This window comes from Ruegeria sp. BC6 (assembly GCF_056539185.1).
Genome location: NZ_JBQFUM010000003.1, coordinates 1 through 112,544 on the forward strand (window position 1 = coordinate 1; position 112,544 = coordinate 112,544).

A 112,544-nucleotide genomic window follows, 5' to 3' on the forward strand; every position below is an offset into this window, starting at 1 on the left:
GAACTCAACGAAAGACCCAGAAAGACCTTGAATTACTTCTCACCCGCAGAGAAGTTCCAAGAGTGTGTTGCGGCGATCAGTTGAATCGGCAGCTCAAAGCTACCATTTACCACGCTCTGCAAATAGACCGTTATGATATTCTCTTTAGCGTTTCGGCGTAGAAGCAGAATGCAAACCCACGCCGCTCTTTTTTGAAGCGTGCTGTTTCGCAGTTTGTACAAGACGTACAAATCGGAACATCACCCCGGCATCCCTGTTACAATTCGTAAGATTCCGGAAAACATCACGAAAAAGTTGACGCTGATCGTCCTCCTTGTCCTTAATCGGGGCAGCGACGCGCGGGTCTGACCCGGCGACGTCGTTCCGGCCCAAACCGGGGCCGGATGGGGAGGAGAGATAGAATTGGCTCAGACGCAGTCGGGCGCCGAAGGGATGCACTCCCTTCCGGCGCTGCTACACCGCAATGCGACGCAGTTCGGGGATGCCCCGGCCTACCGCGAAAAGGAATTCGGGATCTGGCAGTGCTGGACCTGGGCGGAAACGGCCGCCGAGATCCGTGCGCAGGCACTGGGATTCCTGGAGCTTGGCGTTGAAAAGGGCGACCATATCGCCGTGATCGGGCGCAACCGTCCGGCGCATTACTGGTCGATGGTCGCGGCCCAGATGGTGGGCGCGGTGCCGGTGCCGCTGTATCAGGACTCGGTCGCAGAAGAGATGGCCTATGTGCTGGAACACTGCGGCGCGAAATACGTGGTCTGCGGCGACCAGGAGCAGGTCGACAAGGTTATCGAGATCCAGCAGGACATGCACCAGGTCAAGCACATCCTGTACACCGACAAACGCGGCATGCGGAAATACGACCACAGCCAGATGAACGCGCTGAGCGACATCATGGCCGAGGGGCGCGCCGGGCATCACCGGTTCGATGCCGAACTGGACCGCCGCATCGCCGAGATCACCTATGACGACACCTGCGTGATGCTCTATACCTCTGGCACCACGGGCAAGCCCAAGGGCGTGGTTCTGTCGAACCGCAACGTGATCGAAAGCGCAAAGAACTCGGCCGAGTTTGACCACCTGACCCGGAACGAGGATATCCTGTCCTATCTGCCGATGGCCTGGGTGGGCGATTTCATCTTTTCGGTCGGTCAGGCCTATTGGTGCGGGTTCTGCGTGAACTGTCCCGAAAGCGCCGACACGATGATGACCGACCTGCGCGAGATCGGCCCGACCTACTTCTTCGCGCCGCCGCGCGTGTTTGAGACCCAGCTGACCAACGTGATGATCCGGATGGAGGATGCCAGCCCGATGAAGCAGCGGATGTTCCGCTATTTCATGGATCACGCCAAAAAGGTCGGCGGGCGCATCCTGGACGGCCACCCGGTCGGCTTCGTGGATCGCCTGAAATACGCGATCGGAAATGTCCTGGTTTATGGGCCGCTCAAAGACACGCTGGGCTACGGCCGGTTCCGTGTCGGGTACACCGCGGGCGAGGCGATCGGGCCCGAAATTTTCGATTTCTACCGCTCGCTGGGGATCAACCTGAAGCAGCTGTATGGTCAGACCGAGGCAACGGTGTTCATCACCGTCCAGCCCGACGGCGAGGTGCGCGCCGACACCGTCGGTGTGCCTGCGCCCGATGTCGAACTGAAGATCGCCGAGAATGGCGAGATTTTCTATCGCTCGCCCGGAGTGTTCGTTGAATACTTCAAGAACCCCGAATCCACTGCCTCGACCAAGGACCCCGAAGGTTGGGTGGCCACGGGCGACGCGGGGTTCATCGAGGAAAGCAGCGGCCATCTGCGGATCATCGACCGCGCCAAGGACGTGGGCAAGATGGCCGACGGTTCGATGTTCGCGCCGAAATATGTCGAGAACAAGCTGAAGTTTTATCCCGACATCCTGGAGGCGGTGCTGTTCGGCAATGGGCGTGACCGCTGCGTGGCCTTCATCAACATCGACCTGACGGCGGTGGGCAACTGGGCCGAGCGCAACAACATCGCCTATGCCTCGTACCAGGAACTGGCGGGCCATCCGCGGGTGCTGGAGACGATCCGCAGCCATGTGGAAGAGGTCAACAAGTCGGTTGCCGCCGACGAGATGCTGTCAGGCTGCCAGGTGCACCGGTTCGTGGTGCTGCACAAGGAACTGGACCCCGACGATGGCGAGATCACCCGCACCCGAAAGGTGCGCCGCAAGTTCGTCGAGGACAAATACGCCGACATCATCGCCGCGCTCTATGACGGATCCGAGACGGTCTCGACCACGACCGAGGTGACCTATGAGGACGGGCGCAAGGGATCGATCAGCGCTACGCTGCAGATCGTCGACGTGCCGGTCGTGCCGGTTTCGCATCAGAAGGTGGCCGCGGAATGAGGCCGGTCGTGAGCCGCTCGGCCTGCGGCCATCGCCCCGCCCGCCGTCCCGTTCACCCGCAGTTTGAGGAGTAGACGATGCTGGATGCATCCGACGACGGATATGTCACCGAGGACGGCCGCAAGATCGGCGGCGTGGTGATGGAGATGAAGAACATCACCCTGCGGTTCGGCGGCGTGGTGGCGATCAAGGACATCTCGTTTGACATCCGCCAGGGCGAGATCCGCGCGATCATCGGTCCGAACGGCGCGGGCAAGTCCTCGATGCTGAACGTGATTTCCGGTTTCTACATTCCGCAGGAGGGCGAGGTCTGGTTCCACGGGGCGAAACGCCCGCAGATGAAACCCTACGAAGTGGCCCGCCAGGGCATCGCCCGGACTTTTCAGAACATCGCCCTGTTCGAAGGCATGAGCGTTCTGGACAACGTGATGACCGGCCGCCTGAACTTCATGAGGACAAACATTCTGCAGCAGGCGATCTGGCGCGGCAAGGCCGAGGCGGAAGAGGTGGAAAACCGCGAGGCGGTGGAAAAGATCATCGACTTTCTGGAAATCCAGCACATCCGCAAGACGCCGGTAGCGCGGCTGCCCTATGGCCTGAAGAAACGCGTCGAACTGGCCCGCGCGCTGGCCGCCGAACCCAAGCTGCTGCTGCTGGACGAGCCGATGGCCGGCATGAACGTCGAGGAAAAGGAGGACATGAGCCGCTTTATCCTGGATGTGAACGACGAGTTCGGCACGACCATCGCCCTGATCGAACATGACATGGGCGTGGTGATGGACCTGAGCGACCGCGTGGTCGTGATGGATTACGGCAAGAAGATCGGGGACGGCACGCCCGACGAGGTGCGCAACAACCAGGAAGTCATCGACGCCTATCTGGGGGTCAGCCATGACTGAGCTCCGCACAGAATTGAGGGGAGGCGCATATGCCTGATCAGTTGGTTTTCGCGATGGAGGTCTTTCTGAACGGCCTCATGGCCGGGGTGCTGTATGCGCTGGTCGCGCTGGGCTTTGTGCTGATCTACAAGGCGTCGGGGATCTTCAATTATGCCCAAGGGGTTATGGCCCTGTTTGCGGCGATGACGCTGGTGGGGATCATGAACGGGCAAGTGCCGTTCTCCCATCTGATCAACGCGATCTTCGGTACGCATATTCACTACTTCGGCTGGAATGTGCCGGCGCTGCTGGCCATTCTGCTGACGATGGGCGTGATGGTCCTGCTGGCCTGGGCGGTGCAGCGCTTTGTCATGCGCCACCTTGTGGGGCAGGAGCCAATCATCTTGTTCATGGCCACGATCGGCCTGGCCTATTTCCTGGAAGGCGTGGCCGACCTGATGTGGGGATCCGAGATCAAGACGCTGGACGTGGGTCTTCCGCAGGGCATCAACCTGTGGATCGACGAGACCACCTACAACATCTTCGGCTACGGCTTCTTCATCGACAACCTGGACATCGTGGCGACGGTCATCGCGGCGCTTCTGGTGGCGGCATTGGTCGCGTTCAGCCAGTACACCAAACAGGGCCGCGCCATGCGGGCCGTGGCCGACGACCACCAGGCCGCGCTGTCGGTGGGCATCTCGCTGAACTTCATCTGGATCATGGTCTGGTCGGTGGCGGGGTTCGTGGCGCTGGTCGCGGGCATCATGTGGGGCACCAAATCGGGCGTGCAGTTCTCGCTGTCGCTGATCGCGCTCAAGGCGCTGCCGGTGCTGATGCTGGGCGGGTTTACCTCGATCCCCGGTGCCATCGTCGGCGGGCTGATCATCGGCGTGGGCGAGAAGCTGTTCGAGTTCGCCGTGGGCCCGCTGGTGGGTGGCGCGACCGAGAACTGGTTTGCCTATGTTCTGGCGCTGATCTTCCTTGTGTTCCGGCCGCAGGGCCTGTTCGGCGAGAAGATCATCGAGAGGGTGTAGGCCATGACCAAGCTGATCGCCATCATCAACGTGATCGCGTGGGCGGGGTTCTGGGCCTTTGGGTACATCGCCCTGACCTCGAACGATCTGACCGCCAATCAGCTGACCGTGGCCGCGCTTTTGGCCTTTGCCGGGCTGGTGATGGGTGTTCTGGCCTACATGAAACTGGTGCGCGCCTCGGAGGCGAGCGGATATGCCAAACGGTCCAACCAACTGGACGCCGAAGCCCGCAACCGGGCGCAGGAACAATGGGGAAAGTAAGACATGTTCTATCGTGAGGCCGGAGACTTCAAGACCTCCTACAGGGACGACAACCAGACTTTCCCGATCAAGTTCGACCGGTATCGCTACTATGTGGTGCTGGCCGTTGCGTTCGGGATCATCCCGTTCATCATCAACGACTATTGGGCCAACGCGCTGCTGCTGCCCTTCCTGATCTATGCGATCGCGGCGATCGGGCTGAACATCCTTGTGGGCTATTGCGGGCAGGTTTCCTTGGGCACCGGGGGATTCATGGCCGTGGGCGCCTATGCCTGCTACAAGCTGATGACCGCCTTTCCCGACGTGTCGATGTTCATCCATGTGATCCTGGCCGGCGGCATCACCGCCATTGTGGGCGTGCTGTTCGGCCTGCCCAGCCTGCGGATCAAGGGGTTCTATCTGGCGGTGGCGACACTGGCGGCACAGTTCTTCCTGGTGTGGCTGTTCAACCGGGTGCCGTGGTTCTACAACTATTCGGCCTCGGGGCAGATCAACGCGCCGGAACGTGACGTGTTCGGCATCATCATCACAGGCCCCAACGCGCCGGCCTGGGCGACCTATCTGTTCTGCCTGATCTTCCTTACCGCCTGCGCCATCATCGCCCGCAACCTGACCCGCGGCACCACCGGGCGCACCTGGATGGCGATCCGCGACATGGATATCGCAGCGGAAATCATCGGTGTGAACCCGCTGCGCGCCAAGCTCAGCGCCTTTGCCGTCAGCTCGTTCTTCGTGGGCGTGTCGGGCGCGCTGTTCTTCGCCATCTACCTGGGCGCGGTCGAGGTGGGCGAGGCCTTCGGCATCCAGAAATCCTTCCTGGTGCTGTTCATGGTCATCATCGGCGGGCTGGGCTCGATCTTCGGATCCTTTGCCGGCGCGGCCTTCCTGGTCCTGCTGCCAGTGGTGCTCAAGGTCGTGGGCGCGGACATGCTGGGCTGGCCCACCGACATCGTCGCACATCTGCAACTGGTGATCGTGGGCGGGCTGATCATACTGTTCCTGATCCTTGAACCGCACGGTCTGGCGCAGCTGTGGCGCGTCGCCAAGGAGAAACTGAGACTCTGGCCTTTCCCGCACTAGGGACCGGCCCAATCAAGAAAGGGGCGCAAAGCCCGAACCAACATCGGACAAACCAAGGGAGGAGACACCCGATGAACAAGAAACTGGCAACAATGGCGCTGGGTGCGCTGATGGCCGCAGGTCCGGCAATGGCCGACCTCGTGTTCCCGTCGCTCAGCTACCGCACCGGGCCTTACGCCGCGGGCGGCATCCCCTTCGCGGATGGCTACGCGGACTATTTCACTCTGCTCAACGAGCGGGACGGCGGAATCGGTGGTGTTCCGGCCAAGGTCATCGAGTGCGAAACTGGCTACAACACCGAGAAGGGTGTCGAATGCTATGAATCGACCAAAGGCGAAGGTGCGCTGGTGTATCAGCCGTTGTCGACTGGCATCACCTATCAGCTGATCCCGAAAACCACCGCTGACGACATCCCGATGCACACCATGGGATATGGCCGTACCTCGGCCAAGAACGGCAAGGTGTTCAGCCACACGTTCAACTACCCGGCCAACTACTGGGACGGTGCCTCGGGTGCGATCAACTATCTGCTCGAGGAAAACGGCGGTGATTTAAGCGGCAATAAGATCGCGCTGGTCTATCACAACTCAGCCTACGGTAAGGAGCCGATCCGCACGCTGGAAGAGTTGTCCAAGAAGCATGGCTTCGAGCTGGTGGCCCTGCCGGTCGACCACCCTGGCCAGGAGCAGAAATCGCAGTGGCTGCAGATCCGCCGCGATCGTCCCGACTATGTCCTGATGTGGGGCTGGGGCGTGATGAACCAGGTGGCCATCCAGGAAGCCGCGAACATCCGGTTCCCGATGGAGAACTTCATTGGTATCTGGTGGTCGGGCGCTGAACATGACGTGATGCCCGCCGGTGCGGCCGCGAATGGCTACAAGGCGCTGACCTTCCACAACGTCGGCTCGGACTATCCGCTGTATGACGACCTGCAGAAATACGTCATCGACGCGGGCAAGGCCGCCGGCGCCGGCGATCAGGTCGGTACGGTCCTGTACAACCGTGGCCTCTATGCTGCGATGCTGGCCGCCGAAGCCGCCAAGAAGGCACAGGAAATCTCGGGCAAGGCTGACATCACCTCGGGCGACATGCGCGACGGTATGGAAGCACTTGAGATGACCGAAGCGAAGATGGCCGAACTGGGCCTGCCGAACTTTGGTCCGACCTTCTCGGTCAGCTGTGAAAACCACGGCGGGGATGCCCTTGTGGGCGTGACCCAGTGGGATGCAGACAGCAAGACCTGGACTCTGATTTCGGAGTTCAAGGCTACCGATACGGACGTGATCGGCCCGCTGATCGAGGAAGACTCGAGCGCATACGCGGCTGAGAACAACATCGAACAGGGCTGCAACTAAGCGGCACGAACACCGGGGCGGCGGCTGACCGCCGTCCCGAACCGGACAAGCCCCGAACGGGGCAGGCATGAGGACACGCGCTGATGCTGGATGCGGCACAAACCACTGACGTGCAGGCGGAAACCCTGCTTGAGGTCAACAATATCGAGGTGATCTACAACCATGTGATCCTCGTGCTGAAAGGCGTCAGCCTGACCGTGCCCAAGGGCGGGATCACCGCGCTGCTGGGCGGCAACGGGGCCGGCAAGACGACGACGCTCAAGGCGGTGTCGAACCTGCTGCATTCCGAACGCGGCGAGGTCACCAAGGGCTCGATCAAGTATCGCGGCCAGAACGTGCACGAGAGCGATCCGGCCGATCTGGTGCAGAAGGGCGTCATCCAGGTGATGGAAGGCCGCCACTGTTTCGAACATCTGACCGTCGAGGAAAACCTGCTGACCGGGGCCTATACCCGCAAGGACGGCAAGGCCGCCATCCAGCAGGACCTCGAACTGGTCTACAACTATTTCCCCCGCTTGAAAGAGCGGCGTCGGTCACAGGCGGGCTATACCTCGGGTGGGGAGCAGCAGATGGTCGCCATGGGCCGCGCGCTGATGAGCCGCCCCGAGACGATCCTGCTGGACGAGCCCTCGATGGGCCTTGCGCCGCAGCTGGTCGAGGAGATCTTCACCATCGTGAAGGACCTGAACGAACAGGAAGGCGTGTCCTTCCTGCTGGCCGAGCAGAACACCAACGTGGCGCTGCGCTTTGCCCATTACGGATATATCCTGGAATCGGGGCGCGTTGTGATGGACGGCCCTGCCGCCGAACTACGCGAGAACCCGGACGTCAAGGAATTCTACCTCGGCATGTCCGACGAAGGCCGCAAGAGCTTCCGCGACGTGCGGTCATATCGTCGCCGCAAAAGGTGGCTGTGAGCGGATGGAGGATCTGGCGATGACATTCTACGACGCTCTGGAAACCCGTTCGGCCGATCAGCGCGCCGCCGAGCACTCGGCCGGTCTGCGCGAACAGCTGGCGCGGGCGAAATCCGCGCCCGGTTTCGCGGCCCATTTCGCCGATGTCGATCTGGATGCGGTCCAGACCATCGCGGATCTGCCCGGGCTGCCGGTTCTGCGCAAGTCCGACCTGACCAAGGCGCAGGGACAGCACCCGCCCTTTGGTGGCTTTACCGTCAAACCTGCGCATGGCTTTGCCCATGTGTTCCAGTCGCCGGGGCCTATCTATGAGCCCGGCGGAGTCGATCACGACTGGTGGCGCATGGGCCGGTTCCTGCATGCGGCGGGCGTGGGGCAGGGCGATATCGTGCAGAACTGCTTTGGCTATCACCTGACACCCGCGGGCATGATCTTTGAAAACGGCGCGCGTGCCGTGGGCGCCGCCGTGCTTCCCGCGGGGACCGGCCAGACCGAACTTCAGGTGACCGCCGCGCGCGACGTGGGCTGCACCGCCTATGCCGGCACGCCCGATTACCTGAAGGTGATCCTGGACAAGGCCGATGAGATGGGCGTCGCTCTGAACTTCTCGAAGGCTGTCGTGGGCGGCGGGGCACTGTTCCCCAGCCTGCGCCAGGCCTATGCCGATCGGGGCATTTCCTGCCTGCAATGCTATGCCACGGCCGATCTGGGCAACATCGCCTATGAAAGCGCCGCGATGGAGGGCATGATCATCGACGAGCATGTCATCGTGGAAATCGTGACCCCCGGCACCGGAACACCGGTGGCGGAAGGCGAGGTCGGCGAGGTCGTGGTGACCTCCCTCAACCCGGACTATCCGCTGATCCGCTTTGCCACCGGTGATCTGTCGGCGGTGCTGCCCGGGCAGTCGCCCTGCGGCCGCACCAACCTCCGCATCAAGGGCTGGATGGGGCGCGCCGATCAGACCACCAAGATCAAGGGCATGTTCGTGCGCCCCGAACAGGTGGCCGCGCTGGTCGCCAAGCATGACGAGATCGTCAAGGCTCGCGTCATCGCTGCCCGGCAGGGCGAGATGGACACGATGACCGTGCAGATCGAAAGCCCCGGCGGCGATGATGGCACCTATGCCAAGTCGGTGGTCGAGGTCCTGAAGCTGAAGGGCACGGTTCAGGTGGTGCCGCCCGGCACGCTGCCAAAGGACGGGCTGGTGATCGAGGATCAGCGCGTCTACGACTGATCCGGCCCGGGGTTCTGCGGCCAAATGCGCCGCAGAATCCTGTGCCTGCCCACTGGCGTTTCCGAGTTTTTTGGTCGATTAAAGGGGAACCGCAACCTTTGCCGACCCGAGGCCATGGCCCAGATTGAATTCTCAGAACATGGATCGCGCAATCGTGGGGCCTTGGGCACCCGGTTCGTCGGGGCCCTGGCCTACCTGGTTGCAGCAGCCTGCCTGTTGCCGATGGTCGCCGTGGTGCTGGCCGCCGTTACCGGCGGCACTGACACGATCCGGCATCTGCTGGATACGGTCCTGCCCGGCTATGCGGCCACCACGCTGATCCTGGTCTCATTGGTTTCGGTGGGGACTTTCGCCATCGGGGTCGGGGCCGCGTGGCTGGTCACCATGACTCGTTTTCCCGGCGTCCGCCTGTTCGAGGTGGCATTGGTGCTGCCGCTGGCCTTTCCGGCCTATGTGCTGGCCTATGCCTATACCTTCATCCTCGATCATCCCGGCATCGTTCAGACCACGCTGCGCCAGGTGACCGGCTGGGGCCCGCGCGACTATTGGTTCCCCGAGATCCGCTCGACCGAGGGCGCGGCGGTGATGCTGATCCTGGTGCTGTACCCCTATGTCTATCTGTTGGCGCGCGCGGCCTTTCTGCAGCAAAGCGCCACCGCCTTTCTGGCGGCGCGGGCGCTGGGCAGCAGCCCGTGGTCGGCCTTTTGGCGGGTATCGCTGCCGATGGCGCGGCCCGCGATTGCCGGCGGTGTTCTACTGGCGGTGATGGAGACCATCGCTGATTTCGGTACGGTCGCCTATTTCGGGGTTCAGACCTTTGCCACCGGCATCTACACCAGCTGGTTTTCGATGGCCGACCGCGCGGCGGCGGCGCAGCTGGCGCTGTGCCTTCTGGCCTTTGCGCTGGTGATGGCCGTGACCGAGCGCACCCAGCGCGGCAAGGCCAAATACTACCAACCCGGCAAACGCCACGCGGCATTGCCCGCTGCACAGCTGAGCGGCTGGCAGGCTGTGGCGGCATGGGTTTTATGCGCCATTCCGGTTTTGTTCGGCTTTCTACTTCCGGTGATCGTGCTGACTCAGATGGGATTGGAGTCCGAGCAGAACCTGCTTTCGGCCCGCTATCTCGGGTTCATTCGGAACTCTCTGACGCTGGCAGGAACGGCGGCGGTGATCACCGTCTGCGCGGCGGTCTGCGTCGGTTTCTTCCAACGGCTGAGACCCGGGCGCGGTTCGGCCATGGCGGCTTATGCGGCGCGGTTGGGCTATGCCGTGCCAGGCGGCGTGATCGCGGTCGGGCTGATCGTGCCCTTTGCCGGGTTCGACAATGCGCTGGACGCCTGGATGCGGCAGACCTTCGGCGTGTCGACCGGGTTGCTGGTCACCGGCTCGATCTGGCTGTTGGTGGCGGCCTACATGGTGCGTTTTTTGGCCGCCGCGCTGAGTGCCTATGAAAGTGGGCAGAGCACGGTGCATGCCAACATGGATGCCGCTGCCCGATCTTTGGGGCAGACGCCATTGGGCACGTTGCGGCGGGTGCATCTGCCGATCCTCACACCCTCGCTGCTGACGGCGCTGCTGATCGTGTTCGTGGACGTGATGAAGGAACTGCCGGCCACGCTGATCATGCGGCCCTTCAACTTTGACACGCTGGCGGTTCAGGCCTATCGGCTGGCCTCGGACGAACGGTTGGAGGGCGCGGCCGTTCCGTCGCTGGTGATCCTGGCCGTGGGGCTGCTGCCGGTGATCCTGATCTGCCGCCAGGTCGGGCGCCGGCCCTGACGGGCGGTTCAAAAATACCACACCATGTCGTGACAGGCTTGATCTGATCGCATTTTCCGGCAAGGCTGAAGTCATGAACATGCAGCCTCCCAGCCGGAACCCTGCAAGTCCGGTCCAGATGCCGGTGGCCTTCAACCGGCAAGAGTTGTCACAGATTCTCTCCGTCTATGGACGGATGGTCGCCGCCGGAGAATGGCGTGACTACGGAATATCAAATCTGCGCGACGTTGCCATATTCTCGATCTTCCGGCGTACCGCCGAGCACCCGATCTATCGTGTTGAAAAACACCCCCGGCTGCGTTCAAAGCAAGGGATGTATTCGGTGATGGGCATGGACGGGCGCATCCTGAAACGCGGGCACGACCTGCGCGCCGTTCTGCGGGTGCTAGAGCGCAAGCTGATCCGCTCGGTCGACCCGGATTAGAGCCGCTTGTGCGCCGTGACTGGCCCGTCGCACTGGGTCTCGATCCGGGCAATGGCCTGATCCATCGGTTCAAATACCACCGCCATGTGATGTGCATTGGCATGCAGCAGCATGTTGTCGCCGGACACCCAGGCCACATGGCCTTTCCAGAACAACAGATCGCCACGCTGCGCCGGGGTGCCGTCGGGCAGTGCCGTGCCAAGCTCCCGCTCCTGGTCGCCGCTGTCGCCGGGGCAGGCAACGCCGCAGGACAGCAGCCCGGCCTGAATCAGGCCTGAACAATCCAGTCCCCACCGGCTGTTGCCGCCCCACAGGTAGGGGGTTCCCAGAAACAGTTCGGCCACGGCCACCGGGTCGTTCAGCAGGGTTCCGACGGGTTTGACATGCACTGCGGGGATGAACCCAAGCTCGGTCTCGACAAAGCGGTCCTGCTGCGACAGCACCACGATCCGGCTGCCAAAGCCCAGGCTGACACGGTCGGGGCTTTTGATGTCGGGTTCGGAATAGGCGTGGGTCGCCGGGGCCCAGATCCAATGCGTGGCCGGGGCGTCAGGGCCCAACTGGTCCGCGCGCAGCCAGCCTTGATACCCATCCTTGTCGGAAGCCACCCGGCACCAGCCGCCGGATTGTTCGGTGACGTCCAGGCCGTCGCCATACAGCAGCTGACGGTCACGCGGGCCCTTCGGACTGCGCAACAGGTCCACGACGGGGCGGATAACGCGCGCGCGGTTCACAGGCCCAGCATCCCGGGCAGGGCGATCAGCAGGGCGCGCGGCCCTTGCCCCAACCCGCCCTTGCTGCGGCCGGGCTCTTTGGCCTTTTGCCAAGAGTAGATGTCGAAATGCATGTATCGGCTGTTTTCCACGAACCGCCGCAGGAACAACGCCGCGGTGATCGACCCCGCGAACCCGCCCGCCGGCGCGTTGTCGAGATCGGCGATGCCCGGCTCGATCAACGTCTCATAGGGCGTGTGGAACGGCATCCGCCAGACCGGGTCAGCCGCCTGAACGGCGGCCTGCGTCAGGGCCTGCGCGGCAGCATCGTCGTCGGTGTAGAACGGGGCCAGATCCGCCCCCACCGCCACCCGTGCCGCGCCGGTCAGCGTCGCCATCGAGACCACCAGATCCGGCGCGCCCTCATCCGCCAGCGCCAGCGCGTCGGCCAGAACCAGCCGCCCCTCGGCATCGGTGTTGTTGATCTCGACCGTCAGGTCCTTGCGTGAGGTCAGGATGTCGCCGGGCCGGAACGCATTGCCCGCCACCGCGTTTTCCACAGCCGGGATCAGCACCCGCAATTGCAGCGGCAGATCCAGCGCCATGATCATGCGCGCCAGTCCCAGCACGTTCGCCGCGCCACCCATGTCCTTTTTCATCAACCCCATCGAGGCACCGGGCTTCAGGTTCAATCCGCCGGTGTCAAAGCAGACGCCCTTGCCGACCAAGGTCAGCTTCGGACCGCTTGTGCCCCAGGTCATCTCGATCAGGCGCGGAGCCTGTTCGGCGGCCCGACCCACCGCGTGGATCATGGGAAAGTTCTGTTCCAGCAAGCTGTCGCCAATGGTGACGGCACAACGAGCCCCGTACTCCTGCGCCAGCGTTTCAACGGCGTCTTGCAGGGCCTGAGGTCCCATGTCGGCCGTTGGAGTGTTGACCAGGTCACGGGTGAGTGCTTCGGCATTGGCCATGATCTCAACCCGCGGAGCATTCACACCGTCAGGCGCGACCAATCGGGCCTTCGCGCCGGACTGTTCGGCATATCGGTCGAAACTGTACCCGGTCAGCAACCAGCCCAGGGCTTCGATTTCGGCTCTGTCTGTCGGCAAACCGGACGCAATCCGGTAAGTGCCTTCGGGCAGAACCTCGGCGGCGGCGGCAAGCGGAAAGCGTACCCGAGCGCGCCGGGTGTCTGTTCCATAGCCTGCCAGCGCGAATTGCGGCGCGCCCGTCGGTCCGGGAACCAGCAGAACCTGCCCGATTGCGCCGGTGAATCCGTTCGCGGCCACCCAGGCCTGTGTCTGATCGGGCTGAGACTTCAGCCATGGCTCGAGCCCGTCCTGCGCAAGAACATGCAGATCAATGGCAGGAGCATCGGAAGGTGCAAAAGACAGGGACATGGGCGCCTCGGACTGTTCTGGTGCCGCCTACACTAGCCGCCTGTTGTTCGCCCGCAACCCGTCATATCGAAAGATCCTGTTGATCCCATACTGCGGTTAGCGACCGCTCGCCCACCCGGATCAGTCGGCTGAGCGTGGCTCCGGTCGCCACCGCATCGCCGGCATCTACCGTCCGGGCCACGTCGCCGGCGACCCGGGCCAGCGCCGTCATGCCGACCTGTTCGGATATCGCGACCAGAGACTTGGCGCATTTGCGCAGCCCCGCCCAGTCACGTTGACGCCAGAGCCGTTCACAATTCGACAGGCGTACTGCCAGTTCCTCGACCGTTCGGCACAGAACGTCTACCGCGTTCGTGTCACCCAATTGTCGATACAGCCCGTTCAGCCGGTCCGGATCCAGCCGCACGGATTCCTTCTGTTCAAGCGTGACGATCTTGTCCACCTCATTCACCCCAATCTTTCTGCCCCCACGGCATCTGCGAACCTGTCACAAAAGACCTTTGCAATTCCTTGCGGCCAATCGGGATAATGTCTCGAATTTTGTTCGAACTTGCGTTAGATCGGCGGTCGAACTTCAAATTTGGGAAATCGCGATGCACCACGCCAAACCTCTGCCGAGCTATCTGGTCAAACGGTACCACGGTTGGAAAGCCACGTCCTATTCCGAAAACCAGGCCTGGTACCGCCGGCTGGCGACCGAGGGGCAGCGTCCGCGTGCGATGGTGATTTCCTGCTGTGACAGCCGGGTCCATGTCACCTCGATTTTCGGGGCCGACCAGGGCGAGTTTTTTATCCACCGCAATATTGCCAACCTGGTACCGCCCTACGAACCGGACGGCGAGCGCCACGGCACAAGTGCAACCATCGAATATGCGGTGACGGCATTGAAAGTGGCGCATCTGATCGTACTGGGACATTCGCAATGCGGCGGGGTGCAGGGCTGTATCGACATGTGCAAGGGCGAAGCGCCGCAACTGGAAGCCAAAGAGAGCTTTGTCGGACGCTGGATGGACATCCTCAAGCCGAAATTCGATCTGGTCTCCGATGTCGAGGACCCCGCCGAACAGGCGCGCCAGTTCGAGCGTCAGGCGGTTGTCGCGTCGCTCGAAAACCTGATGACCTTCCCGTTCGTGGCCGAGGCGGTACAGAACGGCTCGATATCGCTGCACGGCTTGTGGACCGACATTGGCGAAGGTGGTCTGGAGTATTGTGATCCGTCAGGAAAAAAATTCCTGCCGGTTTAGTCTTTAAATCGGAGAAACGCACCCTAATTGAACGCTAGTTCAATTAGGGTGCGGTGACTGTATGGAAAACCTGTTGTCTCTGGCGGCCGACAATCTGGTCTCGCCGATCATTCTCAGTTTTGTGCTTGGTCTGTCAGCGGCATTGGCCCGATCGGACCTGACCATTCCCGAGGCCATCGCCAAGGCGATGTCGATCTATCTGCTGTTTGCGATCGGCTTCAAGGGTGGTGTCAGTGTTGCCGCACACGGGATCGACGCCACGCTTGGCTTGTCCCTCATTGCAGGTGTCATTCTGTCCGCATTGCTGCCCCTGGTGGCGTTCGGCCTGTTGCGCGTGCTGACCAACCTTGACCATGTCAACGCAGGCGCGGTTGCAGCGCATTACGGCTCAATCTCGATCGTCACATTCGTGGCCGGTACGTCGGTTCTGGAAAGTCAGGGCCTGGTGTACGAGGGCTACATGGTGGCTGTTGCGGCGGCGATGGAAGCGCCGGCGATCCTGTCCGCTCTGTGGCTGATCTCCCGCGGCGGCGGAGCCCGCCGGATGGACTCGGATCTCTGGCGCGAGATTGCTCTCAATGGTTCGATCGTTCTGCTGGTCGGGTCGTTTGCAATAGGCTGGATCACGGGCGAGGACGGTCTGGCCGAGATCAGCAGCTTCGTGGTCGCACCGTTCAAGGGGGTTCTGTGCCTGTTCCTGCTGGACATGGGTATCGTCGCCGGGCGCGGGTTGCGTGCCGGGCGCGGGCTGATCACGATGGGTCTGCTTGGGTTTGGCGTGCTGATGCCCCTGATCGGGGCTGGCGCCGGTCTGGTGGCCGCGCTCCTGTTGGGTCTGTCCACCGGTGGAGCGGTATTGCTGATGGTGTTGGGCGCCTCCGCCTCGTACATCGCGGTTCCGGCGGCGATGCGCGTGGCCGTGCCCGAGGCGAACCCGTCCATCTATCTGACCCTGTCTTTGGGCGTCACATTCCCATTCAACCTGGCGCTGGGCCTGCCGATCTACGTCTCGGTCGCCCGGGCCGTTACCGGAGGATAAGACGATGCAGACACATGATGCCAAACGGGTCGAGATCACCATCGAAGCCATCGTGAAATCCCGTCTGACGGATGCTCTGGTCGATCAAGGTGTGACCGGGTTCACGATCCTGCCGGTGCTCGGCGGATCGGGACGATCGGGTGAATGGAGCCGTTCTGGCCAGGTCAGCCGCGCCAGCGGGATGGTTCAGGTCATCTGCATCATTCGCCCCGACCGCTTGGACGGGCTGCTGAGCGCGATCCTTCCCGTACTTGATCGCCATATCGGGGTTGTAAGCGTCACCGATTGCCAGGTTCTGCGGGCCGAGCGTTTCTGACCCGGAGATCTTGGGATCGGATGCGCGCCTAACTACCGGATTCATGGCGTGGACCCATGCACGATGTGCGGAGCGAACAGGCAAACCCCTGTTCGCAAAACCACACATTTTCCTTCAGAGCGGGCTGACTGACAAACATCGTTGATGGCAACCCGGACGGGCGCTAGCATTTCAGCCAGCATCTTGAGGTTGGCCGTATTGAGCATCGCCTACAGAAGGGAAATTGACGGCCTTCGGGCAATTGCCGTGTTGCCAGTGGTCTTCTACCACGCCGGATTGTCATGGCTGTCCGGCGGGTTTCTGGGTGTTGATGTATTCTTCGTCATCAGCGGCTACTTGATCACGTCGCTTCTGATCGGGGATATTCAGCGCGGACGGTTGTCCATCGTCGATTTCTACGAAAGGCGAGCCAGACGGATTCTTCCGGCCCTTTTCGTGGTTCTGGCCGTGACGACTTGCCTGGCCTGGATCTGGATGCTGCCGGCCGATCTCAGGGTCTATTCGCGAAGCCTTTCATCCGTCGCGGTTTTCCTGTCGAACGTCTTCTTCTTCCGGAACAAGGACTATTTCGCGGATGAATTCGATATGCATCCGCTCCTCCACACCTGGAGCCTTGCGGTGGAAGAACAGTTCTACCTGCTGTTTCCGCTGCTGCTGCTGCTTCTGTTTCGAAGAGGGACCCGGACTTGCATCATTGGCCTGTCGGTGATGCTTTTGGCCAGTCTGTTGCTGGCGCAGTGGACATCGGAAAACGAACCCAGGGCAGGGTTCTACCTGATCTATACCCGCGCGTGGGAGCTTTTGGCCGGCGCGATATGCGCCTTCGTGCCGCGGCAGGACAAGGGGCGGTTCTCGACTGTGCTGCCCCTGCTGGGCATGGCCGGGCTGCTGGTGTCTTACGTGATGTTCGACCGGTACACGCCGCACCCGTCATTCCTGACGGTCGTGCCCGTTCTGGGAACCGTTCTGGTCATCCTTTTCGCCAGCCAACGGGACCCGGTGGGGGCGCTGTTGTCGTCGCGGATCATGGTCTGGATCGGCCTGATCAGCTACAGCCTTTATCTGTGGCACTACCCGTTGTTGGTCTTTGCCAAGATCCGGAGTGTTCCGGCGCCAACACCGCTGACCATCGCCAGCCTTGTCGTGCTGGCCTTTGTGCTCTCCGCCTTGACATGGCGCTTCGTCGAGCAACCCTTTCGCCGTCGCAGGGAAGGTCTGTTCAGCCGCCGGGGGATCTTCATCGGAAGCGCCGCGATATCGGCTTTGGTGTTCTCGGTTGGGGTGGCGATCTTCGCAACCGATGGCGCGCACGATCGCAAGGCGCTGCGCGATCTCGATCTGCCGAGACTGACCGAAAGCCTGGCTCCGAACCGCGGTTTGAGCAATGAATGCAACGGTCGGATGCCGGTGCCGTACAGCTGTGCGACTTCCGAGTCTCCCAAGGTTGCGGTTTGGGGGGACAGTTTCGCCATGCATCTGGTCGTCGGCCTGACCGCGGCCTACCCCGAACTTGGGGTCGTCCAGCTGACCAAGTCGCTCTGTGCGCCGATCGCCGGTATCGCCTTTGCCGATCGCGGCCGGACCGGAGAATCCCCGCAGGCCTGTCTGGATTTCAGCGACCAGGTGCTGGATTATGTCACTTCGACCGACAGCATTGACTATATCATCGTCTCATCGCCGTTCTACTATCTGTTCGAGCCGGGCGGACTTGCTGCGGTTGATGGCGCAATGGACCCCGAAGGTCCGCAGAGCACGGTTCTGCGGAACCTGGAAAAAACGCTCGAACGGCTTGTGTCTGCCGGAAAAACCCCGATCGTCGTGTCTCCGCCCCCCTCGAATGGCCAAAACCTGGGCTATTGCGTAGTGAATGCAGAACTCCGAGGCGCTGACCCGGATCTGTGCGACTATTCGTTCGCGGACATACAGCCGGAGCTTCTTGAGGTTGCTGAGATGCTGCACCAGCTCGAGGGCCGCCACAAAGTCGTCTGGCTGGACCGGATACTCTGCGATGCTGACGGCATGTGCCGTGCCAGCGACGGTTCGACGGCATACTATCGGGATGGTCGCCATCTCTCGAAAGAAGGTTCGCGCGAACTTGGGTGCCGCACCGGTGGATGGTTCCTGTTCGGGGACGAACCTGACGGGGCAGCCGACACTGGCGCTGTGGGTCCCGCTAATGACCGTACCTGCAGCCAGCTTCAACAGAACGCCGACCTGGCCCAGAGAGACTCGAAGGGGGAGTGATTCCTCAGCCCTGCATTGGTCTGCCGCCTGCGCGCTGAACCACTGCAGCGCGAGGTCCGGGTTGTGTCGATAGTAAATTTTATTCGAATATCCAAATCCGTGATAGGCTGCCGTCGTTTCCGGAACCAACCGAATGGAAATGACACACCTGGGAGGGATTTCATGACCAAGTCTTTCGCAATCGTTTCACAACGTCCTTTGTGGACGTTGGCCTGTCTGGCCGCGCTGACCGCCACATCCGTGTCCGCGCAGGAGTTCCAGACCGAGCAGGACAGCACGGACGTCGTATTGGCGCCTGATGATTTCTCACCCTATGCGGGCCGGAACTTTCCCCAACGGCCGCTGTGGGGAGACTCGCATCTGCATACTTCGGTTTCGGTTGACGCCGGCACGATGACCCGGCTGACCCAGGAACAGGCGTTTCGCTTTGCCCGCGGCGAAGAGGTCACGACAACCCATGGCCTTCGGGCCAAGCTTTCCCGTCCGCTCGATTGGCTGGTCGTCTCGGACCATGCCGAGATGTATGGGCTGATGCCGCAACTGCTGGCCGGAGACGCCGAGGTTCTGGCGACACCCCAGGGCAAGGCCTGGTACGAGGCGCTGACGGCGGGTGACAGCCAGCTTGCGTTTGACACTGCAATGGAGATCGTCGCCTCGTTGTCGGATGACGTCCCGCCCATCGACAACCCGAAGGCCATCAAGCATGCGTGGGAGGCGTACACGGCCCTTGCCGACAGCTTCAACGAGCCGGGAGTCTTTTCAGCCATCATCGGCTATGAATACACCACCGAGGGCGCCAACAACCTGCACCGGAACGTGTTGTTCCGCGATGGGCGCGACCGGGCCAACCAGACCCGCCCGTTCTCGCAATATGACAGCAAGAACCCCGAGGACCTGTGGGCCTTTCTGGCCGAATACGAGGAACGGACAGGTGGCGAGGTCCTGGCCATCGCGCATAACGGCAACCTGTCGAACGGGCGGATGTTCTCTCTGAACGCCTATGATGGATCCGCACTGACCCAGGAGATCGCAAGCCTACGCGCCCGGTTCGAGCCGCTGTACGAACCGACGCAGATCAAGGGCGACGGTGAGGCGCATCCGTTCCTCAGCCCCGATGACGAGTTCGCAGATTTCGACACATGGGACGCGGCCAATCTGAACGGAACCGAGTTGAAGCAACCCGAGATGCTGGCCGGTGAATACGCGCGCGAGGCGTTGAAGCGCGGGCTCAAGATCGAACAGGAGCTGGGTGTGAACCCGTTCAAGTTCGGGATGGTCGGCGCGACGGATTCGCATACCGGTATGGCAACGGCCCAGGAAGACAACTTTTTCGGCAAACATTCCGGTGTCGAGCCCGGGCCGAACCGTTGGGAACACCTGGTAATCGAAGCACCCGATCCAGAGCTGTCGATCTATGGCTGGAAACAGGCCGCTGGTGGACTGGGTGCGGTCTGGGCGACGGAAAACACCCGCGAGGCGATCTTTGACGCGATGCAGCGCAGGGAGACCTACGCGACCACGGGGTCGCGTATGGGGGTTCGGTTTTTCGGCGGCTATGACTTCACCGATGAGGATGCGGCAAGCCGTGTTCCTGCGGATGCCGGCTACAAAAAAGGCGTACCGATGGGGGGCAACCTGCAGGCGTCTCCCGATGGGCGGGCTCCGAACTTCCTTGTTTTTGCATTGAAGGACCCGATTTCCGGCAACCTGGATCGCATCCAGATCGTCAAGGGCTGGGTCGATGCTGACGGGGCCTTGCAGGAGAAAGTTTACAACGTCGTCTGGGCCGGCGATCGCCAGCTGGACGAGGACGGCAAGCTGCCCGAAGTCGGCAACACCGTCGATGTCGAAAACGCCACCTGGACCAACACGATTGGGGCAAGTGAGTTGATCACCACGTGGCAGGATCCGGATTTCGACCCCAACCTGTCTGCGTTCTACTATGCCCGTGTGATCGAGATCCCGACCCCCCGCTGGACCGCCTACGAGGCCAAACGGTTCGGGATCGAGATGCCGGAATATGTTCCGATGATCACGACCGAACGGGCCTATACGTCGCCGATCTGGTACACCCCGGGATAAACGGTCGTTCCGTGAAGCGAAGCCCCGCCTCGCGCAGGCGGGGCGGTCTTGTTCATTCGGCTGGGTTGGGGTTGCCGGCCACCGGCCTGCGGTTGTCCGCGTCTGTCGCTCCGAAACCGTGACGCAGCAGGATGAACACGAACAGGACCATGGTCAGAACAGCCAGAAGCGATCCGATCTGGGCAAGGGTTTCGCCCCTTTCGGTGATTGCCAGCACGATTCCGGGAACGAGCACCAGCACCGTTGCCACGGACAGCCCATAGTGGAGTTTCGCCAGACCGCTGCGCGCCGCCTCGGGGGTCAGAGCGTAGTAGAATCCGAACACTGCCAGCGCAACGAACCCGATCAGGTTCAGGTGGCCATGTGCCGGGGACAGCGTGTGATCATGGCTGGCCGACATCTGGATACCCCACAACATGCCCAAAACGGCAAATATTGCTGCGGTGGTCAGAAAAAAGATGGGCAATCTGGTCATAACGGTCTCCTTTGAATATTCGATGAGCCGCACGGGGCGATGAAAACTGGGTTTGCCGGAAAAAGGTGTGTTCTGACGCGGGCATCCGAACCACGCTGCCCAACCTGGCCCGAACCGTCTGTCAGTGCGGCGTCGAGCACCGAAGGCCAGAAAAACATCGGCCTAGTCAGCGGTTCCAGAGCACGTGGGATCGCGCGGTGTCGAACCCCGGTTCCTGCGACAGGTCAGGCTCTGTTTGGTCAATCATGGCTCGTTTCCCCTCGGCTGAGATTGAAACGAAGGCGCCTTCAATGGGCGGAAAAATACCAGCAGCTGTGAAATATGAAAAATTGATTATGTGAATAATAGCTATTCACCTGGCGAATTTACTTTTGCTTGGGCAGAACCTGCGGTGATACCCGGCGCGCCTTCCTTCTCGCATTGCCAAAAATGAAAAAACCCCGCAGCCCATGCCGCGAGGTTTTAAGGCTTCAGTCTGGTCCGGCTATCAGCCCTTCTTCAGGACCTCGCGGCCCAGCAGCTCGGCGATTTGCACTGCATTCAGGGCCGCGCCTTTGCGCAGGTTGTCCGAGACACACCACAGGTTCAGGCCGTTTTCCACGGTCGAGTCCTGACGGATCCGGCTGATGAAGGTGGCGAAATCGCCGACGCATTCAACCGGCGTGACATAGCCACCGGCCTCGCGCTTGTCGATCACCATCACGCCCGGAGCTTCGCGCAGGATGTCACGGGCCTCGTCCTCGTCCAGGAATTCCTCGAACTCGATGTTCACCGATTCCGAATGTCCGACAAAAACCGGCACCCGCACACAGGTCGCGGTGACCTTGATCGACGGGTCGACGATCTTCTTGGTCTCGACGACCATCTTCCACTCTTCCTTGGTCGAGCCGTCTTCCATGAAGACGTCGATATGCGGAATGACGTTGAAGGCGATCTGCTTCTGGAATTTCTTCGGGGCGACCTCGTTGATCGGGTTGTAGACGGCCTTGGTCTGATCCCACAGCTCGTCCATGCCTTCCTTGCCGGCGCCCGACACCGACTGATAGGTCGAGACCACGACGCGCTTGATCTTGGCGCGGTCATGCAGCGGCTTCAGCGCCACTACCATCTGCGCGGTCGAGCAGTTGGGGTTGGCGATGATGTTTTTGTTCTTGTAGTCGTGGATCGCCTGCGGGTTGCACTCGGGCACGATCAGCGGGATCTCGGGGTCGTAGCGATAGAGCGACGAGTTGTCGATCACCACGCAGCCGGCCGCTGCCGCTTTGGGGGCGTAATCCTTGGTCGCGGCGGACCCCACGGCGAACAGCGCCATGTCCCAGCCGGTGAAATCGAAAGTGTCCAGATCCTGGGTCTTGAGTGTCTTGTCGCCAAAGCTGACTTCGGTGCCCAGCGAACGACGGCTTGCCAGAACGGCAATTTCGTCCACGGGGAACTGGCGTTCAGCCAGGATGTTCAGCATTTCGCGGCCCACGTTACCTGTGGCGCCGACGACAACGACGCGATAGCCCATGTCTAGTCTCCTGAATTAAGGACGCGCGTTCATAGCCGCGTTGCAGAAAATAAAAAAGGGCCTTCGCGGCGGAATTGACCGAATGACGCAGTTTTGCGGCGACTCAGGCCTTCAGCAACTGCTGATAGAGCGCAACAAGGGCCTGCGCCTCGCCGTTGATGTCGAAATTCCGTTCCACATGGGCGCGGGCGGCCCGGCCTGCGCGGGCCAGGGAATCACGGTCAGCCAGCATCTCGGCCGCGGCCGCGGCCAGCGCCGGAATGTCGCCCGGAGGCACCACCCGACCCAGCGTCGGGTCGGTCACGATCTCGGAGAATGCGCCCACATCGGTGGCCACCACCGGCACACCGCAGGCCATCGCTTCGAGGGGGGTCAGTCCGAACCCCTCCCAGCGTTGGGGGGCGATGAACAGATCCAGCACCTGGTACCATTGGGCAATCTTGTCCACGGTGACCTCGGGCTTGAACAGGATGCGGTCGGACAGGCCGGCTTGGGCCACCTTGTCCTTCAGTTCGGTCAGGAAAGCGCTGTGTTTCTCGGTCGCGCGGCCCATGACGATGCCATGTACGTCGGGGACCTGCCCGCACAGGTCGATCATCGCATCGACGAAGGCGTCGGTGCCTTTCTGGTGGCGGATGCGGCCGTAGCAGCCCAGCAGCAGCCCGTCGGGCAGGCCCATTTGCGTCCGCAGCCCCGCCTTGTCGGCGGGTGGCGTGAAATCCTGCAGGTTGATGCCGTGCATGATCACCTGCGCGTCGCGCTCGAGGTATCCGGCCGTCTTGCGCGAGGTCGCCACCACCGCGTCCATCTTGCCGATCAGCCACTTGGTATAGCCCGTGTGCGCCCGCTGCGAGGCGCTGGTGAACAGCAGTTTCAGCCGCAGCCGCAGCAGGTCGCGCAGGATCAGGCCCAGCAGCATCTCGGTGTTGCGGCGGGCGTGCCAGACCCGCAGCGTCTTGCGCGACAGAAAGGGCAGGCGGCCCAGCGGGATGTGCGGGATATCCGAAGGCAGGCCCGGGCCGGTGGCGGCAATGTCGATCCACTGTGCCTGCAACGGCACCAGCCGCGCGATCGTGGCGGTCACGCCGGACAGGCGGCGTTTGAGGTTTGGGGCAATAACAACGGGGTCGTTCACGGCGCGCGCTCCTGCGGGTCTCACTCCATGCTGTCACGGCTGAACAGGTAGATCACGCAGCCGATCGTCAGCGTGACGGCAAAGAAGGCGAATATCGCTGTGTAGGGTGCGGTTGGCCCCATGTCCACCGTCGCCGCATGGACGCGGCCGGTGGCGAATTGCGCCAGCCCCACGCCGCCGATCCCAAACAGGTTCAGCAGGGTCACGCCGCGCCCCACCAGATGCGCCGGGATGAAGGCGCGCCCATGCGCCATGATCACCGGGAAGGATGCCCCCAGAAACCCGATCAGCGCCATCAGTAGAACCGACAGCCAGACGGCCTCGGCGACCCACAGCCCCAGCAGCCCCAGCCCCAGCACCGCCAGCGCGTTGCCGCCGAAGATCACCCATTTTCGGGTGTTCAGCAGCCGGTCCAGCGGCCCATAGGCAAAGGTGCCCGCGATCATCGCGGCGCCCATGACCAGCGTGGCCTGCCCGATCTGGGTGGCGCTTAGCCCGAACACGTCCAGCAGATAGGGGCCGGCCCACAACCCCCGCAGCGCGGCCGAGGGTGCATAGGCCACCAGCATCAACGGCAAAATCGCCCACAGCGCAGGTTCGCGCAGCAGGTCCAGAACCGACCCTTTCTGCTCGGACACCACCCGCGCGGGGTCTTTGACCGTGACCCAGATGCCCACTGCCACGGCGCCTGAGATCGCGGCCAGCCCCGCCAGAGTCGCGCGCCAGCCCATCAACTCGACCGCCAGCGCCGTGGGGTACGAGGCCACGAGGTTGCCGACCGACCCCACGCCCAGCATAACAGCGGCCAGGGTAGCGAACTTCGCGGGCGGGTATTCGCGGGCAAAGATGAAATACGAGGCCATCAGAACCGGCGAACATCCGACCCCGATCAACGCCATCGCCACCGCCACATGCAGGGGCGTCGCGGCCAGCGCGAACACCGCGGCCCCACCCGCGCCGCCGATCAGTAGCAGAACCGCCGCCGTCTGCCGGGGGCCAACCCGGTCCAGCGCCCAGCCCACCGGGATCTGCATCGCCGCAAAGACCAGAAACCACAGACCCGAGGCCCAGGCCAGATCTTCGGGCGTGGCGCCGATGTCTCGCGCCAGATCGGCAGTCAGAACCGCAAGGAACGCGCGGAAGAACTGGCTGAGGACATAGGCCAGACACAAGATCACCAAACCTGCCTGCATGTCGGTCTCCTTGCCGTCCGCCTTGGTGGGATGCTTGGCACGTCCCGATGCCATGCACAAGCGCGTGTGATATGTTGCAGTATCGGGAAACGCCCCCGCACTACGCTATCATTGCGGCAAGCAAACGGGAGGGACAATGAAGACCGCCGATATCGGATTCTACGACCGCGTACCCATTACACGCGACTTTCTTGCGCTGTCGGATCCGGAACAATTCACCCCGGTCCCGGATGACTGGATCGTGGGCGTCGCCGATATCGTGGACTCGACCGGCGAAATCGCGCGTGGTCGCTACAAGACGGTGAACATGGTGGGCGCGGCGGTGATCTCAGGCATGATCAACGCGCTGCGCGGGCGGGTTTTTCCCTATGTTTTTGGTGGCGACGGCGCCGGATTTGCCATCCCGAAGGACGATGTCGACATGGCGCGCGACACCTTGGCGGCGCTGCGCAGCTGGGCGAAAACCGAGTTCGGCATCGCGCTGCGTGCGGCTTTAGTTCCTGTGTCCGACCTGCGCGCGGAGGGGCTCGACTTGCGGGTGGCGCGCTATGCGCCGTCCTCGGGGGTGGATTACGCCATGTTCACCGGTGGCGGACTGGCCTGGGCCGAGGCGCAGATGAAGGCTGGCCGGTACGAGGTTCCGCCCGCCGGGTCCGACGCACAGCCCGACCTGAAGGGACTGTCCTGCCGCTGGTCCAACAGCCCTGCGCGGCATGGGCAGATCGTGTCACTTGTCATCCAGCCCACTGCGCAGGCGACAGAACGCGATTTTGCTGATCTGGCGCAATCAGTTCTGTCCGCATCCGAGGCTCTGGAGCGCGCGGGCCATCCCGTGCCGGCCGGCGGCCCTCCGATCAAGTGGCCACCTCCGGGGCTTGAACTGGATGCCCATGTCTCGCGCGCTGGACGCAATCTGGCCGTGCGCAAGGCCGCGCTGCTTGTGCAGAACCTGCTGATCTGGCTGCTGTTCAAATCGGGCAAGCGACTGGGCGAGTTTGAGCCGGGCCACTACAAGAACATGGTCAGCCGAAATGCGGATTTCCGCAAATTTGATGACGGGTTGAAGATGACGCTGGATTGCGACGACGAGACCCTGTCGCGCATCGCCCGGACCCTTGAGGATGCGCGCGGACGCGGAAAAATCAGATACGGCATCCATTCCCAGCAAGAGGCGATGATGACCTGCTTCGTGCCCGCCGCCACGCGCGACGATCACGTACATTTCGTAGATGGTGCATCGGGCGGCTATGCGCAGGCCGCCGCCGCAATGCAGGGATGATCCGCCCTCAGTGACGCCATTTCGCGGCCAGCCCGCGGGCGGCCTGAGCCAGCAGCATGACATCGATACCGACCGCCAGGAACTGCGCGCCCATGTCCCGATACGCTTGAACCGCTTCATCATTGGTGCCCAGAATACCCGGCGCCTTGCCTGCCGCCCGGATCCGCTTCAAAGCATCGGCGATGGCGGTGCGGACCTTTGGCACCGTGCTGTCGCCTTTGTAACCCATGTCGGTGGACAGATCGGCCGGGCCGATGAAAACGCCATCCACGCCCTCGACCTGAAGGATTTCGTCCAGCGCGGCCATGCCCGCAAGGTTTTCCACCTGAACCAGCAAACAGATTTCGGGGTCGGCCGTGGCCACGTAATCGGGGATGGTGCCGTACATTGTCGCCCGTGTTGCGGCGGCCCCGACACCCCGCACACCTTTGGGCGGGTACTGGCAGGCCCGAACCAGCTCGCGCGCCTGATCCGCGCTTTCGACCATCGGTACCAGAATGGTCTGGGCGCCGGCGTCCAGCACGGTCTTGATCATCCAGGTCTCGCCGATGGGCAGCCGCACCACCGGGTGCGAGGGGCTGTTGGCCAGCGCAATCAGCTGATCGCGGATCGAACGGATGTCATTCGGCGCATGTTCGCCATCGATCACCAGCCAGTCGAAACCGGCGGTTCCCATGATTTCCGCGGTGATGGCTTCGGCAAAGCTCATCCAGCAGCCGATCTGCATTTCGCCCTGTGTCAGAGCCTGTTTGAACGGGTTTTTGGGGGCGGGCATCAGCGGTCCTCCTGCGGGGGTGTGGGCAAGGTGCGGGCGATTTCGGTGATCACGTCAAAGGCCATCCGGACGTCCTCCTCGGTGGTTTCGAACTGGCCAGCCTGAAAGCGGATGACGATGTCGCCATCGACTCGGGTCTGGGTCAGATAGATGCGCCCGTCATCGTTGATGGCGTTCACCAGCCGCAGATTCAGGTGGTCCAGATCCGCGGCTCCGGGTGGCTCATATCGGAAGGTCCACAGGGACCACATGGGCGGGGTGGCGATCCGGAAATCCGGCTCGGCCGCCAGCCGATCATGCAGGTCGCGCGACCAGTTGACGTGGTTGCGCAGCCGCGCGCGCAAGCCTTCCAGCCCGTAGGCGCGGATCACGAACCACAGTTTCAGCGCCCGGAACCGACGGCCCAGCGGCACCGACCATTCCGAGTAGTTGACGATCCCGTCCTGACCATGGGTTTTCAGATATTCGGGGCTGATCGCCAGCGTCTGCACCAGATCGTCGGGGTTTTTCAGGAAATGCGCGCAGCAGTCGAACTGAACCCCCAACCATTTATGCGGGTTGAACACGATACTGTCGGCCTGGTCGATCCCCGGCCAATAGTGGCGGTATTCGGGGCAGATCATCGCCGACCCGGCCCAGGCCGCATCCACATGCGTGTACAGCCCGTATTTCTGCGCGACTTTCAGACACTCATCCACGGGATCGGTCGCGCCGGTTCCGGTGCCGCCGACGCACAGGATCACCCCCGCGGGGTGAAGGCCGGCGTCCAGATCGGCCCGGATCGCGGCCTCGAGCGCTGCCGGGTCCATGCCGCGCCAGTCACCCTTGATCGGGACGCGCACCAGGTTGTCCTGCCCGATCCCGGCCACCCAGATGGCGCGGTCGACCGATGTGTGTACCTCGGACGAGCAATAGACACGCAAGGGTGTCTGTCCAAACAGGCCCTGACGGTTGCCCTGCCAGTTCAGCGCCTTTTCCCGCATGGTCAGAACGGCCGCCAGCGTGGCCGATGAGGCTGAATCCTGGATCACACCGGCAAAGCCTTCGGGCAGGTCAAGTGCCTGCCGCAGCCAGTCCATCATCCGGGTTTCCATCTCGGTCGCCGCGGGCGAGGTCTGCCACAGCATGCATTGCGGCGCGATCGCGCTGGCCAGAAACTCGGCCAGTACCGAGGGCGCCGAGGCGTTCGAGTTGAAATAGGCGAAGAAGCGCGGATGCTGCCAGTGGGTGATGCCCGGCATCACGATCCGTTCGAAGTCTTGAAAAATCCCTTCTATCGGTTCGCCTTGCTCCGGCGCCGTCGCGGTAAGCGCGTTCAGCACCTCGCCGGGCTCGGTCCGGGCGCGCACCGGGTGCTGGCCGACGGTTTGGTGATAATGCTGCGTCCACTCGGAAATGCGTTTGCCCCATTCCGAGAATTCATCCCATCTCATCTGCCTTGCCTTCCGCCTTCGCATCTTTCGCGGGCAAGTGATGGCGATGCAGGCGAGCAGGTCAATCAAATTCCGGACGACGAGGGCGCTGTGAGGTGTGACCGTGGCGGCCGGTCGATCCAAATTCAGGCTCTAATAGGGAAAATCGCACCAGCTGTGCGGATCGGAGAACCCCGCCGGAGAAACTAGGGGTCGACTCCGGCGGGGTGGCCAGACGGTGTCTGAAGTTATTTGCCTGGCCCGGGACCGAAGAATCCCTGTGTTGAAGGGTTCCGGCCCTGAATCGGAGAATGTGAGGTGCCCAAATTGCACCCCGACAGCGCAGCCCAAGCACCCAGGGGGATGAGGCCAGAGCGGCGATTCTCCGAAACCGTAATTTTTCCTTGGTATTCGTGACGGTGGCACGCTGATGAACAAAGCTTGATTGGCTGGGCGCGCCGACCGTCTGAAAGAAAATCTAGCGCACCTGACCGCGAAACCAAGTCGCAATAAGGGAACGCGGCCCGTGGGCCTGTTGCGCTGCCTTCGAATATCTGCCCGATATGTCCATTCATGATGCGCGGCCTGTGCGGTTTATTAAACAGGGCGGTCCCAAGTTTCCCTAGAATAAAGACGGATAGTCTGCGCGGATGAAACGGGCTTGCGCCCAGGTCTGCGCCCTTGGCAACTTCGCGCCGAAACGTACAGGCGGGCCGGCAATAATCGGCGTGTTTGCCGGGTTGAACGGCGGTGTGTCTCGTTTAGTCTGCGCGGCAATGTGAAGGAAAGGATGCAACATGGCCAAATCTCTGTTTTCCCTGCCGGATGTGGTGCAGATACCAGTAGTTGGAGAGGCCAACACCTATCCGGTGGGGCGCATCTTTTGCGTCGGACGGAACTATGCCGCCCATGCGGCCGAGATGGGAAACGAAGTCGACCGTGAAGCGCCGTTCTATTTCACCAAGTCCCCGCAGAACGCCATTCTGACCGGGCAGACCGTGCCTTACCCGCCGGGCACCGAGAATTATCACCACGAAATGGAACTGGCTCTGGCCATCGGTCGCCCGGTGTTTCAGGCGACGTCGCAGCAGGCTTGGGATGCCGTGTTCGGATATTGCTGCGCATTGGACATGACCCGGCGCGACCTGCAGATCCGCGAACGCAACAAGCAGCGCCCCTGGGACTTGGGCAAGGATGTGGAAAATGGCGCGGTGTTCGCGCCGCTGACCCGCGCCGCCGATTGGGGTCCGACCGATGACACCCGCATCCATCTGAGCGTCAACGGTACGGTCCGGCAGGACGCCACCCTGTCCGAACTGATCTGGAAGATCGACGAGATCGTCATGCACCTGTCCCGGTTCTATCACCTGCGGCCCGGCGACCTGATCCTGACCGGAACGCCTGCCGGTGTCGGCCCGGTCGTCGCCGGAGACGTGCTGACCGGCGGTATCGACGGGTTGGACTCCATCCGCCTGACCCTCGGACCGGCGGAATAGACCCTAAGAAGGGATTGTCGGCTGCTCAAACAGGCGCGTGCAGCCAGTCTGCGTCAAAGGCGACCCGATCCAGCCCGGCAAAACGGCGCACCCGGTCCAACTCGGCCTCGAGCCGCCGGGTGCGGGCGTCCGACCATCTGACCCCACGCTCGGGCCACAGGGCGCGGACCCGCAAGGTGCCTTCGTCGCGATGGGCCTTAATGTCGATCCGTCCGATCAGACGGTCTTTTTCGAGCAGCGGAAAGACGTAGTACCCATAGGTGCGCTTAGCCTCGGGCACGAAGACCTCGATCCGATAGTGGAAGCCGAACAGGCGCTGGGCGCGGTTTCGGTCGCGCAGCATCGGGTCGAACGGGCTGAGCACACGGATCCGCCCCGGCGCGGGGGCAGGGTCGGCAGCTTGGTCCGCCAAACCGGGCCGCGCAAACACGCGGCGCATTCGACCATCAGCGCATTCCACTTCGATTTCCTGCAAATCCCCCCGTGTCAGAGCCTGTTTGCACCACTCTTTCGCCTCGGCAGCGGTGACAGTGTCCCAAAAGGCGGCCAGTTCGCCCGAGGTGGCAAAGCCCAACCGGTCGAGCGCCGCGTTGCACAGCCAGTCCACCGTCTCCTGATGGTCGCACTCCATCACGCCGGGGCACAGATGGGTATCGATCACACGCTCGGTCAGGTCGTATTGCTTTTGAAACCCGCGACGCCCCACCACCGTCAGCGCGCCCGAGCGCCACAGGTATTCCAGCGCCGTTTTCGAGGGGTGCCAATCCCACCAGCCGCCCGAGCCCTTTTTCTCATCCTGTCCCACATCGGCCGAGCACACCGGGCCGTGGTCGCGGATGTGTTGCAGCACGGTTTCGAACTGCTGTTCGAACCCGTCGCGCCGCCAGTTGCGCCAGCGGGCCCGCAGCATCTCGGCGTCGCGCTGGAAGCGCAGGTGCCAATGCGGGTAGAACGCCATCGGGATCACGGCGGCGTCGTGGGTCCAGTGTTCGAACAGGCCGCGGTCGCGCTCGTACAGGCGCTTTAGGTCGTTCGGCCGATAAGACGGGCGGCGCGAGAACAGGATCATGTCATGGGCGCGCGCCACGGTGTTGATGCTGTCGAGCTGCACGAAACCCAGCCGGTGGATCAGATGCAGCAGATCGGGCCCTTTGGCCGGACCTGCGGGCAGTTCCGCCAGCGCATGACGATCCATGAACAACGCACGGGCGGTTCGGTTGTCGAGTTTTTGCAGCTTGCCCCGGTCAGCGCCGCTTGAGCGTGTCGCCATAGCTGATCTTGGGGGTCAAAGTGATGCGAGTTTCGATCTCGGTATTCGGGTCGGCCAGTTGGGCGGCGATGATTTCTGCGGCCTTGCGACCGATTTCCAGTCGGCAGGCGTCCATGGTGGCCAGCTTGCGCGGCAGACCCTGGAGCAGTTCGACGTTGTTGAATCCCGCAAGGCCGATCTGTCCGGGCACGTCGATACCCTGCTCAAGCAGGTACAGCAGCCCGCCCGCGCCGATCATGTCGTTGGAATAATACAGGAAGTCCAACTCCGGGGAGCGTTCTAGCATGGCTTTGGTCATCTCGCGCCCCTTGGCCAGGGCCGAACCGCCGGAATAGAACTCTCGGTCCTCGATCTCGATCCCGTGCTTGCCCAGAATTTCGGTGAAGCCCTCGAACCGTTTACGCGCGCGGTGGTCCAGCGGCATCTTGGTCCCCATGAAACCGATATGCTGGTACCCGGCCTTAAGGATCGCCTGCGCCATCTCGCGCCCGGCCCGGCGGTGCGAAATGCCCACCATCGCGTCCACAGGCTTGCCGTCCGTATCCATGATCTCGACCACCGGAATGCCCGCCGAATCCAGCATGGCCCGCGCGGCCTCGGTGTGTTCCAGCCCGGCGATGATCACGCCTGACGGACGCCACGAGAGCATCTCGTACAGGACCTTTTCCTCTTTTTCAGGCAGATAGTCGGTGACGCCGACCACGGGCTGCAGCTCGGTATCCTCAAGCACCTGGTTGATGCCGGTCAGCACCTCGGGGAAGACCATGTTCGACAGCGACGGGATGATCACCGCCACCAGGTTCACCCGGCTCGAGGCCAGTGCGCCGGCGATCTTGTTGGGTACGTATCCCAGCTCTTTCGCGGCGGCCAGAACCCGGGTGCGGGTCGCGTCCGACACATCGCCCCGATTGCGCAGGACCCGGCTGACCGTCATTTCCGACACACCGGACGCTTCTGAGACATCACGGAGGGTAAGCGGGCGTTTCGTTTCTGTTGTCACCGGGGATACCTGCATTGTTGTTTCCCCGATGCTAGCGCGAACAGGGCAATCTGTTCAACTGTTGTGCAAAGGTCATGACAAGTCGAAAAAACCCGGCTACAGAAGGCGCCGCGCGGCCCCGTGGCTCAACTGGATAGAGCAGCCCCCTCCTAAGGGGCAGGTTGCAGGTTCGAATCCTGCCGGGGTCGCCAGCAACTCAGCGCGAGTCGGGTTTAGGGTTCGGTTTCACAGCTCAACCGCGATGGCGCGCTTACTTCGTACAAGCTGTCCTAGCGATCCTGTTTGCCGTGCATACACTTCTTTTGGTGCAGTCGCCCTGAGAGTTTCTGCCTCTCTCAAATCTGCATTCTGGTGCGGATTTGGACCAACCTCGGCTCGTCGTACACTTGGTATTCCCCGTGCATTGCGCGCCACCGCAGGTTTTCGGCTGCCATTTTCGGTAGGAATCGTATGAGCGCCACCCCTCTGGGCATGCTCCGCCCACGAACGCGCAAGCGGTCTTTCCCTTGATCGTGACTGTTTTTCCTCCCGCGCTATTGCACTCTGCTGCCGTTGGGGCCGCACTTCCGGGAAGTGGCGATACCAACACCAAACACAGACCAACCAAAGATAGTATCTCAAGAACACGCATTGCGTTCTCCTTGCTGCGCGACAGGCAAAACCAAGCTTACGTGACCGACGGACAATACCAAAGGGCCAATCCCACGGTACCCTCGAGACGATGTATCGCGGGGATCATCTGCTCTTTGAAGCACCGCAGCAATGGTCCGCGGACAGTCAGTATTCCGCGTTTGACAGCTTAGTCAGGCAATGGCTGATCGGTGCGCCTTTGGGAAGGGCACAATACCCGTCCGACCGCATGTCGGCCGACGGGGAAACACCTCCTCCGATCAAGATCACCAGGAACTCCTCAATCGGGGGCAACAGCGTATCGGCGTTCTCAATCGTCTCTTCGGTCGAGACTGTCTGGAATGCCTCAAACAGTGGAAGGGTGATTTCGCCTTCTACGCCGTCGGGATGTTCGTCCAGAAACTGGCGCGCGCCCCAGTCAGGGTCTGTGAAGAATCTTTGATAGTAGGTGCGGTCCAACCGATCCTTCTGGATTTCCAGACTTTCCGGGACAACGCCCCCGTCGCGGACGCCCTGATAGATTTCCATGATCTTGCCGTGGACCTCGGGCCATGCGCTGGCTTCGACGGTCGCGCTCAGCGCGATCACGGCCTTGTTCTTGCCCACGACCACAAAGTCCGAACGTGGATCGTACGATGCACGCATGGACTGGCGGATGACCCGAAACATCTCCGAGCCCTGATTGGCGCCGATGTAGTCAACAAGAAGGTTCGAGCCAAGCTGGTCCTGTGCATTCGAAAACGTCTTTGCATTGGCAAGCAGGATCAACATTTCGGATGCGTCGGGGTCGGCGAGATGCACGATACCTTTGGGCAGGGCAAAGGGCGCCCCGTTCGCGCCTGTCCACCCTTCGGCCCATTTGCTCAGGGCGCGCCCCAGCCGGAACCGCGCGCCCGGCAGCGAATTGATCAATCGGACGGTGCGGCGCGTTACCTCTTCGTCCTTTGATCTGAGGACGACCTGATCTGGTCGCCCGAACTGAAAGTCGGTTTCAACGGTTTCTTCGTCCGTGGCGGCAGGGTCGAATTCCAGATAATTGGTAATCTCGTTCAACACATCCGACGGCTGTGTGGTTCTGGTCGAGATGACTGGGCGAAACGCCTCAAGCTCTCGTGCATACCAGTCTGGTGTGTATCGGGGTTCGAGCAATACGTTCTCGAGGTGCACCAGGACTTCCGGGAAGACGTCGCTTGGCGCCGAGACGGTGAGCGTTAGGTTCTTGCCGCTTCTGCCGATTTTCTGTTCGACACCTTTCAGCTTCAGAAACGAACTGACTTCGTAGGACGAGCGGGTCGAGGTCCCGCCTGTCACAACGCTCGCAATGGCGGCGGACATGGCGGCAGTGCGGTCCAGCGTCGGGTGGCCAATCGTCCAAACCAGGGTCAGCGCGGACGTGCCGTTCTCAAGCGGAGAGAGCTCGACCAGTTTCGTTTCGCCTGCAGTCGCAATCAGTTCTGCTTCTGCCCGCTCACCCTGCAGCAAGGTAACCGCCACAAAGAGAATTGTGAGAAGCCAGCCGTTGAAAACGCTCATGTCAGTCAGCTTTCTCTGCAAGAACGAAAGATGTCGCCGAGGGCTGCAAGACTTTTTCCGCAAAATCGATAACTTCCTGATCTGTGGTGTTGCTCAGTGTTTCGGCAAAGACCGACGGGCTGATGGGCGGGAATCCGTCCGCGGCGACGTTCTGCAGAAACCACAGAAAGGCCGAAGGACGGCGGGCCATGTTCTGAGACCAGACCACCTCCTTTTGACGGAGCTCATGAATTTCGTATTTGCTGATCGGCTCGTCCAGCAAGCCAGCCAAGGTCTCGGTCAGCAGATCCTTGGCTTCATCCACGCTGAAGCCAGGCATGAGTTGCAGGTCGATCACCAGTTCAACATCGGCATTCTTCGCAAAATACCAGTTGACGCCATGGTTGAGTATCCGCGTGTCCTCGTGGCGTAGGACCTTGGCGATCCGTTCGTTCAGGATCCCGCTTGCGATGAAGAACGCGCCTTGCATGTCGATGCTCGTGGAGCGGTCTTCGAACTCCACGAATTTTGCGAACAGCACGGTGTCGCGTTGCAACCGATCCGACTGCAGGCGCACGACGGACTGTTTCCCGGGATCCGGCTTATGATCCAACCACGGTTTTTTCGGAGCGTCAGATGGTTCGGTATCGCCAAACACCTGCGCCACCAGTTCTTCGGCCCGGGCGGGATCAATGTTTCCGGAGACGATCAACGTCACGTTGGACGGGACATAGTGTTCCTTGTGAAACTGATAGGCCTTCTCGAGGCTCAGCTTGGGCAGATCCTCGACGGTGTTGTCTGCCCGGCCGCGCAAGGTGCCGTAGAGGTTTTGAAGTGCCATTCGGCTGAGCCAGCGAAACGGATATTGCCGTTCACGCAGCAAGGTTTCCCGCTGGACGATAGCGACTTCGCTCTCCGCAAATTGCCTGGATACGGATGGCGTGTCCAGAACGGCCCGGGAAAGCCGCAACAACATCTCCGCCTCGGATGGCAGCCCGGAATTCGTGTACACGGTCGCGACATTGTGCGTGGTGGCGTAGATGTCGCGTTCGCGCGGTTTTCTGAGAATGGTGGCGTCGGCCGAGAACGCGGCGAGATGCTCGGTCAGATGGGCTGTGCCGGACGGGTCCGGGTCGTCATAAGACCCCGAAAGAACAATCAACTGAACATCCACGCGGTCGAAGGTGTCCACTGGAACCACATATGCCGCGTGCAGCCCGCCCTTCTGGGCAAGCGGAATGATGCTCTGAGCCTGAGCGGATCCGGAAAAAACCAATAAGATGACCGACAAGAAAAATACGGCGGCGCGCATCAAAATCCTTTGAACTATTTGATTTTCGCTGAAACGCCGGTCAACCGACGCTCAACCAAAGGGGTACGGTTGTGTCAATGCTTGCGGGGCGCGGGGTGTTTTTCAAGTCGAAAAAGGCATTGCAAATCGGGGAGTGTTTCTGAGGCTGCGGGCGGCGCTTGCTGGGGCGAACATCTGGATCACGTCAGACCAAGGTCTGTGGTGCGATTTTTGATTGTGGGTCATAGTCGGGGCCAAGATGAGGACGAAAGTTGCTGAGCTGACGATTGGGAATTGGTCGTTGTCGCGAGTTTTTCTTGCGGCAAGCATCCTTGTGATGGGATCTGCAACCGCGATCGTCGGAGTATGGGTTTCAAATCGAATCCAGAACGCGGTTGTGCAGAACTCGGCCAATTCGGCGGCGCTGTATATGGAAAGCATCGTCTCACCTCTCAGCCAGGAACTGGCTTTGGGTGACCGCCTGTCCGAACAGGCGAGGCGGGCGCTGGACGAGATATTCATGACCCAGCCGATGCGCGATCGTATCGTATCATACAAGTTCTGGAAGCAGGGCGGTGTGGTCGTACACGCCTCGGACACAAGCATCATCGGTAACCGTTTCGAGCCGACGGGCGACCTTCAGCGCGCCTGGATCGGCGAAATCTCGGGCTCGTTCGAGGAACTGGATCACGATGAAAGCGCTGCCGAAGCGGCCTTGGGGATACCGCTGCTCGAGGTCTACAGCCCCATTCGTGAACTGTGGTCCGGTGAAATCATTGCCGTGGCCGAGTTCTATGAAAGGGCCGATCAATTGGAGATGGATCTGGCAAAAGCCAGGCGCACAAGCTGGTTGGTGGTCGGTTCCGCCTTTCTGGCAAGCACGGTTGTCCTTTTTTGCATCGTTGCGATCGGGGACAACACCATCCGGCGGCAGGCGCGGCTATTGAAGAAACGGCTGGCAGAAAGCGAAAGGATGGCTGCGCAGAATGCGATGCTGCGGTCGCGGGTGGTCGAGGCCTCGGGCCGGTATGCCGCGCAGACGGACCGGTTTCTGAAGAAACTCGGCGCCGAACTTCATGACGGCCCGGCGCAGTACCTTTCACTTGCCGCCCTTCGGTTGGAGGCCGCGTTTTCGGACAGATCCCCAAAACCCAAGGAAGCCGAAGAAATCCAGCAGTCGCTGCAGAAGTCCTTGACCGAAATTCGCGCGCTGTCCCGCGGACTGTCCGCACCCGATATCGACAACCTGACCTTGGTGGATGTCGTAAAAAGAGCGGTCGAGGACCATGCGGAGCACAGCCCGTTGCGGCCTGAAATCTCGTTTCGTGGCAGTGACATGCCGGATTTGTCGGTGTCTGACAAACTGTGCGTTTTTCGCTTTCTTCAGGAAACACTCTCGAATACCGCGCGATATGCTCCGCAGTCCCGCTGCAGCGTCACCTGCCATGTTCGCGACGATTGCATTGTCATTCAGGTCAAGGACGATGGACCCGGCTTTGATCCTTTGGACGGCACTGTTCTGCGCGATGATGGCGGCCAGGGGCTGCTGGGGCTGCGCGATCGGGTCGAAAGCATCGGCGGCAGGTTTCAGGTCTCGTCCAGTCCCGGTCAGGGCACCACCGTCGAAATGACCCTGTTTCCCAACAAAACGAGCTCACCATGACCAAGACACTTGTCATAGCAGATGATCATCCGATTTTCCGGGATGGGCTGCGGCGGACCTTGGATGAGGCAGAAGGGTTCGAAGTTCTCGCGGCCGGATCCAGCGCCGACGAAGCGGTTGCGCTTGTCGCTCAGCACCAGCCCGACATCGCAATTCTCGATCTCTCGATGCCCGGCGGTGGGATCAACGCGACACGCCGGATCGCAGCAATGGAAAAACCGCCCTGCATCGCGATTCTGACGGTTTCGGAGAACAGCAGCGATGTTGCCGATGCACTCGAGGCCGGAGCGATTGGGTATATTGTCAAAGGCGTAACCGCGAGCGAACTGACCGCCTCCCTGCGCAGCATCGCCGCGGGGGAGGGGTTCGTTTCGCCGGGGCTGGCTTCGCGGGTACTGCTTCAGATCAACAACGACGCAAGCCCTGCGAACAGCAGCGATGTCCTGGATGATCTCACGCATCGCGAAGAGGAGATACTCAGGCGCGTGGCTAAGGGTTTGAGCAATCGCGAGATCGCCGTGGAACTGGATCTTCAGGAAAAGACCGTGAAACACTATATGACGGCGATCCTGTCCAAGCTGCACGCGCGGAACCGGGTCGAGGCCGCGCTTATCGCGCACGACGCGTGGGGCAAGAAAAACAAGCCCGCATAGCCTGTGAACGCCGAAACGGCCTCTCCGACCGAGAGACCGTCCGGGAAATTCGCGCTGTTCGTCAGTTCGCGACCGATTGCAGCCTCCGGATGTCTGCGGCCGTGGCTGTTCTTTCCACAACGGTCCGGTTGAAGGGGTCTTTCAGCTCGTAGCGCCCGAGCTCGATCTCTTCTTTCCAGCCGTTGGCGTAGTTGACTTCGATGTTGTTGCCTTGACGTTCGATCTTTGTGGGGCGGCTTCCGGCCGTACCACCTTGCCCGGATGCGCTTACATTCTTGATCGAAATGCCGTTCGCCAGGGAACGAAGCCTTGAGATATCGGCACCTGTGGCTGGCCGTTCCTCAACGGTCCGATTCTGAGCATTCTTTCTCTCGTATCTGCCGTTTTCGATTTCTTCCTTTGTTCCGTCCGCATAGCGAACTTCGATCCCGTTCGCAGTTGTCTCGACCTTGGTTATGCCGGCCGACCCGGTCGCGGCGCTTCCGGATTGCGACGATCCCTTTTTGCTGCCGCTGCGACTTGATCGATCGTCGTCATCGTCGTCGTCATCATCCCGATCATCATCGTCGTCGTCATCCCGGTCGTCGTCATCATCGTCCCGATCGTCATCGTCATCATCGTCGTCCCGACCGCTGCCACTTTTGCCTTTGCCGCTTTTGGCAAACGCGTAAGCGGGCTCAAGCTGTAAGCCGCCCTCGGTGCTGAACTTGGGAGTGTATGGCGCCGCCGAAATCAACGTCGCCAGTGCCACAGTGCTGAGAAGTTGTCCCAGTTTCCGGTTCGCAATCATTTCAGCCTCCTTTGCTGTTCGACAAATGTCTGGTTGTCGAAGGGAGGCTAAAGCGGGTTGGATCCGTCCACATCGGGCTTAGGTCTGACGAATTTCCAACCAAACGTCCGAAGGGGGAAGCGAAAAGGCACAAGGTGCCAAGATCACGTCGACTGGCGAACCGCCAAGGCTCGTAGGTTGCCGGGGGATGTGGGCGTCGGCTCAGTCTGTTGTGGCGTCGTTGGCCGGTACCGGAACAACCTTGAGATATGCGGCAATCGCCAACCGGTCCTCATCGGACAGACGGGAAGTGTTCTCGATGACCTCGGCCATCTCTCCGCCGGCGCTGTCATAGTCCGGAGTGAAACCGGACTTCAGATATTCGGCGATGTCGGCTTCGGACCAATCCAGGTGGTTGGTGGTCAGGCCGGGGATGCGCCCTTTTCCGCTGGGATTTGGCGCACCCGTCAGCCATTGATCCCGGCTCAAGCCGCCAAGGCCATCTCTGGGCGTGTGGCACTCGGCGCAATGGCCCAAGGCTTCGACTAGGTAGCGTCCGCGCTGCTGCTGCACATCAAGATTACCGTCCACCACCCACCCTGGTTCAAGGTAGAGAAGCTTCCAGCCGCCCAAGCTTCGCCGGATGTTGAAGGGGAAACCGACCTCGTGCGCTCTGCTTTCCTGCGAGGCGGCCGGCAGGGTGCCGAGGAATGCGCGCAGCGACACGACGTCCTCCGGCGTCATGTTCGTATAGGTCGTGTAAGGGAAGGCCGGGTAATAGTGTTGCCCGTCCGGCCCGGTTCCGTAGATCAGGGCATCCGCCAGTTCCAGCGCCGACCATGACCCAATCCCGGCTTCTGGGTCGCTGGATATGTTCGGAGCTATGAACGTACCGAAATCTGTCTCGAACCGGCGTCCGCCCGCCAGCACCAGCTTTTCCTCACCCTCGGAGTTCGGCGCTGAATGGCACGAGGCGCATCCGGCCGCAAAGAACACGGTCTCGCCCCTGACAAGATCAGGGGCAATACCGTCCAACTCGGCCGGATCGACGTGTTGCGGTCGGGTCAGAACCAGACCGGTCAGCCCGGCCACGACCGCGACGCCCGCGGCAATCGACAGAAGCCGCCGCACCGTCAGGGCCTTGTCAGTTCTTTGGGGCTCTGTATGCCTTGTGACATGCCGAACAGGCTCCACCCAATGGTCCCATCGCTGCTTTCAGCGCTTCGACATCTTGCCCGGCGGCGGCCTGCATCGCAACCGCGGCTTCAGCCATTGCCTGACCCTTGGCGCTGACATCCGGGAAGTTCTCCCAGATCGCCGGAAGCGCCCGAGAAGATGGGTCGGAGACATTGTCGGACCCGGCTGGCCACATGGCCGACTGATCGATCTGCGTCACGGCAACCAGGTTGTTGGCCGCGCGCGTTGCGGCCTCGGCGTTGTATTCCACTTCGCCTTTGGCCATGCCGCCAAGCGTGCCCAGATTGAACGCATACAGCTGCATGACGGCCTTCCGCGCCTTGACGGCCGGGTTTTCGCTTTCCTGGGCTACGGCCGTGCCAATAACGGCCACAGAAATCAAACTCGCCGCAAGGATTGAGAATTTCTTGATCATGGTATCTCTCCCACATGAATGTGCCGAATGGTAGCTTGATCGAAATTTCTTGTAATTGTTTATTTCTCTGCGTTTCTTGTTAACTTATGAACAATCAAAACTGGGATGACATCCGATACGCCCTCGCCGTCAGCCGGCACGGCTCGTTGAACGCAGCGGCCACAGCGCTGGGCGTGACCCATGCAACGGTGCTGCGCAGGGTGGCCGCGTTTGAACGACGCCATGGGTGCGTGATCTTCCAAAAGAACCCGTCGGGCTACAGCGCGCTGCCCGAGGCCAGGGCCATTCTTTCGGCCATGGAAAATGTCGAGGACGCGGTGCTTTCGGTCGAACGGGCAATCGTGGGCGCGGACCGTTCGCCGACCGGGCGGGTGCGGATTGCCTCGACCGACAGCCTTTGCCAGCTTGTACTGCCCGGGATACTGAACCGCATTTCTGCCCTTTATCCGGGTCTGGAGCTGAGTCTGCTGAGCGGGAACAATCACCATGACCTGTCGCGGCTGACCGCGGACATTGCCGTGCGTCCATCAATCCGCCTGGGCGAAGACTTGGTGGGCGAGCGCGCTGGCGCGTTGGCCTTCGGGGTCTACGACGATGGGTCCTCCTACCGAAAATGGATGCGTTTGGATGGGGCGCTGAGCGGTTCGGTCCCGGCCAGATGGATGGCCGAACATGTGCGGGATGAAGACACCACCATCGGCGCGGACAGTTTCCTTGTGCTCCAGCAGATGGCTGCGACAGGCGTCGGCAAGGCGTTTCTGCCGACGTTCATCGGTGATGCGGACCCGCGGTTGCGGCGGGCGCCGGACATGGATCCGGAAATCGAGGTTCCTCTGTGGGTAGCCACGCTTGAAGAGATTGCGCGGACGCCGCGGTTTGCCGTCGTGCAGCGGGCCTTGGTGGAATACCTGCCCGAAGCACTGGGCCGGTAAGGTCAAACCGAAACGGCCGCCCTGAGCTGCTGCTGGCCAAGTTCGGATTTTGACCCTTTGAGGAATGGCGACCCGCGTTCCAGCACCAGAAAACTGTCGCCCAGGGAATACGCGAAATCAAAATACTGCTCGACCAGGACAATCGCCATCTCACCTTGATCGCGCAGCAGGCGGATGACTTCGCCGATCTGCTTGATGATGTTGGGCTGGATGCCCTCGGTTGGTTCATCCAGCAAAAGCAGCCTGGGTTTCGTGATCAAGGCCCGCGCAATTGCGAGCTGCTGCTGCTGACCGCCTGACAGATCACCACCGCGCCGCGACAGGAACTCTTTGAGAATCGGGAACAGTTCGAAGATGTAGTCAGGTATCCTGTGTTCGCTGCGGGGCAGGCAGGCAAAACCGGTTTCCAGGTTCTCGCGGACCGTCAGAAACGGAAAGATTTCTCGTCCTTGCGGAACATAGGCCACACCTTTTCGAGCCAGCTCATAGGATGTGGCCTTGCCGATCTGCTCGCCGCCAAGCCGGTATTCACCGCCGCTGCGGGGGTGCGTTCCGGAGATGGCTTTCAACAGGCTGGTCTTGCCGACGCCGTTGGTGCCCATCACGCAGGTGACCTGACCCTGACGCGCGGTGATGTCGATCCCGCTCAGGATCTGGCTGCCGCCGTAGTGCAGGGACAGGTCCGAGATTTCCAGAAGCTCAGCGGCCAAGATACACCTCAATCACTTTGTCATTATTGGTGACGTGGTCCAGCGACCCTTCGGCCAGAACCGACCCCTCGTGAAGCACCGTGACCTTGCAGTTCAGGCGGCGGACGAACTCCATGTCATGTTCAACCACCACCACGGCGCGGGATTTTGCGGCCGCGACAAGAATGTCAGTCGTGTGCTCGCGCTCGGCGGGGGTCATTCCGGCGGCCGGCTCATCGACCAGCAGCAACTGCGGATCCTGCGCCAGCAGCATGCCGATCTCAAGCCACTGCTTCTGGCCGTGGCTCAACTCACCCGCCTTGCGGTTCAAGGCATTCTGCAGTCCGATTTCCTCTGCCAGGTCAGCGACCTTCTGATGATCCGACTGTCCGGCCCGAAACCGCAGGACCGCCAGCGGGCCGCGTTTGTTCCTGAGGGCCAGCATCAGGTTCTCGCGAACGCTCTGGTCCTCGAAGACGGTGGGGCGCTGGAACTTTCGGCCGATGCCGGCCTGGGCAATCTGGCTTTCGCTCATCGACAGGAGCGACACGGATTTGTCACCCCACAGGACATGGCCGTCATCCGGTTTGGTCTTGCCGGTAATGATGTCCATGAACGTCGTCTTGCCCGCCCCGTTCGGGCCGATGACCGCGCGCATTTCGGCTGGGCCAATCTGGAATGTCAGGTTGTTGATGGCTTTGAATCCGTCGAAGGTTACGGACACGCCGGAGACTTCAAGCAACGTGCTCATTCGTCGGCCTCCTTTTCGCGCAGCGACCCAAGGTCCGGCCCCAGATCGGCGCCGTGGCGATCCGGGGCGCGCCGCTCGGCAAACCTGTCGATCAGGCCGCCGATGCCCCGAGGCGCAAACAATGTGACCGCGACAAATGACAGCCCAAGCAGGATGGTCCACCAGTCGACCCATTGGATCGTATAGAACCCCAGCGAGATGTCGGGGGCCTGACCACCCGTGAACCAGGTGGACAGCAGAGAAACGAATGCCGCGCCGATCACCGCTCCGTACAGACGCCCCCGTCCGCCGATCGCCACCCAGACGGCCAGGTAGATTGATGCAATGGGCGCGATCTCGGCTGGATTGATGATGCCGGCTTGGGGGTAATACAGAGCACCCGCGATGCCGCAGATCACGGCGGTAAAAGTGAAGATGAACAGCTTGTAGGCTTCGACCGAATATCCAAGGAACCGAACCCGGCTTTCGTCGTCTCGGATGGCGCGAATGACCGATCCGAACTTGCCGGACACCATCCAGGCACAGACCAGATAGCCCAGCCCCAGCGCGAGGGCCGACGCCCAGAAGAACAGGATCGAAACCGTCGATTGCGGCACCGAATCCAGACCCGGCAAATTCTGCAGACCCGACAGGCCGTTGTTCCCGCGCAGCCCGCTGTCGTTCTGAAACAGGTACAGCGACAACGCCAGCGTCATCGCCTGTGTCAGGATCGACAGGTAGACCCCGGTCACGCGGCTGCGGAAGGCCAGCCACCCGAACACAAGGGCCAGCAAGCCGGGTACCAGTACGACCGCAGCCAGTTGCAAGGGCAGCGAATGCGCAACAGCCCAGATCGGTGGGAACTCGGATGCGCCGACGACACCGAAGATCTGGGTGGCGATGCCGTCAGAAATTTCCTGGGCCGTTGGTGGCAAGGCCGAGGACGCGAGGCTTTCGATCACTATGATCTCGGTCCGCGCGTACATCAGCCACATGCCGATGGCGTATCCGCCGATACCGAAGAAGGCCATATGCCCTAGGGACAGGATGCCCGTGTAGCCCCACACCAGGTCCATCGCCAGGGCCGCAAGGCACAGGCAGAGGGTCTTGCCCAATGTCTTGACGAAGCTGGTGGATATCAGGCCGATCCCGAACCCTTCGCCCAGCACTGTTATGGTCGCCGTGAACAGCGCCAGAATGATCAAGAAGATCGCGACCGAGGGATAGCGCAGCACAAATGGCTTTCGCATCGGGCCGGCTGTGGATGTCATGTCAGCCATATCACGCTTCCGCCGCCCGACCCTTGAGCGCGATGATGCCGCGCGGCCGGAATTGAATGAACAGGATGATGAACAAGATCATGTAGGTCTGCGCCGCCAGGGTATTGGACGGGTTGAGCCACTCGATCCCCTTCTGCAGCGTGCCGACCATCGTGGCCCCCAGCAGCGTCCCCCAGATGTTGCCCACACCGCCCACGACCACTGTCATGAAGCTTTGCACGATATAGTCGGAACCCATCTCGGACGTGACCTTTGCGTAAAGCCCGATCGCCACGCCGGCAATGCCCGCGATGCCCGAGCCAAAGCCGAAGGTCAGCATGTTGATCCGGTCGGGATTGATACCCATCGAGGACGCCATGCGCGGGTTTTGCGTCACGGCGCGCACCTCAAGCCCCAGCCTGGTCCGGTTCATGACGATGAGGAAAAGCGCGAGGAACAGCAGCGCCAGAACAAAGATCGCGATGCGGATGTAACTGATGGAGACGATATCGTTCAGCACCATCGAACCGTCCAGCCAGGCCGGGGCGGTCAGGGGACGCGCCTGGGTTCCAAAGATGTTCTTGGCCAGTTGCTGCAGCGCGATGGAAACACCGAAGGTCGCAAGCAGCGTCTCCAGCGGACGGTGGTACAGCCAGCGAATGACCAGACGTTCCAGTAGAACACCGGCGCCGAAGGTCACCAGGAATGCGCAGGGAATGGCGACAATGATCGACAGGGTCAGGTCCGGAATGAACAGTTGAACCACATATCCGGTATAGGCGCCCATCATGATGAACTCACCATGCGCCATGTTGATGACGCCCATGACGCCGAAAGTGATGGCAAGGCCGATGGCGGCAAGGAAATAGATCGAGGCGAGAGACAACGCATCCAGAACCAGATCCGCCGTCTGGTTGAGAGCGACTTGCGTCTCGATATTGTCCAGCACGGCCTGCGCGGCCAGCGCCACCGGCAACGGTGCCGAGGTGTAGACCCGGTAGAACTTGTACTGTTGCACGGCCTCGGCGATGTCGTCCTGCGTCACCAGCGGAGCGGCGAGCCCCTGATCGGCCAGCAGTTGGTATGCCGCTTGTCGTGCAGCATCTTCGTCCAGACTTGCCAACTGGACGCCTGCTACTCTGTCACCGTCAATATTCGAAATCAGGGTCTCTTTGATGGTGCCGTCGTCCACCAGGGCCGGTGCCAACCCGTTCTCAACCAACAGGTCATAGGCTTGTTTCTGTGTCAGTTCGTCGGACCCGGCCTCGATGGTCACAGCGCCATCCGGAACCGTGTCGGACACCTTGATTTCAGATGCAACAAGGGGATTGAGCGTTGCGCGCACGTCAACGCCCAGATCGCCTGCGAAGCTGTCGATTGCAGCCAGCCTGGCGGCCGCGTCATCATCAAACCGGATCGTCAACAGACGCTCGAGCCGGTCCTTGCGGGCCCGCAGATCCGCGTCCTGCTCTCCGGCCATGGCGCCGCGCAAGGCGGATAGGTGCGAGGGTTCCGCGTCCCGCTCGATTGCCGTCAGCGCTGCGCTTCGGTTCAGCGGGTCGGGGTCGTTCAATTGAAACTGCACCAGCGCCGAAGCGATCAACCCGCGAATGCCCGAGTTCGGCTTGAGTTGTTTGTAGTTCTTCTTGTCGACGACACCGATCTCGGCCCCATCCGAGATGTCGAAAACCCGCAAACCGCCATCGGCTTTGGACGCAAAAACGAAAAGGCCCGTATCCCGGTTGTACCACATGTCCTTGGCCTGCCACCGCTCGAGGACGGTTTGTGCCTCGGGCAATCCGCTCTGCGCCAGGGCGTCAATTGCCGGGCCGATCGTCTTGCGAGAGGATTTTTGAATGACCTCCGCATGGGCCTGCAAAAGCTTCTGCACCGGCGCGTCGGAGGATTGGGCTTGCAAAAGACCAGGGGCCACGAACAGCAGCAGGGCAAACAAAGCCCGGCAAATCGAAAGCGTCATTTGGGGAGACCTCGGCATTGGGCCCCGGGGCACATGTGATGCGCCCCGAGGTGTTCCGGTTCAGATCTTAGTAGTTCGATTTGATCTGTACGCAGCTTTTCGTTTCGGTGTTGTACATACCGCAACCCAGCTCTTTCCAATCCGAGACCAGAACCGCGGATTCGGGCAGGAAATCCGTCCAGGCATCGCCCGGAACCTCTTCGGTCTGGCTGATGATGTCGAACTGACCGTCTTCCTGGATTTCGCCGATCAGAACCGGCTTGGCGAGGTGGTGGTTCGGCAGCATGACGGCCGTGCCGCCGGTCAGGTTCGGGAATTCCTGGCCGTACATGGCCGCGCGCACGGCATCGACATCCGTCGAGCCCGCCTCGGTCGCGGCGTTCACCCACATGTTGAACCCGATGTAATGCGCTTCCATCGGATCGTTGGTCACCCGATCTTCGCCCATGCGGGCTTTCCAGGCGGCAACCCAGGCCTCGTTCGCTTCGCTCTCTGCCGACTGGAAGTAGTTCCACGCCGCCAGATGCCCGACAAGGTTGGTTGTGTCCAGACCGGCCAATTCTTCCTCGCCGACCGAGAAGGCAACTACTGGGATGTCATCCGCCGAGATACCTGCGGCGGCCAGTTCCTTGTAGAAGCCCACATTCGCGTCGCCGTTGATGGTCGAGATAACGCCGACTTTCTTGCCATCCGCGCCCAGCGCAACGACATCCGCCACGATCTTGGACCAGTCGGAATGGCCAAAGGGGGTGTAGTTCACGAAGATGTCCTCTTCGGCGATGCCTTTCTGCTTCAGATAGCTTTCGAGGATGTTGTTCGTCGTGCGCGGATACACGTAGTCGGTGCCCAAAAGGGCGAATTTCTCGACCCCCAGTTCCTCAAGGAAGTAGTCCGTTGCGGGGATCGCCTGCTGGTTCGGTGCGGCACCGGTGTAGAAGACGTTCTTCGAGCTTTCTTCGCCTTCGTACTGAACCGGATAGAACAGCAAACCGTTGAGCTCTTCGATGACCGGCAACACGGATTTGCGGGAGACCGATGTCCAGTTGCCAAAGATCACGTCAACTTCGTGGACGGTCAGCAGTTCGCGCGCTTTCTCGGCAAACAGCGGCCAGTCCGAGGCGGGGTCGACAACTACGGCTTCCAACTCGCAGCCCAGCAGGCCACCAGCTTCGTTCTGCTGTTCGACCAGCATCTCCATCGTGTCTTTCAGCGTGGTCTCGGAGATGGCCATCGTACCGGACAATGAGTGCAGAACGCCCACTTTGATCGGGCAATCGGCCAGTGCGGGCAGCGCGGTTGCGAACAATACAGCAGCAGTAGTGTTGAGTAGTTTGGAGTGCATCAGCGTTTCCTTTTGTGCGATGCGCAGCAGGCTTGTCCGGAACGTCGAAACATCCCATATACCCCCCACGCTTAATTGCGGTGTGCGAGGGCGTCATCAGGTTCCTAGGCCGGGCACCTTCGCACATTTTCCAAGCCGTCTTTCGGCGCACCACATTGCTAGGTCAGCTTTTGCCGGGGCTCAGAGTCCGGTGGCACGAGTTTCTGGATTGATTCAGCGTGTTGCCCAAATTTGCGGCGGTGCCGCATGGTTCGCCCAAAAATGCGGCGCTGCAGCGAAGGGTGGTCTCAGACGCCGCCCAGTATCAGCAGGCTGCACTGATCCAGAAGGTCGCTGGCCGTTTGCCGCGCGGCGCTGGCCGCCGTGATTTCCGAGCCAAAGGTCGCCGTATGGAGCAATCGCGCATGAGCGTGTTTTGAGTTCACCCGGTGGCTCAGGACCAGTTCGGCCTCCTCTGCCGTCACGGTCGCCTCAAGCAAGGACACGAAACCGCCGCGAAGCAACTCATAGTCCTGCGCCTTGGGGTCGTTCAGAAGCCAGGCATGCTCCATCTCGGCCGAAAAACGCCCGGCGCAGCCGGCAAACGATTTGACCATGTCGGTTTCAGCATGAAGCAATCCGATGGATGAGAAAGTGCATAGTGCTGAAACGAAAATAGTTTTCAAAGCGCCCATGTTTTGATCATTGCAACCGAAAAAGCGCCCGTCAAGACAGCGATTTATAAACTGTCCTGCCCATTTGCCGACAGGCTTCGGTCGCACCGGGCCACGACAGAACCGGTTCCGCGCGGTTTTTGCGTCCCGTCCCTGCCGGGGCGCATTGAACCCGGTTGAGGGCTGGCCGGACCAGACTAGCTATTGCCCAGATTTGGTTCGGAGAACGGTTTTGCAGATCGTTTGGTTCAAGCGGGATCTCAGGGTGCAGGACAATCGTGCCCTGGCTCATGCGGCACAGCGGGGGGCGCTGGTGCCGCTTTACGTGGTTGAACCCGATCTTTGGCGCCAACCCGACACGTCCGCTCGCCAATGGGCGTTCATCCACGAAACCCTGGTCGAGCTGCGCAGGCAGCTTGCGGAACTGGGCCAGCCCCTGATCGTACGGACGGGCGAGATGCTGTCGGTCCTAGACGATCTTGCGCAGAGTTTCGACCTCACGGCCCTGTGGTCGCATGAAGAAACGGGAAACGACTGGACCTTTCAGCGGGACAAACGCGTGGCGTCCTGGTGCCGAACCCGGGGTATTCCCTGGCACCAGCCGCGCAATCACGGGGTTCGCCGTCGTCTGGCGTCGCGCGATGGCTGGGCCAAAGAGTGGGATCGCTTCATGAGCGAACCGATCACGCTCGCACCCATATTGCGGCCCATCCCGATGGACTCGGGTGGGATCCCGTCCAGCACGGAATTGGGGTTGCACCCGGACCCATGTCCACGGCGCCAGTCGGGCGGCCACACGGCGGCGTCGGACCGGTTGACCACATTCCTGAGCGCGCGCGCCCGGACCTATCGCAGCGCGATGTCTTCACCTCAGCTGGGCGAACACGCGTGTTCGCGCCTGTCCCCGCATCTGGCATGGGGAACGCTGTCGATGCGCGAGGTGATGCAGGCCACATGGGCGCGGCAAAAAGCGCTGAGCCACACCCCCGACAAACAGTGGCGGGGGGCGATGTCCTCGTTCGAAGGCCGGCTGCATTGGCACTGCCATTTTATCCAGAAACTGGAGGATGACCCCCGGATCGAGTTCCAGAACGTGCATCGCGCCTATGACGGGATCCGCCCCTCGGCCCCGGATTCGCATCGGCTGGAGGCCTGGGCCAACGGTGAGACCGGCCTGCCATTTGTTGACGCATGCATGCGGTACTTGCGGGCAACAGGGTGGCTCAACTTTCGAATGCGCGCGATGGTTATGGCGACGGCCAGCTATCACCTGTGGCTTGACTGGCGCGCGCCCGGTGAGGTTCTCGCCCGCCTGTTCACCGATTACGAACCGGGCATCCACTGGAGCCAGGTGCAGATGCAGGCCGGCACCACGGGCATAAACGCGCTGCGGATCTACAACTCGGTGAAACAGGGCCATGATCAGGACCCGACCGGGACCTTTACCCGCCGTTGGTTGCCGGAATTGGCGGATATCCCGGATCGCCATCTGCAAGAGCCGTGGAAGGCCGAGAATGCAGGTGCCGTGCTGGGCAAACGCTACCCGATGCCCATCGTCGATCACGTCGCGGCGGCCCGGTTCGCCCGGGATCGGATCTGGGCGGTGCGGCGCGGGGACGGATTCCGGGACGAGGCTGCGAAGGTCTTGGCCCGGCATGGCAGCCGCAAGGGGCGTTTGCGGAAAGGAAACAGCCGTGCGGTCACCCGCAACCCGGCGCAATTGTCATTGGATCTGGGGGACTAGATGCGGATGCGGAAAAAGTCGGATCTTCCGACGAAAACCTGCGCCACATGCGGGCGTCCTTTCACTTGGCGGCGAAAATGGGCCAAGGTCTGGGACGAGGTCCGCCACTGCTCGCAGCGTTGCCGCCGAGCCCGATCGTCTTCGACCGGCCAATGCTAGAGGCTGTCGAGTATCTCCCGCGCGCTGTCGCGGTATTGGGCCTGTTTTTCGGGGTCCATACGGTCCCAGGTTCGGTAGGCATGGCCCAACCTGGGATTGCCACGCAGCTTGTCGGCGTTGCGTGCCAGGAAATCCCAATACAGTGGATTGAAAGGGCAGGCATTCGCACCGAACTTGCGTTTCACGTCATAGCGGCAATGCGAACAGTGATCCGACATCTTGTTGATGTAGTTTCCGCTTGCTGCGTAGGGTTTTGACCCAAGCAATCCGCCATCGGCGAATTGACTCATTCCGATCACGTTGGGGGCCTCGACCCATTCATACGCATCGGCGTAAACCGCCAGGTACCACTCGTGGACTTCGTGCGGATCGACCCCGGCCAGCATCGCGAAATTGCCAGTCACCATCAGGCGCTGGATATGGTGGGCATAGGCGTGGTCGCGCGTCTGCCCGATTGCGGCCGCCATGCAGGCCATTTCCGTTTTGGCCGTCCAGTAGAAATCCGGCAGCGGGCGGGTTGCCCCGAAGTGGTTGCGTTCCGTGTACCCGGGCATGTTCAGCCGATAGAGGCCCCGAACATATTCTCGCCAGCCGATGATCTGACGGATAAAGCCCTCGACCGCATTCAAAGGCGCGCGGCCTTCATAGTAGGCACGCTCGACCTGCCGGCAGATCTCCATGGGCCCCAGCAGACCCGCGTTCAGGTAATGCGACAGGACCGAGTGATAGAGGAACGGTTCTGCCTGTAGCATTGCGTCCTGATGGTCCCCGAACAGAGGCAGAGCGTGTTCCACGAAGTGGTCCAGCGCCTCGAGCGCGCCGGCGCGGGTCACCGCAAACCAGAACGGGCGCAGCTGTCCGAAGTTGTCGTCAAACCGGGTTTCGACAAGGCTCAGAACCTCGGTGGTGATGTCATCCGGGTCGGATCGGGGCGGTTGGGGCATGAACAGATCGTACGTGGCGGGCTTGCGGTTTTCCGCATCAAAGTTCCAGCGCCCGCCTTCGGGTTGGTCGCCGTTCATCAACAGCCCCGTTTTGCGCCGCATCTCGCGATAGAAATATTCCATCCGCAACTGCTTGCGTCTCTCCGCCCAATTGCGAAACTCCTGGTGCGTGGCGACAAACCGGTCATCTTCCAGCATATGTAGATCGGTTTGGCTCTGGTCCGCCCACTCCAGCAAGGCGGCTTTCAGCCGGTACTCGCCGGGCTCGGTCACCTGAACGTTTGTAATCGACAGATCCGCGATGGCCCGCGCGATCTCGCCTGTGATGGAGCCGGTATTGTCAGGGTCATCCAGTTTGACATAGCGAACCTGCCACCCCGCCGCACCGAGCTCATCTGCGAAATGGCGCATCGCCGAAAAGACAAACGCGATCTTCTTTTTGTGATGCGGGACATATCCCGCCTCGTCCGCGACTTCGGCCATCAACACCGTGTCGCGCGCCTTCTCCGCCTGACTCAAGGCGCTTAAGTCTTGGCTCAGTTGGTCGCCCAGCACCAAGATCAGCCGGCTGGGGGAGCGTTCGTTTGTCTGCGTCATTTCCGTCGAGTTAGGGCCGCCACGCGGATGAGCAACCCAAACTTCCGGAAAGGTTGCACGGCAGATAAATTGAAGAACCGAAGCAACAGACGGGAAAACTGGCGGCAAACCACCGAAGTTTGTTCCAAGAAGCTATGGTGCCGCTGAAGGGACTCGAACCCCCGACCCCATCATTACGAATGACGTGCTCTACCAGCTGAGCTACAGCGGCCCATTTTTCCACGCGCACCCGTGCCGGTGGGGGCGCGGTATGCGGTGCGAAGGATCGTTTAAACCGTCCAACGGGCGTAGGCAAGACCGGTTGTTGGCCCCGATGCGAGGTTTTGCTGGAGGGCGACTGACCTTGTTCACCCGTCGTTCGACCCGAGTGCCGCTCGGGCTGAGGGCAGCCGATGATCCAGTCGGGATCAGGCGCGTTTTTCGCCGATTGATGCAACGCCCAGAACGGCAAGCACCTTGGCTTCGATCTGTTCGGCGTTCATGCCCGCGACCGCGTACATGTCGGCAGGGCTGGCCTGGTCGATGAAAATGTCCGGCAGCACCATCGAGCGGTATTTCAGTCCGCGGTCGAACACGCCCTCATCCGCCAGCAGCTGCGCCACGTGGCTGCCGAACCCGCCGATGGCGCCTTCTTCGATGGTGATCAGCGCTTCGTGGTTGGCGGCTAGGTCCAGGATCAGGTCGCGGTCCAGCGGCTTGGCGAACCGGGCGTCGGCGATGGTCGGGGTGATACCGCGCGCGGCCAAAGATTCGGCGGCCTTCTGCACTTCGGCCAGGCGCGTGCCGAAGGACAGTATCGCCACCCGCGCCCCCGACTGGATCAGGCGGCCCTTGCCGATTTCCAGAACCTGCCCGCGTTCGGGCAGATCGACGCCCACGCCTTCGCCCCTCGGATAGCGGAACGCGATCGGTCCTTCGTCATGGGCGGCGGCGGTGGCGACCATGTGCACCAGTTCGGCCTCGTCGGCGGCGGCCATCACCACCATGCCCGGTAGGTTGGACAGGTAGGCGATGTCGAACGACCCGGCATGGGTCGCGCCATCAGCACCCACCAGCCCCGCACGGTCGATGGCAAAGCGCACAGGCAGGCGCTGGATCGCCACGTCATGCACCACCTGGTCATAGCCGCGCTGCAAAAAGGTGGAATACATCGCGCAGAACGGCTTCAGCCCGCCCGCCGCCAGCGCGGCCGAGAACGTGACCCCGTGCTGCTCGGCAATCGCCACGTCGAAACAGCGCGACGGGTAGCGTTCGGCGAACAGGTTCAGCCCGGTGCCGTCTGGCATCGCCGCGGTCACCGCCACGATCTTGTCGTCCCGGCTGGCCTCGTCCACCAAGGTATTGCCGAAGATCGAGGTGTAGGATGGCGCGTTCGACGGCGCCTTCTGCTGCTTGCCGGTGACCACGTCGAACTTGGCGGTGGCATGGCCCTTGTCGCGGGCCTGCTCAGCCGGGGCATAGCCCCTGCCCTTTTTGGTCAGCGCATGGATCAGAATCGGCCCGGTCGCCCGCGCCTTGACCGTGCGCAGCACTGGCAGCAGCTGGTCCAGGTCATGCCCGTCGATCGGGCCGACATAGGAGAATCCCAGTTCTTCGAACAGCGTGCCGCCGACCGCCATGCCCTTGAGCATCTCCTTGGCGCGCTTGGCGCCTTCGCGGAACGGTTCGGGCAGCAGCGACACCGCCCCCTTGGCGGCGGCCTTCAGATCGTGGAACGGCTCTTCGGCATAGATGCGCGAGAGATAGTTCGACAGCGCACCCACGGGTGGGGCGATGCTCATCTCGTTGTCGTTCAGGATCACGATCAGGCGTTTCTTCAGGTGGCCGGCGTTGTTCATCGCCTCGAAGGCCATCCCGGCCGACATCGACCCGTCGCCGATCACGGCAATCGCGTCGCCCAGCCCCTCGGGCGTGACCCCGCCCAGGTCGCGCGCCACGGCAAAGCCCAGCGCCGCGCTGATCGAGGTCGAACTGTGCGCCGCGCCGAACGGGTCATAGGGGCTTTCGCTGCGCTTGGTGAACCCGCTGAGGCCGCCTTTCTGGCGCAGGGTGCGGATGCGGTCGCGCCGCTCGGTCAGGATCTTGTGCGGATAGCACTGGTGCCCGACATCCCAGATGATCTTGTCGCGCGGCGTGTCGAACACCGCGTGCAGGGCCACGGTCAGCTCGACCACGCCCAGCCCCGCGCCCAGATGCCCGCCGGTCACCGAGACGGCCGAAATCGTCTCGGCCCGCAACTCGTGTGCCAGCTGATGCAGCTGCGCGTCCGAAAACTGCTTGAGATCCGCCGGGCGGTTCACAAGGTCCAGAAGCGGGGTGTTCGGACGGTCTGACATGGCATCCCTTACGGTTTAGCTTTCACGCGCAATAACGAAGCGGGCGGCGTCCTTCAAGGTTTCGGCCCGCGGTCCGTAGGCGTCCAACGCGGCGCAGGCCTGCTCAACCAGCTCGGCAGCGCGCGCCTTCGCCGCATCCAGACCCAGCAGCGAAACGAAAGTTGCCTTGCCCGCCTGTGCGTCCTTCTGCAATCGTTTGCCCGCCTTTTCGCTGTCACCCTCCACATCAAGGATGTCGTCGGCGATCTGAAAGGCAAGACCCAGCGCTCGGGCATATTGGCGCAATGGGGTCGGATCAGCCTCCGACAGAACAGCACCGGCGCACGCCGACCATTCGATCAGCGCCCCGGTCTTGCCAGCCTGAAGATGCGTGATTTCCGGCAGGGTCAATGGCTGTTCGGCAGACTCGGCAGCGATGTCCAACGCCTGACCCAGAACCATGCCTTGGGCGCCGCTGGCCCGGGCGAGGGTCAGCGCCAGTTCGGCCCGAACGCCTGCAGATCCGACCTCGGGCCGGGTGCAAAGCTCGAACGCCAGCGCCTGCAAAGCGTCGCCAGCCAGAACCGCGATGCCGTCGTTCCATTGCTTGTGTACGGTCGGACGACCGCGCCGCAGGTCATCATCGTCCATGCAGGGCAGATCATCATGCACCAGGCTGTAGGCGTGCAGCGCCTCGATACCGGTCGCTGGCCAGATCGCGCAGGTCTCGTCCATCCCGTGCAGTCGGGCGCTTTCCAGCACCAGAAATCCGCGCAGCCGCTTGCCGCCCTGCGTGGCATAGGCCATCGCGCGGGTCACATCGACATCGTCCAGTGCACCCAGAACCAGATCGAACTGCGCCTGGATCAGCGCAGCGTCCTGAACCAGCCTTTCGGAAAACATTACAGGCCTTCGACAGGTGTCGTCCCGGTGGGCTGCCCATCGGCATCCAGCGTGATGGCGGCCACTTTCTCCTCGGCGCGCTTCAGCTCGTCTTCGCAGCGTTTCTTCAGCTTGGCGCCGCGCTCGTACAGGGCGATCGACTGGTCCAGCGCCACGTCGCCGCGCTCCAGCTGGCCGACCACGGCCTCCAGCTCTTTCATCGCCTGTTCGAATGTCATCTGTTCAACGGGGGTCTCGGTCATCGGGCTGCCTTCATCAGTTCTTCAACATGGGCGCGTGTGGCCTTGGCCAGTGCGTTCAGATCATACCCGCCTTCCAAAGTCGAGACGATACGGCCCCCACACAGCTCATCAGCGATCCGGCACAGCTGCGCAGTGATCCAGGCGAAGTCGTCGGTGGACCAATTCAGATTGGCCAGCGGATCGTCCTGATGGGCGTCGAATCCGGCCGAGATGATGATCAGCTCGGGCTTGAACGCGCGCAGCCGGGGAAAGGCCAGCTCTTCGTAGGCCGCGCGCATCTCGGCCCCGGCGGTGCTGGGGGCCAGCGGAATGTTCACGATGGTGTTATGCGCCCCGGTTTCATCCGGCCGTCCCGAGCCCGGCCACAGCGGCATCTGCTGGCTGGTGATCACCAGCGCGCGGGCCTCGTCCCACAGCAGATCCTGCGTGCCATTGCCGTGATGCACGTCGAAATCCACCACCGCGACCCGATCCAGCCCGTGATGGTCCAGCGCATGTTTCGCCGCCAGGGCAGCATTGCCGAACAGGCAGAATCCCATGGCGGTTTCCCGTTCGGCGTGATGGCCCGGCGGCCGAATGGCGCAGAACGCATTCGGCGCCTCACCGCCCAGCACCATGTCCACCGCCCGCACCACGGCCCCCCCCGCCCGATAGGCCGCATCGACCGAGCCGGGCGACATGAACGTATCCCCGTCGATCTGGCGGAACCCCTCGGTGGGGCGGCTGTCACGGATTTCGCGGATGTAACTCTCGGGATGGATGCGCAGCAGGTCGTCATCCGCCGCCAGCGGCGCGGTCACCCGCTGCAGGTCCAGCGGCTCCAGCGCATGCAGGATATGTTCCAGCCGGGCCACCCGCTCGGGGTGCCCCTCGGGGGTGACATGACCCAGACAGTCGGCATGCGTCAAAACAGCGGTTTTCATGAAACTCCCCCAACTTCATCTGGCCAAAAATATCCTCGCCGAAGGCAAGAAAACGCCGGGCGGCGGCAAAATCAATCCGGCGCCAGCATATATCCTGCGCCCCGCACCGTCTGCAGATAGCGCGGCTGCTTCGGGTCCTGCTCAATCTTGCGGCGCAGGCGCGTGATCTGCACGTCCACTGCGCGTTCCTGCGCCTGCCCCTTGTCGCGCCCCAGATCCTCGACCAGCTTCGACCGGCTGATCGGCTCGCCCGGCTGAGCCGAGAAGATCTTCATCAGCTGGCTTTCGGTGGCGGTCAGCCGCACCGGCTCTTCGCCCTGCCACATCTCGCCGCGTTCGATGTCATAGCGGATCGGCCCCAGATGCAGGATCTTGGCGGCCGTATCCTGCGCCGTGGTTTCCGGCATCCGCCGCAGGATCGCGTTGATCCGCAGCAGCAGCTCCTTGGGCTCGAACGGCTTGGCCAGGTAATCATCGGCCCCGGCTTCCAATCCGGCGATCCGGTGCTCGGTCTCGCCGCGTGCCGTCAGCAGCAGGATCGGCGTGTCATGCGTTTCGCGCAGGGCCCGGGTCAGGCTGACGCCATCCTCGCCCGGCATCATCACGTCCATCACGATCAGGTCGAAATCCAGCCCCGACAGGACCCGCCGCGCATGGGCGGCATCACGCGCCGCCGTCACCAGAAATCCGCTGCGCATCAAGAATTTCTTGAGCAGATCGCGGATGCGTTCATCGTCATCGACGATCAGAAGGTGGGCGTCCACATCGCTCATGAAGTTGAATCCCGCAGTTTCGTGTAAGTCCGACGCATATCAGCATCCATCATCGCTTCAAGAACTTTGCGGAACCCGGCAACCGCCTCGGGGCCGGCCTCCTTGTAGGCCGCGCGCATCCGGGCGCGCTGGGCGTCCGACAGCTGCGACTCGAGCGCTTTGCCCTTTTCGGTCAGGTACAGGTGGCGTTCGCGCTTGTCGACGGTGCCGACCCGGCTCTCGACGAGGCCGTCGTCGATCAGCGTGCGCAGCACCCGGTTCAGCGACTGCTTGGTCACCCCCAGAATCGCCAGCAGGTTGTTCACCGTGGTGCCCGGCGCACGGTTGATGAAATGGATCGCCCGGTGATGCGCCCGGCCATAGGCCATTTCGCTCAAGATGCGGTCGGGGTCGGCGGTAAAGCCGCGATAGGCGAAGAACATCGCCTCGATCCCCTGGCGAAGCTGTTCATCCGTCAGAAACAACAGGCTTTCTCCGCCAAAGACCGGGGCGGGGCGGATCTCGGACATATCGGGCCTCATTCGTTACACGCCCCGACTTTAAGTCAGCGTTATTGACATTCCAAGGGCGGACAGGTATCGAATCGCAGTTTTTGCGCAATTTTGTGTCCGGGTCGGACCTAAGTGGCGCAACAATCGGAAATGTGGCCCGGGTCAGGAGGTTTCGGATGGCGGGATATGACGATCGTGACGGTGTCATCTGGATGGATGGCGAATTTGTGCCCTGGCGCGATGCCAAGGTGCACGTCCTGACCCATGCGATGCACTATGCCAGCTCGGTCTTCGAGGGCGAGCGCGCCTACAACGGCAAGATCTTCAAAAGCCGCGAACATTCCGAGCGGTTGATCAAATCGGCCGAGGCGCTGGACATGCCGATGCCTTACACGGTCGACCAGATCGAGGCAGCCAAGGCCGAAACGCTGGAAAAAAGCGGCCTCAAGGACGCATATGTGCGCGCGCTGGTCTGGCGCGGTTCGGGCGAGGACATGGGCGTGGCCTCGGCGCGCAACCCGGTGCGGATGGCCATCGCGGTCTGGCCCTGGGGCGCCTATTACGGCGACGCCAAGATGCAGGGCGCCAAGCTGGACATCGCTGAATGGAAGCGGCCCAGCCCGGAAACCATCCCGGTCCACGCCAAGGCGGCGGGGCTGTACATGATCTGCACGATCTCCAAGCACAAGGCCGAGGCCAAGGGCTGTTCGGATGCCTTGTTCATGGATTACCGCGGCTATGTGGCCGAGGCGACCGGTGCCAACGTATTCTTCGTCAAGGATGGCGAAGTGCATACACCGCTGGCCGACTGCTTCCTGAACGGGATTACCCGCCAGACGGTGATCCAGATGCTGAAAGACAAAGGCATCACCGTACACGAACGCCACATCCTGCCCGAGGAGATGGCCGATTTCGAACAGTGCTGGCTGACCGGCACCGCGGCCGAGGTCACGCCGGTGGGCCAGATCGGCGAGTATACTTTCGAGGTTGGCGACCTGACTCGCGAGATCGCCAACGATTACGAACAGCTGGTCCGCAGCTGATCCGACATCCGCGCGGGCGGTGGCCGACCGGCCTTGCCGCCCGTCCGGACCTTGTTGCAGATCGTCCGCAGCGCTGGACGATCGGGTGCGAATCCGTATCCTTTCTGCATGTTGGACCTGCTCAGCGATATCCTGACGCGCCTTTCCCTGCGGGGCACCCTGTATTTCCGGACCTCGTTCACGCCGCCCTTCGGCGTGCAGGTGCCTGCATTCGAAAACGTCGCCCGGTTTCACTTCGTCCAGCGCGGAGAACTGAAGGTGCATGTGTCCACCACCGGCGAGACCCTGCGGTTACGGCAGGGGGATTTGATCCTGATTCCGCACGGGGCCGCGCATGCGCTGCTGTGCAACGAGGTCCGGCCCGTGGATGCTCTGCCGCTGGAGCAGGTTCTGGACCGGGCCGGTTACAAAGGTGACGGTGTGCTGGTCTATGGCGGAGCCGAGCAGGACCGTGACACCCAACTGATCTGCGGGCATTTCTCGTTTGCCGGTCCGGCCGGGCGGCGCGGCACCGGGCATATGCTGATCGACCGTCTGCCGCCATATATCCTGATCGAGAATTACGGCGAATCCGCCGGGGCCTGGATCGAGGCCACGCTGCGGATGATCGAATCCGAGGTTGCGGGTGCCCGGATCGGCGGTGACCTGATCGCGCTGAAACTGTCCGAGGTCCTGTTTGCCCAGGCGATCCGCGCCTATCTGGAACATCAAAGCCCCACCGATGCGGCCCTGTCGGGCTTCGCCGATCCACGTATCTCGCGCGCGCTGGGCGCCTTTCACCGGGACCCGGCCCGCGAGTGGAGCGTGGCATCGCTCGCGCGCGAAGCCGGCATGTCGCGCACGACTTTCGCGCAGCTGTTCACCCAGAAGATGGGCGCCACGCCCATGCAATACCTGACCGACTGGCGTATGCAGATCGCCTGCCACGGACTGATCGAAAGCCGCTGGAACGTGGCCGACGCGGCGGCTCAGGTCGGCTATGCCTCCGAGGCGGCGTTTTCGCGGGTGTTCAAGAAGCAGATCGGCCTGTCTCCGGCCGCCTACAGGGCGATGCACTGATCCGTCGATTTGACGGACGATCTGCAAGGTATTCCAAACGATCTGGGCTGCGACGTTCGGGCTGGTGAACATATCCTTGATCCGTCCTCAATCAAGGAAAGGAAACATCATGTCTCTGCGTTTCGTTACCCGCACCATTCATGCCTATCTGGACTACCCGGTGGCACTGGCCCTGATTGGGCTGCCTTTTGCCCTGGGACTGGGCGCGTCGAACCCGATTGCGCTGTGGCTGTCGGTGGCCACCGGCGTGGCGGCTTTCGTGCTGACGGTGCTGACGGATCATCACCTGGGTGTCTGGCGCGTGCTGCCCTACAGGTTTCACCTGGCCGTCGATCTGCTGGTGGGGCTCACCTTCCTGTTCGCCCCCAGCCTGTTCGGCTTCACCGGTCTGGATGCGGTCTACTACTGGCTGAATGGCGCCGCTGTGGTGGCCGTAGTCTCGCTCAGCGCGCCCGACCAGACAGCCACCGCCTGACCCCTTGCTCCGGCCATTTGGACGGGGCGAATTTTGGCCTTGAAAATTCCGACAGAAATTGTCAGTTATAGGCCAACCCCAGATACGCCGGTATCAAGCCTTTGATTCCGAGACGGCCTGCGCGCCAAGCCGTACACCCGCGAGGGCGCGCCACCGTCTCGGAAACGATTTCGGAAAGGCCACGCGATGCGCGACCCGATACTTGAACTTCTGTCCAGTTCAGACCTGCCCCTTGGCAGCGGGTGTTGCGCCGATGGCGACCTGGTGGCCTACCTGGACTGCAAGTGCCAGGACGGACTCTGTGATCGGGTGGCCGGGGTTGCGGACGCCCGGATCGCCACTGTCCCCCAGAGCACGCCGGCGGCACCGGCAAGTGGTGCCGTCCCGCGTTGACCGATCAGAAATCGACGCCGCGCTGGGCCTTGATGCCGGCCTGGAACGGGTGCTTTTGCTCGGTCATTTCGGTGACCAGATCCGCATAGTCGCGCAGCGCCTGCGGCGCGTCGCGCCCGGTCAGGAACACGCTGGTCCGGTCCGAGCGGGCCTTCAGCCCCTCGATCACCGCGTCCACCGACAGGTATTCATAGCGCAGGGCGATGTTGATCTCGTCCAGCACCACAAGGTCATAGTCGCCGCTGGCCATCAGGTCGCACGCCTTGTCGAAGGCGGCGGTGGCGGCGGCGATGTCGCGGTCGCGGTCCTGGGTGTCCCAGGTGAAGCCTTCGCCCATCGTGTGCCAGGTGACCAGATCGTGCTCTTCGAAGAACCGCCGCTCGCCAGTCTTCCATTTGCCCTTGATGAACTGCACCACGGCGACCTTTTGGCCCCAGCCCAATGCGCGGATCACCACGCCGAAGGCGGCCGAGGATTTGCCCTTGCCCTTGCCGGTGTTGATCAGCACCAGCCCCCGGCCGGGATCCACGGCCTCGGACACCTTCTTGCGGTGCTGGGCCTGCACCTGTTGCATCTTCTGTTTGTGGTCCTGTGCGTCGCTCATGGCAAAACCTCGTTGATTGTCCGCGCCAACCTAGGCGATGGGCGCGAAAGGTAAAGTCAGGGTTTGTGATCGGTCAGCGACCGCGCCTTGCCGCGTTCCAGACCCAGCTGGTGTTCGCGCCAGATCACCACCGCATTGCCGGCGATCACCAGCGCCGCCCCCAGCAGGATCGCCAGGGTCGGCAGCTCGTCAAACCAGACATAGCCGATGAAGATGGCGAACAGCATCGACGTATAGTCATACGGCGCCAGCATCGAGGCCTGCCCGAACCGGTAGGACGAGGTCACCAGAATCTGCGCGACGCCGCCGATCAGGCCCATCGTGATCAGGATCAGCAGCTGGTTCAGGGTCGGCATGGTCCAGCCCCAGAACACGGTCAGCGCTGACAGCAGCGTGGCGGTCATCGAGAAATAGAAGACGATCGCGGCGGGGTGGTCGACCTGCACCAGTTGCCGGATGTGGATCTGTACAAAGCCTCGGGCCACGGTTGCGCCCAGCACGCACAGCGCGCCGATCGTGGCGCCGGTGCCCAGATCGGCCGAGCCCAGCCGCGGCCAGATCATGATCAGCACGCCCAAGAGCCCGATCGCCACCGCGCCGATGCGGATCAGGCGGATGCGCTCGCCCAGCAGCAGCGCCGCCAGGATCAGGGTGAAGATCGGCGTAGCATAGCCGATGGCCGTGACCTCGGGCAGCGGCAGCAGGCTGAGCCCGGTGAAGGTCAGGCCCATGGCGGTGGTGCCCAGCACCCCGCGCCAGAAATGGCCCATGGGTTTCCTGACGACAAAGCCCTGCGCCAGTTCCCCGCGCGAGATCAGCCAGGCCACGATCACCGGCACCGCGAAAAGCGAACGGAAAAACACCATCTGACCCGGCGGGAAATCCGCCGACAGCGCCTTGACCAGCGCCGACATCGCCGTGAACAGGAACAGCGCGCTGAGTTTCAGCGTCACGGCCAGAACGGGGCGATGAGAGGTCAGGGATTGGGCCATCGGCGCGACCCTGCGCCTTTGCGCGGCAAAGATCAACGGGTCGGATTGAGGCGTGTCCAGCTGTCGGGCAGGGGGCTGCCGATCTCTTCTGCGAATTCGGTCAGAAACCGGATCATGCGCCGGACCCGTTGCTGCGCGATCTGCCGTCCGGCCTGGGTCAGCATGTCGTCGGGCAGGGCCAGCAACTTCACCTTCCAGTGGTCGATCGAATAGTGCAGATCGTCGAGCGGCCGGTGCGATGCGAACGGATCGGCCGGATCATAGAGCGTCCGCCCCAAAGCGCCGGACACCGAGAAATTCCGTGCGATCCCGATGGCGCCCAGCGCATCCAACCGGTCGGCATCGCGGAGGATGCGCGCCTCGGGCGTCTCGGGTGGGATGTTGGCGGAAAAACTGTGCGCCTCGATCGCGTGGCGGGTGGCGGCGATCTGGGCATCGCTCAGGCCCAGTTCTCGCAGAACAGGCTCGGACTCCTGGGCCGACCGGCGCGAGGCCAGGTGTCGGTCGGGGTCGTTCTTGGGCAGGTTGACCAGATCGTGCAGATAGCAGGCCGCCAGCAGCACGGTCCTGTCGGTTTGCGCATCGGCGATGGCGCGGGCATTGACCCAGACACGGTCCAGATGGGCCAGGTCATGGGCCGGGTCGGTGATCATCCGCTGCGCGACGACCGCGCGTAGGCGGTCGCGCAGCTCAGCCAATCCGTCCACGGTTCTCACCGATCTGGCCCCGATGCAGCAGCAGGTGGTCCAGGATCACGCAGGCCATCATCGCCTCGCCCACCGGAACAGCGCGGATGCCAACGCAGGGGTCGTGGCGGCCCTTGGTGATGATCTCGGTCTCTTCGCCCGATTTGGTGATGGTCTTGCGCGTGGTCAGGATCGACGAGGTGGGCTTGACCGCGAAACGCACCACGATGTCCTGCCCGGTCGAGATGCCGCCCAGGATGCCGCCCGCGTGGTTCGAGCTGTATTGCGGGCCGTCCTGACCCATGAAGATCTCGTCGGCATTGGCCTCGCCTGTCAGTTCGGCGGCGGCCATGCCTTCGCCGATTTCGACACCCTTGACGGCGTTGATCGACATCATCGCCGCGGCCAGATCGGTGTCGAGCTTGCCATAGACCGGCGCGCCCAGGCCCGCGGGGACGCCGCGCGCCACCACTTCGACCACCGCGCCGACCGAATTGCCGGATTTGCGCAGATCGTCCAGATAGGCCGCCCAATCCTCGGCGGCTTGTGCATCCGGGGTCCAGAACGGGTTCTGTTCGATCTGCGCCCAGTCAAATTTGGCGCGGTCGATCCGGTGCGGGCCGATCTGGGTCATGTAGCCGGTGATCTGGACATTGGGCGCGATCTGCTTGATCGCCTCGCGCGCCAGCCCGCCCGCGGCCACCCGCGCCGCCGTTTCCCGGGCCGAGCTGCGCCCGCCGCCGCGATAGTCGCGGATCCCGTATTTTTGCCAATAGGTGATGTCGGCGTGGCCGGGGCGGAACTTGTCCATGATGTCCCCGTAATCCTTCGAGCGTTGATCGGTGTTCTCGATCATAAGCTGGACGGGGGTGCCGGTTGTCTGGCCCTCGAACACGCCCGACAAAATCTTCACCTGATCGGGCTCGCGTCGCTGGGTGGTGAACTTGTTCTGGCCCGGTTTGCGCTTGTCCAGCAAGTGCTGGATCATGCCTTCGTCGATCGGGACGCCGGGCGGGCAGCCATCCACCGTGGCGCCCAGCGCAGGGCCGTGGCTTTCACCCCAGGTGGTGACGCGGAAAAGATGTCCAAAGCTGTTCATCGACATGGGGCGTGCTCCTTTGAGGGTTGTGATTAACGGCGAGAGCCTGCCGCCTCAAGCGGATTTGCGGTTGGGGCATCACTGCCCCAACCCGGTGTGCCTAGGCCGCACGCGTCAGTGAGGCGCGGGTTTCGACGATTTTCAGCGCCGCCCGGGCCGCCTCGCGCCCCTTTTCCACGAAATGCGCGCGGTAGATGGCGGTGTGATGGTCGGTTTCCTGGTACTGGTGCGGCGTCAGCGACACCGACAGGACCGGTACTCCGGTTTCCAGCCCCGCGCGCATCAGCCCGTCAACCACGGCCTGCGCCACGAAATCGTGCCGGTAGATGCCGCCATCGACGACAAAGGCCGCGCAGGCCACGGCGGCATAGCGGCCCGTTTGGGCCAGGTCGCGGGCCAGCAGGGGCATCTCGAACGCGCCCGGCACGTCGAACACATCGACCTGATCGGCGGGGATCAGCTCCAGAAAACCGTCCAGCGCGCGGTCGACGATATCGGCATGCCAGTTGGCTTTGACGAAAGCATAGCGGGTGTGTGTCATCGTGATCTCCTTTCAGCTTGGTGGCCTGCTGGCGGGCGCGAAGGGTTTCGCGGCCAGCGCGGCATGACACGTCACCCAAGGCGATCACGGACAGACGCGCCCTTGGCGGGGCGCGCTGCTCGTTCTCTTTCATCCGGACTTTAACCGTCGGCTCTGGCCTCTCACCAGATCTGCTGACACTCTGTCGGTTGAATGACAGAGCCGCTCGCGGGCTGGCGGGTCTGGGCCCGCATACCGCCGGTGGGGAATTCCGCCCCGCCCTGAGAACGGCGCGACCTTGCCAAGCGTGCGCGCGATCTGCAAGACCTGTCTGCAGGAGGACGGTCATGCACCCCAACCCAGCCTTTCGCGCCGAGGACCGCGCGCGCCATGTGGAGTTTGCCCGCAGCCGGGGATTCGGCGTACTGGCGCTGTCGGTCGACGGCCCGCCATTGATCAGCCATGTGCCCTTTCTGCTGTCCGAGGATGGCGCGGTGGCCGAACTGCATCTGGTGCGTTCGAACCCGATCGTGCGGGCGCTGGCCAACCCGCAGGAGGCGCGGATCGCGGTTCAGGGGCCCGACGGCTATGTCTCGCCCGATTGGTACGAGGTCGCGGATCAGGTGCCCACGTGGAATTACGTGGCGGTCCACCTGACCGGCCGGTTGGAATTGCAGCCGCAGGACCGGCTGCGCGATCTGCTGGACCGGCAATCGGCCTTCTTCGAACAGCGGCTGCAGCCCAAACCGCCCTGGCGCGCCGACAAGATGGACCCGGCGGCGCTGGAGCGCATGATGCGCATGATCGTGCCCTGCCGGATGCAGATCACCCAGATCGACGGCACCTGGAAACTGAACCAGAACAAGCCCGAGGCGGCGCGGCTGGCCGCCGCCGAGAATGTCGAGCAGTCCGGGATCGGCAACGAGCTTGGTCAACTCGCCGCTCTGATGCGGGAAGTCTGATCCGGCTGCGCCTTAGTCGGTGAACGTGGCCAGATAGGCGGCGATATCCTCGGCACCTGTCTTCAGCTTGACGCTCATGTTCGGGCGGGCGGTCTCGTCCTTCAGGAAGTCTTGGATGAACCTGATCGGGTCGCGGGCGTAGGCGGCGATATTCTCTTGCGTCCAGACCAGGCCGTTTTCACCGGCGCGGATCATGTCATCGGTGAACATGCCGATGGGCAGCCGTTCACTACCGTTCAGATAGTCGTTTTCGGTTCCGGCGGCCCTGCCGACCACACCATAGAGATTCGGGCCGGTGATGCCGCCTTTGATCAGAACCACGCCATCCTTGATGATGGCGTGACAGGACGAGCAGCGGTTGTAGAGTTTCTCACCGCGCGCGGCGTCGCCTTCGGCGGCGGCGTGGTGTGCGGCGGTGAACGCGAGCAGCAGAATGGAATTTTTAAACAAAGTCATTTGGGTCCTCATTCAGGTCGGTCGCGCGCCCGCCGCCTTTGCTTGAAAAACCCCGGGGTCGCAACCGGGAAATTCACCGCAGCGCAACCGAAAAAATGATTTCAAAATAGATGTTTACATGAGTTCGCTGGGCCCGAAGTCGCGCGGTCCGGTTGCTGTCATGTTTGCCTCGTGCCGGGTACCCGAGTGAACAGGTGCTCGGCCGGGCCAGGGGCGATAGCCGTGGCGAAGGGTCAGAGAATCACCTGCGAAGTGATTCGCGGCTTCGAACGGCGATTTTCGCAACATCCGAGGAAGTTCTTGAAAAATGACCCCTTCATTGTGACATGAATGCCCAGATGCGGCGTAGTGCGCGCCTATGACCGCTGGACGAACCGATTTCCGCCAGCTAGATACCCGCGATGAGACGCCGCTTTGATGCGGTGCTGATGCATGTTTGCCCGTAGCCGGGCGCTGGAATCGGAGAAAACCTCGTGTCCCACGCAGAAGACCACGAAGGCACCCGCAGAGATTTCCTCTACTACGCCGCCGGCGGCGCAGGTGTCGTTGCAACGGGAGCCGCCGTGTGGCCCCTGGTCAACCAAATGAACCCCTCGGCAGACGTTCAGGCGCTGTCCTCGATCCGCGTGGATGTCAGCGGCGTCGAGATCGGCACCCAGATCACGGTCAAGTGGCTGGGCAAGCCCGTCTTCATTCGTCGCCGCACCGAAGAAGAGATCAACTGGGGCCGCGAAGTGCCGCTGGAGGATCTGCCGGATCAGAACGACCGGAACGAAAACAAGCCGAACCTGCCCGCGACCGACGAAAACCGGACGCTGGACGAAGCCGGCGAATGGCTGGTGATGATGGGCGTCTGCACCCATCTGGGCTGCGTTCCTCTGGGCGACGGCGCTGGTGATTTCCACGGATGGTTCTGCCCGTGCCACGGATCGCACTACGATACGGCGGGCCGTATCCGCAAAGGTCCCGCTCCGGAAAACCTGCATATCCCGGTCGCCGAGTTCCTCGACGAAACCACCATCAAGCTGGGTTAAGGAGACGCGCTCATGTCCGGTATCCCGCACGATCACTATGAACCGAAGACCAACGGCGAGAAGTGGCTGAACAGCCGTCTGCCCATCGTCGGTCTTCTATACGACACTTTGATGATCCCCACCCCGAAGAACCTGAACTGGATGTGGATCTGGGGCATCGTCCTGACCTTCTGCCTGGCATTGCAGATCGTCACCGGCATCGTTCTGGTGATGCACTATACCCCGCATGTCGATCTGGCCTTTGCCAGCGTCGAGCACATCATGCGCAACGTAAACGGCGGCTACATGCTGCGGTATCTGCACATGAACGGCGCGTCGCTGTTCTTCGTGGCGGTCTATATCCACATCTTCCGCGGCCTGTTCTACGGATCGTACAAGGCGCCGCGCGAAGTGACCTGGATCATCGGCATGCTGATCTACCTGATGATGATGGGCACCGCCTTCATGGGCTATGTTCTGCCTTGGGGTCAGATGTCCTTCTGGGGCGCCACCGTGATCACCGGCCTGTTCGGCGCGATCCCCTTCGTGGGCGAAGCGATCCAGACCTGGCTGCTGGGCGGACCGGCCGTCGACAACGCGACGCTGAACCGCTTCTTCTCGCTGCACTATCTGCTGCCCTTCATCATCGCAGGGCTGGTCATCGTGCATATCTGGGCCTTCCACACCACCGGCAACAACAACCCCACGGGTGTTGAAGTTCGCCGCACGTCGAAAGCCGAGGCCGAGAAAGACACGCTGCCGTTCTGGCCCTATTTCGTGATCAAGGACCTGTTCGCGCTGGCCGTCATCCTGGTCGTGTTCTGGGCAATCGTCGGCTTCATGCCGAACTACCTGGGTCACCCGGACAACTACATCGAAGCCAACCCGCTGGTCACGCCCGCGCACATCGTGCCCGAATGGTACTTCCTGCCGTTCTACGCGATCCTGCGTGCCTTCACTAGCGAAGTCTGGGTCGTGCAGTTCGCCAGCTTCATCACCGGCGGCATCATCGACGCCAAGTTCTTTGGTGTTCTGGCGATGTTCGGTGCAATCCTGGCAATGGCGCTGGCGCCGTGGCTGGACACTTCGACCGTGCGTTCGGGCAAGTACCGCCCGATGTTCAAATGGTGGTTCTACCTTCTGGTCATCGACTTCTTTGCCCTGATGTGGCTGGGTGCGATGCCGGCGGAAGAGCCCTATGCGACCTTCTCGCTGATCGCGTCCGCCTACTGGTTCGCCTATTTCTTCGTGATCCTGCCGATCCTGGGTGTCATCGAAAAGCCCGATGCCCAGCCGGAAACCATCGAAGAAGACTTCAACGCGCATTATGGCAAGGCTGACGCCGACGCCACGCCGGCCGAGTAAGAAGAGGGACCGGAAACCATGTTCAAGAAACTTGCAATCGGTGCCGCGTTTGCCATCGCCCTTGCTCCTGCTGCGGTATCCGCGGCCGGAGGCGGCGAGCAGCATATCGAGGACTTCGACTTCTCGTTCGAAGGGCCCTTTGGCGCTTACGATCAGAACCAGCTTCAGCGCGGCCTGCAGATCTATACCGAGGTTTGCGCGGCCTGCCACGGTCTGAAATATGTACCGCTGCGCGACCTCACGGCGCTGGGCTACTCGGAAGAAGAAGTCATCGCTTATGCCGCCGGCTCGTTCGAGGTGTTCGATCCCGAGCTGGACGATTTCCGCCCGGCTAGGCCGACCGATCACTTCCCGGCCAACGATGCCGTGGGCGCACCTGACCTGAGCCTGATGGCCAAGGCACGTGCAGGCTTCCACGGCCCCTACGGTCTGGGGATCAACCAGCTGGTCAAAGGCATGGGTGGCGCTGAATACATCGCCTCGCTGCTGGACGGCTATACTGGCAAGGAAAAAGAAGAGGCCGGCACGATCCTGTACGAAAACACCGCCTTCCCGGGCGGCTGGATTTCGATGGGCCCGCCGTTGTCTGACGAACAGGTCGAGTTTGCCGACGGACACGAAAACACCGTCGAGGCCATGTCCCAGGACGTCGCAGCGTTCCTGATGTGGGCCGCCGAACCGAAAATGATGGATCGCAAGGCCTCGGGCTTTGTTGGGGTTCTGTTCCTGACCATCATGTCGGTGCTTCTCTACCTGGTGAACAAACGTCTGTGGGCGCCGGTCAAAGGTAAAAAGTCGGTCTGACCTGAAGGTCACCTGCAAAAGCAAGACAACCCCGCGCATGGCGCGGGGTTTTTTCTTTTTGGGGTCGGAAACTCGCCGAACCTAGCATCAGCACGGGCTTATTCACGGCATTTAAGCGGAATGCGCATGGCGCCGGCGGGGTCGGCTGCGCAGGTTTTCGACAGCGTCAGGCGGTCTGACGCAGGATCGAAACCGAGGAGACCCGACATGAAACTACCCATACTTGCAGCCGCGTTGCTTGTGGCCACTCCGGTTCTGGCTCTGGACTTGGTGCCGGATACGGAACTGGGCAAGACAGAGACCGAGGTGCGCGCCGCTCTGACCGAGCTTGGCTATGACGTGCGCAAGATCGAAATGGAGGACGGTGAAATCGAGGCCTATGTCGTGAAAGACGGACAGATGGCCGAGGTCTATGTGGACCCCGCGTCCGGCAAGATCCAAAAGATCGAGGACAAGTGACTGGCAATGTCCGAGTCCATCCAGCACCAGGGCGGGCGCGAGGGCGCCCGCACCATCCGGGTCTGGGACCCGTTGGTCCGCCTGATCCACTGGTCGGTGGTTCTGGGCATTGTGCTCAACGCCGCTGTGACCGACCCCGAGGGGCTGCTGCATGAATATGTCGGTTATGCCGTGCTCGGGCTGGTTCTGCTGCGCTTGGCCTGGGGCGTCCTTGGGCCGGCACCGGCCAGGTTCTCGGCATTTCCGTTCAGCCCGAATGCTGCGGTCCGACATGTGCGTGACACCGTCCGGGGCGACCGGTCGGTTCACCTGTCGCACAATCCTCTGGGCGCGCTGATGGTCTACAACATCTGGATGACGTTGGGCTTCATCTGCGCCACAGGCATCATGATAGGTACCGCGGCCTTCTTCGGGCTGAGCTGGGTCGAGGATGCGCACGAGCTGGCGTTCAACTGGCTGATCCCCAGCGTTCTTCTGCACGTGCTTGGCGTGCTTTTGGACCAACGTCGAACCGGTGTCGCTCTGGTCAAAGCCATGGTATCAGGAGACAAGAATATTCCTGATGGCTGGTCGACCAAATGATCAAATGGATCACCGAAAACCTGCGGTCCGGCGATGCGGATGCACGCCGGGCCGTTCTGATGGCGGCGATGATCGTGGTTCAGGGTCTATGCGCCGCATTCTACATGGGCGACGCCATTCTGGACCTCGATGGCAGCGAGCCCCTGGCACATCTCGTTTTGGAATCCCTGGTCGCGACCGTCCTTTGCCTTGGCGTCCTGTTCTTCATGCTCGAGCTGCGCCGATTGCTGGCGCGAATGGACTAGGCAAAACAAGGACTGCGCGCGGCGCAGGGAGAAATGAGCGCCGTGATCGACACTTTCTTTACCCGCTGGGGCCTGACCAGCGCCGAGCGCGAAGTGGGCCTGTTGATCCTCAAGGGCGTCGACAATGAGAATATCGCCCGGATCCGAGGCCGCGCCGTGGGTACCGTTCGCGCGCAATCGGCTTCGATCTATGGAAAAGCCGGCGTGGACGGGCGCGCTCAACTGATCAGCGTTTTCATGGAAGAGCTTCTGGCGACTGACGGGCCGGCCTGAGAGACGTCAGGCCACCAGCTGCTGATCGCGAACCCCGGTGATGGCGGCAGTCACGATCTGCCCTTCGGGTTGCGCGTTCGCAAATGTCACTTCGGTGAACTGCTCGGTCCGGCCCATGTGAGGATTCTCCATCAGAATGTGATGGGTCTTGCCCAGTTGGGCCGCCAGGTGCCTGGCTACCTGCGCATCACCCGCTTCACGCAACCTGGCCGCACGTTGCTTTATCACCTTGCCGTTGACTTGCTGCGGAATGCGCGCCGCCGGCGTGCCTTCTCGCTTGGAATAGGGAAAGACGTGCAACCAGGTCAGGTCGCAATCGGTGACCAGTTTGAGCGAGTTCTCGAAATGCGCCTCGGTTTCCGTCGGAAAGCCCGCGATGATGTCGGCGCCAAAGGTGATCTCGGGGCGCAGTCTGCGGGCCTCTTCGGTGAAGCGGATGGCGTCGTCGCGCAGGTGGCGGCGCTTCATCCGTTTCAGAATCAGATCGTCACCATGCTGCAGCGACAGATGCAGATGCGGCATCAGGCGCGACTCGGTCGCGATGGCCTGCATCAGGTTCTCGTCCACCTCGATCGAATCGATCGAGCTGATCCGCAGGCGCGGCAGGTCGGGCACCAGTTTCAGTATGCGCATGAGCAGATCGCCCAGCTTGGGGCTTGCCGGCAGGTCGGCGCCCCATGAGGTCAGGTCGACCCCGGTCAGCACCACCTCGTTATAGCCCCGGTCCACCAGCCGCTTGATCTGGTCCACGACCACGCCCGCCGGGACGCTGCGCGAGTTGCCGCGGCCATAGGGGATGATGCAAAAGGTGCAGCGATGATCACAGCCGTTCTGGACCTGCACATAGGCGCGCGAGCGGGTGCCGAACCCGTCGATCAGGTGCCCTGCCGTTTCTGTAACCGACATGATGTCATCGACCTGCACCGCCTCGGTCTCGCCGATGAAATCGGCGGCCATGCCCTTCCAGGTCTCGGGGCGCATCTTTTCGGTGTTGCCGATCACCGCATCGACCTCGTCCATCTCGGCAAAGGTCTGAGGTTCGGTCTGGGCGGCGCAGCCGGTGACGATCAGGCGCGCATCGGGGTTCTCGCGGCGCAGCTTGCGGATCTCCTGCCGGGCCTTGCGCACGGCTTCGGCGGTGACGGCGCAGGTGTTCACAATCACCGCGTCGGTCAGCCCGGCCTGCTGCGACAGCTCTTTCATCGCCTCGGTCTCATAGGCGTTGAGCCGGCAGCCCAGCGTGGTGAATTTCGGCGGGTTCATCCCAGCGACTCCAGAAACTCGGGCGTCAGCGTGCCCGAGAAGACATGGCAGGTGGGGCCGGTCATCCAGACGCCGTCCTCGCGCCAGTCGATCCAGATGGTACCGCCGTCCAGCTCAATCTGCACCTTGCGTCCGGTCAGGCCGCGCCGGGCAGCCGCCACGGCCGTGGCACAGGACGACGAGCCCGAGGCCAGCGTGATGCCCACGCCGCGCTCCCACACCCGCATGCGGATGTGATCCGGCCGGATGATCTGGGCGATTTGCACATTGGTGCGCTGCGGATAGAGCGGGTGATGCTCATAGCGCGCGCCGAATTCCGCCAGCGGGATCGCCTCGGCGTCTTCGACGAAGAAGGTGCAATGCGGGTTGCCCATGCCGGTGGCCACCGGTCCGCCTTCGATCGGCAGTTCCAGCGTATCCACCTCTTCGGCCAATGGAATATCGGCCCAGTCCAGCTGCGGGTGCCCCATGTTGACCGAGGTCAGCCCATCGCCCGCGTTCCGCGCCTGCAGCGTGCCGTGGCTGGTGGTCAGCGTCAGTTCGGATTTGCCGCTTTCCTGCATCAGGAACCGGGCGATGCAGCGGGTGGCGTTGCCGCACGTGGCCGAGATCGACCCATCAGCATTGTAGAACACCAGATGCGCATCCGATTCGCCGTTTTCGATGACGGCCAGCTGGTCGAATCCGACTCCGAACTGCCGGTGTCCGATCCCGCGCGCCAGCGCCGGCGTGATCTGCACCGGATGCGCGCGCGCGTCCACAATGACGAAGTCATTGCCAAGCCCGTGCATCTTCATGAAGGGCAAACCGGTGTCGGATCGTTGCTGCATGGCGGGCATATAGCCTTGCCGCAGACATGAATCCAGCCCGGCGCGAAGATTCCTGAAAAAAGGGGTTGACCCCCCGCCGCCTCAACCCTAATTAGGCCGCCTATCGGGACGCCGGGAACACAATGATTTCAGGCGGAACGCGGTGCGAAAAAGGGCTTGTACCCGGTTGGGAAAATGCCTTAGACAGCGCCACGGATCGCAACGATCCGATGAAAAGAGTGGGCCGTTAGCTCAGTTGGTAGAGCAACTGACTTTTAATCAGTGGGTCGCAGGTTCGAATCCTGCACGGCTCACCACTTTTTCCAAAGATTGACCAGGACGCCGCGCCGCGCGGTTACTTCTTTTCAAAGAACAGCACGACTTCGCCCAGTCGGATGCCAAAGCGCGAGACGTAGGCGCGGTTCAGCAGGCGGTCATCGTCCAGCAGCCACATCCAGTCGTCGAAATCGACACGCATCGTACCGTCCTTCACTGGCAGGTCAATGCGGTATTTCCAGTTGAACGTGTCGCCGCGCTCGGTTCCCGACGCGGTGCCCAGAACGCCGGGCGCGGTGCCCGTCCAGGTATCCTCGCCGGTTTTGGTGAGGGTCCAGATGCGCTGTTCGGTGGCGCCGTCGTCATAGACGAAGTCTTCGACCAAAGTCAGCGTCTGACCGTCCCATGTCCCGTTGATGTCGACCGTGAACCGGCGGGGGATATTGCCCAGAACATCCTGGAACTGCCCATAGGCCACGGTGTTGCCCTCAAAGAACTCTTCGAGGTTCAGCTGGCGGTCCGACAGGAAAGTGGTCGGCACTTTCGGTTTGAAGGCACAGGCCGCCGTCAGTAGCAGGCACGCGAAGGCCAGTCGTTTCATGAGCCGGGTCATTGCAGGGCCCTCGGGTCGGCGGTCCGGTCATGACCGTTCGCACCGGGCACATGCGCCGTCTTTTCCGGCGGAGCAGGACGCATCGTGGCGACCAATTCGGCCACCTTCAGCCCGAACTTGCGCATTTCCGAGCGGTTCATGATCGCCCCGCTCTCGGTCAGGTACATCCAGTCGGTGACGTCCAGGGTGTGGCCCCCGGCGTCTTCGGGCAGAACGATACGATAGGTCAGTTTGACCGTCGCGCCCGAGATAACGCCGCGGCCTTCGCCGACGATGTCGTCGGCGGTTGCGGTAAAGCTGTTGCCTGTGCCCATGGTCAGGTACCATTTGCGGGTCATCTGCTTGCCGTTCGAATAGGTGAAATACTCGGTCAGAGTGCCGGAATTGCCGTTCCATTCCCCGATCATCCGCGCCACGAAGCTGTTCGACATCTTGCCGGTCGGGCCATAGATCAGCCCTTCGGACAGGATTTCCCCGTTCAGATTGTCCTTCAGCGAGAAATCGGGGCCGGTTCCGGTATAGTCCGACGGCGATTGCGCGCGAAAGCTGAGAAGGCGGGTTTTGACCGCGATCAGGGCCAATACGGCCAGTGCGGCAATCAGAAGAAATGTCATTTTGCGGGTACCTCTGTAGGCAGCGTCAGGACCATTCCGAACGCGCCGAGTTTCAGGATGCAGGGCAGCACGGCATAGGCTAGGTTGAGCGTTTCCAACGCCTGCGCCGAATTCGTCTGACCGGGCACGAAGCCGCTGCGTTCCAGCAGCGGAAGGGTGAAGAATGCGGCCAAAGCCAGCCCCAGTTTGCCGGCGAATGACCAGATGCCGAAGGCGGCCGAAGCATTCAGCCCCGCGCGTGTCAGCACCACCGAGAACATGGCCGGCAGAACCACCATGTCCGCCCCCAGCGCCGCCCCCGACGCCAGGCAGATCACCGCGAAACCGACCAGATTGCCGGGCGCCAGCATGGCCGCGCCGACAAAGCCCAGAATGGCCAGCGGCATCGCGATGATCAGAGTCTGTTTCGGGCCGATCCGGTTGCTGAGCCGCGCCCAGAGCGGCACTGTCGCCCCGGCGCTGAGGAAGAACAGGATCAGCAGCGGCCCGGCCTTGCCCGGCAATTGCAGCCGGTCCTCGACGAAGAACAGGAACAGTGTCGAGGTGATCGCAACCGGCAGGCTGTTGACGAGCGCCAGCGCCAGCAGACGCAGGGCCCCTGCCTGACCCAGCCCGTCGAACGACAACCCCTGACCGGTGATGGGCGCGCGCCGCCAGATCGGCAATGTTAGCACCATGGTGACCACCGCCAGCGCGCCCAGAAACAGCCCGAAGGCCGGATAGCCCTGCGCGCCCGCGCCCAAGGCGACGAACAGCGCCGGTGCGCTGGCGGCCAGGACCACGCCTGCTAGTTGCCCGCCCTCACGAAAGGCGGCGAGCGTCATCAACTCGCGCGGGGTGGCTTGTTTCGCCAGCGTCGCGCTGCGACCATAAAGCAGGATCGTGCCCAAGCTGTAGGCGGAAAACAGCAGGATCAGGATCGCCACGAGGGCGCCGACGCTCGCCCCCTGTGGCAGTGAGAACAACAGCGGAAAACCCACTGCCAGACCCCCTGCGGCCAAGACGGCAAAGCCCATCTGCCCGCCGGGCCAGCGGTCAATGGCCCAACCGATCAGCGGGTCTTGCACCAGATCCACCAGCCGGATCAGCAGCAGAACCGTACCGATCACGCCCAGGCCGATCCCGAGGTTCACGGCCGCAAAGCGCGGCAGGTGGATGTAGAGCGGGATACCCGCCGCAGCAAGCATCAGCGCATAGAGGCTGACACGCGGATACAGCATCACTGACCCCGCAGCTGTCGCGTAAAGGCGGCGGACCGGGTGTTGTTGCCCAGAAAGATCGACATGAAACTACGCTTGATCCCCGGATAGGAGAGGGTGCAGGTCTTGCGCCCGTTGCGCCAGAACTCGATCGCGTCGGGGCCTTTGGTGACGGCCAGATAGCTGTCCCCGGCACCAACCGCCTGATAACAGGTTTTCAACTGCGCCTCGATCGGGGCGCTGTTGCCCTGCCGGGCCATCTCGTCCAGCGTGGATTCGATCAACGCCTTCTGCTTCAACGATTTCCGATAGGTCAGCTTCAGCCCAAAATCCTGCGACCAGCTGAGCGGGCCGCCGCCTTTGGTGAACAGCTGCGCATCATAGATCGGCAGACCTAGGAACCGGAAGGTGGCAGTGCCACGCAGCTCGGCATCGGGCAGCACGTTGGTGACGGGCGTGGCCGCCAGCCCGGCAGGGGCCAGCAGAACCAGGCTCAGGATCGCTGCGTTACGGGCTGGCCGTAACCGGGACAGCGACGCTTGGATCAGGTATCGCATTTTCAGCTCCGATGGTTTGCGGATCGCCGTTCAACAGCCCGACAACATGCATCGCGCTGGCGATTCCGTCTTCGTGGAACCCGTGCCGGTTGTAGGCGCCGGCGAACCAGGTCCGGTTGCGGCCCTGCATCGCGCGGATCTGGCCCTGCGCTTTCAGCGCGGCCTTGTCGAACACCGGATGGGCGAATTCCACCTCGTCATAGATTTTGTCTGGCGCGATGTCGGAAGACGGGTTCAGGGTGACGAACAACGGGTCGCTTTCAGGGATGTTCTGCAACCGGTTCATCCAATAGGTCACGCCCACGTTGCCCGCCTGCGAGCGGTAGGTCCAGCTGGACCAGCAGGCGCGGCGGCGCGGCATCTGGCTGGGGTCGCAGTGCAAGACCGCGCGGTTGGGCTGATAGCGGATCGCGCCCAGGGCCGCGGCCTCGTCGGCGGTGGCGTTCTGGCCCAGAATGGCCAGCGACTGGTCGGAATGGGTGGCCAGGATGATCTCGTCATACTGATCCGAGCGGCCCTGCGCCTGAACGGTCACGCCCAAGGCATCGCGTTCGACGTTAGAGACCGGCGCGCCCAGGCGGATGTCGCAACCCCGGCCGCGCAACGCGGATTCGATCCGGCGGACATATTCGATGCTGCCACCCTTTACCGTCCACCACTGGTGCTGGGCGCCGCGTTTGCTGGACAGCAAGGCGTGGTTGCGGAAGAACTGCACCAGCGACCGTGCCGGGAACTGATCAACGAACTCTACCGGCGTGGACCAGATCGCGCCGCACATCGGCATCAGGTAATTGTTGCGGAACCAGTGGCCCAGCCGCATCTGGTCAACCAGTTCACCAATCGTGGTGTCATCATCCCGAGCGGCCTCGGGCGCTTCTTTGCCAAAGCGCAGGATGTCGGCGATCATCTTGTAATAGGAGGGCCGCACGAGGTTGCGCTTCTGCGCGGTGATCGTGCGCAGGTTGTTCAGACCATATTCGATGCGCCCATTGTCGATGGTGGCGCCAAAGCTCATCTCGCTTTTGATGACCGGCACGTCCAGTTCACTGAACAGCTTGGTCAGGTAGGGATAGGTGGCATAGTTGAAGACGATGAACCCGGTATCGACCGGTTGATCACCATTGCGGCCGGCCATCACCGTGCGCGCATGTCCGCCCAGACGGGGTTCGGCCTCGTACAGGGTGACGTCGTGACTCGCTGACAGGTAATAAGCCGCTGATAATCCTGAGATGCCTGCGCCTACAATTGCGATTTTTTTCCGTACGCCCCGGGTTTCGTCGAACATGCCATCCTCTTTATGCGACATTTTACAATAAGATACGCAGGGTAGGCCGGAGCGGATCAAATCCGGGCCATGTTTTTCCCTGTTTCCCGCTGATCGGCGGGCAGTGCGTCAGGATTGCACCAATCGCGGTTGCTGGTGATCCGGGGTCTGCCCGTCCGCGTAATGAAAGGTGTTATGATCGAGACAACCCAATCCAAGACCGCGGCTGTTCACGCTTCGGCACATGCGAACCGCCCGGCATGAGCAGTTTTGACGGAAAAACCTATTGGATCATCGGCGCCAGCGAAGGGCTGGGCCGGGCGCTGGCCGAGGGCTTGGGCGGTCAGGGCGCGCACCTAGTGCTGTCCGCGCGGAATGCCGAGCGGCTTGAGCAGATCTGCGCCGCGCTGCCCAATGCCCGTGCGGTGCCGCTGGACGTGACCGATCTGGCGCAGGTGCGCCGCGCCGTGGCCGAAGTCGGCCCGGTGGACGGTCTGGTCTACAACGCCGGGGCCTATGAGCCGATGCGCGCGCAGGACTGGAAGACCGAAGCCGCGCTGGCCGTCAGCGACGTGAACTATTCAGGCGCGCTGCGGGTTCTGGGGGAAACCGTGCCGGCCATGGTGCAGGCGGGACGTGGCGACATTACCCTGATCGGGTCGCTGGCGGGCTATCACGGACTGCCTGCGGCGATCGGGTACGGGTCCAGCAAGGCGGCGCTGATATCGCTGGCCGAAACGATGCGGCATGACCTGGCCGGAACCGGGGTGACGGTGCGCATCGTCAATCCGGGGTTCATCAAGACCCGGCTGACCGACAAGAACAGCTTCAAGATGCCGATGCTGATGGAGCCCGAAGACGCCGCGCAGCGCGTACTGCGCGCAATGGCGCACCGGCGCTTCCGGACCGACTTTCCGGCGCCGTTCTCGTGGGTCATCCGGCTGATCGATTACCTTCCGGATCTTCTGGTTTATCGCGGAAAATAGACTCTAACCAAAGCGTCCCTGACAGAACCAGCCCGCCGACATGGTGCCGCCATGGCCGTAGAACAGCCATAGCCGCTCGCCCTGTTCGGTCACCACCACCCAGTAATCGCGCACGCCGCTGCGCCAGTTGGGGTCGTCCAGCCACCATTCCGGGGCGATCCGTTCCGGGCCGGTGGCCTGCGCCAGGTGCCAGTCGCGCCCGCGCCAGCGGAAATTGGCGGGCACATCGGGGCGGTCGGGGGCCATCACCGGCTCGGGCCGCCAAATCAGCAGGGGGCGCGGGCGCGGCGGGGCGGGCCAGTCGCGCGCCGGTTCCGACCAGGCCGCCGCCAGCGTCTGGGCGGTTTTCTCGGGGATGTGCGAGGCCGCCGGGTGTTGCCGCGTGATCGCCTCGAGCCCCACACGCGCGCCCAGTTTGCCGATCAGATCGTCCAGCGCGGTGTTCCCCTCCAGCCGGTTGCGGACGGCGCGGCTGGCCTCCGCATGGCCGGTCAGGGTGCGGGCATGCACCGGCTCGGTCTGCACCGCCGCAAGGCGCAGCATGTCGATTCCATAGCCTGCGTCGATCTGGTCGATTTTCATCTCTAACAAAGGGCGAATGCGGTATTTGTCATGGCTCGGGCGGGCCAGCCCGATCTCGACGATCTCGGCCGCCTGATCGGTGCGATGCGCCTCGAGCCGCAGGGTCCGCGCCCCGCGCGCCTTTTCTTCCAGCCGCGCGCACAGGGTCGGCAGCATCCGGTCGATGGCGGCCATCACGTCCTCGGCCAGACCGATCGGGTTGGGTAGGGTCATTCGCACCGCAAAGTGATGCGGGGGGCGGGCGGGCGAGACCGGCTCGGGCGCGCTGCCCATCGCCTGATCCAACCGCAGCACCAGCCCGCGCCCGAACCGGCGGGCCAAACCGGCACGCGGCTGGCCCAGCAGGTCGCCGATCCGCCGCAGGCCCAGCCGGTTCAGCTGCGCCACGGTCTGGTCGTCCAGCCGCAGCGCCGCGATGGGCAGGGGGCTGAGTACGCCATAGGCCTGCCCCGGCGGCGCGATCCGGGCCCCGCCGCCCGCGGCCACCACCTGCGGCGCGGCGCCGCCCTTGGTCCAGTGCCGCCGCTTGCCAGCCCGGGCGCGGGTGGCGCGGGCCTCTTGGGAAATGGCGTCGCCATTGCGGTCCGAGGTGGCCTCTTGCCCGGCATAGCGCGCCAGCGCCCAGGCCGCGCCCAGCGTGTCGGCGATGCCCATCTGCACGCTCAGCCCCATGTCGGCGCAGTCGGTCTCGATCACCTCCAGCAGCGCCTCTTCGCCGCCGAACAGGTGGGCGCAGCCTGACAGATCGACGATCAGGCCATCGGGCGCCTCTTCGGCGACCCAGGGGCTGAACTTGCCCGCCCAGCGGCGCAGCGCAGTCAGAAATGCGGCCTCGGCCGGGGCGTTGCGGGGGCGGGTGACAAGGGCCGCGCACATGGCATGGGCATCGCGCACCGGCTGGCCCACGCGCAGACCGGCTGCTTGTGCCTCGGCATTCAGCGAGGTGATGACCTGCATGTTCGACTGTTCGGCCACCACCGCCAGCGGGCCTGTATGCAGGCCCCGCGCGGCGCGGATCAGCCGTTCGGCCCCCAGACGGGGAAACCACAACGAGAGTATTCGGCGTTTGGGCATCGGGCAGACATCAAAATGTTCTCATTTTGTTCTTATCTGAGAATCATACCCCGAGTCGAGTCCGCCCTTATCCGCAGGTCAGCCGCTGAATGACCCCGGCTCCGTTCACATAGACGTTCAGCCGGTCGATGCGGTAATCCTGCGTGGCGATGTCATCAGGGCCCAGAACGCGGCTCCGTTCCGGCAGGCTGGCCTGAATGGTCGAGACCGGTTGCCCAACGGACTGGGCAAAGGGTTCGCCCTTGCAAAAGGCCAGATCCACCGGGGCGGCATCCAGTTCGGCAGAGCCCGGTTCGGGCAGGTCGGTTTCGGCGCAGGCGGCCAGGACGATCAGGATCGGGATGAACCGGTACATTGGCGCTCCTCTTTTCGGCAATGTCGTTTCTGAAATATCAAAAGCTTACAGAGACTGCCATGAAAGCGCAGTTGAAAACACCCTGTATTTGACGCAGGGTCGGGTCAAACAAGACAGGGAGACAAGCAACATGCGAACCCGTGCCGCCGTCGCCGTTCAGGCGGGCAAGCCCTTGGAAGTGATGGACGTGAACCTCGAAGGCCCCAAGGCGGGCGAGGTTCTGGTCGAGATCAAGGCCACCGGCATCTGCCATACCGACGAATTCACCCTGTCGGGCGCCGACCCCGAAGGCCTGTTTCCGGCCATTCTGGGCCACGAGGGCGCGGGCGTCGTGGTCGAGGTCGGCCCCGGCGTGACCAGCCTTAAGCCGGGCGATCACGTGATCCCGCTCTACACTCCGGAATGTCGCGAGTGCGAATACTGCCTGCATCCCAAGACCAATCTGTGCCAGGCCATCCGCGAGACGCAGGGCAAGGGCCTGATGCCCGACGGCACCTCGCGTTTCTCGACGCTGGATGGGGATCCGATCCTGCACTACATGGGATGCTCGACTTTCTCGAACCACACGGTTTTGCCCGAGATTGCACTTGCCAAGGTGCGCGAGGACGCGCCGTTCGACAAGATCTGCTATATCGGCTGTGGCGTGACCACGGGCATCGGCGCGGTGATCAACACCGCCAAAGTCGAGATCGGCAGCCGCGCCATCGTGTTCGGCCTGGGCGGCATCGGCCTGAACGTGATCCAGGGTCTGCGTCTGGCCGGGGCCGATCAGATCGTCGGCGTTGACTTGAACCCCGCCAAGGTCGAGATGGCCGAAAAATTCGGCATGACCGATTTCGTGAACCCGACCGAGGTCGAGGGCGATCTTGTCCCCTATCTGGTGAACCTGACCAAGGGCGGTGCGGATTACACCTTTGACGCCACCGGCAACGTGCAGGTGATGCGCGCGGCGCTGGAATCGGCGCACAAAGGCTGGGGCGAATCCATCATCATCGGTGTGGCACCCGCGGGGGCCGAGATCTCGACCCGTCCGTTCCAGCTGGTCACCGGCCGGTCGTGGCGCGGCACCGCCTTCGGCGGCGCGCGTGGGCGCACGGACGTGCCCAAAATCGTCGACTGGTACATGGAAGGGAAGATCGAGATCGACCCGATGATCACCCACACCATGGGCCTGGACGACATCAACACCGGCTTCGATCTGATGCACAAGGGCGAAAGCATCCGGTCGGTGGTGGTTTATTGAGGTTTGGGTCACCTTGACAAAAATTGGACGGCGCAGTCGATCTGCGCCGTTTTTTTGTGGCGGCTCAGCTCAAGACTGGTCGGTGTTCGACTTTGGCCTTGCTGATGCGCCCGTATCTACGCGTGGCGAACGCACACGTAGAACTGGTTTGTTCGTGGACACGTCTGCCCGGCTTTCGCGCCAGACGACGAAGATGCCCGATGCGATGATGATCGCGGCACCCACGGCCACCCATTTGTCGGGCTTTTCCCCAAAGAACACCGCGCCGAAAATCGTGGCCCAGATGATCTGGCTGTACTGGCTGGGTGCAACCACGCCCGCCGGTGCCGCGCGATAGGCCAGGATGATCAGGTGCTGGGCGATCACCGAAAACACGCCGACCAAAGCCATCATCGCCAGATGGATCAGAGAGGGCGGCTGATAGACCGCCGGTTGCGCAAGGCTCATGACCGCGATCGCCAGCAGCATCGGATAAAGGATCAGCACCGCCGAGCGTTCCTCGTTTCCGATCTTTCGCACCAGCACGGATGCGAAGGCGCTGCAGAACGCGGCCGTCAGGGCGGCAAGGTGGCCGAGGGTGATCTCGGTCGCGCCGGGGCGCAGGACGATCAGTACCCCGATCAGGCCCACGCCCACTGCGGCCCAGCGTTGGGCGCGCACGACCTCGCCCAGAATCGGGATCGACAGGACGGTGACGATTAGCGGAAAGGAAAACAGCAGCGAATAGACTTCGGCCAGGGGCAGGACCGAAAAGGCGTAGAAGGCACAGGACATACCCGTGACCATCAGCCCCGAGCGCAGCATGACCAACCAAGGATGGCGGGGCAGGAAGTTTCCAGTGGCCTTGTCCGCAAGAATCGTGACCGCCATCGGCACAAAGGAGAACAGCGTGGCGAAAAAGATGATCTGCAGCACGGAATAGGTGCCGCCCAGCGTCTTGATCAGCGCGTCATGGGTGGCAAAGACGGCAAACCCGAGAAAGGCAAATCCAAGTCCCTGCAGGGTCGAGTTCTGTGTGCTCATCTGGCTGGTCCCGGGCGATTGGATGCTTTGGCAGGTGTCTGAGGCCTGATTAAACCCAATCGGCAGAGTCGGATAGTCCAAACTTTACCGCTAACATCTCTGCGGGGCCGGCCGTTCAGCGCAGGATCGGCGGTGCCCCGGCCGGTTGGCGGGCGGCCGCGACACCGGCCTGCATCCCCGTCCCGATGCGGCGGGCCAGCGCCACCCAGGGCGTGGCCGTTTCCGGGGGCAGGGTGCCGTGGGCGACCTCTTCGAACAGGTCCAGCCAATGGGGGAACATTTCGGGTTTCACGTCCGGGCGCTCGATATGCACGCGCTGCGGATTGCCGCTGTAGCCGCGCTCGTACAGGATGGCGTTGCGCCAGAAGGCGGCGATCCGGTCCTCATGCGCGGGCCAGTCGGTGACGTGGCGGTTGAAGATCGGGCCCAGCAGGGCGTCCTGCCGGACGCGGGCGTAGAATGCGGTGACCTGCGCCTGGATCTGGTCGGGCGTGGCTGGAAAACGCGGGGGCAGTACGGGCCGGGTCATTATCGGGGCTTTCGATTCAGGCTCTGTTCCGGGCAGATACCGCGTTTTTCGGCCCGGATGCAGGGGCGGAATTGTCGCGCTGCCCCGGCGTCAGCAGGTGCCGCAACAGGGCCACCGGGTGTGCCCGCAGGCTCAGGCGGGTGGCGACGTAATCCTCGACCACCTGCTCGCCCAGCGACATCTGCGGCAGATGGGCGGCGGGTTCGTCCAGCGCCTCGCCTTCCAGATCCTGCGCGAACAGGGGCAGGGGTTTGGCGGTGGCGATCGCCTTGGCCTGCCACAGCGCCTCGCGCCGGGTCAGGCCGCAGGCGGCAAAGGCATCGGCCTCGGCTAGACGCTCGATCACCGAGGGGCCAAGGCCCGCGCGGCGCCAGACGTCGTCAACCTGGTGGTAGCCGTTGCCGCGCGCGGCGGTCAGCCAACTGGCGTCCTCTTCGCTCAGGCTCTTGATTTGGCGAAAGCCCAGCCGCAGGGCCAGCCCGCCATGGCCGTCTGGCTCCATCACGTTGTCCCAGAAGCTGGCATTGATGCAGACCGGACGCACTTGCACGCCATGCTCGCGCGCATCGCGCACGATCTGGGCGGGGGCATAGAACCCCATCGGCTGCGAATTCAGCAGCGCGCAGGCAAAAATCCCCGGATGGTGGCACTTGATCCAGGCGCTGGCATAGACCAGCAGCGCAAAGCTGGCCGCGTGGCTTTCGGGGAAGCCGTAGGAGCCGAACCCCTCGATCTGCGAGAAACAGCGCTCGGCAAATTCGGCGTCATAGCCGTTGCGCTGCATCCCGCGCAGGAACAGGGTGCGAAATTCGCTGACATTGCCGTGCTTCTTGAAGGTCGCCAGCGACCGCCGCAGCCGGTCGGCCTGCTCGGGGGTGAAGCCCGCGCCGACGATGGCGATCTGCATCGCCTGTTCCTGAAACAGCGGCACGCCCAGCGTCTTGCCCAGCACTTCGCCCAGTGCGTCCGAGGGAAAGCTGACCTCCTCCTCGCCGTTCCGGCGGCGGATATAGGGATGCACCATGTCGCCCTGGATGGGGCCGGGGCGGATGATGGCGACCTCGATCACCAGGTCATAGAAATTGCGCGGCCGCATCCGGGGCAGGAAGTTCATCTGCGCACGGGATTCCACCTGGAACACGCCCACCGAATCCGCGCGGCACAACATGTCATAGACCGCCGGGTCCTCGGGCGGCAGGGTGGCGAGCGTATAGCTGGTCTGGTGGTGCTGGGCGATCAGGTCGAATGCCTTGCGGATGCAGGTCAGCATGCCAAGGCTCAGGACATCGACCTTGAGGATGCCCAGACTGTCGATGTCGTCCTTGTCCCAACAGATGACCGTGCGGTCCTCCATCGTGGCGTTCTCGATGGGCACCAGTTCGTCCAGACGGCCCTCGGTGATGATGAACCCGCCCACATGCTGGGACAGGTGGCGGGGGAAGCCGTTGATCTGATGCACCAGTGTTAGAGTCTGTTTCATACGGCGATCCTCGGGGTCGAGGCCGATTTCGCGCATTCGCTCGGCCTCGAGCCCTGCGGTCGAGAAGAACCCCCACAGCTGCGAGGACAGGGCGGAAATCGTGTCCTCGGTCAGGCCCATGGCGCGGCCCACCTCGCGGATGGCGCGCTTGCCGCGATAGTGGATCACCGTGGCGCAAAGCCCCGCGCGGTGGCGGCCATAGCGTTCATAGATGTGCTGGATCACCTCTTCGCGGCGTTCATGTTCGAAATCCACGTCGATGTCGGGCGGCTCGTCCCGCGCCTCGGAGACGAATCGTTCAAACACCATGGTGCCCATCTCGGGGCTGACCGAGGTGACGCCCAGGCAATAGCAGACCACCGAATTGGCCGCCGACCCGCGCCCCTGGCACAGGATCCCGCGGCTGCGGGCAAACTGCACGATGTCGCGGACGGTCAGGAAATAGGGCTCGTATTTCAGTTTGCCGATCAGGGTCAGCTCATGCGCCAGCATCGCCTTGACCTTTTCAGGGGCGCCGGCGGGATAGCGCCATTTCAACCCTTCATGCGCCAGCCGATGCAGGCGCTGGGCGGGGGTTTCCGCGCCGCTGACCTCGCTGGGGTATTCATAGCGCAGCTCGTCCAGCGAGAAGGTGAGTTCCTGGCTGAGCGCATAAGCGCGGGCCATGGCGCCTTCATGCCCCTTGAAGATGCGCAGCATCTCGGCCTCGGACCGCAGGCGCTGTTCGCCATTGGCCAGCGCGTGGCGGCCCAGATCGTCCACCTTGCGACGCAGGCGGATCGCGGTCAGCACATCGGCCAGCCGGCGGCGCGAGCCGTGATGCATCATCGGCGCGGCGCTGGCGATGGTGGGCAGGTCCAGGTGGTGAGATTCAGCCTCTAACAAACGGAAAAATGCTGCATCTGCCCCGTCATAGCGGGGATGCATCAGTAGGTGCATGCGTCCGGCAAAGCGGCGCGTCAGCTGTTGCGCCTGTGTCCGCCACCCGCTCGCGCCGCCGGTCGGACGGCCCGCCTGTGGCCAGAGCAGCAGGTGCAGACCGTCGGAAAACTCCAGCAGGTCGGACAGGTGCAGGATGCAGTCACCCTTGGCCGCGCGCAGCCGTCCGGTGGACAGAAGGCGGCACAGGCTGGCCCAGCCCTGCCGGTTGAGGGGCAGGGCAGTGACGGGCGGGGCATCGGCAAAGAGCAGCCGCGCCGCCGGGATCAGGTGCGGCACCGCATGCACCGGGAACGAGGGCGGTTTCGGGATGTGATCGGGGCAGGGCGGGCCGATGGGCGTGTTCTGCTCCTCCCACGCGCGGCGTTCACGCACCTTGCGGGCGATCTCGCGCGTCTGGGTGTGCGCGCGGACGATGCCCGCCACCGAGTTGTCATCGGCGATGGCGATGGCGGGCAGGCTCAGGGTGACGGCGCGCTCCATGTACTCCTCGGGGTGCGAGGCCCCGGTGAGGAAGGTGAAGTTCGACGTGATCGACAGCTCGGCATACATGGCGAGTCGTCATTATATTCTTGTTTTGTTCTTTTTCGAGTCCCTGTCTGCAGTGCGCAGAAATTGGGGTGTCGATTCAGGTGCAGTGAAATTCTGGTTCGAGCCCACAGCGGATAAAGGTGCTTCGTATTGACCTTATCCAGTAATCTGTATTTGATTCGAGCTCGAATTGGAGCACGGCCTTTGAAAAAAAACTTTATCCTGATCGACTTCGAAAATGTTCAGCCGAAGAACCTTGAACTCCTCAGTGGGCATGACTGCAGGTTGATTGTCTTCGTCGGCGCTAACCAAAAGAGTGTACCTTTTGACTTCGCAAAAGCACTTCAAAGCTTAGGAGAAAGTGCTGGTTATAAGAAGATAACGGGTAACGGCTCAAATGCCTTAGACTTCCATATCGCTTTTTATTTGGGAGAACTCGCGGCCAACAATGCCGATGCATACTTTCATATTATTTCTCGTGACAAGGGCTTCGACCCTTTGATTGCACATTTGCGACAAAGGAAGATCCCTGCTCTCCGTCATATTGACATATCCGAAATCCCATTCGTCAAAATCTCGAACGCAAGTTCGTTAGATCAAAAAATTGATGCGATTGTTGACAGTTTGCAGTCTAGAGGAACTTCGCGTCCAAGGAAGATCAAAACCCTAAAAGGAACGGTGAATGCCCTTTTTCGAAAGACCTTGGAACACGAAGAACTAGAAACGCTAGTTGGCGAGTTAATAAGACGTGGTCATGTTGTCTGCTCTGACCAGTCAGTCAGCTACGGCCCCCGTATAGTCCGACACTGACCTGCATCTCGGCTGGGAATTGCGTGTTCTGGATGACCGCTTGGCTCGCAATGCCGCCACTCAAGGACGGCACGGCGAATGGCCTTATGTTGTTCTGCAAAAAACCTCATCTGCCCAGACCGAAGTGGCACGGTGCCTAGTCACAGCTTGACCCGGTGCAGGCCTCGGCGCGGCTGGTCCTGATCATCGGCCGGGGCATCGTCGGCGCGCGCGGAGGTCAGGGCCAGGAACACGTCCTCGAGATCGGCCTCTTCGGTGCGCACGTCGCGGATGCGGATACCGGCTTGGCGGACCGCTTCGAGCACCTGCTCGGCGCTGGTTTCCGGGCTGCGGTAGTGTAGCGCCAGACTGCCGTCGTCGCGCAGGCTGGCCTGAACGCCGGGGGCGGCGGGCAGGGCGGTCACGGGGGCCTCGGGGGTGATGACCATGGTGCGGCCGTCCATGCGGCCCAGCAGGTTGGCGGTGCTGTCCTGCGCCACCTTTTCCCCGTGGTTGATGATGGCGATCTCGTCGCACATCTCCTGCGCTTCTTCCAGGTAGTGCGTGGTCAGGATGATGGTCATGCCCTGCTGGTTCAGCTTGCGCACATTGGCCCACAGCATCTGGCGCAGTTCGATGTCCACGCCGGCGGTGGGTTCGTCCAGAACCAGGATTTTGGGGTGGTGCACCAGTGCCTTGGCCAGCAGCAGGCGCCGCCGCATCCCGCCCGACAGCGTGCGGGCATAGGCCTCGGCCTTGTCGCTGAGGCCCACTAGTTCGAGGATCTCGTCGCTGCGCCGCTGCGATTTGGGAACGCCATAGAGCCCCGCCTGCACCTCGAGCGCGCCGCGGGGGGTAAAGAACGGATCGAGGTTCAGCTCTTGAGGCATCACCCCGATGGCGGCGCGGGCCTGGCGCGGGTTGCGGTCCTGGTCATAGCCCCAGATCGTCACCTGGCCCGCGGTCTTGATCACCAACCCCGCCAGGATGTTGATCAGGGTCGATTTGCCGGCGCCGTTCGGCCCCAACAGGCCGAAGACAGACCCGCGCGGGATATCCAGATCGATGCCCTTCAGCGCGTGTTTCTCGGGCTGGCCCTTGCCGCCGCGATAGGTTTTGCGCAGGCCGCGAAGGCTGATCGCTGCATCGGTCATTGCTGGCTCTTGCCCCCGGTTTCCTGATCGCTCATAAACGCACCTAATGCATGCCCGCGAGGCCGACAACCAGTGAAGGATCGCACGCCGTGACAATCGAAGCTCCGGAAACCAAGATCGTCGAGACAAGCCGTGTCGCCTGTGATGGCGGCGAGGGCGCGCTGGGCCATCCGCGCGTCTGGTTGCAGATCCCCGAGGATCAGGGCTGGGTCGAGTGCCCCTATTGCGATTGCAAGTATGTTCTGAAGGACGCACAGCAACACTGATTGCCTGCCCAACCGCGGTCCGCCCAAATCTCGCCGCGATTTTCACCTAGTGCGTTGGTGTGACCAACGTAGGTGCGAATGATGACCGATATGACTGCTGCTGATACCGGCAATCCGGTTTTTGGATGGGCTGGCTTTTGCCTTGCGGCACTGGCCCTGTTCGCAGCCTTGTTCGTGTTCTGGGCAGGGCCGTTCGCACCGCAGCAATCCTCCGGCGTGACGCTGGGCGAACTGGCCGCCGAGTTGGGCAAATCGACCCTGCGGGCCGCCGCGGGGATGGAACAGCCCGCGCCGGTCGCGCCCACCCGCGATCTGGATGACTTTCTGCAGATCGGCGTCGCCATGCTGGGCGGGTTGGCGATCGTCGTCTCGGTCATCGGCATCCTGCGGCACGAAAAACGCCGCCCGGCCATCGCCGGTTTGGTCATCGGAACGGGCGCGATCCTGTTCCAGTTCTTCGCGATGGCGTTTTTCGCGTTCCTCGGTGCGCTGGTCATCATGGCGCTGCTGAACAGTTTCTCGGATGTTTTCAGCGGTCTGTTTGGCGACTAGGGCGCGTTCCTGACTGGTCACCCGGCTGCCCCTGTGGCAGAACCGTCCCTGACCGACAGGGAGAGCGCGCATGAGCAAATTCGGAAAAGGCTGCCATCTGCATCTGATCGACGGATCGGCCTTCATCTTTCGCGCCTATCACGCCCTTCCGCCGCTGACGCGGAAATCGGACGGGATGCCGATTGGCGCCGTTTCGGGCTTTTGCAACATGCTGCAGCGTTACGTGGATGGCGACCACGGCCCTGACGCGCCGACCCATCTGGCAGTGATCTTCGACAAGGGCTCGCACACCTTCCGCAATGACATGTACGACCTCTACAAGGCCAACCGCGAGGCGATGCCCGAGGACCTGCGCCCGCAGATCCCGCTGACCCGGCAGGCGACCGAGGCCTTCAATATCGCCTGCAAAGAGCTGGAGGGGTACGAGGCCGACGACATCATCGCCACGCTGGCCTGCCAGGCGCGCCAGGCCGGGGGGCGGGTGACCATCGTCAGTTCCGACAAGGACTTGATGCAGCTGGTGGGCGACGGTGTCGAGATGCTGGATGCCATGAAGAACAAGCGCATCGACCGCGAGGGGGTGTTCGAGAAATTCGGCGTCTACCCCGAGCGTGTCGTCGATGTGCAGGCGCTGGCCGGCGACAGCGTCGACAACGTGCCGGGCGCGCCGGGGATCGGGATCAAGACGGCGGCACTGCTGATCAACGAGTTCGGCGATCTGGAGACGCTGCTGGACCGCGCCGAGGAGATCAAGCAACCCAAGCGCCGCGAAACCCTGATCGAGAAACGAGATCAGATCGAGTTGTCGAAGAGGCTGGTGCAGCTGGATTGCGAAACACCGCTGGATTTCACGCTGGATGATCTGGAGCTGCGCGATCCCGATCCGGACAAGCTGATGGCGTTTCTGGCCGAGATGGAGTTCCGCACTCTGACCAAGCGGATCGCCGACAAGCTGGGCGTCGAACCGCCGGTGATCGCGGATACTCCGGCGCCGGCGGCAGATGAGCCGCAGGCCGAGGACATTCCGTTCGATGCCAGCAAATACGAATGCGTGCGCGATGCGGCGGCGCTGCGGAAATGGATCGATCAAGCCTATGAGCGCGGCTGGCTGGCCGTGGATACCGAGACCACGGGCCTGAACGAAATGATCGCCGATCTGGTCGGCATCTCGCTATGCATCGAGCCCGGCGAGGCCTGCTATATCCCGCTGACCCACCGCGAGGGAGCCAGCGACGACCTGTTCGGCTCGGAGGCGCTGGCCGAGGGGCAGATGCCGCTGGATGAGGCGCTGAAGCTGCTCAAGCCGGTTCTTGAGGACCCGTCGATCCTGAAGGTCGGGCAGAACATGAAATATGACGCCAAGATCTTTGCGCGCTATGGCGTGGATGTGGCCCCGATCGACGACACGATGCTGATGTCCTATGCCATGCATGCGGGCGAGCATGGGCATGGCATGGACACCTTGTCCGAACGCTATCTCGGCCACACACCGATCCCGATCAAGCCGTTGCTGGGCTCGGGCAAATCGGCGATCACCTTCGACAAGGTGCCGATCGACGAGGCCACCGCCTATGCCGCCGAGGATGCCGACATCACCCTGCGTCTGTGGAAGCTGTTCAAGCCGCAGCTGCACCGGGTTCAGGTGACCACCATCTATGAAACGCTCGAGCGCCCCCTGGTGCCGGTTCTGGCCGAGATGGAGATGCATGGCATCAAGGTCGACCGCGACGTGCTGAGCCGTATGTCGAACGCCTTTGCCCAGAAAATGGCCGGTTTAGAGGCGGAAATCCATGAGTTGGCCGGAGAAACCTTCAACGTCGGCTCGCCCGCGCAGCTGGGCGAGATCCTGTTCGACAAGATGGGTCTGGAAGGCGGCAAGAAGGGCAAGACCGGCAAGTATTCGACCGGTGCCGACGTGCTGGAAGATCTGGCGACCGAGCATGAGCTGCCGCGCCGTGTGCTGGACTGGCGGCAACTGTCCAAGCTGAAATCGACCTATACCGACGCACTGCAGACCCATATCAACCCCGACACAGGACGGGTGCATACGTCCTATGCCATCACCGGGGCGAACACGGGGCGTCTGGCTTCGACCGACCCCAACCTGCAGAACATCCCGGTGCGCACAGAAGAAGGCCGCCGCATCCGTGAGGCTTTCATCGCCGAGCCGGGCAATGTTCTGGTGTCGCTCGATTATTCACAGATCGAGCTGCGCATCCTGGCGCATATCGCCGACATTCCGGCTTTGAAACAGGCCTTTGCCGACGGGCTGGACATTCACGCCATGACCGCGTCGGAAATGTTTGACGTGCCGCTGGACGAGATGACGCCCGAGATTCGCCGTAAGGCCAAGGCGATCAATTTCGGCGTGATCTACGGCATTTCGGGCTTTGGCCTGGCGCGCAACCTGCGCATTCCGCGGGCCGAGGCGCAGGGCTTCATCGACCGCTATTTCGAGCGTTTCCCGGGCATCCGGCGCTATATGGATGACACCATCGCCTTTGCCAAAGAGCATGGCTATGTGCAGACCCTGTTTGGTCGCAAGATCCACACGACAGAAATCAACGCCAAGGGGCCGCATGCGGGGTTCGCGCGCCGGGCGGCGATCAACGCGCCGATCCAAGGTACAGCGGCGGACGTGATCCGTCGGGCGATGGTGCGGATGCCCGAGGCGATAGACGGGCTGCCAGCCAAGATGCTGCTGCAGGTGCATGACGAACTGCTGTTCGAAGTGGCCGAAGACGCGGTGGATCAGACCATCGAGATTGCGCGCGACGTGATGGAAAACGCGCCCGATCCGGCAGTGAAGCTGGACGTGAAACTGACGGTGGATGCGGGCAAAGGCGCCAACTGGGCCGAGGCGCATTAGGCAAGCGCCGTGCCGCTCATCAGGCCCGGCGGGCCATCTTCGCGGCAGGTCAGGCCTCGGGCCTGACCAACAGCGCGACCAGCCGACGGGTCAACGGTGCCATGACCAGAACCACCGCAAACGCTACTGGCCAGCTGATGCTCCACGCGCCCATCCAGCTGGCAAAGGTCTCGGGGCCCAGCCCGATCTCTTTGACCGTTGCGATGCAGGTCACGATGCAGGACATCAGCCCCGACAGGATCAATCCGAACAGGACGGGGGTAAAGCGGGCGGGGATCATAAAGCGGGCGGGGATCATGCGGTTGTTCCTCTGCTGAGTCGCCGCTTCGTATGCGATATCCAAGATGTGATTTCCAGTGCGCAGGTGCACAGGCCTATCGCATCCAGTGCAGAGAGGCGTCGGTGCGCCGGGTTGAGGGCGTGTATTCGGCGCTGACCCAGCCGTGATAACCGCTGTCGTCGATCGCTGCGAACAGGGCGGGGAAATCGGTCTCGTCCCGGCCGGGTTCCGAGCGGTCGGCGGCCGAGCCGATCTGAACATGTACGATCCGGCCGCGGAATCTGTCCCAGACGGCCTGTGCATCGCCATGGATCATCCGGGCATGAAAGCTGTCGAATTGCAGGCCCACATTCGGACGGTCGATCCGGTCCAGGCACGCGGCGGCCAGATCATAGTCATTCAGGAAGTATCCGGGCTGCGAGACGGGGTTCAGCGGTTCGATCGTGAACTGCTGATGCGGTGCAAAATCCGCGGCCCATTGCAGGTTGCGCACGAAACAGTCCTGCGCGTCCGCCCCCGAGGCATAGCCCGCCATCACATGGATCAGGCCCGGCCTCAACGCCTCGGCATAGCGCAGCACGCGGCGGATGTCGGACTGGAACCGCCCTTCGCCCCCCGGAACAGCCGCATAGCCCGGCTGGCCGCCGGTATAGTTGGGCGGCGGCGCGTTGATCAGCACCAAGTCCAGACCGTTGTTCATCAATGCGCGGCGTGTTTCCTTGGCCGCCAGGTCATAGGGAAACAGGATCTCGACTGCCTTGAACCCGGCATCCGCGGCCGCCTTGAACCGGTCGAGGTAAGGCAGCTCGGCAAAGAGCAGCGAGATATTGGCGGCAAATCGGGGCATTGTCCTCTCTGTCCGATGGCGTGCTGACCTTAGTCGTGGGCGGCGCGCAGAGAAAGGGTTTGAAAACGACAATATGTCGAAAATCGGCCAGACCGGCGCGGGCCGAATGTGAAGGGTCGGGGTATTGCAGCGAATCATTTTCGTAGCGCTGCACCAACAAAAGGATTGAAACCGATGGCCATGAGTCCGGACCCCGTTCGCGGGCCCAGTTTCGCTGTGCCCGGTGCGCGGCAATCCGCCCTGTCCGGAAACGGGCTGGCGGTGGCGTCGATGCTGACCTGGGCGGCCGGATTCCCGGCGGCCGAAATCCTGCTGCAGACCTGGCCGCCGGTTGCCTTGCTGGCTGCGCGGCTGATGCTGGCGGTGGCCGTGATGATCCCGATCTGGCTGTGGATCGATGGCGCGGATACGGTTCTGCGGGCGCGTTGGGCCCATGCGATGCGAGTGGGCGGGTTTGGCCTTGGATTGGGCATGTTCCTGATCATCCTCGCGCAGAAACTGACCGATCCCGTGACCGTTGCCATCATCGCGTCCTGTGCGCCCTTGATTGCGACACTGCTCGAGCTGGCCGCAGGAACGCGCAGATTGCGCTGGAACTTCGCGCTGGGCGTTGCTGTTTCGATCCTCGGTGGACTGATCGCAACCAGCGCGGTGGCGCCGGCCCAGCTGGGACTGGGTGCGCTCTGCGCCATCGCCTCGACCGCGCTGTTCTGTTGGGCCAGCATGGCGACCGCGCGGGACTTCCCGGACCTCAGCCAGACCGGACGTACCACGATCACGCTGATCGGCGGCACGTTCATGGCCGGCGCGCTGTTCTATCTGTCGAGCGTCCTCGGGTTCGAAGTCTGGCCATCGTCGCCGATCGACCCGCAGCAGGCAGGAATGCTGGCGATCTACGCCGTGATCTCTCTCGGCCTCAGCCAGGTCCTGTTCATCGCTTCGATCGGCCGGCTGGGTGTTGCTCTGGCGTCATTCCACATCAATGTGGCCCCGTTCTACGTGATGCTCATCATGGTGGTTCTGGGTTCGGAGTGGAACTGGACCCGGGCGCTGGGCGCCGGAGTCGTGGCGCTGGCGGTTGTCCTTGCGCAAGACCGTCCCGCACGACGGGTTGCCTAAGGCGTTTCCTCGGCGCGACCCAAGACAAAGAACTGCCCGCCGGACCAGACCCCGACCTGCCCGGCGCGTTCCGTCGCAATGTCCACAAGGCGGTAGAAACTCTTGCGGTCGATCCGCGCCTCGAGGTTCGATCGCACCAATATATAGGGTCTGGGTTCGTTTGTTTCCGGGTCGATGGCCACCCGTATCGGGTGATCCGGACCCGCCGACACCGTATCGCCGACATGGGTGGTAAAGGTCAGAACCTGATCCTCGTCCGCGCCGGTCCGGTCGAAATCGACCGCCACAAACGGCGCGTCTTCGACCGTGATGCCGACCTTTTCGACCGGGGTGACCAGAAAATAGGCGTCCCCTTCTTTCTTAAGAATTGAGGAAAAAAGCTTCACAAGCTCGAACCGGGTGATGGGCGACCCTAGGTAATACCAGGTGCCATCGCGCGCGATGCGCATGTCCAGATCGCCGCAGAACGGAGGATTCCAGCTGTCGACAGGGGGCAGACCCCGCGGTTTGGCCGCCTTGACCGAGGCCGCCAGACCCTCAGGGGACGGCTTCACAGGATTTTGTCCGCTCATTGTTTTTGCCATTTCCTCTCAGCGCGATACACTTCAACCATAATAAGTCCACGGAAGGGAAAGTCATGACCGAACCTGCCGACCTCGTCTCCGAGATCGAAGCGCTGGAAGAGAAACTGCAACAGGCCAAATCCTCGATCACCCGCCGCTTCATCGGGCAGGAGAGGGTCGTCGACCTGACGCTGACGGCGCTGCTGTGTGGCGGTCATGCCCTGCTGATCGGGCTGCCGGGCCTGGGCAAAACGCGGCTGGTCGAAACCCTGTCGACGGTCATGGGCCTGCATGGCAACCGCATCCAGTTCACGCCCGACCTGATGCCGGCCGACATTCTGGGGTCCGAGGTTCTGGACACCGCCGAGGATGGCAGCCGCCATTTCCGATTCATTCCCGGTCCGATCTTCTGTGAACTCTTGATGGCGGACGAGATCAACCGCGCCAGCCCGCGCACCCAGTCGGCGCTGTTGCAGGCGATGCAGGAACGCACGGTGACCGTCGCAGGCGAAGACCGCGCGCTGGGCGTGCCGTTCCATGTGCTTGCCACCCAGAACCCGATCGAACAGGAGGGCACCTATCCGCTGCCCGAGGCCCAGTTGGACCGGTTCCTGGTGCAGATCGACGTGAACTATCCCGACCGCCAGACCGAGCGTGACATCCTGCTGGCCACCACCGGCGTGGCCGAGGAGGAGGCGCACCAGATCTTCACCAAAGAAGAATTGCTGGCCGCGCAGATTCTGCTGCGCCGGATGCCGGTGGGCGAGTCGGTGGTCGAACTGATCCTCGATCTGGTGCGCGCGTTCCGCCCCGAAGAACCCGGCGTGACCGAGCGTGTGTCCGAGACCGTCGCTTGGGGCCCCGGTCCGCGCGCGGCGCAGGCGCTGATGATGACGGTGCGGGCGCGGGCGATGCTGCAGGGCCGGCTGGCCCCCAATGCAGAGGACGTGCTGGACATGGCGCGCCCGGTGCTCAGCCACCGGATGGCGCTGAACTTCGCCGCGCGGGCGCGCGGTGACAGCCTGGCCGACCTGATCGAAACCACCGCGGCCGGGCTTGTCCGGGCCGAGGCGGCGGCGTGAACGCGGCCCGCACCCTTCGCGAAAGATCCGAGGCCGAGGCGTCCCGGCTACCGCCGCTGTTGGCGCGGGCCGAACACCTGGCCGGAACCGTGCTGCTGGGCGATCACGGCCGGCGGCGTTCGGGGTTGGGCGATGATTTCTGGCAATACCGGCCGGCCCAGATCGGTGACAGCCGGCGGATGATCGACCATAGGCGCTCGGCCCGCGGCGATCAGCAATATGTGCGCGAACGCGAATGGCAGATCGCGCAGTCGATCATGCTGTGGGTCGATCAGGGCGCCTCGATGCGCTTTGCGTCCGATAAATCCCTGCCCACCAAGGCCGACCGGGCCCGCCTGCTGGGGCTGGCAACGGCGATCCTGCTGGTGCGCGGGGGCGAGCGTGTGGGCCTGACGGGAACCACCCTGCCGCCCCGGCGCGGCAATGCCCAGATCATCCGGCTGGCGCAGGCCCTGTCCGAAGATACCGAGGCCGATTATGCCCCGCCCGAGCACCGCGCCATGATCCCCCATGCCCGCGCCGTGTTCATCTCTGACTTCCTCGGCCCGCTGGACGAGGTCGAACTGGCCCTGACTAAGGCCGCCGACCGCGGCGTGCGCGGTGTGCTGCTGCAGGTTTTGGACCCGGGCGAGGAGAACTTCCCCTATCGCGGGCGCACCATCTTCGAAAGCGTCGGCGGCACGGTCCGGCACGAGACACTGAAGGCCGGCGACCTGCGCGAGCGCTATCTGGCGCGGCTGGCGCGGCGCAAGGATGACCTGACCCGCCTGTGCCGCGTCACCGGCTGGCAGCTGGGCCTGCACCATACGGGCGACAGCGCGCAGGCGGCCCTATTGTGGCTCTATCGTGCGCTGGACGGAGGGGCGCGATGACGGTTCTGGCGGGCATCGGCTTTACCGCGCCATGGGTGTTGCTGGGTCTGCTGACCCTGCCGATCCTGTGGCTGATCCTGCGCGCCGTGCCGCCCGCGCCGATCCGCCGGCTGTTCCCGGCGGTGACTCTCTTGCTGGGCCTGAAGGACGACGAGAGTGTATCCGACCGCACCCCGTGGTGGCTGCTGCTGCTGCGGATGCTGGCGGCAGCGGCGATCATCATTGGTCTGGCCGGCCCGGTGCTGAACCCGTCGCGCGACCAAACCGGATCGGGGCCGCTGCTGCTGGTGCTGGATGCCAGCTGGGCCGGGGCCACGCGCTGGCCCGCCACGCTGGAGCAGATCGACGCGCAGCTGACCGAAGCCGGGCGGGCCGGGCGCCCGGTGTCGATTCTGCGACTGACCGAGCCGGAACCGCCGGTTTTCCAGGCCGCCGAAGCCTGGCGCAACCGCCTGCCCGGGCTGGTTCCGCAGCCGTGGCAGCCGGACGCGGCGCAGATCGAACAGGCGCTGGCCGACCTGTCGGCGGTCGAGGGCGGGTTCGACACGCACTGGTTCACCGACAAGCTGGACTATCCGGGCCGTGAAACCCTGCTGTCTGCACTTCAGGCGCGGGGCGCGGTCACGGTCTATCGCGCGGCGGCGCCGATCCTGGCGCTGCGGCCGGCCACCTATCAGGACGGGGCGATCCGGCTGACCGCGGTGCGCGCCACACCCGGTCCGGCGCAGACCGTCACCATCAATGCGCAGGGGCGCGACCCTGCGGGCGTGATGCGCCTGCTGCAATCGGTCGAGGTCAGCTTTGACAGCGGCGCGACCCAGGCGCAGGCCGATCTGGCGTTGCCGTCCGAACTGCGCGCCCGCATCACTCGGTTCGAGCTGCAGGGCCAGCGGTCGGCCGGGGCGGTGTCGCTGACCGATGACAGCCTGCGCCGGCGCGAGGTCGCCCTGATCGCCGGAACCGTCAATCGCGAGGGGCTGGAGCTGTTGTCGCCGCTGCACTACCTGACGCAGGTGCTGATCCCCACCGCCGATTTCGTCGAGGGCGGGCTGACCGAGGTTCTGCCCGCCAACCCGGATGTGATCGTGCTGGCCGATGTGGCCAAGCTGACCCCCAGCGAACAGGCCGGTTTGGTCGAATGGGTCGAACAGGGCGGGCTGTTGCTGCGCTTTGCCGGTCCGCACATGGCAGGCAGCGATCTGGGCCGCGATGCCGAAGACACGTTGCTGCCGGTGCGGCTGCGCAGCGGTGGCCGCTCGGTCGGCGGCGCGATGAGCTGGGGCGAAGCCAAGGGGCTGGCGCCTTTCCAGGAAGGCTCGCCCTTTTACGGGTTGCGCATTCCAGACGACGTGACCGTCAGCACCCAGGTGATGGCGCAGCCCGACCCGAACCTGGCCGACCGGGTGATCGCCGCGCTGTCGGATGGCACCCCGCTGGTGACGCGCAAGCCACTGGGCCTGGGTCAGGTGGTGCTGTTCCACGTCACCGCCGATGCCGAATGGTCGACTCTGCCGCTGTCGGGCCTGTTCGTCGAAATGCTGGACCGGCTGGCCGTGGCCTCGGCCGCCAAGACGCGGCAGGTCGAACAGCTGCAAGGCACCACGTGGGAGCCGATTCAGGTGATGGACGGGTTCGGAACCTTGTCTGATGCGGGCAATCTGGCCGGTGTCGATGGCCCGGCGCTGGTATCCGGCGCCCTTGGCCCCGACTTGCGCCCGGGTCTGTATGAAAGCGGCAAGCAGAAACTGGCCCTGAACGTGCTCACCGAGGACAGCACGCTGCGCCCGATAAGTTGGCCTGCGGATGTGCCGATCAAGGGGCAGGAGGTCAGTGCCGAGACGCCGATCGGGGGTCTGCTGCTGAGCCTGGCCCTGATCCTGCTGGCGGTTGACGTCGTGGCCTCGCTGGCGCTGTCGGGGCGTCTGGGGCTGGCGCGGGCGGCGGCGGTCGCGCTGGGTGCGGTTCTGATCGCACCGCAGGCGCATGCGCAGACGCCCGAGGAGACTGAATTCGCCCTGCAGGCGACCAAGGAATTGGTGCTGGCCCATGTACTGACCGGCAATGCCCAGATTGACGACGTCGCCCATGCCGGGCTGCGCGGCCTGTCGCAAACCCTGTTTTACCGCACGTCCGTCGAACCGGCCGAGCCCATGGGCGTGGACCTCGAACGTGACGAACTGGCCTTCTTCCCGCTGCTCTACTGGCCGATCACACCGGATCAGCCCCAGCCTTCGGCCGAGGCTTATGCCAAGCTGAACGGCTATCTGCGGTCCGGCGGGATGATCCTGTTTGACACGCGGGACGCCAACATCGCCGGGTTCGGCGCCTCGAGCCCCAATGGGCGCAAGCTGCAGCAACTGGCTGCGCCGCTGAATATCCCTGCGTTAGAGCCTGTTCCCCGCGATCACGTCCTGACCCGTGCGTTCTACCTGTTGCAGGATTTCCCCGGCCGCTTTGCCGGAACCGAGGTCTGGGTCGAGGCCGCGCCCCTGGACGCCGAACAGATCGAAGGCATGCCCTTCCGCAACCTCAACGATAACGTCACTCCGGTAGTGATTGGCGGCAACGACTGGGCCGGGGCCTGGGCAATCGACCGGAACGGGCAGGCGTTGCTGCCGGTCGGGCGCGGCTATGCCGGAGAACGCCAGCGCGAGCTGGCCAACCGGTTCGGCGTCAACCTGGTCATGCACGTGTTGACCGGGAACTACAAATCCGATCAGGTGCACGTGCCTGCTCTGCTTGACAGGTTGGGCCAATGACCGGTTCCGTCATCTTTGACCCGCTGATCCCGTGGCCTGTGCTGGTGGTCATCGGTTCGATCGCTTTGGCCGCGACGGTTCTGGCGCTGTGGCGCGGGCTGTCGGGTTGGGCGTTGCGCGGACTGGCGGCGCTGGTGCTGCTGGCGGCTTTGTCCGGCCCGGTCTACCAGATCGAGGACCGCGCCCCGCTGACCGACATCGTGTTGATGATCGAGGATGAAAGCGCCAGCCAAACCCTGTCGGACCGCGCCGAACAGACCGCGCAGACCGCCGAGGCCCTGGCCGCCGAGATTGAGGCCCGCGACAACACCGAACTGCGCCGCATCACCGTGGGCGACGGCGACGGAGACGAAGGTACCCAGGTGATGGCGGCGCTGAATGCCGCGCTGGCCGAGGAACCGCGCGCCCGGATCGCCGGAATTCTGGTCCTGTCGGACGGCATCGTGCATGACGTCGATCAGGCCCCCGACCTGCCCGCGCCGATGCACCTGTTGCAGACCGGTCGCGCGCAGGACTGGGACCGCCGCCTGATCGTGCGTAATGCGCCGGCCTTTGCCATCATCGATGAGCCCGTCACTCTGACCTTGCGGGTCGAGGACAGTGGCGCGGTGCCCGCCGGTCCGGCGTCCGCCCCGCTCGAGATTGCGGTGGACGGGGGCGAGCCGCAGCAGTTCAGCATCCCGATCGGTGTGGATGTCGAGCTGCCGGTGACCCTGCCCCATGGCGGGCGCAACGTCATCCAGTTCACGGTTCCGCAGGCCGACGGCGAACTGACCGACCGCAACAACACCGCCTTGATCCAGATGAACGGCGTGCGCGACCGGCTTCGGGTTCTGTTGGTTTCGGGCGAGCCGCATCCGGGCGGGCGAACCTGGCGCAATCTGCTGAAATCCGACAGCTCGGTCGATCTGGTGCATTTCACCATCCTGCGCCCACCCGAGAAACAGGACGGGGTTCCGGTGGACGAACTGTCGCTGATCGCATTCCCCACGCGCGAGCTGTTTCTGGAGAAGATCAACGATTTCGACCTGATCATCTTTGACCGCTACAAGCGGCGCGGCATCCTGCCCGCGATCTATCTGGACAACGTGACCAACTACATCAATGACGGCGGTGCGGTGCTGATTGCGGCCGGACCCGACTTTGCCACCGCCGACAGCATCTTTCGCTCGCCCCTGTCTGCGATCCTGCCGGCGCAACCCTCCGCCCGGGTCATCGAAGAACGCTACGTGCCCACGGTGACAGACCTGGGCCAGCGTCATCCGGTGACCGCCGATCTGGGTGAGACGGGCGACTGGGGCGCATGGCTGAGGCAGATCGACGTGAAACAGCGCTCGGGTGAGTTGCTGATGACCGGCGTCGACGACCGTCCGCTGCTGGTTCTGGACCGGGTGGGAGAAGGGCGCGTGGCGTTGCTGGCCTCGGACCACGCCTGGCTGTGGAGCCGCGGATACGAGGGCGGTGGCCCGCAGTTGGAACTGCTGCGCCGCCTTGCCCACTGGATGATGAAAGAGCCCGAGCTTGAAGAAGAGGCGCTGTGGGCAGAGGCCAACGGGCAGTCAATGCGCATCATCCGCCAGACCCTGAACGAAGAGGTTGGCCCCGTCACGGTCACCCGACCCAATGGCGACACGCTTGAAGTGCCCTTGCGAGAATTGTCCCCCGGCCGGTTCGAGGCGCAGTATTTCGGCCCTGAAATTGGGCTTTATCGCCTGCAGGAAGGTGAGCTGTCCTCGGTCATCGGCCTTGGCCCTGCGGCGCCGCGGGAATTCGAACGCACCATCGCAACAGCCGAGATCCTCGCGCCGGCCATGGCGGCCATGCGCGGCGGGGTAATCCGGGTCGAGGATGGGCTGCCGGCAATCCGCAACGTGCGCGCCGGGCGTCCTGCGGCCGGGCGTGGCTGGATCGGTCTGACCCCGCGCGAGGCATATGAAACCCGTGACGTGACCCAGGCCGGACTGTTGCCTCCCTGGCTGGTGCTGCTGCTGGCGGGTGGCTTCCTGCTGGCGGGCTGGCTGCGCGAAGGACGGCGCTGACCGGCCTTTGGCCTTAAACAGATTTTCACGGTCTGCGGGAATGCTGATCCCGAACCGATCGGGAAGATGACTATGAGTCTTGCAGAAAAACTGGCACAGGAACGGCGGGCGCGTCTGGCCGCCGAACGCATGCTTGCACTCAAGCAGAGTGAACTGTCGGAGGCCAATCGCAAGCTGGGCGAATATGCGATGGCCCTGACCAAACGTATCGGCGAGACCGAGGCCGAGGTCGAATCCGTGCGTGGCGAGAATGAAAAGGTCAAATCGGACCTGACCGTTGCAAATGCCAAGATCGAAGTGGCCGAACGCCGCCTCTGGCACTCGATCCAAACGATCCAGGACGGTTTCGCCTTCTTCGACGGCAGTGACCGGTTGATCAGCGCAAATACGGCCTATCTGAGCGTATTCGAAGGACTGGATGAGGTCGCGCCCGGGATTTCCTATACCCGCATTCTTGATCTGCTGACCACAGAGGGCATCATCGATATCGGGTCGGAACCGGCCGAGGCGTGGAAAACCCGCATGATGCGCCGCTGGACCCGGATCAACCCGCCGCCCGAAGTGATCCAGCTGTGGAATGGGCAATATATCAAGCTGATCGACCAGCGCGGGCAGGGCGGCGATGTGGTCAGTCTGGCCCTGAACATCACGGCCTCGGTCCAGCATGAGGCGCAACTGCAAGCCGCGCGCGAAAAGGCCGAGGCCGCCAACCGGGCCAAGTCGGCTTTCCTTGCCAATATGAGCCATGAGATCCGGACCCCGATGAATGGCATCGTCGGGATGACCGACCTGCTGTCGGAAACCCCTCTGAATGAGGAGCAGAGGCTTTATGTCGAGACGATCCGCAATTCGGGGGACGCGCTGCTGGTCATCATCAATGACGTTCTGGACTATTCCAAGATCGAAGCGGACAAGCTTGTGCTGCATCCCGAGGATTTCGATCTTGAGCGTTGCATCCTCGAAGTTGCGATGCTGCTGCAGCCCACGGTGCGCGACAAGGGGCTGACCTTGCTGGTCGACTATGACCTGTTCCTGCCGACGCTGTTCGTGGGCGATCCAGGCCGGGTGCGTCAGGTGCTGACCAATCTGGTGGGCAACGCGGTCAAATTCACCGCCCATGGCCATGTTCTGACCCGGGTCACCGGAGTACCGCATGCCGATCAGAAGACCTGCGACATCCATATTGCGATCGAAGACACCGGAATCGGCATCGAAGCGGACAAGATCGAGCACATCTTTGGCGAGTTCAATCAGGTTGAAAACGAAAAGACCCGCGCCTTTGACGGCACTGGCCTTGGTCTGGCCATCACCAAACGCCTGATTACCTTGATGGGTGGCTCGATCTGGGTCGAGAGCGAGGCCGGCAAGGGATCGTGCTTTGGGTTCCGCATCACGCTGCCCACCGCCGAAGGCCCTCAACCGGCTCCGCCTGCCTTGGCGGACAGGCTGAAACATGTCCTCGTGGTCGAGGATCTGGCGGTCAATCGGGCCATTCTGAACAAGCAGCTGCGGCGTTTGGGGGCCGAGGTGACGGTTTGCGCCACAGGCACCGAAGCGCTGAGGGCGGTGGAAGCGTCGATCGACCTGATCCTTTGCGATCACGATTTGCCTGACATGGACGGGCTGGATTTGGCGGAAACTCTGCGCAAGCGAGGCTGGTCCGACGTTCCGATCGTGCTGATGTCCGCAAACCCGGCCATCGTGCACGCCGATCCGAACCATCGGCTGATACAAGGGGTGGTTCAGAAACCGATCCCACGGGCCGAGCTGTTCTCGCGGCTTCAGGCGCTGGGCGCCGCTGTGTTGCCTGCGCCTGTTTCCCCGCCCTGCCGCGCGGAGCCGGCCCAATCGTCCGGCGGAAACACGAAGCTGCGCAAGATGCGGGTTCTGGCCGCCGAGGACAATCGCACCAACCAGTTGATCCTGAGCAAGATGACCAAGGATCTGAACATAGAACTCAAGCTGGTGGCCAACGGGCTTGAGGCTGTCGAAGCCTTTGCGGAATTCGCGCCGGACCTGATCCTTATGGACATCTCGATGCCCAAGATGGACGGAAAGCAAGCCACGGGTGAGATTCGCCGACGCGAAATCGGCACAGGGCAGCATGTGCCGATCGTGGCGCTGACCGCTCATGCCTTGGCCGGTGACGAGCACAGCATCCTTGCGGCCGGGCTGGATCACTACCTGACGAAACCGCTTCAGAAGAAGCTGATTTGCGAGATGATCCAGTCCAACTGCCCGACGGATGCGCAACCTGTCATTGTCGCGCCGGCCGGTGCGGTCTAGGCTGACGCCATGTCACAGGAACGAGGTTTTCGCCCCCGCGCTTTGGGTGAGATCGCAATACGCTGCGCCGACATGGCAGCGATGGTTGATTTCTATGGAAACGTCATCGGGCTGACCCGCCTGCATGGCGGTCATAACAGCGCCATCACATTCTTTCGGATTGCGGATGGGTTCGAAGGACACACACAGGTTCTGGCGCTTTTTCACCATGGGGCAGCGCAGCGGCCGGGTTTACACCCCACCGGTGCCGACAAACCCGTGACCGGGGCGCAATCGTCGCTGCACCATGTCGCCTTGTCTCTTCCCTTTGCGGAACAGGAGGCCGTCATGCGCTGGTATGATCAAATCGGCCAGCCCTATCGCGTCGAACGGTTCGGATGGATCGGTTGGCGCGGCGTGTTTACCACGGACCCCGAGGGCAACACGGTCGAACTGGTGGCGTATGATGCCTCGATGCTGGATCAGGCCTGATAGGGGCGCACGAATACCGGTTTGTCCGGTTCCGACAACTCAGACCGGTACACATAGCCGCCGGTGTCGAAATCCCGCAGGCCCTTCAAATCGGTCAACCGGTGCTGGATGATGTACCGCGCCATTGAGCCGCGAGCCTTCTTGGCGAAAAAGCTGACGATCTTGGGCGCGCCGCCCTTGTCCTCCATGAAGACCGGCGTGATGACGCGCAGTTTCAGGGCCTTGGGGTCGACGGCGCCAAAATATTCCTGGCTGGCGCAGTTCACCAGCGTGTCGGTGCCGATCTCCTCGGCCTGCGCGTTCAGCGCCTTGCTCAGCTGGTCGCGCCAGTAGTCATACAGGGTCTTGCCGCGCCGGGTCTTCAACCGGCTACCCATTTCCAGCCGATAGGGCTGAATGGCGTCCAGCGGGCGCAGCAGGCCGTAAAGCCCCGACAGGATGCGCAGATGGTTCTGCGCCCAGGCCAGTTCGTCGACGTCCAGCGAAGCGGCCTCGAGCCCCTGATAGGTGTCGCCGGCAAAGGCCAGCGCGGCTGGGCGGGTGGCCTCGGGCTGCGGCGCGTCGGCAAAGGCGCGGAACCGGTCACGGTTCAGTCGGGCCAGATCGTCGCTGAGGCTCATAAGCCTTTTCAGATCCCCCAGTGTCAGGTTGCGCGCGGTCTTCGCCAACCGGATCGCGTCGTCCTGAAAATCGGGCCGGGTCGGTGCCACGTCCCGCTCTGCCCAGTCCAGCCGTTTGGCCGGAGAGATCACCACCAGCATGTCTGCCCCCGTGTTCGTGCCTGCCCGTCGATACCTAGCCCGCCGCGCGCAGCACGTCCAGAAAGGCGGCCGCGAAACGTTCGGCGCGGCGGTCGCCCAGCACCTGTTCCAGAGTGCGCGCGTCGTCCGGGCGCATCTGCGCCACCTTGGCCAGTTGCGCGGCCGAACAGCTCAATGGTTTGTCGATCCCGTCCGGGCCTCGGGCCAGCTGCGCCTGCACCTCGAGCAGGCGGTCGTAGATATCGCCCTGTTCGCGCCCGGCCAGCTTGCGGCGCGCCGGGTGTAGTGCCTGCGCCTCGCCCGCGATCACCTCAAGGAAGGTGTCGCCGTAGCGGTCCAGCTTTTTCGCGCCCACTCCGCCGATCCGGGCCATCTCGTCCAATGTCATGGGGCGTTTTTCCGCCATCTCGATCAGCGTGCGGTCGGGGAAGATGACATAGGCGGGCACGCGGGCGGCCTCGGCCAGCGCGCGGCGCTTGGCCTTGAGCGCCGACAGCAGGGGCGCGTCCTCGTCCGAGACCATCATCTTGACTGAGGGCCGGCGGGTGGCCTTGCGCAGCGTGTCCTTGCGGAGGGTGATCTGCGCCTCGCCCTTCAGGATCGGCTTGGCGGCCTCGGTCATGCGCAGGGCGCCGTGGCGTTCGGGGTCGGGGCGGACCAGGTCATGGCCCATCATTTGCCGGAAGATCGCCTGCCATTGCGGGCGCGACCAGTCCTTGCCGATGCCGTAGGTGGGCAATTCGTCATGCCGCCGGGCGCGGATCTTGTCGGTGTCATTGCCCAGCAGAATGTCGATCAGGTGGCCCGAGCCGAACCATTCCTCGGTGCGCAGGATTGCCGAAAGGGCCATGCGCACAGGCGTGGTGCCGTCGAACAGCTCGGGCGGGCTGTCGCACAGGTCGCATTTGCCGCAGGGCTCGGCCTGTTCCCCGAAATAGCCCAGCAGAGTCTGGCGGCGGCAGTGCAGCGCCTCGGCCAGACCCAGCAGCGCGTTGAGACGTGCATGGTCGGCGGCGCGGCGTTCAGGCGGGGCGAGCCCCTCGTCGATCTGACTGCGACGCAGGCGGATGTCGTCGGGGCCGAACAGGGTCAGGGTCTCGGCCGGCCCACCGTCGCGTCCGGCGCGGCCGATTTCCTGGTAATAGGCCTCGATCGACTTCGGCAGGTCCGCATGGGCGACCCAGCGGATGTCGGGCTTGTCGATGCCCATGCCGAAGGCCACCGTGGCCACCACGATCAGCCCGTCCTCGCGCGCGAAACGGGTTTCGACGATGCGGCGGTCCTCGGCCTCCATCCCGCCGTGATAGTGGCAGGCGCTGTGGCCCTGTTCGCGCAGGGCCTGCGCCAGCACTTCGGTCTTGTTGCGGGTGCCGCAATAGACGATGCCCGACTGGCCCCGGCGGGCGTCGGCGAAATCCAGGATCTGCTTGCGCGGGCTGTCCTTGGCGGCAAAGGCCAGATGGATGTTCGGCCGGTCGAAGCCGCGCAGGAACTTGCGCGGGGGCGTGCCGTCGAACAGTTTCTCGACGATCTCGTCCTGTGTTTCCGCATCCGCCGTGGCGGTGAAGGCGGCCAGGGGCACGTTCAGCGCGCGCCGCAGCTCTCCGATCCGCAGGTAGTCGGGGCGGAAATCATGGCCCCACTGGCTGACGCAATGGGCCTCGTCCACGGCGATCAGGCTGACATTGATCCGCCGCAACATGCCCAGCGCCGAGCCAGCGGCCAGCCGTTCGGGCGCCATATACAGCAGTTTCAGCCGCCCGGCTTCGAGCGCCTCCCACACGGCATCGGTTTCCTCGGGCGTGTTGCCCGAGGTCAACGCACCGGCCTCGACGCCTGCCTCTTGCAGCCCGCGCACCTGGTCGCGCATCAGAGCGATCAGCGGCGAGATCACCACCGTGATTCCGTCACGCAGCAGGGCAGGCAGTTGAAAACAAAGGGATTTCCCGCCCCCGGTGGGCATGATGGCCAGCACGTTCTCGCCGGCGGTCACGGCATCGACGATCTCTTCCTGCCCGGGGCGGAACTCATCGAATCCAAAGACATCTCGCAGCAGAGGCGCGGCGTCGAACATGTGCGGGGGTGCCCTGTTTCAAGATTTGACTGCTCTTGAACGGACAATCACACAGTCGGAATCGGGGAACAAGAGGTCAGTAGAAATAGACCGCGTTGTTGATGAGGATGATCCGCAGCGCATAGACCCCGATCAGCACCACCAGAGGCGTCAGGTCCAGACCGCCCATGTTGGGCAGAATGCGGCGGATCGGGCCGTAGATCGGCTCGAGCAGGCGGTTCAGGCCGTACCAGATCTGGGCGACCAGCTGTTGATGCAGGTTCAGGACCTGGAAGTTGATCAGCCAGCTCATGATCACATGGGCCAGGATGATGAACCAGACGATGTCCAGGATCAGCAGCAGGATTTGGATCAGCGACAGCATGGGCACCTCGTTTTCCGTACGGCCTGAGACCTAAGTGCCCAAGTGGCATTAGGCAAGCCCGCAGTCACAGAACGCTTGCGAAATGCCCCAAAGGCCCGTCTTATGAAATCAAAAGCAGGCAAGGGGCAGAGATGGCAGAGATTTCCAAGCGCAGGCGCATCTGGGGCTGGTGGTTTTTCGACTGGGCCAGCCAGCCGTATCACACCCTGTTGGTGACCTTTGTCTTTGGCCCGTATTTCGCCGGTGTTGCGGCTGAATATTACGCAACCGCCGGGATGGATGCCGAAGCTGCCGCCGCGCAGGCGCAGACGGTCTGGGCCAACTGCCTGACGATCACCGGTCTGATCATCGCTTTCGGCGCGCCGCTCTTGGGGGCGATGGCCGATGTCTCGGGGCGGCGCATCCCGTGGATCTTTGCCTTTTCGGTGATGTATGCCGTGGGCTCCGCGGCGCTGTGGTTCACGCTGCCGGACGGGTCGAACATGTGGCTGATGCTGTCGGCCTTCGGTCTGGGCTTCGTGGGGGCCGAATACGCGCTGATCTTCATCAACTCGCAACTGCCCGATCTCGGCGATGACAACGAAGTGGGCGAGATCTCGGGCTCGGGCTTTGCCTTCGGCTATTTCGGCGGGCTGATTTCCCTGGCGATCATGCTGGCGCTGTTCGTCGAGCAGCCCAACGGCAAGACGCTGATTGGGATGGAGCCGCTGTTCGGGCTGGACGCCGGCGCGCGGGAAGGCACGCGTTTCGTGGGGCCGTTCACCGCCGGGTGGTTCATCCTGTTCATGGTCCCGTATTTCCTGTGGGTTCGCGACGATCCTGCCGCCGACAAGAAAGGCAGCGTATCCGAGGCGCTACGCCTGCTGGGCAAATCCGTGGCCGCCTTGCGGCACCGGGTCAGTCTTGCCAGCTATCTGGGGTCATCGATGTTCTACCGGGATGCGCTGAATGGGCTGTACAGTTTCGGCGGCGTCTATGCGCGGCTGGTGCTGGAATGGGACCTGATCAAGATCGGCGTCTTCGGCATCATCAGCGTGCTGGCTTCGGCGGTCTTCGCCTGGATCGGCGGCAAGCTGGACCGGAAATTCGGCCCCAAGCCGGTGATCCTGACCGCGATCTGGGTTCTGATCCTGGTCTGCACCACCATCGTGTCGATGGACCGGACGCAGATCTTCGGCATCGCCCTGCCCCAAGGGTCGGGCCTGCCGGACATGGTGTTCTTTGGCTGCGGCATCCTGATCGGCGGGATGGGGGGCATTCTGCAATCGGCCAGCCGGTCGTTGATGGTGCGCCACACCGACCCGGCCGCCCCGGTCGAGAGCTTTGGCCTCTATGGTCTGTCGGGCCGCGCCACCGCTTTTGCCGCGCCTTTGCTGATCGGAATTGCAACAACCGCGACCGGCAGCGCGCGGTTGGGGGTGTCTCCGATCGTCGGGTTGTTTATTCTGGGATTGTTCCTAATGCGCTGGGTCAAACCGGAAGGGGATCAGAGTAGATGATTTCATTACGTTTTTTGGTATTTTTGGCAGGAATTGCGCTGGCCGGGGCGGCTGGGGCCCAACCGCTGGCCAAGCAGTTGTTCGGGGCTCAGAAGTACAGTTCGCAACAAAAACCGGCCGCTTTCGGCAGTTATTCGCGCGGATGCGCCGCCGGATCGGTGCAACTGCCCGAGACCGGACCCACCTGGCAGGCGATGCGTCTGTCGCGCAACCGCAACTGGGGCCACCCGCAGTCCATCGACTTCGTGCAGGACCTCAGCCGTTTTGCGGCAAAGCAATCGGGGTGGAACGGGCTTTACATCGGGGATATCAGTCAGCCGCGGGGCGGGCCTATGACCTCGGGCCACCGCAGCCACCAGCTTGGCTTGGACATCGACATCTGGATGCTGCCCGGTGACAACATGCGCCTGTCGCGCAAGGCGCGCGAGAACATCTCGTCGATCTCCTTGCGGCGCTCGAACGGCGCCTATGTGAACGGCAACTGGACGAAACAGCACCACGCCATCCTGCGCGAGGCGGCCAAGGACAAACGCGTGGCCCGCATCTTCGTGTTTCCGGGCGCCAAGGTGCAGATGTGCAAGGAAGAGAAGGGCAACCGTGCCTATCTGCGCAAGATCCGGCCCTGGTGGGGGCATCATTATCACTTCCACGTCCGGCTGAACTGCCCGCGCGGCTCGCGCGGGTGCGTCAATCAGGATCCGCCGCCCAAGGGTGACGGCTGCGCCGAGGCCGAACAGTGGGTGCGCAACATCCTGAACCCGCCGCCGCCCGACCCCAACGCGCCGCCTCCGAAGAAACGGCGTGAGTATGTTCTGGCGGATCTGCCCCAGCAATGCGCCGCCGTCTTGCAGTCCAACTGATCGCCAGCCTGTTTCTGGCCGGTTCCGCCTGGGCGGTCGAAGTCAAATCGGCCGAATATCTGGGCAGCTTTGCATGGCGCGCCGGCCATGACTGGTTCGGCGGGTTTTCCGCCATCCATGTCTCGGATGACGGGCAGCTCGCATGGGTGCTGAGCGACCGCTCCACCCTGGCATCGGTCCGCATCGACCGGGATGGCGATGAGATTGTCGGCATCCGTATTGTTGGCCACTGGCCGGTTCTGTCCAGCCGGGGACGGATCATGCCCGGCAGCTCGGGTGACTCCGAGGGGCTGGCGCTGGCGCCGGATGGCAGCTTCTACCTCTCGTTCGAAGGCGTGCATCGCGTGGCCCGTTATGCCGCGCCCGGTGCCCATGCTCAGGTGCTGCCGCGCCCCAAGGCCTTTGACGTGCTCGACCAGAATGGTTCGTTCGAGGGGCTGGCCATCGACGCGCAGGGCCGCCTGTACACGTTGCCCGAGAAAAGCCGCACGGCAAATGGCGACATTCCGGTCTATCGCTGGAACGGGCGCGCCTGGTCCACGCCCTTTGTCTTGCCACAGAGGGACGGTTTTCTGCCCGTAGCGGCCGATTTCGGCCCGGACGGGCGGTTCTACGTGCTGGAACGCGCGGTCTCGCTGACCGGGTTCCGGTCGCGTCTGCGTCGGTGGCAGATCGAGGGTGATACACCTGCGGCCGAAGAAATCCTGTTCCAGACCGGAACCGGAACCCATGACAATCTCGAGGGGCTGTCGGTCTGGCGCGACGGGCAGGGGCGGTTGCGGGCCACGATGATCTCGGACGACAACTTTCTGGCGCTGCAGCGTACCGAACTGGTCGAATATCTGCTGCCGGATTGACACGGGCCGATCCCGGGTCTAGAAGCGCGGCTTGCCTTGGGACGGTCCCTTGGCCAAGTCGCCGCTACCTTGTCAAAACGGGCATCAGAACATGCAACGCAACTTTATCCCCGGCATTCTTGCCATGGCCGCCATCGTCGTGGCCTCGAACATCCTGGTCCAGTTCCTGATCTTTGACGGGCTGCTGACCTGGGGTGCCTTCACCTATCCGCTGGCCTTTCTGGTCACCGACATCATGAACCGCGTCTATGGCGTGGGCCCGGCCCGCAAGGTCGTGTTTGCCGGCTTCGTCACCGGTGTGATCTGCTCGCTGATCGGCAGCCAGATCATGCTGCAGGGCGACGGTTTCACCTACGCTGCCGTGCCATTGCGCATCGCGGTGGCTTCGGGAACCGCGTTCCTGATCGCGCAGCTGACCGACGTCACCGTGTTCAACGCCATGCGCGAAGGCCGCTGGTGGCGCGCGCCGCTGGTATCCACACTGGTCGGATCGGCGCTGGATACCGCGATCTTCTTCACCATCGCGTTCTCGGCCTCGGTGACCTTCTTCGGCGCCGATGCGGATGCGGCCATCAACTGGGCGTGGGAGCCCGTGCCCTTCATGCTGTCGGGCCCCGAGGCGCCCCTGTGGGTGACGCTGGCCTTTGCCGACTGGCTGGTGAAGCTGTCGCTGGCCCTGGTTGCGCTAATCCCCTTCAAGGTGATCGTCGCGCGCCTGACCGCACAGCCCGCGTAAAAAACGCTTTGAGAATGGCACAAGTTGTGTCACCATCCTTTTCAACCGCAACAGATAGAAAAGGAGGTGATCCAGTGTCGAGAAAGAGATTGGAGAGAGGTGTCGGAACAACCGGGGGGACCGCCTGCTAGGGCAGCCCTTGGCGGAGCGCGCGCTCCGGCTGGTCGATTGATCTAACCGACCCGACCTCCTGAACTTTCGAAGGGCCGTCCCGCCGGGGCGGCCCTTTCTGTTTCCGGGTGGCGCCTGTAAGGTCGCGCCCATGTTGCGCATCACCGACGATATCACCCTGCACGATTGGGAAATGACCGAGAGCTTCATCCGCGCCTCGGGTCCCGGCGGGCAGAACGTCAACAAGGTCTCGACCGCGGTCGAGCTGCGCTTCGAGGCGGCGCGCTCGCCCTCGCTGCCCGATCCGGTCAAGGCGCGGCTGAAACGGCTGGCCGGGCGGCGCTGGACCAAGGATGGCGCGATCATCATCCAATGCGACGAGACCCGCAGCCAGGCCCGCAACCGCGAGATCGCCCGCGCCCGTCTGGCCGAGCTGATCGGCAAGGCGCTGGTCAAACCCAAGCGGCGGATCGCGACGAAACCCACCTATGGTTCGGTCAAGCGCCGGTTGGCGGCAAAAAAGGCCCGGTCGGACGTCAAGGCGCTGCGCGGAAAGGTGGCGGAAGATTGATCTGGCATCTTTCCCTGCCGTTGCTAGTCTGACCGCGACAGGCGGCAGGGAGGCAAGGCCATGAGGCTGGAGGGAAAAACCGCAATCGTGACCGGCGGCGCATCCGGGTTCGGGGCCGGGATCGTACAGAAATTCCTGTCCGAGGGCGCACGGGTGATGATCGCCGACATTAACGGGGATGCCGCGCGTCACATGGCGGCAACGCTTGGCCCTCTGGTCGACCACTGCCAGGTGGATGTCTCCGACGGCGACTCGGTCCAGGCGATGGCGGATGCGGCGCTGGACCTTTACGGCCATCTGGACATCTTGGTGAACAATGCGGGTGTGACCCACCTGCCGACGCCGCTGGAAGAGGTCAGCGAAGAAGATTTCGACCGCGTCTATCGCGTGAACATGAAGTCGGTCTTTCTGACTGCGCGGGCGCTGGTGCCACATATGAAATCGCGCGGGGCGGGGGCGATCCTGAACGTCGCCTCGACCGCCGGATTGTCGCCGCGCCCGAATCTGAACTGGTACAACGCCTCCAAGGGTTGGATGATCACCGCAACCAAGACCACGGCGGTCGAACTGGCCCCCTCCGGTGTCCGCGTGAACGCGATCTGCCCGGTAGCGGGGGAAACGCCCCTGCTGAAATCCTTCATGGGCGAGGACACGCCCGAAATTCGCGCCAAATTCCTGTCGACCATCCCGTTGGGCCGGTTCTCGACCCCGCAGGACATGGGCAACGCCGCCTGTTTCCTATGCTCGGACGAGGCCAGCATGATCACCGGTGCCGCGCTTGAGGTGGACGGGGGCCGCTGTATCTGAACACCCCTTCATCTGGCCCGAAATATCCCCGCCGGAGGCAGCGCGCACCAGCGCGCTTTCCCGCAGTAAAGGACAAATCCGCATGACCCCCGGACCCAGAAACCTGATCACCGACGTACCCGGCCTGCTGGTGGGCAACGCTCAGGGCGCGGCTCTGAAATCCGGTGTCACCGTCCTGACCGGAGATCAGCCCCTGCGGGCCTCGGTGCATGTGATGGGGGGCGCCCCCGGCACGCGCGAGACCGATCTGCTGGCGGCCGACAAAACCGTCGACCGGGTGGATGCGATCGTGCTTTCGGGGGGCTCGGCCTTCGGGCTGGATGCCTGCTCGGGCGTGATGGACGCGCTGCATGCACAGGGTCGCGGGTTTCAGGTGGGGCCGGCCGTGGTGCCGATCGTGCCCGGGGCAATCCTGTTCGACTTGCTGAACGGCGGCGACAAGGCGTGGGGTGAAAACCCGTACCGCGCCTTGGGCCGGGCCGCATTTGACGCCGCGGCGGAGACGTTCGATCTGGGCAGCGCTGGGGCCGGAACCGGCGCGCTGACGGCCATGTGCAAGGGCGGGCTGGGCTCGGCCTCGGCGGTGTTGCCGGGCGGCGCGACCGTGGGTGCGCTGGTTGCGGCCAACCCGCTGGGCAGCGTCACTACCCCGGGCGACCGGCATTTCTGGGCCGCCCCGTTCGAGATCGGGGCCGAGTTCGGCGGGCTGGGGCCGGATGCGGCGTCCGGACTGGGGGACCCCGCGCCCAGCCGCAAGGCCCGTGCAATGGGCCATCCCCCGCCCGACAAGGCCAACACGACCATCGCCATCGTCGCCACCGATGCAGCCCTGACCAAACCGCAATGCCAGCGCAT

General features: G+C 62.9%; 107 protein-coding genes, 3 tRNA genes and 1 riboswitch (1 of these 111 running past the window's edge). Of the genes, 55 read left to right on the forward strand and 55 right to left on the reverse strand.

Annotated elements, in window-relative coordinates; translation table 11 throughout:
- Positions 1-432 precede the first annotated feature (432 nt).
- The 10 genes from ACR0MM_RS10540 (at position 433) to ACR0MM_RS10585 (ending at position 11,347) form a co-directional block, all read left to right on the forward strand.
- Positions 433-2,376, forward strand: coding sequence for an AMP-binding protein (locus tag ACR0MM_RS10540; RefSeq protein WP_170361353.1), 1,944 nt, complete (start codon positions 433-435; stop codon positions 2,374-2,376).
- 77 nt (positions 2,377-2,453) lie between these two features.
- Positions 2,454-3,275 (forward strand): ABC transporter ATP-binding protein, encoded by an 822-nt coding sequence (locus ACR0MM_RS10545; protein ID WP_170364002.1) that lies wholly within the window; start codon positions 2,454-2,456, stop codon positions 3,273-3,275.
- Between the two features lie 29 nt (positions 3,276-3,304).
- Entirely contained in the window at positions 3,305-4,291 is a 987-nt protein-coding gene (locus ACR0MM_RS10550) for a branched-chain amino acid ABC transporter permease (RefSeq protein WP_480696024.1), read from the forward strand.
- Between the two features lie 3 nt (positions 4,292-4,294).
- Complete coding sequence (locus ACR0MM_RS10555) at positions 4,295-4,552, forward strand: hypothetical protein (protein ID WP_170340767.1); 258 nt, start codon at positions 4,295-4,297, stop codon at positions 4,550-4,552.
- Between the two features lie 3 nt (positions 4,553-4,555).
- Positions 4,556-5,632 (forward strand): branched-chain amino acid ABC transporter permease, encoded by a 1,077-nt coding sequence (locus tag ACR0MM_RS10560; protein WP_005979938.1) that lies wholly within the window; start codon positions 4,556-4,558, stop codon positions 5,630-5,632.
- Between the two features lie 71 nt (positions 5,633-5,703).
- Complete coding sequence (locus tag ACR0MM_RS10565; protein WP_480696026.1) at positions 5,704-6,987, forward strand: ABC transporter substrate-binding protein; 1,284 nt, start codon at positions 5,704-5,706, stop codon at positions 6,985-6,987.
- Between the two features lie 83 nt (positions 6,988-7,070).
- The gene (locus ACR0MM_RS10570) at positions 7,071-7,904 is read left to right on the forward strand and encodes an ABC transporter ATP-binding protein (RefSeq protein ID WP_170342738.1); all 834 of its coding nucleotides are present in this window, start codon (positions 7,071-7,073) and stop codon (positions 7,902-7,904) included.
- Positions 7,905-7,923: 19 nt separating this feature from the next.
- On the forward strand, positions 7,924-9,141 hold the full coding sequence (locus tag ACR0MM_RS10575; RefSeq protein ID WP_480696028.1) for a phenylacetate--CoA ligase family protein: 1,218 nt from the start codon (positions 7,924-7,926) through the stop codon (positions 9,139-9,141).
- Positions 9,142-9,255: 114 nt separating this feature from the next.
- A complete protein-coding gene (locus ACR0MM_RS10580) occupies positions 9,256-10,923 on the forward strand; it encodes an ABC transporter permease (RefSeq protein WP_480696030.1) in 1,668 nt (555 codons plus the stop codon).
- Positions 10,924-10,996: 73 nt separating this feature from the next.
- On the forward strand, positions 10,997-11,347 hold the full coding sequence (locus ACR0MM_RS10585) for a DUF2794 domain-containing protein (RefSeq protein ID WP_480696032.1): 351 nt from the start codon (positions 10,997-10,999) through the stop codon (positions 11,345-11,347).
- Here the strand turns inward: ACR0MM_RS10585 and ACR0MM_RS10590 are convergent.
- The 3 genes from ACR0MM_RS10590 to ACR0MM_RS10600 form a co-directional block, all read right to left on the reverse strand.
- Complete coding sequence (locus ACR0MM_RS10590; RefSeq protein WP_260063786.1) at positions 11,344-12,081, reverse strand: C40 family peptidase; 738 nt, start codon at positions 12,079-12,081, stop codon at positions 11,344-11,346. The two genes, ACR0MM_RS10585 and ACR0MM_RS10590, sit on opposite strands and share 4 nt — an antisense overlap.
- The gene (locus ACR0MM_RS10595) at positions 12,078-13,460 is read right to left on the reverse strand and encodes a leucyl aminopeptidase family protein (RefSeq protein ID WP_480696034.1); all 1,383 of its coding nucleotides are present in this window, start codon (positions 13,458-13,460) and stop codon (positions 12,078-12,080) included. The genes ACR0MM_RS10590 and ACR0MM_RS10595 overlap by 4 nt, the downstream gene beginning before the upstream one ends.
- A gap of 61 nt (positions 13,461-13,521) precedes the next feature.
- Positions 13,522-13,911, reverse strand: a complete 390-nt coding sequence (locus ACR0MM_RS10600; protein ID WP_170340773.1) for a hypothetical protein — start codon at positions 13,909-13,911, stop codon at positions 13,522-13,524.
- Between the two features lie 142 nt (positions 13,912-14,053).
- Here ACR0MM_RS10600 and ACR0MM_RS10605 point away from each other — a divergent pair, with 142 nt between their 5' ends.
- The 5 genes from ACR0MM_RS10605 to ACR0MM_RS10625 all read left to right on the forward strand — a co-directional run bounded on the left by ACR0MM_RS10605 (position 14,054) and on the right by ACR0MM_RS10625 (position 20,385).
- Positions 14,054-14,704 (forward strand): carbonic anhydrase, encoded by a 651-nt coding sequence (locus ACR0MM_RS10605; protein WP_480696036.1) that lies wholly within the window; start codon positions 14,054-14,056, stop codon positions 14,702-14,704.
- 61 nt (positions 14,705-14,765) lie between these two features.
- Positions 14,766-15,743 (forward strand): sodium-dependent bicarbonate transport family permease, encoded by a 978-nt coding sequence (locus ACR0MM_RS10610; protein WP_170361196.1) that lies wholly within the window; start codon positions 14,766-14,768, stop codon positions 15,741-15,743.
- 4 nt (positions 15,744-15,747) lie between these two features.
- Positions 15,748-16,059 (forward strand): P-II family nitrogen regulator, encoded by a 312-nt coding sequence (locus ACR0MM_RS10615; RefSeq protein ID WP_093963956.1) that lies wholly within the window; start codon positions 15,748-15,750, stop codon positions 16,057-16,059.
- A 198-nt stretch (positions 16,060-16,257) separates the two neighbouring features.
- A complete protein-coding gene (locus ACR0MM_RS10620) occupies positions 16,258-18,303 on the forward strand; it encodes an acyltransferase family protein (RefSeq protein ID WP_480696038.1) in 2,046 nt (681 codons plus the stop codon).
- Positions 18,304-18,465: 162 nt separating this feature from the next.
- Positions 18,466-20,385, forward strand: a complete 1,920-nt coding sequence (locus tag ACR0MM_RS10625) for a DUF3604 domain-containing protein (RefSeq protein ID WP_480696040.1) — start codon at positions 18,466-18,468, stop codon at positions 20,383-20,385.
- A 52-nt stretch (positions 20,386-20,437) separates the two neighbouring features.
- Here the strand turns inward: ACR0MM_RS10625 and ACR0MM_RS10630 are convergent, their stop codons facing one another.
- The 4 genes from ACR0MM_RS10630 to ACR0MM_RS10645 all read right to left on the reverse strand — a co-directional run bounded on the left by ACR0MM_RS10630 (position 20,438) and on the right by ACR0MM_RS10645 (position 24,698).
- On the reverse strand, positions 20,438-20,860 hold the full coding sequence (locus tag ACR0MM_RS10630) for a hypothetical protein (protein WP_170340791.1): 423 nt from the start codon (positions 20,858-20,860) through the stop codon (positions 20,438-20,440).
- A gap of 487 nt (positions 20,861-21,347) precedes the next feature.
- Positions 21,348-22,370, reverse strand: coding sequence for an aspartate-semialdehyde dehydrogenase (locus ACR0MM_RS10635; protein ID WP_170340798.1), 1,023 nt, complete (start codon positions 22,368-22,370; stop codon positions 21,348-21,350).
- 103 nt (positions 22,371-22,473) lie between these two features.
- Entirely contained in the window at positions 22,474-23,505 is a 1,032-nt protein-coding gene (locus ACR0MM_RS10640; RefSeq protein WP_170340800.1) for a glycosyltransferase family 4 protein, read from the reverse strand.
- 20 nt (positions 23,506-23,525) lie between these two features.
- Positions 23,526-24,698 (reverse strand): MFS transporter, encoded by a 1,173-nt coding sequence (locus tag ACR0MM_RS10645; RefSeq protein ID WP_480696507.1) that lies wholly within the window; start codon positions 24,696-24,698, stop codon positions 23,526-23,528.
- A gap of 136 nt (positions 24,699-24,834) precedes the next feature.
- Here ACR0MM_RS10645 and ACR0MM_RS10650 point away from each other — a divergent pair, with 136 nt between their 5' ends.
- Positions 24,835-25,977 carry a DUF3095 domain-containing protein gene (locus ACR0MM_RS10650; protein ID WP_480696042.1) on the forward strand — a complete coding sequence of 381 codons (1,143 nt, stop codon included), beginning with the start codon at positions 24,835-24,837 and terminating at the stop codon, positions 25,975-25,977.
- 7 nt (positions 25,978-25,984) lie between these two features.
- Here the strand turns inward: ACR0MM_RS10650 and ACR0MM_RS10655 are convergent, their stop codons facing one another.
- Together ACR0MM_RS10655 and ACR0MM_RS10660 are read right to left on the reverse strand one after the other, a co-directional pair.
- Entirely contained in the window at positions 25,985-26,752 is a 768-nt protein-coding gene (locus tag ACR0MM_RS10655; protein ID WP_480696044.1) for an HpcH/HpaI aldolase family protein, read from the reverse strand.
- The gene (locus ACR0MM_RS10660; RefSeq protein ID WP_480696046.1) at positions 26,752-28,185 is read right to left on the reverse strand and encodes a pyridoxal phosphate-dependent decarboxylase family protein; all 1,434 of its coding nucleotides are present in this window, start codon (positions 28,183-28,185) and stop codon (positions 26,752-26,754) included. Before ACR0MM_RS10660 ends, ACR0MM_RS10655 begins: the two co-directional genes overlap by 1 nt.
- Before the next feature lie 776 nt (positions 28,186-28,961).
- On the opposite strand from ACR0MM_RS10660, the gene ACR0MM_RS10665 reads away from it, so the two are divergent.
- Positions 28,962-29,660 carry a fumarylacetoacetate hydrolase family protein gene (locus ACR0MM_RS10665; protein ID WP_170391336.1) on the forward strand — a complete coding sequence of 233 codons (699 nt, stop codon included), beginning with the start codon at positions 28,962-28,964 and terminating at the stop codon, positions 29,658-29,660.
- Between the two features lie 25 nt (positions 29,661-29,685).
- Here ACR0MM_RS10665 and ACR0MM_RS10670 read toward each other — a convergent pair whose 3' ends face one another.
- Both ACR0MM_RS10670 and ACR0MM_RS10675 read right to left on the reverse strand, forming a co-directional pair.
- On the reverse strand, positions 29,686-30,930 hold the full coding sequence (locus ACR0MM_RS10670) for a winged helix-turn-helix domain-containing protein (RefSeq protein ID WP_480696048.1): 1,245 nt from the start codon (positions 30,928-30,930) through the stop codon (positions 29,686-29,688).
- Positions 30,905-31,930, reverse strand: a complete 1,026-nt coding sequence (locus tag ACR0MM_RS10675) for a LacI family DNA-binding transcriptional regulator (protein ID WP_480696050.1) — start codon at positions 31,928-31,930, stop codon at positions 30,905-30,907. Before ACR0MM_RS10675 ends, ACR0MM_RS10670 begins: the two co-directional genes overlap by 26 nt.
- A 114-nt stretch (positions 31,931-32,044) precedes the next feature.
- On the opposite strand from ACR0MM_RS10675, the gene ACR0MM_RS10680 reads away from it, so the two are divergent.
- A tRNA-Arg gene (locus ACR0MM_RS10680) sits at positions 32,045-32,121 on the forward strand.
- Between the two features lie 586 nt (positions 32,122-32,707).
- Here ACR0MM_RS10680 and ACR0MM_RS10685 read toward each other — a convergent pair.
- Together ACR0MM_RS10685 and ACR0MM_RS10690 are read right to left on the reverse strand one after the other, a co-directional pair.
- Positions 32,708-34,093, reverse strand: coding sequence for a peptidase M16 family protein (locus ACR0MM_RS10685; protein WP_480696052.1), 1,386 nt, complete (start codon positions 34,091-34,093; stop codon positions 32,708-32,710).
- Position 34,094: 1 nt separating this feature from the next.
- On the reverse strand, positions 34,095-35,384 hold the full coding sequence (locus tag ACR0MM_RS10690; RefSeq protein WP_480696054.1) for a M16 family metallopeptidase: 1,290 nt from the start codon (positions 35,382-35,384) through the stop codon (positions 34,095-34,097).
- 316 nt (positions 35,385-35,700) lie between these two features.
- Between ACR0MM_RS10690 and ACR0MM_RS10695 the strand changes: the two genes are divergently transcribed.
- Positions 35,701-37,026: a sensor histidine kinase gene (locus ACR0MM_RS10695; RefSeq protein WP_480696056.1), complete on the forward strand. Its 1,326-nt coding sequence runs from the start codon at positions 35,701-35,703 to the stop codon at positions 37,024-37,026.
- Positions 37,023-37,679, forward strand: coding sequence for a response regulator (locus tag ACR0MM_RS10700; protein ID WP_093963999.1), 657 nt, complete (start codon positions 37,023-37,025; stop codon positions 37,677-37,679). Before ACR0MM_RS10695 ends, ACR0MM_RS10700 begins: the two co-directional genes overlap by 4 nt.
- Before the next feature lie 61 nt (positions 37,680-37,740).
- Here ACR0MM_RS10700 and ACR0MM_RS10705 read toward each other — a convergent pair whose 3' ends face one another.
- The 3 genes from ACR0MM_RS10705 to ACR0MM_RS10715 form a co-directional block, all read right to left on the reverse strand.
- Positions 37,741-38,469, reverse strand: coding sequence for a hypothetical protein (locus ACR0MM_RS10705; protein ID WP_480696058.1), 729 nt, complete (start codon positions 38,467-38,469; stop codon positions 37,741-37,743).
- A 201-nt stretch (positions 38,470-38,670) separates the two neighbouring features.
- Positions 38,671-39,579 (reverse strand): c-type cytochrome, encoded by a 909-nt coding sequence (locus ACR0MM_RS10710; RefSeq protein WP_170438986.1) that lies wholly within the window; start codon positions 39,577-39,579, stop codon positions 38,671-38,673.
- 13 nt (positions 39,580-39,592) lie between these two features.
- Entirely contained in the window at positions 39,593-40,060 is a 468-nt protein-coding gene (locus ACR0MM_RS10715; protein ID WP_170370342.1) for a c-type cytochrome, read from the reverse strand.
- Between the two features lie 86 nt (positions 40,061-40,146).
- Between ACR0MM_RS10715 and ACR0MM_RS10720 the strand changes: the two genes are divergently transcribed.
- Positions 40,147-40,992: a LysR family transcriptional regulator gene (locus ACR0MM_RS10720; protein ID WP_480696061.1), complete on the forward strand. Its 846-nt coding sequence runs from the start codon at positions 40,147-40,149 to the stop codon at positions 40,990-40,992.
- A 2-nt stretch (positions 40,993-40,994) separates the two neighbouring features.
- On the opposite strand, the gene urtE is transcribed toward ACR0MM_RS10720, so the two are convergent.
- From urtE to ACR0MM_RS10750, 6 genes are all read right to left on the reverse strand, one after another.
- On the reverse strand, positions 40,995-41,702 hold the full coding sequence (urtE, locus tag ACR0MM_RS10725) for an urea ABC transporter ATP-binding subunit UrtE (RefSeq protein ID WP_170340825.1): 708 nt from the start codon (positions 41,700-41,702) through the stop codon (positions 40,995-40,997).
- On the reverse strand, positions 41,692-42,432 hold the full coding sequence (gene urtD, locus ACR0MM_RS10730; protein ID WP_480696063.1) for an urea ABC transporter ATP-binding protein UrtD: 741 nt from the start codon (positions 42,430-42,432) through the stop codon (positions 41,692-41,694). Before urtD ends, urtE begins: the two co-directional genes overlap by 11 nt.
- Positions 42,429-43,682, reverse strand: coding sequence for an urea ABC transporter permease subunit UrtC (urtC, locus tag ACR0MM_RS10735; RefSeq protein WP_437342538.1), 1,254 nt, complete (start codon positions 43,680-43,682; stop codon positions 42,429-42,431). The genes urtD and urtC overlap by 4 nt, the downstream gene beginning before the upstream one ends.
- Positions 43,683-43,692: 10 nt before the next feature.
- Positions 43,693-45,648 (reverse strand): urea ABC transporter permease subunit UrtB, encoded by a 1,956-nt coding sequence (gene urtB / locus ACR0MM_RS10740; RefSeq protein WP_480696065.1) that lies wholly within the window; start codon positions 45,646-45,648, stop codon positions 43,693-43,695.
- Positions 45,649-45,715: 67 nt separating this feature from the next.
- Positions 45,716-46,990: an urea ABC transporter substrate-binding protein gene (gene urtA / locus ACR0MM_RS10745; protein WP_170443946.1), complete on the reverse strand. Its 1,275-nt coding sequence runs from the start codon at positions 46,988-46,990 to the stop codon at positions 45,716-45,718.
- 287 nt (positions 46,991-47,277) lie between these two features.
- A complete protein-coding gene (locus ACR0MM_RS10750; protein ID WP_480696068.1) occupies positions 47,278-47,586 on the reverse strand; it encodes a hypothetical protein in 309 nt (102 codons plus the stop codon).
- A 289-nt stretch (positions 47,587-47,875) separates the two neighbouring features.
- Here ACR0MM_RS10750 and ACR0MM_RS10755 point away from each other — a divergent pair, with 289 nt between their 5' ends.
- Both ACR0MM_RS10755 and ACR0MM_RS10760 read left to right on the forward strand, forming a co-directional pair.
- On the forward strand, positions 47,876-49,387 hold the full coding sequence (locus tag ACR0MM_RS10755) for an FAD-binding domain-containing protein (RefSeq protein WP_480696070.1): 1,512 nt from the start codon (positions 47,876-47,878) through the stop codon (positions 49,385-49,387).
- Between the two features lie 6 nt (positions 49,388-49,393).
- A complete protein-coding gene (locus ACR0MM_RS10760) occupies positions 49,394-49,546 on the forward strand; it encodes a DUF2256 domain-containing protein (protein WP_217356156.1) in 153 nt (50 codons plus the stop codon).
- Here ACR0MM_RS10760 and ACR0MM_RS10765 read toward each other — a convergent pair.
- The 8 genes from ACR0MM_RS10765 to ACR0MM_RS10800 all read right to left on the reverse strand — a co-directional run bounded on the left by ACR0MM_RS10765 (position 49,543) and on the right by ACR0MM_RS10800 (position 56,752).
- Entirely contained in the window at positions 49,543-51,087 is a 1,545-nt protein-coding gene (locus tag ACR0MM_RS10765) for a cryptochrome/photolyase family protein (RefSeq protein WP_480696072.1), read from the reverse strand. The two genes, ACR0MM_RS10760 and ACR0MM_RS10765, sit on opposite strands and share 4 nt — an antisense overlap.
- A 135-nt stretch (positions 51,088-51,222) precedes the next feature.
- Positions 51,223-51,298: transfer RNA gene (locus ACR0MM_RS10770), tRNA-Thr, on the reverse strand.
- Positions 51,299-51,494: 196 nt separating this feature from the next.
- Positions 51,495-53,423 (reverse strand): 1-deoxy-D-xylulose-5-phosphate synthase, encoded by a 1,929-nt coding sequence (dxs, locus tag ACR0MM_RS10775; RefSeq protein WP_480696074.1) that lies wholly within the window; start codon positions 53,421-53,423, stop codon positions 51,495-51,497.
- A 15-nt stretch (positions 53,424-53,438) separates the two neighbouring features.
- Positions 53,439-54,305, reverse strand: a complete 867-nt coding sequence (locus tag ACR0MM_RS10780) for a polyprenyl synthetase family protein (protein ID WP_480696076.1) — start codon at positions 54,303-54,305, stop codon at positions 53,439-53,441.
- Positions 54,305-54,547: an exodeoxyribonuclease VII small subunit gene (locus ACR0MM_RS10785; protein WP_005979588.1), complete on the reverse strand. Its 243-nt coding sequence runs from the start codon at positions 54,545-54,547 to the stop codon at positions 54,305-54,307. Before ACR0MM_RS10785 ends, ACR0MM_RS10780 begins: the two co-directional genes overlap by 1 nt.
- On the reverse strand, positions 54,544-55,470 hold the full coding sequence (locus ACR0MM_RS10790) for a histone deacetylase family protein (RefSeq protein WP_480696078.1): 927 nt from the start codon (positions 55,468-55,470) through the stop codon (positions 54,544-54,546). Before ACR0MM_RS10790 ends, ACR0MM_RS10785 begins: the two co-directional genes overlap by 4 nt.
- Before the next feature lie 71 nt (positions 55,471-55,541).
- Positions 55,542-56,243 carry a response regulator gene (locus tag ACR0MM_RS10795; RefSeq protein WP_093964013.1) on the reverse strand — a complete coding sequence of 234 codons (702 nt, stop codon included), beginning with the start codon at positions 56,241-56,243 and terminating at the stop codon, positions 55,542-55,544.
- Entirely contained in the window at positions 56,240-56,752 is a 513-nt protein-coding gene (locus ACR0MM_RS10800; protein WP_480696080.1) for a MarR family winged helix-turn-helix transcriptional regulator, read from the reverse strand. The genes ACR0MM_RS10795 and ACR0MM_RS10800 overlap by 4 nt, the downstream gene beginning before the upstream one ends.
- 158 nt (positions 56,753-56,910) lie before the next feature.
- Between ACR0MM_RS10800 and ACR0MM_RS10805 the strand changes: the two genes are divergently transcribed.
- From ACR0MM_RS10805 to ACR0MM_RS10815, 3 genes are all read left to right on the forward strand, one after another.
- Entirely contained in the window at positions 56,911-57,777 is an 867-nt protein-coding gene (locus ACR0MM_RS10805; protein WP_170340845.1) for a branched-chain amino acid aminotransferase, read from the forward strand.
- Positions 57,778-57,885: 108 nt separating this feature from the next.
- Entirely contained in the window at positions 57,886-58,836 is a 951-nt protein-coding gene (locus ACR0MM_RS10810; protein WP_170364029.1) for an AraC family transcriptional regulator, read from the forward strand.
- A gap of 109 nt (positions 58,837-58,945) precedes the next feature.
- A complete protein-coding gene (locus ACR0MM_RS10815; protein ID WP_480696082.1) occupies positions 58,946-59,311 on the forward strand; it encodes a hypothetical protein in 366 nt (121 codons plus the stop codon).
- Positions 59,312-59,708: 397 nt separating this feature from the next.
- Here the strand turns inward: ACR0MM_RS10815 and cobO are convergent, their stop codons facing one another.
- The 5 genes from cobO to ACR0MM_RS10840 form a co-directional block, all read right to left on the reverse strand.
- Positions 59,709-60,308, reverse strand: coding sequence for a cob(I)yrinic acid a,c-diamide adenosyltransferase (gene cobO, locus ACR0MM_RS10820; RefSeq protein WP_170539831.1), 600 nt, complete (start codon positions 60,306-60,308; stop codon positions 59,709-59,711).
- Between the two features lie 56 nt (positions 60,309-60,364).
- A complete protein-coding gene (locus tag ACR0MM_RS10825) occupies positions 60,365-61,300 on the reverse strand; it encodes a DMT family transporter (RefSeq protein ID WP_149774168.1) in 936 nt (311 codons plus the stop codon).
- Positions 61,301-61,332: 32 nt separating this feature from the next.
- A complete protein-coding gene (locus tag ACR0MM_RS10830; protein WP_480696084.1) occupies positions 61,333-62,007 on the reverse strand; it encodes an HD domain-containing protein in 675 nt (224 codons plus the stop codon).
- Complete coding sequence (aroC, locus tag ACR0MM_RS10835) at positions 61,991-63,091, reverse strand: chorismate synthase (protein WP_480696086.1); 1,101 nt, start codon at positions 63,089-63,091, stop codon at positions 61,991-61,993. The genes ACR0MM_RS10830 and aroC overlap by 17 nt, the downstream gene beginning before the upstream one ends.
- Before the next feature lie 94 nt (positions 63,092-63,185).
- Positions 63,186-63,626, reverse strand: coding sequence for a 6,7-dimethyl-8-ribityllumazine synthase (locus ACR0MM_RS10840; protein WP_480696088.1), 441 nt, complete (start codon positions 63,624-63,626; stop codon positions 63,186-63,188).
- 117 nt (positions 63,627-63,743) lie between these two features.
- Positions 63,744-63,898, reverse strand: a riboswitch (FMN riboswitch).
- 54 nt (positions 63,899-63,952) lie between these two features.
- On the opposite strand from ACR0MM_RS10840, the gene ACR0MM_RS10845 reads away from it, so the two are divergent.
- Positions 63,953-64,567: an FMN-binding negative transcriptional regulator gene (locus tag ACR0MM_RS10845; RefSeq protein ID WP_480696090.1), complete on the forward strand. Its 615-nt coding sequence runs from the start codon at positions 63,953-63,955 to the stop codon at positions 64,565-64,567.
- 12 nt (positions 64,568-64,579) lie between these two features.
- Here ACR0MM_RS10845 and ACR0MM_RS10850 read toward each other — a convergent pair whose 3' ends face one another.
- Positions 64,580-65,023: a c-type cytochrome gene (locus ACR0MM_RS10850; protein WP_480696092.1), complete on the reverse strand. Its 444-nt coding sequence runs from the start codon at positions 65,021-65,023 to the stop codon at positions 64,580-64,582.
- Positions 65,024-65,496: 473 nt separating this feature from the next.
- Here ACR0MM_RS10850 and petA point away from each other — a divergent pair, with 473 nt between their 5' ends.
- The 7 genes from petA to ACR0MM_RS10885 all read left to right on the forward strand — a co-directional run bounded on the left by petA (position 65,497) and on the right by ACR0MM_RS10885 (position 69,764).
- A complete protein-coding gene (gene petA / locus ACR0MM_RS10855) occupies positions 65,497-66,057 on the forward strand; it encodes a ubiquinol-cytochrome c reductase iron-sulfur subunit (protein ID WP_093964025.1) in 561 nt (186 codons plus the stop codon).
- Positions 66,058-66,069: 12 nt separating this feature from the next.
- Entirely contained in the window at positions 66,070-67,401 is a 1,332-nt protein-coding gene (gene petB / locus ACR0MM_RS10860; RefSeq protein ID WP_093964026.1) for a cytochrome b, read from the forward strand.
- Positions 67,402-67,419: 18 nt separating this feature from the next.
- Entirely contained in the window at positions 67,420-68,205 is a 786-nt protein-coding gene (locus ACR0MM_RS10865; RefSeq protein ID WP_170361312.1) for a cytochrome c1, read from the forward strand.
- A 207-nt stretch (positions 68,206-68,412) separates the two neighbouring features.
- Positions 68,413-68,664 carry a PepSY domain-containing protein gene (locus ACR0MM_RS10870; RefSeq protein ID WP_170364035.1) on the forward strand — a complete coding sequence of 84 codons (252 nt, stop codon included), beginning with the start codon at positions 68,413-68,415 and terminating at the stop codon, positions 68,662-68,664.
- Between the two features lie 6 nt (positions 68,665-68,670).
- A complete protein-coding gene (locus tag ACR0MM_RS10875) occupies positions 68,671-69,246 on the forward strand; it encodes a cytochrome b/b6 domain-containing protein (protein WP_480696094.1) in 576 nt (191 codons plus the stop codon).
- The gene (locus ACR0MM_RS10880; RefSeq protein WP_254441555.1) at positions 69,243-69,491 is read left to right on the forward strand and encodes a hypothetical protein; all 249 of its coding nucleotides are present in this window, start codon (positions 69,243-69,245) and stop codon (positions 69,489-69,491) included. Before ACR0MM_RS10875 ends, ACR0MM_RS10880 begins: the two co-directional genes overlap by 4 nt.
- Positions 69,492-69,524: 33 nt before the next feature.
- Entirely contained in the window at positions 69,525-69,764 is a 240-nt protein-coding gene (locus tag ACR0MM_RS10885) for a helix-turn-helix transcriptional regulator (RefSeq protein WP_254441556.1), read from the forward strand.
- 6 nt (positions 69,765-69,770) lie between these two features.
- Here the strand turns inward: ACR0MM_RS10885 and mtaB are convergent, their stop codons facing one another.
- Positions 69,771-71,027 (reverse strand): tRNA (N(6)-L-threonylcarbamoyladenosine(37)-C(2))-methylthiotransferase MtaB, encoded by a 1,257-nt coding sequence (gene mtaB, locus ACR0MM_RS10890; RefSeq protein WP_480696096.1) that lies wholly within the window; start codon positions 71,025-71,027, stop codon positions 69,771-69,773.
- Positions 71,024-71,866 (reverse strand): diaminopimelate epimerase, encoded by an 843-nt coding sequence (gene dapF / locus ACR0MM_RS10895; RefSeq protein WP_480696098.1) that lies wholly within the window; start codon positions 71,864-71,866, stop codon positions 71,024-71,026. Before dapF ends, mtaB begins: the two co-directional genes overlap by 4 nt.
- A gap of 211 nt (positions 71,867-72,077) precedes the next feature.
- Between dapF and ACR0MM_RS10900 the strand changes: the two genes are divergently transcribed.
- Positions 72,078-72,153, forward strand: a tRNA-Lys gene (locus ACR0MM_RS10900).
- A gap of 38 nt (positions 72,154-72,191) precedes the next feature.
- Here ACR0MM_RS10900 and ACR0MM_RS10905 read toward each other — a convergent pair.
- The 5 genes from ACR0MM_RS10905 to ACR0MM_RS10925 are packed head-to-tail and all read right to left on the reverse strand — an operon-like array spanning position 72,192 to position 76,380.
- Positions 72,192-72,713 (reverse strand): DUF3833 family protein, encoded by a 522-nt coding sequence (locus ACR0MM_RS10905; protein WP_480696509.1) that lies wholly within the window; start codon positions 72,711-72,713, stop codon positions 72,192-72,194.
- Between the two features lie 8 nt (positions 72,714-72,721).
- Complete coding sequence (locus tag ACR0MM_RS10910; protein ID WP_170342870.1) at positions 72,722-73,339, reverse strand: DUF3833 family protein; 618 nt, start codon at positions 73,337-73,339, stop codon at positions 72,722-72,724.
- On the reverse strand, positions 73,336-74,559 hold the full coding sequence (locus ACR0MM_RS10915; protein ID WP_480696100.1) for an MFS transporter: 1,224 nt from the start codon (positions 74,557-74,559) through the stop codon (positions 73,336-73,338). The genes ACR0MM_RS10910 and ACR0MM_RS10915 overlap by 4 nt, the downstream gene beginning before the upstream one ends.
- Positions 74,559-75,095, reverse strand: a complete 537-nt coding sequence (locus ACR0MM_RS10920; RefSeq protein ID WP_170440030.1) for a hypothetical protein — start codon at positions 75,093-75,095, stop codon at positions 74,559-74,561. Before ACR0MM_RS10920 ends, ACR0MM_RS10915 begins: the two co-directional genes overlap by 1 nt.
- Complete coding sequence (locus ACR0MM_RS10925) at positions 75,046-76,380, reverse strand: NAD(P)/FAD-dependent oxidoreductase (RefSeq protein WP_480696102.1); 1,335 nt, start codon at positions 76,378-76,380, stop codon at positions 75,046-75,048. Before ACR0MM_RS10925 ends, ACR0MM_RS10920 begins: the two co-directional genes overlap by 50 nt.
- A gap of 239 nt (positions 76,381-76,619) precedes the next feature.
- Between ACR0MM_RS10925 and ACR0MM_RS10930 the strand changes: the two genes are divergently transcribed.
- Positions 76,620-77,345 carry an SDR family NAD(P)-dependent oxidoreductase gene (locus tag ACR0MM_RS10930; RefSeq protein WP_480696104.1) on the forward strand — a complete coding sequence of 242 codons (726 nt, stop codon included), beginning with the start codon at positions 76,620-76,622 and terminating at the stop codon, positions 77,343-77,345.
- A 3-nt stretch (positions 77,346-77,348) separates the two neighbouring features.
- On the opposite strand, the gene ACR0MM_RS10935 is transcribed toward ACR0MM_RS10930, so the two are convergent.
- Both ACR0MM_RS10935 and ACR0MM_RS10940 read right to left on the reverse strand, forming a co-directional pair.
- Positions 77,349-79,001 carry a Y-family DNA polymerase gene (locus tag ACR0MM_RS10935; protein WP_480696106.1) on the reverse strand — a complete coding sequence of 551 codons (1,653 nt, stop codon included), beginning with the start codon at positions 78,999-79,001 and terminating at the stop codon, positions 77,349-77,351.
- Between the two features lie 67 nt (positions 79,002-79,068).
- Positions 79,069-79,356, reverse strand: coding sequence for an I78 family peptidase inhibitor (locus ACR0MM_RS10940; RefSeq protein ID WP_170360393.1), 288 nt, complete (start codon positions 79,354-79,356; stop codon positions 79,069-79,071).
- Between the two features lie 130 nt (positions 79,357-79,486).
- Here ACR0MM_RS10940 and ACR0MM_RS10945 point away from each other — a divergent pair, with 130 nt between their 5' ends.
- A complete protein-coding gene (locus ACR0MM_RS10945; RefSeq protein WP_480696108.1) occupies positions 79,487-80,599 on the forward strand; it encodes an S-(hydroxymethyl)glutathione dehydrogenase/class III alcohol dehydrogenase in 1,113 nt (370 codons plus the stop codon).
- A gap of 69 nt (positions 80,600-80,668) precedes the next feature.
- Here the strand turns inward: ACR0MM_RS10945 and ACR0MM_RS10950 are convergent, their stop codons facing one another.
- The 3 genes from ACR0MM_RS10950 to ACR0MM_RS10960 form a co-directional block, all read right to left on the reverse strand.
- Positions 80,669-81,622, reverse strand: a complete 954-nt coding sequence (locus ACR0MM_RS10950; RefSeq protein WP_170364052.1) for a DMT family transporter — start codon at positions 81,620-81,622, stop codon at positions 80,669-80,671.
- Between the two features lie 115 nt (positions 81,623-81,737).
- The gene (locus tag ACR0MM_RS10955; RefSeq protein WP_480696110.1) at positions 81,738-82,151 is read right to left on the reverse strand and encodes a group III truncated hemoglobin; all 414 of its coding nucleotides are present in this window, start codon (positions 82,149-82,151) and stop codon (positions 81,738-81,740) included.
- A 16-nt stretch (positions 82,152-82,167) separates the two neighbouring features.
- Positions 82,168-85,122, reverse strand: coding sequence for an error-prone DNA polymerase (locus ACR0MM_RS10960; RefSeq protein ID WP_480696112.1), 2,955 nt, complete (start codon positions 85,120-85,122; stop codon positions 82,168-82,170).
- 183 nt (positions 85,123-85,305) lie between these two features.
- Here ACR0MM_RS10960 and ACR0MM_RS10965 point away from each other — a divergent pair, with 183 nt between their 5' ends.
- Entirely contained in the window at positions 85,306-85,911 is a 606-nt protein-coding gene (locus ACR0MM_RS10965; RefSeq protein ID WP_480696114.1) for a PIN domain-containing protein, read from the forward strand.
- Between the two features lie 140 nt (positions 85,912-86,051).
- Here ACR0MM_RS10965 and ACR0MM_RS10970 read toward each other — a convergent pair whose 3' ends face one another.
- Positions 86,052-87,044: an ABC transporter ATP-binding protein gene (locus ACR0MM_RS10970; protein WP_480696116.1), complete on the reverse strand. Its 993-nt coding sequence runs from the start codon at positions 87,042-87,044 to the stop codon at positions 86,052-86,054.
- A gap of 89 nt (positions 87,045-87,133) precedes the next feature.
- On the opposite strand from ACR0MM_RS10970, the gene ACR0MM_RS10975 reads away from it, so the two are divergent.
- The 3 genes from ACR0MM_RS10975 to polA all read left to right on the forward strand — a co-directional run bounded on the left by ACR0MM_RS10975 (position 87,134) and on the right by polA (position 90,731).
- Complete coding sequence (locus tag ACR0MM_RS10975) at positions 87,134-87,310, forward strand: zinc-finger domain-containing protein (RefSeq protein WP_005980050.1); 177 nt, start codon at positions 87,134-87,136, stop codon at positions 87,308-87,310.
- A gap of 81 nt (positions 87,311-87,391) precedes the next feature.
- Positions 87,392-87,862, forward strand: coding sequence for a hypothetical protein (locus tag ACR0MM_RS10980; protein WP_480696118.1), 471 nt, complete (start codon positions 87,392-87,394; stop codon positions 87,860-87,862).
- Positions 87,863-87,932: 70 nt separating this feature from the next.
- Entirely contained in the window at positions 87,933-90,731 is a 2,799-nt protein-coding gene (gene polA, locus ACR0MM_RS10985; protein ID WP_480696120.1) for a DNA polymerase I, read from the forward strand.
- 49 nt (positions 90,732-90,780) lie between these two features.
- On the opposite strand, the gene ACR0MM_RS10990 is transcribed toward polA, so the two are convergent.
- Positions 90,781-91,074: a DUF2798 domain-containing protein gene (locus ACR0MM_RS10990; protein WP_480696122.1), complete on the reverse strand. Its 294-nt coding sequence runs from the start codon at positions 91,072-91,074 to the stop codon at positions 90,781-90,783.
- Positions 91,075-91,105: 31 nt separating this feature from the next.
- Positions 91,106-91,858 carry a hydroxypyruvate isomerase family protein gene (locus tag ACR0MM_RS10995; RefSeq protein ID WP_480696124.1) on the reverse strand — a complete coding sequence of 251 codons (753 nt, stop codon included), beginning with the start codon at positions 91,856-91,858 and terminating at the stop codon, positions 91,106-91,108.
- 174 nt (positions 91,859-92,032) lie between these two features.
- On the opposite strand from ACR0MM_RS10995, the gene ACR0MM_RS11000 reads away from it, so the two are divergent.
- The gene (locus tag ACR0MM_RS11000) at positions 92,033-92,977 is read left to right on the forward strand and encodes a DMT family transporter (protein WP_170539880.1); all 945 of its coding nucleotides are present in this window, start codon (positions 92,033-92,035) and stop codon (positions 92,975-92,977) included.
- Here the strand turns inward: ACR0MM_RS11000 and ACR0MM_RS11005 are convergent.
- Entirely contained in the window at positions 92,974-93,549 is a 576-nt protein-coding gene (locus ACR0MM_RS11005) for a DUF1285 domain-containing protein (RefSeq protein WP_170539882.1), read from the reverse strand. The two genes, ACR0MM_RS11000 and ACR0MM_RS11005, sit on opposite strands and share 4 nt — an antisense overlap.
- 65 nt (positions 93,550-93,614) lie before the next feature.
- Here ACR0MM_RS11005 and ACR0MM_RS11010 point away from each other — a divergent pair, with 65 nt between their 5' ends.
- From ACR0MM_RS11010 to ACR0MM_RS11035, 6 genes are all read left to right on the forward strand, one after another.
- Entirely contained in the window at positions 93,615-94,622 is a 1,008-nt protein-coding gene (locus ACR0MM_RS11010) for an AAA family ATPase (protein ID WP_170588323.1), read from the forward strand.
- Entirely contained in the window at positions 94,619-95,494 is an 876-nt protein-coding gene (locus tag ACR0MM_RS11015; RefSeq protein WP_170457197.1) for a DUF58 domain-containing protein, read from the forward strand. Before ACR0MM_RS11010 ends, ACR0MM_RS11015 begins: the two co-directional genes overlap by 4 nt.
- Positions 95,491-98,253 carry a DUF4159 domain-containing protein gene (locus tag ACR0MM_RS11020; RefSeq protein ID WP_480696127.1) on the forward strand — a complete coding sequence of 921 codons (2,763 nt, stop codon included), beginning with the start codon at positions 95,491-95,493 and terminating at the stop codon, positions 98,251-98,253. Before ACR0MM_RS11015 ends, ACR0MM_RS11020 begins: the two co-directional genes overlap by 4 nt.
- Positions 98,250-100,292 carry a hypothetical protein gene (locus ACR0MM_RS11025; RefSeq protein WP_480696129.1) on the forward strand — a complete coding sequence of 681 codons (2,043 nt, stop codon included), beginning with the start codon at positions 98,250-98,252 and terminating at the stop codon, positions 100,290-100,292. The genes ACR0MM_RS11020 and ACR0MM_RS11025 overlap by 4 nt, the downstream gene beginning before the upstream one ends.
- Positions 100,293-100,364: 72 nt before the next feature.
- Positions 100,365-102,578: a response regulator gene (locus ACR0MM_RS11030; protein WP_480696131.1), complete on the forward strand. Its 2,214-nt coding sequence runs from the start codon at positions 100,365-100,367 to the stop codon at positions 102,576-102,578.
- A gap of 9 nt (positions 102,579-102,587) precedes the next feature.
- The gene (locus ACR0MM_RS11035; protein ID WP_480696133.1) at positions 102,588-103,049 is read left to right on the forward strand and encodes a VOC family protein; all 462 of its coding nucleotides are present in this window, start codon (positions 102,588-102,590) and stop codon (positions 103,047-103,049) included.
- Here the strand turns inward: ACR0MM_RS11035 and yaaA are convergent.
- The 3 genes from yaaA to ACR0MM_RS11050 all read right to left on the reverse strand — a co-directional run bounded on the left by yaaA (position 103,040) and on the right by ACR0MM_RS11050 (position 106,248).
- A complete protein-coding gene (yaaA, locus tag ACR0MM_RS11040; RefSeq protein WP_480696135.1) occupies positions 103,040-103,810 on the reverse strand; it encodes a peroxide stress protein YaaA in 771 nt (256 codons plus the stop codon). The two genes, ACR0MM_RS11035 and yaaA, sit on opposite strands and share 10 nt — an antisense overlap.
- A 34-nt stretch (positions 103,811-103,844) precedes the next feature.
- Positions 103,845-105,884, reverse strand: coding sequence for a DNA helicase RecQ (recQ, locus tag ACR0MM_RS11045; RefSeq protein WP_480696137.1), 2,040 nt, complete (start codon positions 105,882-105,884; stop codon positions 103,845-103,847).
- A 76-nt stretch (positions 105,885-105,960) separates the two neighbouring features.
- Positions 105,961-106,248 carry a YggT family protein gene (locus ACR0MM_RS11050; RefSeq protein WP_005980077.1) on the reverse strand — a complete coding sequence of 96 codons (288 nt, stop codon included), beginning with the start codon at positions 106,246-106,248 and terminating at the stop codon, positions 105,961-105,963.
- A gap of 131 nt (positions 106,249-106,379) precedes the next feature.
- On the opposite strand from ACR0MM_RS11050, the gene ACR0MM_RS11055 reads away from it, so the two are divergent.
- The 7 genes from ACR0MM_RS11055 to ACR0MM_RS11085 all read left to right on the forward strand — a co-directional run.
- Positions 106,380-107,747 (forward strand): MFS transporter, encoded by a 1,368-nt coding sequence (locus ACR0MM_RS11055; protein WP_480696139.1) that lies wholly within the window; start codon positions 106,380-106,382, stop codon positions 107,745-107,747.
- The gene (mepA, locus tag ACR0MM_RS11060) at positions 107,744-108,607 is read left to right on the forward strand and encodes a penicillin-insensitive murein endopeptidase (protein ID WP_480696141.1); all 864 of its coding nucleotides are present in this window, start codon (positions 107,744-107,746) and stop codon (positions 108,605-108,607) included. The genes ACR0MM_RS11055 and mepA overlap by 4 nt, the downstream gene beginning before the upstream one ends.
- Positions 108,580-109,464, forward strand: coding sequence for an esterase-like activity of phytase family protein (locus ACR0MM_RS11065; RefSeq protein ID WP_480696143.1), 885 nt, complete (start codon positions 108,580-108,582; stop codon positions 109,462-109,464). Before mepA ends, ACR0MM_RS11065 begins: the two co-directional genes overlap by 28 nt.
- A gap of 91 nt (positions 109,465-109,555) precedes the next feature.
- Entirely contained in the window at positions 109,556-110,200 is a 645-nt protein-coding gene (locus tag ACR0MM_RS11070; protein ID WP_170539916.1) for a queuosine precursor transporter, read from the forward strand.
- 262 nt (positions 110,201-110,462) lie between these two features.
- Positions 110,463-110,882 (forward strand): alternative ribosome rescue aminoacyl-tRNA hydrolase ArfB, encoded by a 420-nt coding sequence (gene arfB / locus ACR0MM_RS11075; RefSeq protein WP_005980088.1) that lies wholly within the window; start codon positions 110,463-110,465, stop codon positions 110,880-110,882.
- A 60-nt stretch (positions 110,883-110,942) separates the two neighbouring features.
- The gene (locus ACR0MM_RS11080) at positions 110,943-111,689 is read left to right on the forward strand and encodes an SDR family oxidoreductase (RefSeq protein WP_480696145.1); all 747 of its coding nucleotides are present in this window, start codon (positions 110,943-110,945) and stop codon (positions 111,687-111,689) included.
- A gap of 82 nt (positions 111,690-111,771) precedes the next feature.
- On the forward strand, positions 111,772-112,544 hold the 5' portion of the coding sequence (locus tag ACR0MM_RS11085; RefSeq protein WP_480696147.1) for a P1 family peptidase. The gene runs 241 nt beyond the window's last position; only the first 773 of its 1,014 coding nucleotides appear in the window; it begins with the start codon at positions 111,772-111,774; the stop codon falls past the right edge of the window.

Bases quoted from the DNA above. Each gene is read 5' to 3' on its own strand.
- ACR0MM_RS10880 (WP_254441555.1), top strand. From the start codon at position 69,243: ATGATCAAATGGATCACCGAAAACCTGCGGTCCGGCGATGCGGATGCA.
- mtaB (WP_480696096.1), bottom strand. From the start codon at position 71,027: ATGAACCCGCCGAAATTCACCACGCTGGGCTGCCGGCTCAACGCCTAT.
- ACR0MM_RS10940 (WP_170360393.1), bottom strand. From the start codon at position 79,356: ATGTACCGGTTCATCCCGATCCTGATCGTCCTGGCCGCCTGCGCCGAA.
- ACR0MM_RS10555 (WP_170340767.1), top strand. From the start codon at position 4,295: ATGACCAAGCTGATCGCCATCATCAACGTGATCGCGTGGGCGGGGTTC.
- ACR0MM_RS10970 (WP_480696116.1), bottom strand. From the start codon at position 87,044: ATGACCGATGCAGCGATCAGCCTTCGCGGCCTGCGCAAAACCTATCGC.
- ACR0MM_RS10690 (WP_480696054.1), bottom strand. From the start codon at position 35,384: ATGCGCGCCGCCGTATTTTTCTTGTCGGTCATCTTATTGGTTTTTTCC.
- ACR0MM_RS10585 (WP_480696032.1), top strand. From the start codon at position 10,997: ATGAACATGCAGCCTCCCAGCCGGAACCCTGCAAGTCCGGTCCAGATG.
- ACR0MM_RS10915 (WP_480696100.1), bottom strand. From the start codon at position 74,559: ATGCTGTATCCGCGTGTCAGCCTCTATGCGCTGATGCTTGCTGCGGCG.
- dxs (WP_480696074.1), bottom strand. From the start codon at position 53,423: ATGTCAGACCGTCCGAACACCCCGCTTCTGGACCTTGTGAACCGCCCG.
- ACR0MM_RS10605 (WP_480696036.1), top strand. From the start codon at position 14,054: ATGCACCACGCCAAACCTCTGCCGAGCTATCTGGTCAAACGGTACCAC.
- ACR0MM_RS10635 (WP_170340798.1), bottom strand. From the start codon at position 22,370: ATGGGCTATCGCGTCGTTGTCGTCGGCGCCACAGGTAACGTGGGCCGC.
- ACR0MM_RS10955 (WP_480696110.1), bottom strand. From the start codon at position 82,151: ATGACCCGGCCCGTACTGCCCCCGCGTTTTCCAGCCACGCCCGACCAG.
- ACR0MM_RS11005 (WP_170539882.1), bottom strand. From the start codon at position 93,549: ATGAGCGGACAAAATCCTGTGAAGCCGTCCCCTGAGGGTCTGGCGGCC.
- ACR0MM_RS10655 (WP_480696044.1), bottom strand. From the start codon at position 26,752: ATGCCCGCCCCCAAAAACCCGTTCAAACAGGCTCTGACACAGGGCGAA.
- ACR0MM_RS11000 (WP_170539880.1), top strand. From the start codon at position 92,033: ATGGCCATGAGTCCGGACCCCGTTCGCGGGCCCAGTTTCGCTGTGCCC.
- ACR0MM_RS10760 (WP_217356156.1), top strand. From the start codon at position 49,394: ATGCGGAAAAAGTCGGATCTTCCGACGAAAACCTGCGCCACATGCGGG.
- ACR0MM_RS10645 (WP_480696507.1), bottom strand. From the start codon at position 24,698: ATGCAGGCAGGTTTGGTGATCTTGTGTCTGGCCTATGTCCTCAGCCAG.
- ACR0MM_RS10850 (WP_480696092.1), bottom strand. From the start codon at position 65,023: ATGACTTTGTTTAAAAATTCCATTCTGCTGCTCGCGTTCACCGCCGCA.
- ACR0MM_RS10995 (WP_480696124.1), bottom strand. From the start codon at position 91,858: ATGCCCCGATTTGCCGCCAATATCTCGCTGCTCTTTGCCGAGCTGCCT.
- ACR0MM_RS10875 (WP_480696094.1), top strand. From the start codon at position 68,671: ATGTCCGAGTCCATCCAGCACCAGGGCGGGCGCGAGGGCGCCCGCACC.
- dapF (WP_480696098.1), bottom strand. From the start codon at position 71,866: ATGCCCGCCATGCAGCAACGATCCGACACCGGTTTGCCCTTCATGAAG.
- ACR0MM_RS11030 (WP_480696131.1), top strand. From the start codon at position 100,365: ATGAGTCTTGCAGAAAAACTGGCACAGGAACGGCGGGCGCGTCTGGCC.
- ACR0MM_RS10845 (WP_480696090.1), top strand. From the start codon at position 63,953: ATGCACCCCAACCCAGCCTTTCGCGCCGAGGACCGCGCGCGCCATGTG.
- ACR0MM_RS10560 (WP_005979938.1), top strand. From the start codon at position 4,556: ATGTTCTATCGTGAGGCCGGAGACTTCAAGACCTCCTACAGGGACGAC.
- ACR0MM_RS10650 (WP_480696042.1), top strand. From the start codon at position 24,835: ATGAAGACCGCCGATATCGGATTCTACGACCGCGTACCCATTACACGC.
- ACR0MM_RS10790 (WP_480696078.1), bottom strand. From the start codon at position 55,470: ATGAAAACCGCTGTTTTGACGCATGCCGACTGTCTGGGTCATGTCACC.
- ACR0MM_RS11065 (WP_480696143.1), top strand. From the start codon at position 108,580: ATGCGCCGCCGTCTTGCAGTCCAACTGATCGCCAGCCTGTTTCTGGCC.
- ACR0MM_RS10610 (WP_170361196.1), top strand. From the start codon at position 14,766: ATGGAAAACCTGTTGTCTCTGGCGGCCGACAATCTGGTCTCGCCGATC.
- petB (WP_093964026.1), top strand. From the start codon at position 66,070: ATGTCCGGTATCCCGCACGATCACTATGAACCGAAGACCAACGGCGAG.
- ACR0MM_RS10865 (WP_170361312.1), top strand. From the start codon at position 67,420: ATGTTCAAGAAACTTGCAATCGGTGCCGCGTTTGCCATCGCCCTTGCT.
- ACR0MM_RS10815 (WP_480696082.1), top strand. From the start codon at position 58,946: ATGTCTCTGCGTTTCGTTACCCGCACCATTCATGCCTATCTGGACTAC.
- ACR0MM_RS10720 (WP_480696061.1), top strand. From the start codon at position 40,147: ATGAACAATCAAAACTGGGATGACATCCGATACGCCCTCGCCGTCAGC.
- ACR0MM_RS10685 (WP_480696052.1), bottom strand. From the start codon at position 34,093: ATGAGCGTTTTCAACGGCTGGCTTCTCACAATTCTCTTTGTGGCGGTT.
- ACR0MM_RS10695 (WP_480696056.1), top strand. From the start codon at position 35,701: ATGGGATCTGCAACCGCGATCGTCGGAGTATGGGTTTCAAATCGAATC.
- ACR0MM_RS10945 (WP_480696108.1), top strand. From the start codon at position 79,487: ATGCGAACCCGTGCCGCCGTCGCCGTTCAGGCGGGCAAGCCCTTGGAA.
- ACR0MM_RS10800 (WP_480696080.1), bottom strand. From the start codon at position 56,752: ATGTCCGAGATCCGCCCCGCCCCGGTCTTTGGCGGAGAAAGCCTGTTG.
- ACR0MM_RS10870 (WP_170364035.1), top strand. From the start codon at position 68,413: ATGAAACTACCCATACTTGCAGCCGCGTTGCTTGTGGCCACTCCGGTT.
- aroC (WP_480696086.1), bottom strand. From the start codon at position 63,091: ATGTCGATGAACAGCTTTGGACATCTTTTCCGCGTCACCACCTGGGGT.
- ACR0MM_RS10625 (WP_480696040.1), top strand. From the start codon at position 18,466: ATGACCAAGTCTTTCGCAATCGTTTCACAACGTCCTTTGTGGACGTTG.
- ACR0MM_RS11025 (WP_480696129.1), top strand. From the start codon at position 98,250: ATGACCGGTTCCGTCATCTTTGACCCGCTGATCCCGTGGCCTGTGCTG.
- ACR0MM_RS10920 (WP_170440030.1), bottom strand. From the start codon at position 75,095: ATGCGATACCTGATCCAAGCGTCGCTGTCCCGGTTACGGCCAGCCCGT.
- ACR0MM_RS10700 (WP_093963999.1), top strand. From the start codon at position 37,023: ATGACCAAGACACTTGTCATAGCAGATGATCATCCGATTTTCCGGGAT.
- ACR0MM_RS11050 (WP_005980077.1), bottom strand. From the start codon at position 106,248: ATGCTGTCGCTGATCCAAATCCTGCTGCTGATCCTGGACATCGTCTGG.
- ACR0MM_RS11070 (WP_170539916.1), top strand. From the start codon at position 109,556: ATGCAACGCAACTTTATCCCCGGCATTCTTGCCATGGCCGCCATCGTC.
- cobO (WP_170539831.1), bottom strand. From the start codon at position 60,308: ATGAGCGACGCACAGGACCACAAACAGAAGATGCAACAGGTGCAGGCC.
- urtB (WP_480696065.1), bottom strand. From the start codon at position 45,648: ATGACGCTTTCGATTTGCCGGGCTTTGTTTGCCCTGCTGCTGTTCGTG.
- ACR0MM_RS10665 (WP_170391336.1), top strand. From the start codon at position 28,962: ATGGCCAAATCTCTGTTTTCCCTGCCGGATGTGGTGCAGATACCAGTA.
- ACR0MM_RS10810 (WP_170364029.1), top strand. From the start codon at position 57,886: ATGTTGGACCTGCTCAGCGATATCCTGACGCGCCTTTCCCTGCGGGGC.
- ACR0MM_RS10540 (WP_170361353.1), top strand. From the start codon at position 433: ATGCACTCCCTTCCGGCGCTGCTACACCGCAATGCGACGCAGTTCGGG.
- ACR0MM_RS10550 (WP_480696024.1), top strand. From the start codon at position 3,305: ATGCCTGATCAGTTGGTTTTCGCGATGGAGGTCTTTCTGAACGGCCTC.
- ACR0MM_RS10615 (WP_093963956.1), top strand. From the start codon at position 15,748: ATGCAGACACATGATGCCAAACGGGTCGAGATCACCATCGAAGCCATC.
- ACR0MM_RS11020 (WP_480696127.1), top strand. From the start codon at position 95,491: ATGACGGTTCTGGCGGGCATCGGCTTTACCGCGCCATGGGTGTTGCTG.
- ACR0MM_RS10805 (WP_170340845.1), top strand. From the start codon at position 56,911: ATGGCGGGATATGACGATCGTGACGGTGTCATCTGGATGGATGGCGAA.
- ACR0MM_RS10910 (WP_170342870.1), bottom strand. From the start codon at position 73,339: ATGACATTTCTTCTGATTGCCGCACTGGCCGTATTGGCCCTGATCGCG.
- ACR0MM_RS10715 (WP_170370342.1), bottom strand. From the start codon at position 40,060: ATGATCAAGAAATTCTCAATCCTTGCGGCGAGTTTGATTTCTGTGGCC.
- ACR0MM_RS10825 (WP_149774168.1), bottom strand. From the start codon at position 61,300: ATGGCCCAATCCCTGACCTCTCATCGCCCCGTTCTGGCCGTGACGCTG.
- ACR0MM_RS10930 (WP_480696104.1), top strand. From the start codon at position 76,620: ATGAGCAGTTTTGACGGAAAAACCTATTGGATCATCGGCGCCAGCGAA.
- urtA (WP_170443946.1), bottom strand. From the start codon at position 46,990: ATGCACTCCAAACTACTCAACACTACTGCTGCTGTATTGTTCGCAACC.
- ACR0MM_RS10660 (WP_480696046.1), bottom strand. From the start codon at position 28,185: ATGAGATGGGATGAATTCTCGGAATGGGGCAAACGCATTTCCGAGTGG.
- ACR0MM_RS11055 (WP_480696139.1), top strand. From the start codon at position 106,380: ATGGCAGAGATTTCCAAGCGCAGGCGCATCTGGGGCTGGTGGTTTTTC.
- ACR0MM_RS11035 (WP_480696133.1), top strand. From the start codon at position 102,588: ATGTCACAGGAACGAGGTTTTCGCCCCCGCGCTTTGGGTGAGATCGCA.
- ACR0MM_RS10545 (WP_170364002.1), top strand. From the start codon at position 2,454: ATGCTGGATGCATCCGACGACGGATATGTCACCGAGGACGGCCGCAAG.
- ACR0MM_RS10750 (WP_480696068.1), bottom strand. From the start codon at position 47,586: ATGGTCAAATCGTTTGCCGGCTGCGCCGGGCGTTTTTCGGCCGAGATG.
- ACR0MM_RS10575 (WP_480696028.1), top strand. From the start codon at position 7,924: ATGACATTCTACGACGCTCTGGAAACCCGTTCGGCCGATCAGCGCGCC.
- ACR0MM_RS11080 (WP_480696145.1), top strand. From the start codon at position 110,943: ATGAGGCTGGAGGGAAAAACCGCAATCGTGACCGGCGGCGCATCCGGG.
- mepA (WP_480696141.1), top strand. From the start codon at position 107,744: ATGATTTCATTACGTTTTTTGGTATTTTTGGCAGGAATTGCGCTGGCC.
- ACR0MM_RS11010 (WP_170588323.1), top strand. From the start codon at position 93,615: ATGACCGAACCTGCCGACCTCGTCTCCGAGATCGAAGCGCTGGAAGAG.
- ACR0MM_RS10950 (WP_170364052.1), bottom strand. From the start codon at position 81,622: ATGAGCACACAGAACTCGACCCTGCAGGGACTTGGATTTGCCTTTCTC.
- ACR0MM_RS10980 (WP_480696118.1), top strand. From the start codon at position 87,392: ATGACCGATATGACTGCTGCTGATACCGGCAATCCGGTTTTTGGATGG.
- ACR0MM_RS10595 (WP_480696034.1), bottom strand. From the start codon at position 13,460: ATGTCCCTGTCTTTTGCACCTTCCGATGCTCCTGCCATTGATCTGCAT.
- ACR0MM_RS10780 (WP_480696076.1), bottom strand. From the start codon at position 54,305: ATGTTTTCCGAAAGGCTGGTTCAGGACGCTGCGCTGATCCAGGCGCAG.
- urtC (WP_437342538.1), bottom strand. From the start codon at position 43,682: ATGACATCCACAGCCGGCCCGATGCGAAAGCCATTTGTGCTGCGCTAT.
- ACR0MM_RS10960 (WP_480696112.1), bottom strand. From the start codon at position 85,122: ATGTATGCCGAGCTGTCGATCACGTCGAACTTCACCTTCCTCACCGGG.
- ACR0MM_RS10565 (WP_480696026.1), top strand. From the start codon at position 5,704: ATGAACAAGAAACTGGCAACAATGGCGCTGGGTGCGCTGATGGCCGCA.
- ACR0MM_RS10935 (WP_480696106.1), bottom strand. From the start codon at position 79,001: ATGCCCAAACGCCGAATACTCTCGTTGTGGTTTCCCCGTCTGGGGGCC.
- urtD (WP_480696063.1), bottom strand. From the start codon at position 42,432: ATGAGCACGTTGCTTGAAGTCTCCGGCGTGTCCGTAACCTTCGACGGA.
- ACR0MM_RS10905 (WP_480696509.1), bottom strand. From the start codon at position 72,713: ATGAAACGACTGGCCTTCGCGTGCCTGCTACTGACGGCGGCCTGTGCC.
- ACR0MM_RS10580 (WP_480696030.1), top strand. From the start codon at position 9,256: ATGGCCCAGATTGAATTCTCAGAACATGGATCGCGCAATCGTGGGGCC.
- ACR0MM_RS10630 (WP_170340791.1), bottom strand. From the start codon at position 20,860: ATGACCAGATTGCCCATCTTTTTTCTGACCACCGCAGCAATATTTGCC.
- polA (WP_480696120.1), top strand. From the start codon at position 87,933: ATGAGCAAATTCGGAAAAGGCTGCCATCTGCATCTGATCGACGGATCG.
- ACR0MM_RS10795 (WP_093964013.1), bottom strand. From the start codon at position 56,243: ATGAGCGATGTGGACGCCCACCTTCTGATCGTCGATGACGATGAACGC.
- ACR0MM_RS10840 (WP_480696088.1), bottom strand. From the start codon at position 63,626: ATGACACACACCCGCTATGCTTTCGTCAAAGCCAACTGGCATGCCGAT.
- ACR0MM_RS10925 (WP_480696102.1), bottom strand. From the start codon at position 76,380: ATGTTCGACGAAACCCGGGGCGTACGGAAAAAAATCGCAATTGTAGGC.
- arfB (WP_005980088.1), top strand. From the start codon at position 110,463: ATGTTGCGCATCACCGACGATATCACCCTGCACGATTGGGAAATGACC.
- ACR0MM_RS10885 (WP_254441556.1), top strand. From the start codon at position 69,525: ATGAGCGCCGTGATCGACACTTTCTTTACCCGCTGGGGCCTGACCAGC.
- ACR0MM_RS10570 (WP_170342738.1), top strand. From the start codon at position 7,071: ATGCTGGATGCGGCACAAACCACTGACGTGCAGGCGGAAACCCTGCTT.
- ACR0MM_RS10670 (WP_480696048.1), bottom strand. From the start codon at position 30,930: ATGGCGACACGCTCAAGCGGCGCTGACCGGGGCAAGCTGCAAAAACTC.
- ACR0MM_RS10705 (WP_480696058.1), bottom strand. From the start codon at position 38,469: ATGATTGCGAACCGGAAACTGGGACAACTTCTCAGCACTGTGGCACTG.
- recQ (WP_480696137.1), bottom strand. From the start codon at position 105,884: ATGTTCGACGCCGCGCCTCTGCTGCGAGATGTCTTTGGATTCGATGAG.
- yaaA (WP_480696135.1), bottom strand. From the start codon at position 103,810: ATGCTGGTGGTGATCTCTCCGGCCAAACGGCTGGACTGGGCAGAGCGG.
- ACR0MM_RS10785 (WP_005979588.1), bottom strand. From the start codon at position 54,547: ATGACCGAGACCCCCGTTGAACAGATGACATTCGAACAGGCGATGAAA.
- ACR0MM_RS10765 (WP_480696072.1), bottom strand. From the start codon at position 51,087: ATGACGCAGACAAACGAACGCTCCCCCAGCCGGCTGATCTTGGTGCTG.